This window comes from Pelomonas caseinilytica, from assembly GCF_021353235.1.
GTDB classification, from domain to species: Bacteria; Pseudomonadota; Gammaproteobacteria; order Burkholderiales; family Burkholderiaceae_C; genus Pelomonas; species Pelomonas caseinilytica.
The window spans coordinates 111,185-222,466 of sequence record NZ_JAJTWT010000009.1 but is presented as its reverse complement, the minus strand read 5'-3'; the positions used below and the strand labels follow the sequence as shown (position 1 = coordinate 222,466).

Genomic DNA, 111,282 nt, shown 5'->3' with positions numbered 1-111,282 from the left:
GAGCTGGCCCAGGCCGTGTCCCGGCAGGAGGCGGGCCGGCTGACCAAGGTGCCGGGCATCGGCAAGAAGACGGCCGAGCGGCTGTTGCTGGAACTCAAGGGCAAGCTCGGGCCCGACCTGGCCCTGCCGGCCACGGTGGCCAGCGACGCCCAGGCCGACATCCTGCAGGCGCTGGTGGCCCTCGGCTACAGCGAGAAGGACGCCGCCGCGGCCCTCAAGGCGCTGCCGCCCGACGTGGGCGTCAGCGAGGGCATCAAGCTGGCGCTGAAGAAGCTGTCGTGAGGAGTCGGCCATGAGCATCCAGACCGACGACTTCGCCCCTGCTCCGCGCCTCGTCAACGCGGCGCCCGAGTCCAGCCGCGAGGAGGCGCTGGAACGCGCGCTGAGGCCCAAGCTGCTGGACGACTACGTCGGCCAGGCCAAGGCCCGCGAACAGCTGGAGATCTTCATCGGCGCGGCCCGCAAGCGCCGCGAGGCCCTGGACCACGTCCTGCTCTTCGGCCCGCCGGGCCTGGGCAAGACGACGCTGTCCCACATCATCGCGGCCGAACTCGGCGTCAACCTGCGCCAGACCTCCGGCCCGGTGCTGGAGAAGCCCAAGGACCTCGCTGCCATCCTCACCAACCTCGAGAAGAACGACGTCCTCTTCATCGACGAGATCCACCGCCTCAGCCCCGTCGTCGAGGAAATCCTCTACCCGGCCCTGGAGGACTACCAGATCGACATCATGATCGGCGAAGGCCCGGCGGCCCGCTCGATCAAGCTCGACCTGCAGCCTTTCACCCTGGTCGGCGCGACGACGCGGGCCGGCATGCTGACCAATCCGCTGCGCGACCGCTTCGGCATCGTCGCCCGGCTGGAGTTCTACACGCCGGCCGAGCTGCAGCGCATCGTGACGCGCTCGGCCGGCCTGCTCGGCGCGCCCATCGACGCCGACGGCGCCCTGGAGATCGCCCGCCGCTCGCGCGGCACCCCCCGCATCGCCAACCGGCTGCTGCGCCGCGTGCGGGACTATGCCGAGGTCAAGGGCGACGGCCGCATCGTGGCCGGCATCGCGGACAAGGCCCTGGCCATGCTAGACGTGGACCCGCAAGGCTTCGACGTGATGGACCGCAAGCTGCTGGAGGCCGTCGTCCACCGTTTCGACGGCGGGCCGGTCGGCCTGGAAAACGTGGCCGCGGCCATCGGCGAGGAGGCCGGCACCATCGAGGACGTCATCGAGCCCTACCTCATCCAGCAGGGCTTCCTGCAGCGCACGCCGCGCGGCCGCGTGGCCACGCTGGCGGCCTACCGGCACCTGGGCCTGGCACCGCCGGCCAGCAGGGGCGGGACCGGGGCCGACCTGTTCGGCGGCTGACGGGCCTGCAGCCCGCCAGGCCGGCCCGCTTCGTCATCGTGAGCGGCCATGAAAAAAAGCGCCCCGAGGGGCGCTTTCTCTTGACCGATCCGATGGATCAGAAGTTGTGGCGGATGCCAGCGGCCAGCGACGAGAAGTCAGGCACGCCAGGACCGTTGTAGTCGGTCTTGGTGTAGAAGCCGTAGACCTTGGTGCGCTTGCTCAGGTTGTAGTTGTAGCCGACGGTGTACTGCTTGGCGCCGCCGAAACGGAACTCGGCATCGCTGCCGGCCTTGGTGCCACCGACGTTGACGTGGAATTCCGACTGGCCGACCGTGTACATGGCCGAGACGCGGCCGATGTCGCGCGACTTGAAGCCGTCGACTTCTTCACGCTGGTAGTAGCCGGTCACCAGGAAGGGCCCGAAGCCGTAGTCGGCTTCCAGGCCGTAGGCCTTGCGCTTGGCGGAAGCGCCGAAAGCGTCGTTCTGGGCGTAGGTACCGGCGACGTGCAGGCCGCTCACTTCGTAGTTGACCGAGAGGTCATAGGCACGGGGGCCCGAGCCTTCGCCGGCGCGAACCGAGCCGATGAAGTTGAAGCCGCCGACCGTGGGCGAGAAGTAGCCGACCTTGTTCGTGCGGGCGCCGAAACCGAAGGACGCGAACAGGTTGTCCGACGACGTGCCGGTGTCGTGGTTGTGGTTGCTCGTGCGGTCGACCGTCGAGAAGTAGGAATCCGGGAACCAGGTGCCCAGGCGAACGGTACCGAAGGAACCGCTCAGCTCGACGTTGGCCTGACGGCTCCAGAAGGTGGTGCCGCCGGTCGCGGCGCCGGTGTCGGAATCGAGGCCATGCTCCAGGTTGAAGCCAGCCTTCAGGCCACCACCCAGGTCTTCCGTGCCACGCAGGCCCAGACGCGAGGAGTTGTTCTGCACCACGGTCTTGCGGTCAGCGGAGCCGACCTTCTGGCTTTCCACGCTGGTGTTGATGCGGCCCCACAGGGTCACGGAACTTTGGGCGAAAGCCGGGGCGGCCGAAGCGGCAGCCAGAGCGGCGACGAGTGCAATCTTCTTCATCGTGTGCCTTTGCAGAATGGGTTGCGGCGGGGATGACAGTCCCGCCATGAAGGACAAGTGGCAGGCAGTATAGGAGCGGCCGGCGCGGCACCCGAAGCAAGCGACGCGCGGATGCAACAGTCGGCTTAGGGGCCTTGAAAATCCGGACAAGCCCTCAGCAGCCCCAGCTCGGGGGGTGCGCGACGCCTCAGGCCGCCATGTCGTCGGCGCTCAGCCCGGCCAGATGACGGTCGTCGTTCCAGCCCACCAGCGTGAAGCCATCGACCGTCGCCAGCAGCCGGTTGATGGTGGCGTTACCCAGCAGCCAGCTGCGCGGCGTGTCCAGCGCCGCCCGGGTCGCAGCGCGGTAGAGACAGTCCAGCACGCCGCCGTGGGCCACCAGGGCGATGCTCTGGCCCGGGTGGGCCGCCGCCGCTCGCCGGGCGGCGGCCAGGCAGCGCTCGCTGAAGCTGATGAGGCTTTCGCCGCCACCGACGGCGAAATCAGGCTCCCGGCGCCGCCAGCGGGCCGCATCCTCGGGGTAACCCTGGTCGATCTCGCTCCAGCTCAGCCCTTCGAAACGACCGAAGGCCCGCTCCCGCAGGCCGGCGTCCAGGCGCACGTCCAGCTCGTGAATGCGCGCCAGGGCCTGTGCGGTCTGGCGAGCCCGGCTGAGGTCGCTGGAATAGATGGCGGCGAAGGGCTCTTCGGCGAGCGCCTCGGCGACGCGCTCGGCCTGGGCCAGTCCCAGGGGGCTGAGCGGAACGTCGGTATGGCCCTGGATGCGCGTGGCGCGGTTCCAGGCGGTCTCGCCGTGGCGGATCAGGACGATGCGGGTGGCCTGCTCCAGCACTAGACGCCCCAGACGACGTCTTCGCCCGCGCGCTGGCTGCGCTCCATCAGCTCGTGCAGCGGCCAGGCGCGTTGGCGCAGGGAGACGCCCTGGCGCCTGGGCACCGGCTCGCCGGCCGCTTGGGCGGCATCGACGGCCTGTTGGAAGTGAGCCTCGTCCTGCGCCACGCCGGCTTCGAGCCTTTGCAGCAGCCCGGGCAGGTCGGCCGCCTCCAGGATGCCTTGGGGGGCGGGCTCTCGGCCCATCAGGCGCAGCACGGCGTCACCGGACTCGCCCAGCATGACGATGTCGGCACCGGCCTTGGATTTGAAGCGGTAGAGCATGGCGGCATTTTGCGGCCAGCCCGGCAGAAATGCTCAACCGTTACCCGCCAGGCCCAGCCAGCCGGAGACGGCCGCGTCGACGACGTGGCGCCGCGGGCGCACCCGCCGCTCGAAATCCTCGGGATTGAGCGGCGGCGCGAACAGGAAACCCTGGAACTCGTGGCAGCCGGCCTGGGCGAGGAAATCGCGCTGCGCCTCGGTCTCGACCCCCTCGGCGATGACCTGCAGGCCCAGGGCCCGGCCCATCTGCACGATGGCGTTGGCGATGCCGGCATCGCTCGGGTCGCCTGGCAGGCCCTTGACGAAGCTGCGGTCGATCTTGAGGCGCTGGATGGGGAAGCGCTTGAGGTAGGCGAGCGACGAATAGCCGGTGCCGAAGTCGTCGATGGAGAGGGTGACCCCGAGGGCGGCGAGCGATTGCATGCGCTTGAGCCCCTCCTCGGCGTCGCCCAGCAGCACACCCTCGGTCAATTCCAGTTCCAGCATGCTGGCCGGCAGGGCCGCGTCGCGCAGGGCCGCGGCGACGCTGTCGACGAAATGGGCCTGGTGGAACTGCAGCGCCGAGACGTTGACCGCCACCGGCATGCGAAGGCCGCGGCCCAGCCAATGGGCGGCCTGCTCGATGGCCTCGCGCATGACCCAGTCGCCGATGGCCACGACGAAGCCGCTCTCCTCGGCCAGGGGGATGAATTCGGCGGGCGAGACGTCGCCGCGCTGCGGGTCGCGCCAGCGGATCAGCGCCTCGGCGCCGATGACGCGGTCACTGCCCAGCTCGACCTGCGGCTGGTAATGCAGACGGAACCGCCCTTCGGCCAGGGCCTGGCGCATGGCATGGTCGAGCCGCATGCGCGACAGCAGGTCCACCTCGCGGCGCGGCACATGGAAGCGGAAACCGGCGCGTCCGCTTTCCTTGACCCAGTGCATGGCCCGCTCGGCACTGGCCATCAGTTCGTCCGGCGTGCTGCCGTCGCCGGGGTAGAGGGCGATGCCGCAACTGGCAGTGACGGTAAAACTGAGCGTATCGAAGCTGAAGGGCTGGGCCAGCAGCTGCTGCACGCGGCGGGCGGCGGCCTCGGCCTCGAAGAGCTGGGCGCCGTCGATCAGCAGGGCGAACTCGTCGCCGCCCAGGCGGGCCAGCGTGTCGTTGGGACCCACGGCGCCACGCAGCCGCTCCACCACCTCCCGCAGCACGCGGTCGCCGTAGCTGTGGCCCAGGGTGTCGTTGATCTGCTTGAAGCGGTCGAGGTCGACATGCAGCAGGGCGAAGGCGGGCTGCGGGTCGCCGGCCGCCACCGCCGCCATCTGCTGGATGATGCGGTCAGCCAGGGCGCGCCGGTTGGGCGCGCCGGTGAGCACGTCGGAGCGGCCGAGCTCCTCGATGCGCTGGTGGGCGGCCAGCTTCTCGCTCAGGTCGCGGAAGGAGAACACGCGGCCGATGGGCTCGCCACGGCTCATCTGCGGCAGCGAGACCTGCTCCAGCACCCGGCCGTCGGCCAGCCGCAGCATGTCGCTGGAGCGCATCAGCGGTGCGTCAAGCAGGGCTTCGATGCGGGCACGATAGGCCTCGCCGTCGCGCATCACCCGCTGCAGGCTCAGCCACAGGCCGGCATCGCCGGGCTCGTGCAGCAAGCCGCCGGGCAGGCCCCAGAGCTTGGCGAAACGGCGATTGAAGCTGCGCACCCGGCCAGCCAGGTCGACGACGAGGATGCCGTCGGCGGTGGATTCCAGCGTGGCCCTCAGCTCGGCCAGCAGCGTCTCCCGCTCGGCTTCGGCGCGGCGGCGGCGGGTCTGGTCGTGCAACAGCACCAGCCAGTAATGGCCGCCGTCTGGCGTGTGGACCGGGCTGATGGCGCGGCTGACCCAGCGTGGCTGGCCGTCGCTGTGGGTCAGCACGGTGTCCGAGCGGATGCGCGCGAACGGGTCCCGCGCCGCGCCCTGCCAGAAGGCCTCGTCTTCCAGCGAGCCGCACAGCGACGCCGGCGTCTGGCCGATGGCCCGCTCGGGCTTGAGGCCGAGCAGCCGCAGCGCCGCGCGGTTGATGCCGGTGACCGTCAGGCTCTCGCCATCCACCAGCCAGGCCGGTTCGGGCAGGCCTTCGAGCAAAGCGCCGATCACGAGCGGCGCCTCGGGGACGCGAGGCAGGGCCGGGCTTGCCTCGCGGGTGGCGTTCACGCGGCCAACTCCCCTGGCCCGGTACTGGCGGCGTCGAAAAAGTAGGCGATGCGGGCGCGCGGGCTGAGGTAGTCCAGCGACGCGCGTGGCAGGAACTGCGGCTTGAGGCTGCGGCGGATGCCGAGGTCGGGCATCTCTTCGAGGTTGAGGATGAGGGCCTCATCCTTGGGTACCTTGGGGTCGTGCACCATGACGCGAGGCTTCAGCGGCCGGGCCGAGTTGACCGACACGACGAGGGCATAGCGATCGTCGGTCAGCTGGACGGTGGAGCCAGGCGGATAGACGCCCATCATGCGGATGAAGGCGTTCAGCATGGTCGCGTCGAAGCGGTTGCGCCCCTGGGCGAACATCAGCGACAGGGCCTCGTGGGGCGTCATGGCCTTGGAGGTGATCAGAGGATTGCACAGGCCGTCGAAGCGATTGACCAGGGCGACGATGCGCGCGCCGGTGCTCATGCGATCCATGTTGATGCGCTGCGGGAAGCCGCTGCCGTCGGCATGCTCGTGGTGCTGGGCGATGATGAGCAGCGGCGCCGGCGCCAGGCCCATGGTCTGGGCGATGGCCACGCCCTTGACGACGTGCTGCTGGTAGGCATGGGTCTCGGCCGTCGTGAAGCTCTCGTCACGATGCCGCAGCCGCGCGGCAATCTCCAGCTTGCCGACGTCATGCAGCAGCGAGCCGACGCCGAGGTCCATCATCTCGTCGCGGCCCAGGCCGAAGGCGCGGCCGAGCAGCAGGGCGATGATGCAGACATTGAGGGCATGTGCGGTGCTGCGGTCGCCAGCGGCTTCGTTGAGCAGCCGCATGTTGAGGTCACCCTCCACCAGCATCTTGTCCAGCAGGGCGGCGGTGAGGCTTTCGGCCTGGGCGCGCGCCTGCTGGGGCGCGCTCTGCACGAGATCCATGACGCCGCGGAAGCCGTCGGCGGCCTCGCCGTACTGCTCCTCGCACAGGCGCAGGGCCTCGCGCTGGGCGGCCAGAGCGCGGCGATGCGCTTCGCGGGCAAGTTCCTCGGGGCTGGGCTGGGCGGCAGCGGCTGCCCCGTCGGCGGTGGCAACGTCGGCCGGGGCTTGGGCCGCGGCCTCGCCCTCGGCGGTCTCGGGGGACTGGAGGTTGAGGTCGCTCTTGGCGGGGCTCCAGCGCACCTGCGTCAGGCCGAGGCGGCGCAGGATCAGCAACTGGTCGCTCGAGGCGATCTTGAAGCTCGACAGCGGAAACGGATGCGACATCCAGCCCAGGTCGAGATGAATGAACATCCCGACGGTCAACTGGTTGACGTCTATCAACGGATCGTTTGTTCTATCCTGCATTCGCTCATGGCCCGTGCGCACGGGCGTCCCTCGACACGGCCCGAACCGCGGGGATGATGCCGCGATCCGTTGGCCGGCCTCCTGCTGTACGTCAAATCGGCCGTTTGTGCCCGCGGCGCATCGGGAAAAATCCCGTTGGCGCGGCGCAGCGCGGAGCTTAGCGCCTGATCGTGACCGAAATCCCGTCGCTTTGTCGGGGCAAACGCGGAGGAATGCCTGAGTCGTGCCGCCTCAGCGCCGCGCGCGATGCTCGGCGATGAAGTCGCGGTACCAGCGCGCGCTGTCCTTGGGCAGGCGTTCGAGGGTCCGGTAGTCGACGTGGACGAGGCCGAAGCGCTTGTCGTAGCCGGAATTCCACTCGAAATTGTCGAGCAGGCTCCAGTAGAAATAACCCCGCACGTCAGCGCCAAGACTCATGGCGGTCGACAGCGCCTGCAGATGGGCCGACAGGTAGGCGATGCGCTCGACGTCGGGCACATGGGGCTGAGGGCCGGCGACCACGCTGTCGGCATTGGCCATGCCGTTCTCGGTGATGAACATCGGCGGCGGGTTGTATTCGCGGGCCAGGCGCACCAGGTGCTGGGCGAAGACCTCGGGCACGATCTCCCACCCCATGTCGGTGAAGCCGCGCTTGCCCGGGCCCTTGACGGTCTTGCCGTCAGCGCCGAAGAGGCTGCGCGTGTAGAAGTTGATGCCGAGGAAGTCCAGCGGCTGGCGGATGCGCTCGAGATCGCCGGCAGCGATGCGGGGCGCGTCGGCGCCCACGTGCTCGAGAGCGTCGGCCGGATAGGCGCCGCGGAAGATGGGGTCCATGTACCAGCGCACGTTCAGGCCGTCGTCGATGCGCGCGGCGCGGCGGTCGGCTTCGTTGGGCGTGGCGGGGAAGGACGGCGTGTGGTTGAGCACGATGCCCAGCGGCGCCTTCGTCACGGCGCGCATCGCCGCGACGGCGTCGCCGTGGGACAGCATCAGGTGGTGGGCCACCTGCAGGCTCTCGGCGCGGCTGGTGTGGCCGGGCGCGAACTGGGCCGTCTCATAACCCAGCGTCGCCGTGCACCAGGGCTCGTTGTGCGTCGCGATGCTGGCCAGCCGGCTGCCGAAGCGGCGCGCCACCTCGGCCGCGTAGTCGGCAAAGCGGGCCACCACGTCGCGCGACAACCAGCCGCCGAGCTGCTCGTCCAGCGCCTGCGGAAGGTCCCAGTGGTAGAGCGTGGCGTGGGGCTGGATGCCGGCTTCGAGCAGGCTGTCGATGAGGCGGTCGTAAAAGGCGAAGCCCGCCTCGTTCCAGGCGCCCTGGCCGAGCGGCTGCACGCGCGGCCAGGCAAAGCTGAAGCGGTAGCAGTCCAGGCCCAGGCCCTTCATCAGCGCCACGTCTTCGCGGAAGCGGTGGTAGTGGTCGCAGGCGACGTCGATGTTGGAACCGTCCTTGATGCGGCCCGGCTGGCGACAGAAGTGATCCCAGATGGAGGCGCCCTTGCCATCCTCGAAGGCCGCCCCCTCGATCTGCGCGGCGCTGGTGGCCACGCCCCAGCGGAAGTCGGGCGGGAAGGACTTGGCGAGGGCGGCGGGGTCGATGCGTTCGAGGTCGAGCAGGTTCATGGTCGTCGAAGGGCTGGGCAAGGCCGGCGGCGAGGTGGCGGGAAGCAGGGATAAGGGCGTTGGCGACGGGCCGGCATCGGCCCCGCGGGCCGCGGGGAGCGCCAGACGCAGCGCCACACCGCGCGAGCGCGGGGCGCGGCGTTCGCCGATCGAGCAACGCCCATGTTGCCGTCGACTGACAACGCTGTCAATACAGAAATGATAGCGATATCTCAACGCACGGCGTGTCGACAGGGGAGGAAGCGAAGGGCGGCCCCGAGGGCCCTAGGCTCAGCGGGCGCGGGTGGAATCGCGCACGACGAGTTCGTGCGGCAGCACCTTGTGCAGCTCGGCTTCGTCGACGGCAGACGCCTCGGCGCGATGGCCCTGCACCAGCATCTCGACGGCAGTGCGGGCCATTTCGGCGACCGGCTGGCGCACGGTGGTCAAGGGCGGCCAGACGAGGGCGGCGGTCGGCGAATCGTCGAAGCCCGCCACCGACAGCTCGCCCGGCACCGACAGGCCGAGCCGCTGGGCGGCAGCGAGCACGCCCAGCGCCATGTCGTCGTTGCTGGCGAACACCGCCGTCGGACGCTGGCGGCGGCTCAGCAACTGGTGAGCGGCGTCGCGCCCGCTGGCGAAGGTGAAGGCGCCGGGCTGGACCAGCTCGGGATCGGGCTGGATGTCATGCGCCCGCAGCGCGTTGACGAAGCCTTCGTAACGCGCCGCGCTGGCGGACTGGTCGGCCGGCCCCTTGATGAAGGCGATGCGGCGGTGGCCGAGGCTGATGAGGAGGTTGGTGATCTCTTCGGCGGCATGCACGTCGTCCATGCGCACCGAGGGCACGCCGCGGATGTCGCGCTCCGGGGACATCAGCACGCAGGGCGTGCCGCTCTCGCGCAGGGCGGCGAGAACCTCTGGGTTGTCGCACAACGGCGGCGTCAGGATCATGCCGTCGGGCCGCAGGGCCAGCACCATGCGGTCGATCTGCTGGCGCAGGTCGGGCGCATCGTTGTGCAGCGACTCGACGACGAGGTGGTAGCCCAGTTCGCGGCAGCGCACCGTGGCGCCCTGCTGGACGCTGCCCACGAAGATGGCGCTCGGGTCGTAATAGAGCAGGCCGATCAGGAAAGAGCGGCCGCCGGCCAGGCTGCGGGCCGACTGCTTGGGGCGGTAGCGCAGGGCCTCCACCACCTTGAGCACCTGATCCCGGGTGCTTTCGTGCACGCCGGGTTCATGGTTGAGCACGCGCGAGACGGTCTTGATCGACACGCCCGCTTCACGGGCGACGTCGACGATGGTGGGACTGCCCCGTCGGGTGCTCATGCTCGGGAAGAATTACTTCTTCTTGGCCTTGGCGGCCGGCTTGGCGGCGGGCTTGGCAGCAGCCTTCTTCGCAGCGGCCTTGGGGTCGACGGCGGCCTTGAAGCCGGCACCCGGGGTGAACTTGGGCAGCTTGGCGGCGGCGATCTTGATCTTGGCGCCGGTGCTGGGGTTCACGCCGTTGCGGGCGGCACGGGCGTGCTGCTTGAAGGAGCCGAAGCCCGGGATCGAAACGGCGCCACCCTTCTTGACGGTGGTGACGACGGCGTCCAGCAGGGTCTCGAGGATGCGGCCGGCTTCGGCCTTGCTCAGCTCGTGCTTGGAGGCCAGGTGTTCGATCAGATCGGTCTTGTTCATGCGGGGGGTCTCGTTCAAATGACTCGCCCGAACGGCTCGGGCGGGCGCGATTGTGGCCCATCGCGACGCGCATACAGTCCGGCACAGCCCTGCTGCCATCCCCGATGCCTACGTCCGTGCACTTTGCCTCGCTCCTCGATGCCCTGCCCCAGCAGGTCTGGAAGGCCGACGCCGAGGGCCGGCTGCTGTGGATGAACGCGCGCCTGGCCGAGGCCCTGAGCCGCCCCGCGCTGCCGACGCCGCTGGCCCGCTGGCTGCACGAGGACGACCGCGCTGCCTTCACCGAGCGCTGGGCCGCGGCGCAGGCCACCGGCCGCTTCGAGATGGAATACCGCCTGGGGCAGGCCTGGGTGCTGGCCCAGGCGGAGCGCCTGCCCGGCTCGCCGCTGTGGCTGGGCACGCATGTGGACATCGCCGAACGCCGCGCCGCCGAGAAGCGCCTGCGCGAGTCCGACGCCCTTTGGAAGCTCGCGCTCGAATGCAGCGGCGACGGCGTCTGGGACTGGCATGTGCAGGCCGGTGTCGAGTACTTCTCCGAGCGCTATCTGCGCCTGTACGGCTTCGAGCCGGGCGACGTGGCCGCGTCCCCCGAGGCCTTCGATGCGCGCACCCACCCCGACGACATCGCGCAGATGGCGAAGGACCGGGAGGATCACTTCTCCGGCCGCACGCCCCTCTACCGCAACGAGCACCGGGTGCAGGCCCGCGACGGCAGCTGGAAGTGGATCCTGAGCCGCGGCATGGTCATCGAGCGGGACGCCGCAGGCCGGCCGCTGCGCATGGTGGGTACGCACACCGACATCACCGACCGCAAGCGCCAGGAGGCCCAGGTCTGGCAGCAGGCCCGCGTCGACGCGCTGACCGGCCTGCCCAACCGCCGCTCCCTGCGCGAGCGCATCGAGCGCGCCCTCGCCCAGCGCGCGGTGCGGGGCGAGGAGCTCGCCGTCATGTTCGTCGACCTCGACCATTTCAAGGAGGTCAACGACTCGCTCGGCCACGACGTCGGCGATGCCCTGCTGGTGCAGGCGGCCGGGCGGTTGCAGGACTGCATGCCGGCCAGCGGCGTGGTGGCGCGCATGGGCGGCGACGAGTTCACCGTGCTGCTGGCGGCGCCGCAGGTTGCCCCCGAGGCGGAGCGCGTGGGCCAGGCGGTGCTGGAGGCCTTGTCCGAAGCCTTCGAGGTGGGTGGCGAACGCGTCTACGTCTCGGCCAGCATCGGCGTGAGCCTCGCGCCGCGCGACGGCACGGAGATCGAGGCGCTGTTCAAGCATGCCGACCTTGCCCTGTACGAGGCCAAGGGCGCGGGCCGCAACCGCATGAGCGTCTTCACTCCCGCCCTGCACGACGCCGCCCAGCGCCGCGCGCGGCTCGCGGCGGAGCTGCGCGAGGCCCTGCCGCTACGGCAGTTCAGCCTGGTCTACCAGCCCATCCTGTCGCTGCGAGACCCGGCCGCCCCGCCGCGCAAGGCCGAGGCGCTGCTGCGCTGGACCCATCCCCAACTGGGCGAAGTCAGCCCCGTCCAGTTCATCCCCATCGCCGAGGCCAGCGGCCTCATCGTCGACATCGGCGACTGGGTCTTCAGGGAGGCCGCAGCCCAGGCCCTCGCCTGGCGACGCGCCGGGCGCGAAGGCTTCCAGATCAGCATCAACAAGTCGCCGGTGCAATTCCTCAGCGAACGCAGCCATCGCCTGCAGCCTGACTGGATCACCCACCTGCGTGGGCTGGGCCTGCCCGGCGACGCCCTCGCCGTGGAGATCACCGAAGGCCTGCTGCTCGAGCGCGACGAAGCCGTGGCCGGCCGCCTGCGCGGCCTGCGCGCGGCCGGCTTGTCGATCTCGCTGGACGACTTCGGCACGGGCTATTCGTCATTGAGCTACCTGCAGCATCACGAGATCGACACCGTCAAGATCGACCGCAGCTTCGTGGCCGGGCTGGAAGACGACGGCAAGGCGCTGGCGCTGTGCCGTGCCATCGTCACCATGGCCCACGAGCTCGGCATGCAGGTCGTGGCCGAGGGCATCGAGACCGAAGCGCAGGCCATGCTGCTGAGGCATATGGGCTGCGACTGGGGGCAGGGATGGTGGTTCGGAAGGGGGGTGGCGGCGGGGGAGTTCGAGCGGAGGTGGTTTGGGGGGCAGGCCGCAGGCTCGGTTTCTGGCACCGCTCGGTGATCTCCCCCACTCGACGAAGCGCCCGTCGAGGGCGCATCGTCGGGGACTCGGTCATGCAAGCGCGACCCCGGTTTGCCGGTTCTGCGCCTGCATGCGCAGAACCTTCGCCTGGCGTCGGGCAAGCCGCAAGGCTCGCCCTCGGTCCCGGCGACAAACCCTTCGAGTCCTCTCCTGGGCACCAAAGCAAAAGGCCAGCGCTTTCGCGCTGGCCTTTTGCTTTGATTTGGTGCCCAGGAGAGGACTCGAACCTCCACGGAGTTACCCGCTAGTACCTGAAACTAGTGCGTCTACCAATTCCGCCACCTGGGCTTTCAGGAGCCGCGCACTATAGCCTAGAAATCAGACGTCGAACCTGACCCCCTGGGCCAGCGGCAATTCGCTGGAATAGTTCACGGTGTTGGTCGTGCGGCGCATGTAGGCCTTCCAGGCGTCGGAGCCGCTCTCGCGGCCTCCGCCGGTCTCCTTCTCGCCGCCGAAGGCACCGCCGATCTCGGCGCCCGAGGTGCCGATGTTGACGTTGGCGATGCCGCAATCGCTGCCCGCCGCGCTCATGAAGGCCTCGGCCTCGCGAAGGTCCGTCGTGAAGATGGCCGACGACAGGCCCTGCGGCACGCCGTTCTGCAGCGCGATCGCCTCCTCCAGCGTGCGGTACTTCAGCGTGTAGAGGATGGGCGCGAAGGTCTCGTGGCAGACGACCTCGGTCTGCGCCGGCATGCGCACCAGCGCCGGCACGGCGTAGTAGGCCTCGGGGAAACGGTCGGCCAGCGCGCGCTCGCCGCCCGACACCTGGCCGCCCTGCTCGCGCGCCGCGCTGAGCGCGAACTGCATGGCGTCGAAGGCCTGGGCGTCGATCAGCGGGCCGATCAGCGTGCCGGGCTCGATGGGCGAGCCGATGGGGAGCTGCGCCCGCGCGCGGTCCAGCCGCTCGACCAGGGCGTCATGGATGCTCTCGTGGACGATGACGCGGCGCGTCGTCGTGCAGCGCTGGCCGGCCGTGCCGTAGGCGCCGAACAGGATGCCGCGCACGGCCAGCTCCAGATCGGCGCTGGGCGTGACGATGATGGCGTTGTTGCCACCCAGCTCCAGCAGGCAGCGGCCGAAGCGGGCCGCCACGCGCGGGCCGACGGCGCGGCCCATGCGGGTGGAGCCGGTGGCCGAGACGAGGGCGACGCGCGCGTCGTCCACCATCGCCTCGCCCACGTCGGCGCGGCCGATGATCAGCTCGGACAAGCCGTCAGGCGCCGCGTGGCCGGCGGCCCGGTAGGCCTTGAGGGCGCGCTCGAACAGGGCCTGGGTGGCCAGGGCCGTCAGCGGCGTCTTCTCGGAGGGCTTCCAGACGCAGGCATCGCCGCAGACCAGGGCCAGCGCCGAGTTCCAGGCCCACACCGCCACGGGGAAGTTGAAGGCCGAGATGATGCCCACCACACCCAGGGGCAGCCACTGCTCCATCATGCGGTGGCCCGGGCGCTCGCTGGCGATGGTCAGGCCGTGCAGCTGGCGGCTCAGCCCGACGGCGAACTCGCAGATGTCGATCATTTCCTGGACCTCGCCCAGGCCTTCGCTCGTCACCTTGCCGGCTTCGATCGAAACGAGCTGCGCCAATTGGGATTTATTGGCGCGCAGCTCCTCGCCGAAGAGGCGAACCAGCTCGCCGCGCTTGGGCGCGGGCACGACGCGCCAGGCCTTGAACGCCTCGTGGGCGCGGCCGACGGCGGCCTGCATGTCGCCGCGGCTGGCCATCGGCAGCTGGGCCAGCACGCCGCCGTCGATGGGCGAGCGCACGGTCAGGTCGCCCGTTGCAGGCAGATGGACGCCCAGGGCGTCCAGAACGGAATGGGCTTGTTGCTTCATGGCCGGCATCTTAGGAAATCGACTCCACCTGGCGGCTTTGCTGGTAGGCCGAGCCGAAGCGGTTGGCAAGGAAGTCCGGCAGCGCGACCTGTTCCTGGCGGACGAAGCCCTTCTGCGGCAGCTTGCCTTCGCGGAAAAGGTCGACCGCCGCGCAGATGCCGGCCGCCGTCGTGATCTGGATGGCCGACAGCGGTTGCGCGCCGTCGCGCGTCGCGAAGATCTTGCGGGCGAACACCTCCTGCAGCAGCACGCCGTTCTTCATGCCCGAGACGGTCACGAACACCAGCACCACGTCCTGCATGGTGGCGGGCATGCTCTTCCTCATGATGTTCTTGAGGTTGTCCTGGTCGCCCTTGAGGCCCAGGTCGCCGAGCAGGAACTGCATCAGGTCGCGGTGGCCGGGGTAGCGCACGGTCTTGTAGTCGAGGTTGCGCACCTTGCCCGCCCAGGTCTCGCACAGGGTACCGAGGCCGCCGGAGGTGTTGAAGGCCTCGTACTCGGTGCCGTCCAGGCTGAAGTGCTCCAGGCCCTCCAGCGGCAGCGCGGCGATGGTCTCGCCGTCGTGGATGGCCTCGCAGGGGTGGCAGTACTCGTTGATGAGGCCGTCGACCGACCAGGTCAGGTTGTACTTCAGCGCGTTGGTCGGGAAGGCCGGCAGTGCGCCGACGCGCATCTGCACGTCGCGAACGGCGTCGAAGCCGCTGGCCAGGTGGTGGGCCACGATGCCGATGAAGCCCGGCGCCAGGCCGCACTGCGGCATGAAGGCGGTGCGGGCGCCCTCGGCCATCTGCTTGATGGCCTTGGTGGCAGCGACGTCCTCGGTCAGGTCGAAGTAATGGCAACCGCACTCCAGCGCCAGCTCCGCGGCCGTGATGGCCAGGTGGTAGGGCAGCGCATTGACGACGGCGTCCTTGCCGCGCAACTGGGCGGCCAGGGCGCCGCGATGGTCGCTGTCGACCTCGGCGGTGGCAATGCCCTCGTCCGCCAGCACCTTCAGGTAGGCCGGGTTCTTGTCCAGCACCGTCACTTGGTAGTCGCCGGTGGCGTGCAGCAGGCGGGCGATCGTCTGGCCGATGTGGCCGGCGCCGAGCAGGGCGATCTTCATGAGGGGCTCCGTGGGGTTGCGTTGAACTGCGCGCACTCTAGAAAGAGCTGCTGACGAAAGAAAGCACACTTCCGACGAAACGGATTGCCAATCCGCCGATTCGTCGCGATGATTTGTCGATATGAATCAAACTGGGGTAAACACCAAGGCAGCGCTCGACGACCTGGACCGTCGGCTGATCCTGCTGCTCCAGGCGAATGCCCGCGAGAGCACGGCCACCCTGGCGCGCAAGCTGGGCGTGGCGCGCACCACCGTCGTCGCGCGGCTGGCGCGGCTGGAGGCCAGCGGGCGCGTCGTGGGCTACACGGCGCGCCTGGGCGGCGACGAAGCCGGCCGCAGCGTGCAGGCCTTCGTCGGCATCACGGTCAGCCCCAAGGCCGGGCGCGAGGTCGTCAAGCGCCTATCAGAACTGCCCGAGCTGCGCCAGCTCGCCAGCGTCAGCGGTGAATTCGACTACATGGCACTGCTGCGGGCCGACACTACGGCCCGGCTCGACGCCCTGCTCGACGAGATCGGCGAGATCGAGGGCGTGCTGCGCACCAACAGCTCGGTCGTGCTGGCCTTGCGCGTCGATAGACAGACCTGAAATTGAAGCCCTCATCCAAGGCGTACCTTGGCCGGTCCCTCCAGGGGACGGCTTGGGAGCGGCCGGGCGCTCGGCCCGCGGTTGGTGATGCAACGGATTACTGCATAGGAGACTTTCGATGACCTGGTTGGCCCTGGGCCTCGCCCTCTTCCTCGGCATTCACATGACCCGCGCCGTCGCACCGCGATGGCGCCAGGCGCAGATCGCCCGCCTCGGCGAGCAGGGCTGGAAAGGCCTCTACACCGTCGTCTCCCTCGTCGGCTTCGGGCTCATCCTGTGGGGCTTCTCGCGCGCCCGGCTGACGCCCGTCGCGCTGTGGCCGCGCATCCCGGGCATGAACCACGCGGCGGCGGCGCTGATGGTCGTGGCCATGATCCTGATGGCGGCGGCCTACGTGCCGCGCAACCACATCAAGGCCAGGCTCCAGCACCCCATGACGCTGTCGGTCAAGGTCTGGGCCTTCGCCCACCTCATCGCCAACAACACGCTGGCCGACGTGATGCTGTTCGGCAGCTTCCTGGTCTGGTCCATCCTCGTCTTCCGCGCCGCGCGCCGCCGGCCGGCGCCGGTGCTGCCGCCGCCCACCGCCGCCGGCACGGCGGCCACCGTGGTGGCCGGGCTCGCGCTCTGGGCGTTCTTCGCTTTCTGGGCACACGCTGCGTGGCTGGGCATCGCGCCGCTAGGGCGCTGAACTGAAACCTCAAAGGCAACCACAGAGGCACGGAGGCACAGAGGAAACACAGAGCTCTCCTCTCTGTGGCTCTGTGCCTCTGTGGTTGCATTTCCGCATTCGTTTCACGAGCCCCGGTCACCGCGAACACGGAATGGACAACTGAGATGCCGCTCATCCGCGCCGTCACTGCCGCAGACGAGGCGGCCTTCACCGCCGCCGCGCGCGCCAGCCGCCGACTCCACCGACCGTGGGTGCAGCCGCCCTGCGACGCCGAGGCCTTCGCGCGCTACCTGGCCCGCTTCGACGGCGTGGCCCACCACGGCTTCGTCGTCGAGCTGCAGGGCGAACTCGCCGGCGCCATCAACCTGACCCACATCGTCATGGGCGCCCTGCGCAGCGGCTATCTCGGCTACTTCGCCTTCCGCGGCTTCGAGGGCTGCGGGCTGATGACCCAGGGCCTGGAGGCCGTCGTGCGGCATGCCTTCCGCCACCTCGGCCTGCACCGCGTCGAAGCCAACATCCAGCCCGCCAACACCGCCTCCATCGCCCTGGCCAGGCGCTGCGGCTTCCAGCTCGAGGGCTACTCGCCCCGCTACCTCAAGATCGCCGGCCGCTGGCGCGACCACGAGCGCTGGGCGCGCGTGAAGGCCTGAGCCCACCCGATTCGATGGGGCGGCGTCCTTCAAGATGAGGATTCGCCCGGTCGGGGCTCGCTTGTTCGGCCGGTTAGTGCCCGCCATGATGCGCCGTTATCCCAGGAGAGCGCCATGGCCAAGACCACCCCCAAGCCAGCCGCGAAGGCCGCCCCCCGCAGGACCGCCAAGGCGAGCGCCGGCGCCACGCCACTGCCCTGCCTCGACGCCCGCCCCGACCGCCTGGACCTGCGCGACCTCGTCTACCGCTCGCCCCTGCGCTCCCTGCCGCCGCGCTGGCCGCTGGACGCCGACCTGAAGAAGCTGCTGCCCGCCTACGTCAAGGCCGGCCGCATCCTCAACCAGGGCAACGAGGGCGCCTGCACCGGCTTCGGCCTGGCCTGCGTCACCAACTACCTGCACTGGCTGCGCCATCTCGAAGCGCCGCGCGCCAAGCCGCCCGAGCTCGTCAGCCCGCGCATGTTCTACGAGCTGGCCCGGCTCTACGACGAATGGCCCGGCCAGGACTACGAAGGCTCCTCCTGCCGCGGCGCCCTCAAGGGCTGGCACAAGCACGGCGTGTGCTCCTCGCGGCTCTGGCCCTACCCGCTCGACGAGGCGGGCCAGGGCGTGTTCGCGCGGCCCGAGCCCGGCTGGGACGAGGACGCCACCCGCCGGCCGCTGGGCGTCTACTACCGCGTCGACCGCAAGAGCGTCGTCGACATGCAGTCGGCCATCTACGAGATCGGCGCCGTCTACGTGTCGGCCACCGTCCACGACGGCTGGACGCTGGACGCCTCCGCCCTGCCCGGCCGGCACGACCAGCTGCCCCGCATCGGACCGCTGCGCGACCCCAAGCAGAACGGCGGCCACGCCTTCGCGCTCGTCGGCTTCAACGAGCGCGGCTTCGTCGTGCAGAACAGCTGGGGGACCGGCTGGGGCGCGAGCGGCTTCGCGGTGCTGAGCTACGAGGACTGGGTCACCAACGGCACCGACGCCTGGGCCGTCGCCCTGGGCGTGCCGCAGGACCTCTCCGACCTCCAGGGCCGCCAGCCGCGCGGCGCCGGGGCCAAGGGCGGCAAGGCCGCGCCCGCGTCCCGCGCGGCCAGCGGCTTTCGCGTGGCTGCCGGCCGGGGCCTCGCGGACGTCGCGCCCACCCTGTGCGTGGGCGACAACCCCCGCGACGACCCCTGGCCCTTCAACCACGCCTTCGCCCACCCGCCCTACCAGCCCCTTCGCACGGACGAGGCCTACACCCACACCCTGGTCTCCGGCAACGACGGCCAGCTCATGTCCACCGACTTCACCCGTGCCCGCGGCGACCGCGAGGGCCTGGCCCGCGAGATCGTCGTCGAACGGCCGCTGGACTGGTTCAAGGCCGGCCGGGACAAGACCGTCAAGCTGGCCATCTACGCGCACGGCGGCCTGAACTCCGAGCTCGAATCCATCCAGCGCATCCGCGTGCTGGCGCCCTATTTCCTCGCCAACGGCATCTACCCCCTCTTCCTCACCTGGAAGACGGGACCGGGCGAGACCCTGAAGGACATGCTCGAAGACCTCAAGCACCGCATCGTGGCCGACGTCGACCGCACCGCCGGCTGGCTGGACCGCCTCCGCGAGGCCGCCGCCGAGGCCAAGGACCGCGCCCTCGAAGCCGTGGGCCGGCAGTTCGCCCGCGGCATCTGGAGCGAGATGCGCGAGAACGCCGCCGGCGGCGCGACGCCCGACCACGTCCTGGACCTGGCCGCCCGCATGCTGCGCGAACTGCGCGCCAGCCTGGCCCAGCGCGGCCGGACGCTGGAGGTCCATCTCGTCGGCCACTCGGCGGGCTCCATCCTGCTCGGCCATCTGCTGGGCCGGCTGGCCGGTGCCGACCTCGTGCCCGTGGCCAGTTGCGAGCTCTACGCCGCCGCCTGCTCGAGCGCCTTCGCCGTGCAGCACTACGGCGCGGCCGAGCGGGCCGGCGTGCTGTCGCTCAAGACGCTGCGCCTGCACGTGCTCAGCGACGCCAACGAACGAGCCGACGGCCTGCCCAGTGCCGAGCGCGACATCTACGGCAAGTCGCTGCTCTACCTCGTCTCGCGCGCGCTGGACGACGTGCGCAAGCAGCCGCTGCTGGGCATGGAGCGCGCCCTCGTGCCGCCCGAGACGGCCTGGCTGGACGACCAATGGGCCGGGCCGCCCAACGCCGACGTGGCGGCCTGGATCGATCTCTGGCCGGGTGGCGAATTGTTCAACCGCGTCACCCGCCCCAAGGTCCGCACCACCAAGACGGGCGACCAGATCCCCGCCAGCCACGGCAGCTTCGACAACAACATCGACGTGATCACCGGCACGCTGGAACGCATCCGCGGCGGCGCCCTCGTGGCGCCCCTCGAATGGCTGGACTACTGAGCGGCACGGCGGGCGGGTTGGACGTGTCCGGTTCCGGCCGGCGACCGCCGGCGGCCGGCTGACGCACCACAACGCCTCGGCCCAGGCCTTCGACGAAGGCGATGAGGGCGCATGCCGAAAGCCTGGCGATGACCTGAAGACGCATACTCCGGTCCATGCCAGGACTGTCACCATTCCCCCGGTATGCCAAGGCCATCGCCGTGGCGATGCTGGCGCTCGCGGCCGTTGCCGTCGCCCGCGCCCTTGAGCAGAACGTGGCCGAGCCCCCTCGGCCGGAGGGAGACCCCGCCGTGCGCGAGCAGATCCGCCGCTTCGAGGCCGGCACCTTGCCGCCCGTGTCGGGGATGGTCTCCATGACGACCCCCGAAGGCCGCCGGGCCTACCTCATCTACGGCCCCTGTTGCGACCACTGGAACCGGCTCTACGACGCCGAGGCCCGCCTCATCTGCGCGCCCTCCGGCGGCTTCACCGGCGAAGGCGATGGCAAGTGCCCGGCCTGGGTGCATGAGGCGCAGCCGTGGCGCCGCTTGAACCTCCCGGGAGCGGCTTCCGGCCCGGCCCCGGGGGCCACGGGTCTTTGAGGCGGGCCCAGCATCGGCACGGCCGCGGCGGGAGAATCGGCCCATGAAATACCTGCACACCATGGTCCGCGTCGCCGACCTCGACGCCTCGCTGCGCTTCTACCGCGACGCCCTCGGCCTGCGCGAGGTCAAGCGCTCGGAACACGAGGCCGGCCGCTTCACCCTCGTCTACCTCGCCGCCCCCGGCGACGAGGACGCCCAGGTCGAGCTGACCTTCAACTGGCCCGACGCCAACGGCCAGGGCGAGGTCTACACCGGCGGGCGCAACTTCGGCCACCTCGCCTACGCGGTGGACGACATCTACGCCGCCTGCCGCAAGCTGATGGACCACGGCGTGACCATCAACCGCCCGCCGCGCGACGGCCGCATGGCCTTCGTGCGCTCGCCCGACGGCATCTCGATCGAACTGCTGCAGGCCGGCGCCGCCCTCGCCCCCGCCGAGCCCTGGGCTTCGATGCCGAACACCGGCTCGTGGTGAGGAGAGGCCGGCGCTCGCGCGATGGGCGCTGAGCCACGGCCCGGCCTCAGGCTGGGCGCCTGGGAACTGGTGAGCCGGCTCGGCCGCGGCGGCCTGGGCGAAGTCTGGTCCGCCCGGCGCGTCGATGGCCTCTACGAAGGCCGCGCCGCGATCAAGCTGCTGCACGGGGACGGCACCACCGCCACGGTGGCGCGGCGCTTCCGCCGCGAGCGGGCCGCCCTCGGGCGGCTCAACCACGCGGGCATCACGGCCCTGCTCGACGCCGGCGTGCAGGCGCCCCATGCCTACCTGGTGCTGGAACTCGTCGAAGGCCTGCCCCTGGCCGACCATGCGCGCGCCCACTGCCCGGGCGTGGCCGAGCGGGTGAGCCTGCTGCTGCGCGTGGCCGAGGCAGTCGAGCATGCGCATGCGCGCCTTGTCGTCCACCGCGACCTCAAGCCCGCCAACGTCATGGTCACCGACGCGGGCGAGCCCAAGCTGCTCGACTTCGGCCTGGCCGCCTCGCCGGGCGAAGCCGCCAGCGAGGCCCGCGCCGGCCTGACGCCCGGCTATGCCGCGCCCGAGCAGGTCAGCGACGACGACACCGGCACGGCCGTGGACGTCTTCGCCCTCGGGGTCATGCTGTTCGAGCTGCTGACCGGGCGCCTGCCGTTCGGCCAGCGGGGCGACGGCCGCGCCGCCATGGAACACGCCGTGCTGCACCAGCCGCCCCACCGCATGGCGGCCCTGCTCAAGGCGGCGCCGGACGCCGCCGGGCCGGGCCGGCCGCGCGACGCCCGCCGCGCCCTCGGCGACCTGGAAGCCATCGCCGCCAAGGCCCTGCGCCGGCAGCCGGCCGAACGCTACGTCGGCGTACATGCCTTCATCGATGACCTGCGGCGCTGGCAGGCCCAGCGCCCCGTGGCCGCCCGCCGCCGCCAGGGTTGGCCCCACCGCACGGCGCTGCTGCTGCGCCGGCACGCCCTGCCCTTCAGCCTGGGCGGCGCCCTGGCGCTGACCCTGGTCGTCGCCATCACCGCCAGCAGCTGGCAGTGGCGCGAGGCGCGCGCCCAGCGCCAGCGCAGCGACGCCGTGGCCCGCTTCGTCACCGAGCTGCTGTCCGCCGGTGGCCGGCCGCGCGGCGACCACGTGCCCTCGGTGCTCGAACTGCTGGACGAGAGCCGCCAGAAGCTCGACGACCGCGCCACGGCCGACGCCGCCACCCGGGTCGAGCTGCTGCGGGTGCTGTCGCGCACCTACATGGCCCTGAACCGCTTCGACCACGCCCTGCCGCTGGGCGAGCAGTGGCTGGCTGCGGCCCGCCGGCAGCATCGCGAGGACGACGCCGCGGTGCTCGAGGCGCGGCTCAGCCTCGGGCAGGTCAACCAGATCATGGGCAACCACGACGAGGCCATCGCCCTGCTGGAGCCCATCGCCGCCGCGCTGGCACTGCGCTTCGGGCCCGACAGCGAGGAGGTGCGCCAGCAGCAGTTCATCCTGGCCGCCGACTACATGCACAGCAACCGGCTGGCCGACGCCGAACGGGCGCTGGAGCGCGTGCGCGTGCTGACCGAGCGCCTGCATCCGGGCGACGACTACGAACGTGCCGACTACCTGCAGAACCTCGCGGTGCTCAGGCAGCGCCAGGGCCAGCTCGCGCAGGCGCTGGACATCCTGCGCCAGACCGAGCCGATGTGGACCAGCACCGACCCGCGCCTGACCCTGCCCGTGCTGGTGCTGCGCCACAGCGAGCTGACGATGATGGGCCTGAACGGCGAGTTCGAGGGCATCGACACACGCGTCGGCCCGCTGCTCGCCGACCTCCGCGCCCGCCTGGGGCCGGGCAACGACCTGACGCTGCAGACCACCAACGCCTGGGCCGAGGCCCTGCAGCTGCAGGGCCGGCACGCCGACGAGGTGGCCGCGCGGCAGGCCCTGGTGGACGGCGCCCGCGCCGACGGCCTGCCGCCGGCGTCGTTGACGGTCTTCCACGCCGAGCTGCTGCTGGCCCAGGCCCGCGCCGGGCGCCCGGTGTCCGCGCCGCTGCGCGCCGCGCTGGCCGAGACGGCGGCCCTGCCCCCCGGAGGCCAACGGGGGCGCAGCCTGCTCGTGCTGGCCGACGCGGCGCTGGCGGCCGGCCAGCCCGGCCTGGCCGCCGACGCCCTGCAGCGCCTGCGCGAAGCCCCTTTGTCGCCCAGCCTCGCGGCCCCCGGAAGCCGGCTCGCGCGCCTCGAAGGCCGGCTGGCCCGCGCCCGGGGCGACCTCGCCCTCAGCGCCGAGCGGCTGGCCGCGGTCGAGGGCATCGGCCAGGTCCAGGCCTGGGGGGCCTGCCTCGACCGTGCGCTGACCGCCGTGCTGCAGGCCAGCCCGCAAGCCCGCGAGCGGCTCGACGCCGCCCGCGCCGCCCGGCCCGAGCGCCTGCCCGACGGCCATCCGCTGGACCGCGTCACGCACTGGCTGGAGGCCCGCCTGCAGGCCGGCTGCGACGACGCCCCGGACGTGCGCGCCGCCTGGGCCGCCCTGGCCGCCGCCCGCGGCCCGAACGCCGGGGCGCCGACGCTGGGGAGCCTGGGCGGGCTCCTACCCTAGGCTGTCCGCCCAGATGCTCTCCGCCCAGCCCCAGGCGAGTTCCGCCTCCGCAGCGCTCGCCGTGGCGGACAGGCTGGCAGCGCCCGGGACGGGCTTCATCGTCTTCTCGGCCGCGTCGTACCGGTGGACCGACGCGACGTGTCCCGCCTGGGTCGGCGTGACGAAGCTGTAGCAGGTGTTCGTGACGACGGGGCTGGCGTCCACGGGTTCGCCGCGCAGCTGCTGCAGCACGGCCGCCGCGGCCACCTTAGCCTGCTGGTTGGCCAGGTGGCCGGACTTGGGGCTGGCGGGGGCGGACAGGAGGGCGTCGCCGACGACATGCACGCCGGGGGCGCCCCGGGCCTGCATCGTCAGCCAATCGACGGGCACCCAGCGGCGGTTGACCGTGGCCAGCTCGCGCACCAGGTCGCCGGCCCGTTGCGGCGGGATGAGGTTGAGCACGTCGGCCTTCACGTCCTCGAACTCGAAGCGGGCCGTGCCGTCGGGCAGCACCTCCTGCAGCTCGGCATTGGGCCGGTACTCCAGCAGGCCGGCATGGTGCTCGGCAAAGGCGCGCTCGAACAGCGCCCGCTTGCTCTGGATCTCGGGGTTGGCATCGAGCACCAGCAGCTTGGCGCGGGGCCGGGCGCGGCGCAGCCACGACGCGATCAGGCAGGCGCGCTCGTAGGGAGCCGGCGGGCAGCGGTAGGGCGAGGAGGGGATGCTGATCAGCACGACGCCGCCGTCGGGCAGGGCCTCGAGCCGGCGGCGCAACGCCACAGTCTGGGCGCCGGCCTTCCAGGCGTGGACGGCGCGGCCACTGGCGAAGGCGGCGGCGAGGCCGGGCAGGCCGTCGAGCATGAAGTCGATGCCGGGCGCGAGCACAAGGCGGTCCCAGGCGAGGCTCCGGCCATCGGCCAGGGCCACCGCGTGGCCGACCGGGTCGATGGCCGCGACCTCGGCGCGCAGCCGCCGCACGCCCAGGGCCTCCAGGGCCCCGTAGCCGTGGGTGATGAAGTCCATCCCGCGCAGTCCACCGACGACGAGGTTGGACATGGGGCAGGAGACGAAGGCGGCCTCGCGCTCCACCAGCGTCACGTCCACCGCCTCGCCGCCCCAGAGCCTGAGGTGGCGCGCGGCCGTCGCGCCGCCGAAGCCGCCGCCCACGACGACGATGCGGCCCAGCCGCGCGCGCGGCGGGCGGCCGGCGCAGCCCGCCAGCGCCAGGCCGGCGGCCCCGACGAATCCGCGCCGCCCGATCATGGCCGTGGCTTCGCGGCACCGCCGCGCAGCAGCAATAAGGGCCAGGCTCGCATGGTGCGACTCCCCGGTTCAGAGCTTGTGGGAACGGTCTCCGCGTTCGAAACCCAGCGCGTCGAAGGGCGCGCTCAGCGGCGCGAAGCCGATGACCTTGAACAGCTCGCCCATCTCGTGCTCGGCCAGCAGGCGGTGGGCCATGGCCCGCTCGCCCAGCGAGGCGCCCTGCAGCAGATCGGCGATGCCGCAGTTGAGCAGGAAATTGGCCTGGCTGGTGTAGCCCAGCACGACGAGGCCGGCGTCCTGCCCGGCCAGGGCGATGCCGGTGAAATTGACGTGGGCGGTGATGTCCTTGTCGCCCACGGCGACGAGGGGGTCGGCGTCGGCGAGGTGGCCCTGGTGGCACATCAGCGTGCCGCCGCGGCGCTGGGGGTGGTAGTACTCGGCCTCGGGGAAGCCGTAGTCGATGAAGAAGGCCGCGCCGCGGCGCAGCGTGCGCGCCAGCGTGCCGACGAAGGCCTCGGCCTGGGGATGGATCTCGGTGACGGTGCCCGGCACGAAGCCGGTGTCCACCGGCGGGCGCAGCATGCTGTCGCGATCCTCGAAGGCGAACCCCTCGCCTGCGCTGACCACGCCGCGCTCGCGCCATGCCTGGCCGTCGAAGGCCAGCAGCTGCACCGGCATGGCGTCCAGCACCTCGTTGCCGACGACCACGGCCTCGATCTCGTCGGGCAGGCTGTCCAGCCAGTCGACGCGTTCGCCCCAGTGCGCCAGGCGCTCGCGCTGGCGCTGGCGCAGCTCGGCCGACAGCTCGACGATGCGGTAGCGCGCCAGGCCGGCGCCCAGGGCGTCGAGCTCGGCGATGAGCTGGGCCGCGAGGGCGCCCGAACCGGCTCCGAACTCCATGACCTCGCGGCAGCCGCTGGCCTCCATCGCCTGCGCGAGCTGGCGCGCCAGGGTCCGGCCGAAGAGGGGCGACATCTCCGGCGCGGTGACGAAGTCCGAACCCTCGGACGGCATGGCGCCGAACTTGCGCCGCCCGCCGGCGTAGTAGCCCAGGCCCGGCTCGTACAGGGCCAGGGCCATGAAGCGGTCGAACGGCAGCCAGCCGCCGGCCGCGGCGATCTCGGCGTGGATGCGGTCGGCAAGCGTCACTTCAGCGGCTCCCCGACGCATCTTGCAGAGGTGTCGGGCCGAGCGCCGGGCCGCCCCAAGCCGGCCCCGAGGTGGCTGACCGAGGCTCGATGCCACGGGCAGCCGGGTCCCCTGGGGGGACCGACTGGGCTTGCTCGCGTCCAGCGAAGCAAGATCGGGCGAGGGGCATACGGTTCACCGCGCCCTCACCCACGCCTCGAACTCGGCCGCCGGCATCGGCGAGCCGACCAGCTCGCCCTGGAACTGCTGGCAGCCCCAGCCGGCCAGCAACTGCCACTGCGCCGCCGTGCGCACGCCCTCGGCCGTGACGGTGAGGCCCAGGCCCACGGCCATCTGCACGATGGCGCGGGTGATGGCCTGGGCGCCGACGTCGTCGGGCAGCCGGGCGACGAAGCCCTGGTCGATCTTGAGCTTGTCCAGCGGCAGCTCGGTCAGGTGGGCGAGCGAGGTGTAGCCGGTGCCGAAGTCGTCGACCGAGACGGTCAGGCCCAGGGCGCGCAGCTGGGCCAGCGTGGTGGGGGCGTGCTCGATGTCGTCGATGAGCATGCGCTCGGTCAGTTCCAGCTCCAGCCACTGGCCCTTGGCATGCGACTCGTCCAGCACGCGCTTGACCGTGTCGGCGAAGCCGTCGAGGTGGAACTGCATGCGCGAGAGGTTGACGGCGATGCGCATGGGGCCATGGCCCTGGGTCAGGCCCTGCTCGCGCCAGCGCCGCGCCGTGAGGGCGGCTTCGCGCAGCACCCATTCGCCCAGGGCGAGCATGAGGCGGTGACGCTCGGCCACGAAGATGAAGCTGTCCGGCGACAGCAGGCCGCGCTGCGGATGCCGCCAGCGCAGCAGGGCCTCGGCACCGGAGAGCTGGCCCGTGGTCGCCTCGACCTGGGGCTGGAAGAAGAGCTCGAACTCGTTGCGCGTCAGGCCCTGGGCCAGCTCGGCCTCCAGCACGAGGTCGGCATAGGCCGTCTCGGCCAGCGAGGGCTCGAAGAACTGGTAGGTCGCACGGCCGCGCGCCTTGGCGCGGTACATGGCGGTGTCGGCGTGCTGGATGAGCTCGTCGGCCTGGCGGCCGTCGTCGGGGTAGACGGCCACGCCGATGGAGGGCGTGACGGACAACGCCCGGCCGTCGGCCTTGACCGGCACCTCGACGACCGACAGCAGGGCCTCCAGCACGACGATGACGTCGGCGCGGCTTTCCAGGTCGGTCAGCAGCACGACGAACTCGTCGCCGCCGAAGCGGCCGACCAGGTCGCTGCCGCGCAGCGCGCCGACGAGGCGCTCGGACACGGTGGTGAGGACCTGGTCGCCTTCGAGATGACCCAGGGAGTCGTTGACGCGCTTGAAGTTGTCCAGGTCGATGAAGAGCAGCGCCAGCATCTCGCCCCGGCGCTCGGCCCGCTTCATCAGCAGGGCCATGCGGTCCATGAAGGAGGCGCGGTTGAGCAGGCCGGTCAGCGCGTCGTGGTGGGCCAGGTGCTGGATGCGCGCCTCGCTGGCGAGGCGGTCGCGGATGTCGCGCACGATGGTCATGCGCAGCTTCTCGCCGTCGCGCTCCATCGTCCTGACGATGAACTCGACCGGGATGCGCGTGCCGTCCTTGTGCATGACGGCGGTCTCGTAGCGCAGCTCGCGGCCCAGGCGCATGACCTCCTTGACCTTGCCCACCTCGTCGGGCGCGATGAAGGACAGCACGTGGCGGCCGATCATCTCCTCGAAGCTGTAGCCCACCAGCTCGCAGCAGGGCGGGTTGACGTCGGTGGTGTAGCCGTCCTTGTGGAAGAGGATGCCCTCCACGGTGGCCTGCATGAACTTGTCCAGCCGCGCCTCGGACTCGCGCACGGCGCGCTCCGCCAGGCGGTGCTTGGTGATGTCGTTGATGAGGACGCAGCTCGCCACGGGCTCGCCGTCGTCGCCGAGCTGCGGGATGAGATGGACCTCGATCCAGCGCGGCGTGCCATCGGCCTCGGGCAGCTCGCGCTCGTAGCTGACGGGCACGCGCTCGGACAGCACCTTGTCGACGGCCGGCTGGATGAGGGCCGAGGCCTCGGGCCCGATGATGTCGGCGAAGGTCTTGCCGAGGATGCTCTGCTCGGTCAGGCCGAAGGCCTCGGCATAGCCGCGGTTGGCAAACAGGCAGGCCTGGGTCTTGGCGTCGTACAGGGCGATCCAGGCCGGCAGGTAGTCGGCCAGCAGCTTGAAGCGCGCAGCCTCGACCGACCGCGCCGGGGCATCGTCGGCGGGGTTCATGTCTCGAGGGTCTTGACGGTCTTCAGGGCCAGGCACAGGTCGTCCCAGGCACCGGCCTTGTCGGCCGGTGAGCGCAATAGATACGCCGGATGGTAGGTGACCACGACGGGCAGGTCGCGCCAGCGATGCACGCGACCGCGCAGCTTGCCCAGCGGCTCGGCCAGGCCGGTCAGGCGGCGCGCGGCCTGCAGGCCCAGGGCCAGCACGAGGCGGGGCTGCAGCAGCTCCACCTGGCGGGCCAGGATGGCCTCACAGGCGTCCAGCTCGGCCGGCTGGGGCGCGCGACCGCGCGGCGGGCGGCATTTGACGATGGGCGTCACGAAGGCCGTGGGCGTCTCGCCGCGGCGCGACTGGCCGGCGGCCAGCAGCATGCGGTCCAGCAGCCGCCCGGCCTCGCCACCCAGGGCCTGGCCGCTGGCGTCGTCGGCGTCGTCCGGCGGGTCGGTGACGACCAGCCACTGGGCGGAGCCCACGGCACCCTCGCCGAAGACGGCCTGGCGGCGTTGCTCGCACAGGCCGCAGGCCCGGCAGGCCGCGACGGCGCTGGGCAGTTCGTCGGCAGCCAGTGCGGCGAAGGCACCGGGCCGGACCTCGCGGGCGGGCGCGGCCGGTGCCGGATCGGTTGCGGCGGCCCGCGCCGGCGGGGCGGCCACGGTGCGCGCGACGGGAAGGGCTTCGGCGGGCTCCGCCGTCGCCTCCTCCACGCCGGCCGGCCGCGCGGCCGTCGCCGGCAGGCGCAATCCCATCTCGGCCAGCATGGCCCGCTGGCGTTCGTCCCAGCTCATCAGGCAGCCACCGCCAGGCTCATCAGGATGGCGTCCTCCCGCGGGCCCTGCGGCACCGGGTAGTAGGCGCGGCGCCGCCCCACTTCGACCAGGCCGAAGCGGCGGTAGACCTCGCGCGCCCGGACGTTGCTGACACGCACCTCCAGCCACAGCTGCGCCAGGCCGCGGCAGCGGCATTCGGCCACCAGCCGCTCCAGCATGGCCACGGCCAGCCCCCGCCCCTGCCAGGCGGGCGCGACGGTGATGTTGAGCAGGTGCATCTCGTCCAGCCCCGGCATGGCCACCCAGTAGCCCAGCAGCTCCGTGTGCCCCCACGGCGGGGCTGCGCCCAGCCCGCCCCCCAAGGGGGTCAAGCCAACTTGGGGCGGCCCGGCGTTGGCTTGGGCGCGCGGGCCGCGCAGCACCTCGGCCGGATAGCCGGCGGCCAGCGAGTCGACGAAGTTGCCATGCGTCCACGGCACGGGATAGGCCTGGCGCTCGATGGCCATGACCTCGGTGAGGTCGGGCACGCGCATCGCCGAAGCCTCCCAGGCAGGCTGGCGGCTGTCCAGCAAGGCGCTCATCGACGCACCCTTCGGCCTTCGGCCTGTCCTGCCAGGCGGGAGCGAGCTTGCTCGGGGCGGCCCTTCGCTGCGCTCATGCCGCTTGCTGCTCCCGCTCAGCAGTGGTCAGCGCGACCTTGTCGCGCACGTAGACCGGCAGGGCCTCGGCGGCATCGCGCAGTTCGCCGCGTTGCCAGCCGGCCAGGGCGAGGCGGCCGAGGGCGGCGGCCCGCGAGCGGGCCTGAGGCCACGCGTGCGGCAGCGTGCCGAGGGCCTGGGCGTATTCGGTCAACCCGGTGCCGGCCACGGCGGCCGGCTCGCCCCAATGCGCGGCCAGGGCCTCGGGCGCGTAGAGGGCCGGGGCCTCGGCCACCTGCCAGGCGCCGTCCTGCCAGCGGTAGTGCGCCGCGTAGATCTCGCCGATGCGGGCGTCCATGGCCACCCAGACGTCGTCGCCGGCACCCTGCTCGCGGGCGTCGTCGGCCACCAGCATGAGGCTGTCGACGGCGACGACGGGCTTGCCCAGGCCGAAGGCCAGGCCCTGGGCGACGGCGCAGGCCGTGCGCAGGCCGGTGAAGGCGCCCGGCCCCTGGCCGAAGGCGATGGCGTCCAGGTCGCCCAGGCCGAGGCCGGCCTGGGCCAGCAGGGCCTTGATCTCGGGCAGCATGCGCGCCGAGGCCTTGGCGCCGCCGGCCGCCTCGAACAGCTTCGACGGTCCGGGCGACACGAGGGCCAGGGCCATCGTGTCGGTGGAGCTGTCGAGGGCGAGCAGAACGGGCATCGAGGCAGTTTACCGTCGGGGGTCCTCCCGACGGACCGCCTAGGGCCCGTCCACGCTACAGCAGGCCCGGGTTGCGCTGCCAGACCGACCAGGTCAGGGCCGAAGCGAAGCAGACCCAGGCGAGGTAGGGCAGCAGCAACAGGCCGGCCGCCGGCCGGATGCGCCAGAAGGCGGCGACGGTGGCGGCGATCAGGGCCAGCAGCAACAGCACCTCGCCGAAGGCCAGGGCGCCCTGGTGCCAGCCGAAGAACAGCCACGACCACAGCGCGTTGGCCACCAGCTGGACGACGTACAGGCCCAGTGCCCCGTCCACGCGCTGCGCCGGACGGGCGCGCCAGACCCGCCAGGCGGCCACGGCCATCAGGAAGTACAGCAGCGACCACACCGGTCCGAACACCGACGGCGGCGGCGCCCAGGCGGGCTTGTCGAGCTGGGCATAGAAGGCCTGGGCGTCCACCGAGGCGATGGCGCCCGCCGCGGCGGCGACCGCCGTGAGGGCCAGCCAGGCCGCCAGGCCGATGGCCTGGGCCACCGCGGAGCTTCGCGCCGTGGCCGTCCTGTCGAGTGCATCCATGGCCGCAACGATAGCCGCCGCCGGCCGGCCCTGGCGCCGGTGGGGCCAAGGACCCGCCGGCCTGAAGCCCGCCGGCAGAAGGCGTGGCGTCAGCGGCGTGGGCCACACTCCACACTTCGCCATCGCCCGCCTCCAGGTCCCGTCTTGCCCGCGCAACCCCTGCTGATCGCGCTCGTCTCGGTGCAGTTCTTCGTGCACGCCCTGGCCTGGGCGATGACGGCGCGCATGGCGCGGCGCTGGCGTGCGACCGAGGGTCATTTCGCGCTTTTCTGGCTCTTCCTGGCCGCGGGGCTCGCGCTCTTCGTGCCGCCCTGGGCCAGCGGCAGCGCCCCGCGCAACCTGGCCGACCTGCTCATCATCGCGGCGGCCATGTTCGAGCACCGGGGCTTGGCCCTGCACTGGGGCCGCTGCCCGCGCGCGGCCGGCTACGTGGCCGGCCTCGCCGCCGCGGCGGCCACCGTCGCGGCGAGCTTCCTGCTCGACAACGGCCACGGCGTGCGCGTGGCCGTCGTCTGCTTCGGCTGCGGCGCCATGCTGGCCGCCAGCGCCGGCCTGATGTGGCGCCTGGGCCGCGCCGCCACGCCCTTCTTCGCGCCGGTGGCGGCGGCCGGCTACGCCCTGCTGGCCGCACTGCTGCTGGCGCGCGGCGTGCAGGCCCTGCTGGTGGGCGCCACCACCAAGATCTCCATCGACGCCCCCGGCCACGCCAACATCCCGCTGGCCATCGCCGTGCTCTTCGTCGGCGGCCTCATCAACCTCGCCCACATCCGCCTGGTGCTCGGCCGCGTGCTGCACCGGCTGGGCCAGCAGGCCAAGACGGACGAGCTCACCGGCGCCCTCAACCGCCGCGGCCTGCTGCAGGAGCTGGAGCAGGCCCACGCCGGCGCCCTGCAGGGCCGCGCCGGCTACGCGCTGATGATGGTGGACGTGGACCACTTCAAGGCCATCAACGACCAGCACGGCCACGCCCAGGGCGACCAGGTCCTGCGAACGGTCTCGGCCAGCCTGCGCGCCGCGCTGCGCGGCGACGACCTCGTCGGCCGCTGGGGCGGCGAGGAGTTCTGCGTGCTGCTGCCTCGCACCCGCCTGGCAGACGCCGAGCACCTCGCCCAGCGCGTGGCCGCGCGGGTGGCCGCCCCGGGGCCCGGCATCCGCGTGACGGTCAGCATCGGCGTGTCGGAATACGGCCCCGCCGATGCGGACGTGCAGGCCGTCATCCGCCGTGCCGACGATGCCCTCTACGCCGCCAAGGACGCCGGCCGCAACCGCGTGGTCGTCGCCGCGGGCTGAGCGCCGTCCACGCGGCCCGGCCGCCATCCAGCCGGCCCGCACTGCCGTTCGCCCGGCCGCCCTGCCGCCGCGGGCGCGGCGCCGGCAACATCGACGCCATGGACCTCCGACGCGCCCTCCGCGACAACCGCGGTTTCATCCTCTTCCTCCTCGGCTTCCTGGTGTTCCGCACCGCGGTCGCGGACTGGAATCCCATCCCCTCCGGCTCCATGCGGCCGACGCTGCTGGAGGGCGACGTCGTGCTGGTCAACCGCCTGGCCTACGACCTCAAGCTGCCGCTGACCGACGTGGTGCTGATGCCCCTGGGCGAGCCCCGCCGCGGCGACGTGGTGACGTTGAGTTCGCCGGCCGGCGGCACGCGGCTGATCAAGCGCATCGTCGGCCTGCCGGGCGACCGCATCGCCATGCAGGGCGACGTGCTGGTCCTCAACGGCCGGCCGCTGGCCTACCGCGACAGCCGCTCGCAGGGCGAGACCGTCGCGCCCGGCTGGGTGGTGGACGCCGTGCGCGCCACCGAGGACCTCGGCGGCCGATCGCATCCCGTGCAGTTCCTGCCCCGGCTGCCGGCCCGGCGGGACTTCGCCGAGATCACCGTGCCGCCCGGACAGTACTTCCTGCTCGGCGACAACCGCGACAACAGCGAGGACTCGCGCTTCATCGGCACCGTGCCGCGCGAGAAGCTCATCGGCCGCGCCCACCACGTGCTGGTGTCGGCCGACTGGCTGGGCGAGGACGGCTGGCGGCTGGCGCCCCGCTTCGGGCGCTGGGCCACGGCCATCCGCTGAGCCGCCGGCGGCCCGGCCGTTCATCTGAGGTTCAGCTCCCGCGGCGCACACTTGCCGCATGACGCCTCGACGACCCGGCCGATGGAGCTTCGCTGCAGTCCTGCTGTTCGCCGGGACGGGGGTGCTGCGGGCCGATGACCGGCATGACCACGATCGCGCCCGCGCCGCCGTCCAGGCCGGCGAGGTGCTGCCGCTGCGCCAGGTGCTGGAAGCGCTGCGCCGCACCGAACCCGGCGAGGTGCTGGAGGTGGAGCTGGAGCAGGACGCCGGGCGCTGGGTCTACGAGCTCAAGCTGCTGCGGCCCGACGGCACCCTGCGCCGCCTCAAGGTGGACGCGCGCACCGCCGCCGTGCTCGGCAGCCGCACACGGCCTGAACCGGTCCGGCCGGCCCCGGCCGCATCGCCGGCGGAGCCCCGGCCATGAGGGTGCTGCTGGTGGAGGACGAGCCCACCCTGCGTGGCCAGCTCAAGGCGGTGCTGGCCCAGGCCGGCTACGCCGTCGACGAGGCCGCAGACGGCGGGCAGGCCGCCCACCTCGGCGCGACCGAGCCCTACGACGCCGTCGTGCTGGATCTCGGCCTGCCGGTGCTGGACGGCCTGACCGTGCTGCAGCGCTGGCGCGCCGCCGGACGCACGACGCCCGTCCTCATCCTCACCGCCCGCGACGGCTGGCACGAGAAGGTGGCCGGCATCGACGCGGGTGCCGACGACTACCTCGCCAAGCCCTTCCACACCGAGGAGCTGCTGGCCCGGCTGCGCGCCCTCGTGCGGCGCTCCCACGGCCTGGCCTCGCCGCTGCTGAACAACGGCGACATCACGCTGGACACACGCAACGGCACCGTCACCCAGGCCGGCGCGACGGTGAGCCTCACCGCCCATGAGTACCGCCTGCTGGCCTACCTGATGCACCGGGCGGGTCAGGTGGTGTCGCGCAGCGAGTTGGTGGAGCATCTCTACGCCCAGGACTTCGACCGCGACTCCAACACCGTGGAGGTCTTCGTCGCACGGCTGCGGCGCAAGCTGGGCGCCGACCTCATCGAGACCGTGCGCGGCCTGGGCTACCGCCTCGCGGCCCGCGGCTGAAACGGTCCATGGCCTATCTGCGCTCCCTGAGGCAAAGGCTGCTGCTGGCCACGCTGGCGACGGCCGGCCTGGCGCTCGTCGCGGCGGGTTTCGTGCTGTCCGGCCTGTTCCGGGAGCACGTGCGCCAGCAGTTCATCGACCGCCTCGGCGTGGAGCTGGACCAGGTCACGGCGCGGCTGGAGGCGGATGCCGACGGGCGCCCGGCGCTGGACCCCGCCCGGCTGTCCGACCCCCGCTGGACCCGGCCGCGCTCGGGGCTGTACTGGCAGGTCGACGGCGCCGGCCCCGGTGGCGAGCCCGCCCTGCTGCGGTCGCGCTCGCTCTGGGACGAGCAACTCGCCGCGCCGCGCGACATGCCGGCCGACCGCGAGCTGCACGTGCACGAACTGCCCGGCCCCGGCCAGGTGCCGCTGCTGCTGATCGAGCGCACGCTGCGGGCCGAGGGCGCCCAGGCCCCCTGGCGAGTGATGGTGGCGGCCGACCTGCGCCCGCTGGAGCAGGCCGGCCGCCATTTCGACGGCGTGCTGGCCTGGTCGCTGCTGGCCCTGCTGCTGCTGCTGGCCGCCGCGGCGCTGCTGCAGGTGACGATCGGGCTGGCGCCGCTGGGCCGGCTGCGCCTGGCCCTGTCGGCCCTGCGCGAGGGACGCACGCAAAGGCTGGAAGGCCGCTACCCCGACGAGATCCAGCCGCTGGTGAACGACCTGAACGGCGTGCTCGACCGCCACGCCGAGGTGCTGGAGCGCGCCCGCGCCCAGGCCGGCAACCTGGCCCACGCCCTCAAGACGCCGCTGACGGTGCTGTCCCAGGCCGCCGGCCAGGCGCAGGGCTCGGAGGCGGCCCGCGCCGAGCTGCCCGCGCTGGTGGCCGAGCAGGTGCTGACGGCACGCCGCCACGTCGACTGGCACCTCGCCCGCGCCCGCGCGGCCGCCGCCCTGGGCGTGGTCGGCCTGCGCACGCCGGTGCTGCCGGTGGCCGAGGGCCTGGTCAAGGTGATGCGCAAGGTCCATGCCGCGCGCCTCGTGGCCATCGTCACCGACCTGGACGAGCGCCTGGCCTTCGCCGGCGAAACGCAGGACCTGCAGGAGATGCTGGGCAACCTGCTGGACAACGCCTGCAGGTCGGCGCGCACCCAGGTGCTGCTCAGCGGCACGCTGGCCGGCCGGCGGCTGCGCATCACCCTGGACGACGACGGCCCGGGCATCCCCGAGGCACGCATCGAGGAAGCCCTTCGCCGCGGCGGCCGGCTCGACGAATCGACGCCCGGCAGCGGCCTGGGCCTGGCCATCGTGCAGGAGCTGGCGCGGCTCTACGGCGGCAGCCTGGAACTGAGCCGCAGCCCCATCGGCGGCCTGCTGGCGGTGCTAACGCTGCCGTCGGCCTGACGCGGCCCGGCGTCAGGTGATGCCGGCGTTCATGGCCACCAAAGTATTCAGGACGTCGGCCTCATAGGCCGATATGTGCTCCCGGCCCTTTCGCTTGAGGCCGGAGACCCGATCACCGAACAACATGATGCAGGCATGCTCGTTGTCGCGTCGGCTCATCCAGTACAGCCCCTGGATGGCCGGCATCTGCTCGTAGAACCACAACGCCCACTCCCGCGTGACCGGATAGACGCCGCTGTTGCCGGCCAGCAGGTCGTGGACCTCGAGCCCCGCCGCCTGCAGGCCGAAGGTCGTCAGCGACGCCAGCTTGAGCGGGGGGGTCGACACGATGCTCATGTGGGTCCTGCTTTTCGAAGGGTCGTCGTGGGAGGACCAATCGAAGGTCCAGCCCGTCGACGGATAGGGCGCGTCGTGGAACAGGATTTCCGCGATGGCCGTCCGCGGAGCCTGGGCCGCGTAGAGGGTGGGGATGACGCTGCCATCGGGCCGCACCAGCGGGCTGAAGCGGGCGTTGCCTCGACCGCTGCCGTTGAAGGCCGTGGAGTCGTAGGCCCCGGTGGCAGCGTCGTACTCGTGCACGCGATACCAATCGGCAGGCACGAGGTCCCTGACGGTCGGCACGTGGGCCGCCGGGGGGCGCTTCGAGGCGCCGGAAAGCGTCGCAGGCGTCGCGGTCGGCGGCGACAGGGGTGCCGCGCCAGGAGCCGTCGCCGGCGCTGCCGGTGGTGTCGCTGCGCCCGCCTTCTTCCTAGCCATGCAGAGGCCCCTGCAGGCTCTGCTCGGCCGCCTTGACGACGGCCAGGCCGTCGGTGGCGAGGAGATCACGAGGCCTCTGCCCCTCCAGATAGCTGGTGGGCGATTCGAACCAGGCGGCGATGCGGAAAGGTGACCGTCCGGCCATGAGCTTCAAGACTTCCTGCAGGATGGGCACGGGTTCGCCGAGTTCATCGAGGGCGTAGGCGGGAATCAGCCGAGCGCCGCCGCGCTCCAGGGCGAAGATGCGTTGGGAGTCGATCCACCGCTTGACAGTGTGCGAGGGGTTGGTCGTCTTGGCATGCCGGACTTCGTTGAGCTCGGATGGCGAGAGCCATCTCGTCCCTTGGAGCACGCTGTCGACCGTTCGCTGGGTGAGAGTGCGCCTGAGTTCCAGAAGCCGTTCATCAGGCTTCAGCGGCGCGGCATCGAGAAGGGACTGGGCCAGGTCGACCTGGCCGGACGTCACCTGCGTCGAATACGACACCTTCCCCGAGGCCCCGAACACCACGTGGACCACGACCTTCTGTCCCTCCGGAACGGCCGCAGGCCGATGCGGCGCGACGTCGTACTTGTAGAGCGCCTTCAGGAGCTCGCGGGACTCGGTGGCTGGGAGTGCCTTGAGGTCGTGCAGGCGCTGGCCGACGCCCTCCAGGGCAGGCGGCTTCCCCCGGCCGCGAAGGGGGGGCGACTGCACCTGCGGCGATGCCGTCGCCTGCCGCGGACGGCGACGTGTCTTCGTGGGCTCAAGGCGTGGCATAGGCTATCCCAAATATCCAGACATCCACATGACACGTAGGAGTACGCGGCGTGAATGCAAGACTATCCTATCGCATATATCGCCAATCGGCCCGGCGCCGCGGGGCTGCCGCCCTCACTCCTCCCAGCGGAAGCGCCAGATCGCCACGGCGGCGAACACCGCGCTGAAGCCGAGCATCACCGCGCTGGGCAGCAGGGCGGCGGAGAAAGGCTGGCCACGCCAGGTCATGGCGTCCAGCGCATCCACGGCCCAGCGCGTGGGGACGGCCAGCGACGCCGTCTGCAGCCACTCCGGGAAGATGAAGGCCGGCACCCAGGCTCCGCCCAGCATGACCATCAGCAGCGTGGCCAGGATGGCCAGGCCGCGCGTCGCTTCGGGCGTGCGGCCGAGGGCGGCGACGAGCAGGCCGAAGCTGGCCGTCAGCAGCGAGAAGCACACCAGCACCAGCAGCAGGCCGGCCGGGCTGCCGAGCACGCGCACCCCGAAGCCGCCGATGGCGACCGCGTAGAGCACGGCGAAGACGATCATCGAGATGAGGGCGCTGGCCAGGATGCGGCTGCCCAGCAGCTGGGCGCGCGACAGCGGCGCGGCGCGCAGCCGCTTCCACAGCCCCAGGCGGCGCATCAGCAGCAGGCCCAGGGCCATGTCCACGCCGGCCATCAGGATGAACTGCACCCCCATGCCGGCAAAGGAATGGGCATAGCTGTTGTAGGCCACCGGCGCGGCATTGGCACCCGACTGCACGGCCTCGATCTCGCGTGTCGAGTAGGGCATGGACAGGCCGCCGGCCAGCGGCGCCGAGGCAGCGCCCGCCTGGGCCGCCTCGCGCTTCTGGACGGCGCCGACGCTGTCGAACAGCCGCATCAGTTCGGCGCGGCGTTCGGGATCGAGGTCGCGGGCCTGCTCGACGTCCTGCCTGAGCCCAGCCAGCACGGGGCTGTCGCCGCTGAAGCTGGCGCGGCTGACCTCCTGCATCAGCGTCTGCGCCAGCAGCCCGCGCACGACCGCCAGGGCGCTGGCCTGGGAAGGGTCGTAGTGCAGGGCGATCTCGGGCTTGGCGCCGGCCCCGAAGAGGGCGCGGCCGGCCTGCTGGCCGAGGCCGGCCGGCAGCACGGCCACGGCGCGCAGCTTGCCGGCGCGCACCTGGCCCAGCAGCTCGGCCTCTTCGCCCGCGACGGCCTTGAGCGAGGGCTCGGCCAGCAGGGCCGCGACCACCCGCTGCGACAACGGGCTGCGGTCGAGGTCGACGACCCCGACGGGGATGCCGGCCATCTTGCTGCCGCCGCCGAAGAGGCTGCCGAAGAAGGCGGCGATGAGGATGGGCGCGACGATGCTCATCAGCACGGCGCGGCGGTTGGAGAAGTGCAGCTTGATCTCGGCACGGACGAGGGCGAGCAGGGCTTGCATGGACGGTCCTTGGTTCAATCCCGCAGGGCGCGGCCGGTGAGGTGGAGGAAGACGTCTTCGAGCGTGGCGCGGGCCGACGACAGGCCGCGCACGGCGATGCCGCGCTCGGCCAGGGCGGCGAGCAGCGGGCCGGCGTCGCGACCGACGTCGCCGACGCTGGCCTCCAGCCGCTGGCCGACGCGCTTGACGCCCGGCAGGCCCGCCAGCAAGGCATCGTCAGGCTCGCCGGCGATTTCCACGTGCAGGACCTGAGCCGCCGGCAGCAGCGCGAACAGCTCGGCCTGCGTGCCCTGGGCGACGACCCGGCCATGGTCGATGACGGTGATGCGGTCGGCCAGGCGCTCGGCCTCTTCCATGTAATGGGTGGTGTAGATCAGCGCCTTGCCGGCGGCTTTCAGGGCCTCGAGGTTGTCGAAAATGGCGTTGCGGCTTTGCGGGTCCACGCCGGCCGTGGGCTCGTCGAGCAGGATGACCTCGGGGTCGTGGATGAGGGCGCAGGCGATGTTCAGGCGGCGCTTCATGCCGCCGGAGAAGGTGGAGGGCTTGTCGCGGGCGCGGTCGGACAGGCCCACCATCGCGAGCACCTCGTCGGCGCGGCGCCTGAGCCGGTCGGGCGCCATGCCGTAGAGGGCGCCGAAGAGTTCGACGTTCATGCGCGCGGGGAGTTCCTCGTAGAGGGCGATGTCCTGGGGCACGAGGCCGATGCGGCGCTTGTAGCCGGCCTCGTCGCTGGCCAGGCTGACGCCGCCACCGAGCGTCACCGTGCCGGCGTCGGGCACGGTCAGGCCGCAGATCATGCCCACCGTCGTCGACTTGCCGGCCCCGTTGGGGCCCAGCAGCCCCAGCACCTCGCCCGGGCGCAGCGCGAGGTCGACCTCGTGCACCGCCGTCCTGGCCCCGTAGGCCTTGCGCAGGCCGCGCGCCACCAGCACTTCGTCCTTCATGCCTTCATCTCCTCGATGGAACTGGAGCGCATGCTAGGGGCGGGGCGGGACCGGCTGGCGCGCCTTGCGACGGACGGCAAGCCGGCGGCGCGAATCGACGGCGCCCGCGGCGAACGGGCCATACTGCGCGCATGGCAGCAGCACGCATCGGCATCATCGGCACCGGCTGGGTGGGCACCAGCGTGGCGTTTTCAACCCTGGTGTCCGGCCATGCCGGCGAGCTGTGGCTGCATGACCAGCGCGGCGCAGTGGCCGAGGGCGAGGCCCTGGACCTGGCCGACGGCGCCGCCTTCTACCCGCACTGCGACGTTCGCGCCGTGGCCCTGGAGCAGCTGCGCGAGGCCGACATCGTCGTGCTCGCGGCCGGGCGCAACGGCCGGCCCGACGAAAGCCGCCTGGACCTGCTGCGCGACAACGCCCGCATCGCCGCCGGCATCGGCCGGGCGCTCGCCGGCTTCGGCGGCATCGTCCTCGTCGTGACCAACCCGGTGGACGTGCTGACGCGCGTCGTCGCCGCGGCCAGCGGCCTGCCGCCGGAGCGCGTCATCGGCACCGGCACCCTGCTGGACACCGCGCGGCTGCGCGAGCGCCTCGCCGGACGGCTGGGCCTGTCGCCGCTGTCCGTGCATGCCCAGGTGATCGGCGAGCACGGCGACTCGTCGGTGATGCTGTGGTCGGGCGCGCGCGTCGGCGGCCTGGCCCTGCGCGACTGGGCCGGCTGGCGCGCCGAGGATGAGGCGCTGCTGGCCCAGCAGGTGCGCCGCGCGGCCTACGAGGTGATCCGCCGCAAGGGCGCCACCAACCATGCCATCGGCCTGGTCACGGCCGAGCTGATCGGCTGCATCGTGCGCGACGAGCGGCGGCTGCTGCCGGTCAGCCGCGTGCAGGACCTGCCCGGCGGGTTGCGCGGCGTGGCCCTGTCCCTGCCCGCCCTGGTGGGTGCGAACGGCGCGGTCCAGGTGACCGAGCCGGCCATGGACGAGGCCGAGCGCCAGGCGCTGGCGGCGTCGGCCACGGTGCTGGACCAGGCCTTCCGATCGCTGGCCGGCTAGGGCCAGTGAACAGGCCCTGATCAGCGGGTGCGGAAGCGCCCGACCAGCTCGTTGAGCCGGTGGGACTGGGCCTTCAGGCTCTCGGCCGCCGCGGCGCCTTCTTCCACGAGAGCGGCGTTCTGCTGCATGGACTGGTCGAGCCGGTCCACCGAATCGGCGATCTCGCGAAGGCCGGCACTCTGGGTGCGGGCCAGCTCGGTGGCGTCCTTGATGAGGGCGGCCACGCGCTCGACGCTGGAAACCACCTCCTGCATCTGCGTGCCGGCCTCGTTGACCAGGCGCGAGCCGGCGTCGACCTGTTCCACGCTGGCGCCGATCAGCGACTTGATCTCCTTGGCCGCCTCGGCGCTGCGCTGGGCGAGCTGGCGAACCTCGCCGGCCACGACGGCGAAACCGCGGCCCTGCTCGCCGGCCCGCGCCGCTTCGACGGCGGCGTTCAGCGCCAGGATGTTGGTCTGGAAGGCGATGCCGTCGATGACGCCGATGATGTCGGCGATCTTGCGGCTGCTCTGGCTGACGCCGTTCATGGCCGTCACGGCGTTCAACACCACCTCGCCGCTGTGGCGGGCGTGCTGTCGGGTCGTCTCGGCCAGGGCGCTGGCCTCGCCCATGGCTTCGCTGCTGTGGCGGGCGGCCTCGGTCATCTGGCGCATGGAGCTGGCGGCCTGCTGGAGGTCGGCGCTGCCGCGCTCGGTGCGCTGGGAGAGGTCGAGGTTGCCCGCGGCGATCTCGCTGGCGGCCGTGTTGACCTGCTCGGCGCCGTCGCGCAGCGTGCCCATCATGCTGCGCAGGGTGTCCTGCAGCCGCACCAGGGCCGACATGCCTTCGCGGGCACTGGAATTGCCGCGCAGCACGATGTCCTCGCGCAGGTCGCCCGCGCTCATGCGATGCGCGCCGCTGAGCAGGTCGCGCAGGAAGACGCCCACGCTCTTGGCGCCGTCGAGGTAGACGAAGGCGATGGCGCTGCCCAGCAGCAGGCTGCCGCCGATCAGCCAACCCGCCGGCATGCCGTAGAGCACGCCGCCGATGACGTAGAGCTGCAGGGCGACGGACAGGCCGAGGTAGAGGGCCAGTCGCTGGGCGATGGACAGGTTGGCGAACATCGGCGGTCTCCTTGGTTTGAGGGCAGCCGGCCAATCTAGCCCAGAGGCCCCCTTCAGGCGCGTGGAGGTTTCACGCCTTGCAGGCCCTCCGACGAATCTTCGGCATTTCGCGTCATTCCTTCATGGCGGCGCCGACCAGCCCTCAGCCGGCCAGCGCCCGCCCGATCAGGATCTTCTGCACCTCGCTCGTGCCCTCGTAGATCTGGGTCACGCGCACGTCCCGGTAGATGCGCTCGACCGGGAAGTCAGCGAGATAGCCGTAGCCGCCGTGGATCTGGATGGCCTCGGAGCACACCTTCTCGGCCATCTCGCTGGCGAAGAGCTTGGCCATGGCGGCCTCCTTCAGGCAGGGCTTGCCGGCGTCCTTGAGGCTGGCCGCATGCCAGATGAGCTGGCGCGCCGCTTCGATGCGCGTGGCCATCTCGGCCAGCTTGAACTGCACCGCCTGGTGCTCGAAGATGGGCTGGCCGAAGGTGACGCGGTCCTTGCTGTAGCGCAGCGCCGCCTCGAAGGCGGCCCTCGCCATGCCGACGGACTGCGAGGCAATGCCGATGCGCCCGCCCTCCAGGCCCGACAGCGCGATCTTGAGGCCCTGCCCTTCCTCGCCGAGGCGGTTGGCGGCCGGCACGCGGCAGTTCTCGAAGACGATCTGCGCCGTGTCGCTGCTGTGCTGGCCCATCTTCTCCTCCACGCGGGCGACCGTGTAGCCCGGCGTGCCGGTCGGCACGACGAAGGCGCTGATGCCTTTCTTGCCGGCGCTCTTGTCCGTCACGGCCATGACGATGGCGACGTCGCCATGCTTGCCGCTGGTGATGAACTGCTTGACGCCGTCGAGGACGTAGTGGTCGCCATCGCGCACGGCCGTCGTGCGCAGGCCGCCGGCCTCGGAGCCGACGTGGGGTTCGGTCAGGCAGAAGGCGCCGAGCATGTCGCCGCGCGCCAGGGGCTTGAGGAAGCGCTGCTTCTGCTCGTCGTTGCCGAAGGCCATCAGGATGGAGCAGACGGGGCAGTTGTTGACGCTCACCACCGTGCTGGTGCCGCCGTCGCCGGCCGCGATCTCCTCCAGGATGACGGACAGGGCCAGGTAGTCCAGGCCGGCGCCGTCCCATTCGGCGGGCACGGCCACGCCGTAGCAACCGAGCGCCGCCAGGCCCTTGAGCTGTTCGGCCGGAAAGTGGTGGTTCCTGTCCCAGGCGGCGACGTGGGGGGCGATCTCGGCCTGCACATAGGCGCGGATGGCGTCCTGTACGGCGAGGTGGTCTTCGGGTAGCAGCATGTTCGGCTCAACCTCCGGATTGCGGTGAGCCATTGTCCCGCGCGGCCGGGCCGCCGGCCGGCGTCAGGCGGCGCCGTCCTTGACCAGCAGCGTGCCGCGCCCGATGACGCAGGGGTGCGAATGCCGCACCGTGGCACGGCCGTCGACGTGGGCCAGCCAGCCGCCCAGGGCGGCGTTCCATTCGACCGTCGCCACGCGCCAGTGCAGCACCAGCTCCTGCTCGGCGAACACCGGCGCCTTGAAAGCGAAGTTGAAGTTCAGGCAGAGCAGCTCGCGCTCCCGGCCGTCGTCGCTGCGTGAGAAGTGGCTGGCCGCCACGCCGATCATCAGCGCCGTGGTGTGCTGGCCGCTGGCGATGATCTCGCCATGCCGCGCGCGCTGGGCGGCCTGCACGTCGTGGTGCAGGGGGTTGGTGTCGCCCGTGAGCCGGGCGAAGGTGGCGATGTCGTCGCGGGTGAAGCGCACCACGCGCTCGCAGGTTTCCCCCACGCGGATGAGCGCCGTCGAGAGGTCGGGTTCGGCCAGCGGTGTGTCCATGTCTGTCGTGTCTTCCCTGGGACGCCAACGTTAGCGCACGCCGCCACCCCGCCACGGCCCAGGAAACAGGGACACGGCCTTCAGCTGAAACCGGGCGTTACCAGGCCAGCCGCTGGCCGTCGTAGTTGAAGAAGGACCCGCTGTCGGCGGGCTTGACGCTGGCCAGCACGGTGCGCATGCCCGCGATGCTGGTGGGCGCGTCGATGTCGGCCTCGGCGCCGCCCATGTCGGTGCGCACCCAGCCGGGGTGGAAGCTGACCACGGTGGCCTTGCCGGCAAGCGCCAGGGCCGCGTCCTTCATGACCGAGTTCACCGCCGCCTTGGAGGCGCGGTAGAGCCAGCCGCTGGTGCCTGTGCGCAGGCCGATGGAGCCCATGCGCGAGGACACGATGGCCAGCCGCGCCCCAGGCGCCAGTGCCTCGGCCACCTGCGGCAGGATGCGCATGGGCCCGAGGACGTTGGTGCGCATGACGAGGTCGAAATCGTCCTGCGAGGGCGTCTGCAGGGCCGGCGCGCGCGGGCCGAAGACGCCGGCATTGATGACGACCACGTCGAACTGCTCGCCGTCGATCTGCCAGGCCAGGCCGGCGGCACCGGCCGCATCGGCCACGTCCAGGCGCAGCGGCTTGGCGCCCAAGGCCGCCAGGCGCGACAGCCCGGCGTCGTCGCGCGCGGTGGCGGTGACGCGCTCGCCCGCCGCCCGGTACTGGCGCACGAACTCCAGGCCCAGGCCGCGGGACGCCCCGACGATGAGCACCTTCATGGCCTGGCCAAGGCGAGCCTGGCCGCCAGGACGGTGAAGAGGCCCGCGCCACCCAGGTTGAGGCCGCGGCCCACCCAGGGCCGGGGCCGGGCGCGGCGCAGCGGCGCCACCAGGGCCACCAGCAGCAGCAGGAAGACGAGGCCCTGCACGATGAACCAGCTGCCGAGGAAGAGGAAGGCCGCCGTCTTGTCCGGCGCGTCGGCATCGATGAACTGCGGCAGCAGGGCGAGGAAGAACAGGGCCACCTTGGGATTGAGGGCATTGGTGAAGAAGCCCTGGCGGGCGGTGCGCCACAGCGAGGCCGGCGCTCCCACCTCGGGCGCCGACGCCGCCGACCTCAGCCCCGCCCGGGCCATGCCCCAGGCCACATAGAGCAGGTAGGCGGCACCTGCGTACTTGACGACGGCGAAGGCCTCGGCCGACGTCGCCAGCAGGGCCGCGAGGCCGAAGGCCGCCGCCAGCGTGTGCAGCACGCAGCCCATCATGATGCCCAGGGCCGCCGCCACGCCCTGGCGCCAGCCGCCGCGCAGCGTGCTGGCCACGGCGTAGGCCATGTCGACCCCCGGCGTGGCGTTGAGCACGAAAACGGTGGCGGCGAACAGCGCGAGGTCGTGGGTGCCGAGCATCAGAGCATTTCCACTGCCAGCGCCGTCGCCTCGCCGCCGCCGATGCACAGCGCCGCCATGCCCTTCTTGAGGCCGCGGGCCTTGAGCGCGCCCAGCAGCGTGACCACGATGCGGGCGCCGCTGGCGCCGATGGGGTGGCCCAGGGCGACCGCCCCGCCGTTGACGTTGACGATCTCGTGCGGCAGCTTGAACTCGGCCATGGCGGCCATGGTGACGGCGGCGAAGGCCTCGTTCACTTCCCACAGGTCCACCTGCCCCGCCTGCCAGCCGGCCTTGGCCAGGGCCTTCTGGATGGCGCCGACCGGGGCGGTGGTGAACCAGTCCGGCGCCTGGGCGTGCACGGCGTGGCTGACGATGCGGGCGATGGGCATGAGGCCGCGCGCCTTGGCCGTGCTCTCGCGCATCAGCACCAGGGCGGCGGCGCCGTCGGAGATGCTCGACGACGTGGCGGCGGTGATGGCGCCGTCCTTCTTGAAGGCGGGCTTGAGCGTCGGGATCTTGTCGAGCTTGGCCTTGAAGGGCTGCTCGTCGAACTTGATGACGGTGTCGCCCTTGGGGCCGCTCAGCGTGACCGGGGCCATCTCCCAGTCGAAGGCGCCGCTCTCGTTGGCGGCCTTGGCGCGCTGGGTGGAGGTGATGGCGTACTGGTCCATGGCCTCGCGGCTGAAGGCGTACTTGCTCACGCACTGCTCGGCGAAGACGCCCATGGCCTTGCCGCGCTCGTAGGCGTCCTCCAGGCCGTCCAGGGCCATGTGGTCGTAGACGGCGCTGGCGCCGTACTTGATGCCCTTGCGGGCGAACATCAGGTGGGGCGCGTTGGTCATGCTCTCCATGCCGCCGGCCACCATCACCTCGGCGCTGCCGGCGGTGAGCATGTCGTGGGCGAACATCATGGTGCGCATGCCGGAGCCGCACATCTTGCTCAGCGTGACGGCGCCGGCCGAGTCGGGCAGGCCGGCCTTGCGCAGGGCCTGGCGGGCGGGCGCCTGGCCCTGGCCGGCCATCAGGCAGTTGCCCATCAGCACCTCGTCGACCGCGTCGCCCGGCACGCCGGCGCGCTCGACGGCCGCCTTGATGGCGACGGCCCCCAGTTCCCAGCCGGCCAGGCTGGAGAAATCGCCCAGCAGGCCGCCGATGGGCGTGCGGGCGGCGGAAACGATGACGATGGGATCGGACATGACGGTCTCCTCAGATGAACGGATGGACTGCATTGTGCGACTTTTGGTTGACGTGCACGTCAATCGCGCCAAAGCCGATAAGCCCAGAAGGATTCCTCGGCGGCGATGCGGCGGCGCAGCTCCCCGGGGCTGAAACCGGTCAGGCGCCGGGTCTCGCGGCAGAGGTGGGGCTGGTCGGCGTAGTCCGACTCGGCGGCGATGTCGGCCCAGTTGACGGGCCCGCCCTCGGCGGCGGCCACGGCGTAGAAGGCCCGCTCGGCCCGCGACACCGCGCGCAGCTCGCGCATCGGCAGGCCGGCCCAGGCCTTGATGCGACGCTCCAGCTGCCGCAGACTGCGGCCGGCCGCGCTGGTGGCCGCGCGCAGGGCCAGGGCCTCGGTCCAGGCGGCGTAGCGCTGCCCCGGGCGCTGGTCGCCCAGGGCCTGCCAGCGCGGCAGCAGGAAGGCCTCCAGCAGCGCCAGGCGCGCGGCGTCGTCGGGCACGGCGGCCATGGCCTGCGCCCAGTCGAGCCAGTCGGGCGGCAGCAGCTCGCGGGCGTCGACGGTCCGGTTGACCAGCCGGTCCACCGCCACGCCGGTCAGGGCGACGAAGGCGTCAGCCAGCAGCAGCAGCTTGAAGGCGTGGATGTCGCCCGGGTTGCGGGTGTGGCTGGGCAAGGTGAAGGGCCCACCGACCACGATGGGCGCCTGAAGCTGAACGGCCGGCGGCACCGAGAAGCCGGGCGTGGCCAGCCATTCGCTGCCGCCCTCGTGCCACCAGACGAGGCTGACCAGCGGCGTGGCGGGGAAGTAGTTCTCCCGCTGTGCGGCATCCAGGCCGCGGCCACGGGTGTCGCGCAGCATGGCGGCACGCACGCAGCCGGCCAGGGCCAGCGGCGGCAGCCAGAGGGCGGTGCGCGGGTCGTCCAGCATGCGGCCAGTGTCGCATTCGTTCAAGACCGGCCGGGCCCCGGGCGCGCAGCATGGCGGCATGACCACGCTGACCCTCGACGACCTTCCCGCCCACCCCGTCCGCTGGTGGGGCCTGCCCGTGCTCGCCGCGATGCGGCGCGACTACCTCGCCGTCATCGCCGCCCAGCGCCCGCTGGGCGACTTCGTGGCCCAGCGCGTCCTCGGCGAGCGCGCCGTCGACGTCTTCGACCCCGAACTCGTCCGCGAGGTGATGGTGGAGCATGCCGACGCGCTGGTCCGCTGGGAGCGCGGGCCGGAGGTGTTCGCCGAGCTGATGGGCCAGTCCGTGCTTGTGACCGAGGGCGCCACCTGGCAGCGCCAGCGCCGCATGCTGATGCAGGCCTTCACGCCGCGGCGCGTGGCCGGCTATGCGGCCCTGATGACCGAGGCCGCCGTGGCGGGCCTGGCCGGCGTCGCGGCCGGCGAGGTGGCGATGGACGGACTCTTCAGCCACCTGACCATGGACGTCATCTCCCGCACGCTGTTCAGCCGCCCCATCGGGGCCGACACGGCGGCGGCGGCCGAGGCGGTGCAGGTGCTCAGCGAAACCGCGCTGGCGGAGATGTTCTGGCCCGTCACCCTGCCCGACTGGCTGCCCCTGCCCGGCAAGGCGGCCAAGCGCCGCGCGAACCGGCTGATGCATGGACTGCTGCGTGGCCACATCGCCGCCCGCCGGGGCAGCGCCGAGCCGCGCGCCGACCTGCTCGGCATGCTGATGGGCCTGCGCGACGAGGCCACGGGCGAGGCCCTGTCGCCACAGGAGGTCTACGACCAGTGCATGGTGAGCTTCCAGGCCGGCCATGAGACCAGCGCGACGGCGCTGCTGTGGTGGAGCTGGCTGATGGCGGCCCACCCCGAGGCCCAGGCGCGGGCGCGGGCCGAGGTCGACACGCTGCTGGCCGGGCGGGTGCCGTCGGCCGACGATGCCGGCGCCCTGCCCTTCCTCGGCGCCACGCTGAAGGAGGCCATGCGCCTGTACCCGCCGGTGGCGGCCATGCTGACGCGGCGGCTGACGCGCGAGGTCACGCTCGGCGGCGTGCGGCTGCCGGCGCGCACCCTCGTGCGCGTGACGCCCTGGCTGCTGCACCGCGACCCGCGCTGGTGGCCGCGCGAGCCCGATGGCTTCCGCCCCGAGCGCTTCCTGCCGGAGGCGCCCGACGACATCCCCCGCGGGGCCTACATCCCCTTCGGCCTGGGGCCGCGGGTCTGCCTGGGCCAGCATTTCGCGATGCTGGAGATGACGTTGATCGCCGCCCTGGTGCTGCAGCGCTTCGAGCTGAGTCCGGTCGGGCCAGCGGCGCCCAGGCCCCGCATGGCCGTCACCTTGCGGCCGGAAGGCGGGCTGACGCTGAAACTGGCGCCTCGCCGCTGAGCGGCAGACAGGTCAACGATAGAAGGCCTCGACCTGCCCCTTGAGCTTGATGGTCAGCGGCCGGCCCTTGCGGTCCAGCGTCTTGCCGGCCGGCACCTTGATCCAGCCTTCGCTGATGCAGTATTCCTCGACGTCGTGGCGCTCCTTGCCGTTGAAGCGGATGCCGATGTCGTGCTCGAACACGGCGGCGACGTGGTGGGGGCTGCGCGGGTCGACGCTGAGGTGGTCGGGCAGCTCGGGGCGGGTGTCACTCATGGTGGAGTCAGGGTCAGGATCGGATCGAGGCGGCATTGTGGCCTGCTGACAGGCCTTGACAGCTCAGCCGCCGAGCATGCACGGCATCCACACACCGGAGCACCGCCATGAAACCCGACTGCCTCATCCTCTACGTCCACAGCCCCGCCGAGAGCGTGCTCTTCTATCGTTCGCTGCTGGGCCGCGAGCCCGTCGAGCAGAGCCCCAACTTCGCGATGTTCATGCTCAACGACAAGACCATGCTCGGCCTTTGGGCCGCGCATGACGTGCAGCCGGCGAGCGGCTTGCGCGGCGGTGGCGCCGAGATCGGCGTCACGGTGGGCAGCGACGACGAGGTCCACGCGGCCGTCGCCGCCTGGAAGGCCTCGGGCTGGCCGGTGCTGCAGCCGGCCACCGCCATGGACTTCGGCTACACGGCCGTGACGGCCGATCCGGACGGCCACCGCATCCGCGTCTTCCGGCCGGCGCAGGGCTGACCGGTTCCATACACAGCAAGCACAGCCGCGGCGGCCTCGCCTGCCTTCTCCTAAACCGGGGGCGGCGCGAAGCGCCGCGAGACGTCGTAGGGGAAGACGTCGTGCACGTGGCCCGCGAGGATGCGTTCCTTGTGGGCCTGCCAGAAGCCCGCATCGAGCAGGTCGGCGTGGTGGCGCATGAAGCACTCGCGCACCCGCGGGTCGCCGAGCAGGAAGGGCCCGAAGGTCTCGGGGAAGACGTCGCGCGGCGCGACCGGCCACCAGACCTCGCCGCTCATCTCCTCCTCCTCGTTGCGCGGCGCCGGCACGCGGCGGAAGTTGCAGTCGGTGAGGTATTCGATCTCGTCGTAGTCGTAGAACACGACCTTGCCGTGGCGGGTCACGCCGAAGTTCTTCCACAGCATGTCGCCCGGGAAGATGTTGGCCGCGACGAGGTCCTTGATGGCGTTGCCGTACTCGATGACGGCGCGCTCGATCTGCTCGGGCGTGGCCTCCTGCAGGTAGATGTTGAGCGGCACCATGCGGCGCTCGATGTAGAGGTGGCGGATGACGAGGTCGTCGCCGCTTTCCTCGATGAGGCTGGGGCAGTAGTGCTTGAGCTCCTGCACCAGTTCCTCCTCGAAGCGGTGGCGCGGGAAGGCCACGCGCGTGTACTCCAGCGTGTCGGCCATGCGGCCGACGCGGTCGTGGCTCTTGACGAGCAGGTACTTGCCCTGGATCTGCTCGCGGCTGGTGTCCTTCTGCGGCGGGTAGAAGTCCTTGATGACCTTGAAGACGAAGGGCCAGCTCGGCAGGTCGAACACGAGCATCACCATGCCCTTGATGCCGGGTGCGATGCGGAAGCGGTCGCTGCTGTGCCTGAGGTGGTAGAGAAAGTCGCGGTAGAAGAGGTTCTTGCCCTGCTTCTGCAGGCCCAGGGCGGCGTAGATCTCCGAGCGCGGCTTGCGCGGCATCATGGAGCGCAGGAACTGCACGTAGGCGCTGGGCACTTCCATGTCGACGAGGAAATAGGCCCGCGCGAAGCTGAAGAGGATGAGCAGGTCGTCCTCGCCGAAGAGCGCCGCGTCGACGAAGAAGCGGCCGTCGACCTCGCGCCGCAGGATGGGCAGGGCGAAGGGCGTCTCGGAGAAGCCGTTGATGATCTTGCCGACGACGTAGGCGCCCTTGTTCCGGTAGAAGAGACTGGACAGCACCTGCAGCTGGAAATTGGCGCGCCAGCGGAACTCGCCGAGCTGGCGCTGCACGGCGGCGAGGATCTGCTCCACGTCCCACTCCAGGTGGGCGAACTCGCCCTCGAGCTGGAAGTTGGTGATGACGCGCGCCAGGGTCTCGCGCAGCGTGGCCGGCGTCGGGTAGTAGGCGCGGTAGGTCGGCAGGGCGGCGGGCTCGTCGTTCTCGATGTATTCCGTCGAGATGGCCGGCCGCACGAAGATGAACTCGTTGTGGAAGTAGGCGTGGTGCAGGATGCGCGTGCACACCGAGTTGAAGAAGGTCTCGGCCAGCTCGGGCTGGTGGTGGTCGGTCAGCAGACCGATGTAGTGCAGCTTGACCTGCTGCCAGACCTCCATCGGCAGCGACGACGCGGCGAAGCTTCGTTCCAGCAGGGCGCTGGCCTCGGCCACGCGGGCGTCGTAGAACTCGATGCGCAGGGCCTGCGCCCGCTGCTGGCCGGGCCAGTCGCCGCGCTCGAAGCGGGCCTTGGCCTCGGCCGAGACGGCGCGGAAGAGGCGGTAGTGGCGGTCGAAGCCGCCCAGCAGGGCCTGGGCGATGTCGAAGGCGCGCGTGTCCGTGAGCCGGGTCGGGAACATCCTCCCGACTCTAACGGCGCCGCTTCAGCCGCCCGTCGCGTAGCGGGCCTTGACGCCCGCCAAGGCGCGGCGATAGGCGCCTTCCACCTCGTCGCTGCCGGCGGCCGTGATGTGCAGGTCCTCGAGCAGGCCGTTGTGCAGGCCGTAGACCCAGCCGTGCACGACGACCTCCTGGCCGCGCGACCAGGCATCCTGCACCACGGTCGTGTGGCAGGCGTTGCGGGCCTGCTCCAGCACGTTGAGCTCGCACAGCGCGTCGACGCGCCGCGGCTCCGGCACGCCGGCCAGCCATTCGCTGTGCACGTGGCGCACGTCCTGCACGTGGCGGATCCAGTTCTCCACCAGGCCCACGCGCATGTCGTAGAGCGCGGCCCTCACGCCGCCGCAGTTGCTGTGGCCGACGACGATGATGTGGCGCACCTTGAGGTGGTCCACCGCGAACTGCATGACCGAGAGGCAGTTCAGGTCGGAGTGCACGACGACGTTGGCGACGTTGCGGTGCACGAAGAGTTCGCCGGGCAGCAGGCCGACGAGTTCGTTGGCGGGCACGCGGCTGTCGGCGCAGCCTATCCAGAGGTATTGCGGCGTCTGCTGCTTGAGCAGGCGCGAGAAGAAACCGGGCTCGCGCGCCTCGGTGTCGGCGGCCCAGCGCTGGTTGTTGTCGAGCAGGTCCCGGAGCTTGTCGTCGTTCATCGTGGTCATGCCTTGATTGTCGCGGGCTCCGTCCAGGAACGGAGCAGTTCCAGCGACACGCCCATGCCGCCACAGACCTCGACGAGAACCCGCCTGAAACCGCGGGCATGGCGGTCCACCGCCGCCAGCGCCGCGCCGCAGGCCGGCTCCACCAGCACGCGGTGCGCCTGCGCGAACCGCAGGCAGGCGGCGGTCGCCTCGGCATCGCTGACCTGCACGGCCAGGGTGGGGTGCGAGCGGGCCCGCTCGAAGGCCTCGTTCGCGACGCGGCGCGCGCCCAGCGAGGTGGCGATGGAGGTGATGGCCGGCAGGCTGACCGGTTCGCCCGCGGCGAGGGCGGCATGCAGGCTGGCCGCGCCTTCGGTTTCGACCGCGATCACCGGAACCTGGCCGAGGCCATGGCGACGCAGGCCCTCGACGATGCCGCAGAAGAGCCCGCCGCCACCCACCGCCGTGACGACGGCGTCGAAGCCGATGCCGGCGTCGACGACCTCGTCCACCAGCGTGGAGTGGCCGGCCCAGAGCAGCGGGTGGTCGAAGGGGTGCACATAGGCCGCGCCGCGCTCGGCGGCCAGGCGGACGGCGAATGCATGGGCCTCGTCCCAGACGGCGCCGTGGCGCAGCACCTCGGCGCCGCAGGCGGCCAGCCGCTCCGCCACCGCCGCGCTGCTCGTCAACGGCAGCACGATGGCCACCGGCAATCCCAGGGCCACGGCCGCGTGCGTGGCCGCGAAGCCGGCATTGCCGCCGGACGCGCAGACGATGGCCTTCGCGCCATCGGCCGCCGACTGCTGCACCAGCCGGCCCACGCCGCGCAGCTTGAAGCTGCCGCTGGGCTGCAGGGCATCCATCTTGAACCAGACCTCGGGGTGGTCGAAGAGGCCGGGCGCCGCGCGCAGCAGCGGGGTGTTCTGGTGCAGGGCCTTCACGCTCACGTTGGTCATCACAGGGTCTCGGCGAACAGCTCGCGGCCGATGAGCATGCGGCGGATCTCGCTCGTGCCCGCGCCGATTTCGTAGAGCTTCGCGTCACGCCAGAGGCGGCCCAGCGGGTACTCGTTGATGTAGCCGTTGCCGCCGAAGATCTGGATGCCCTCGCCGGCCATCCACGTGGCCTTCTCGGCCGTCCAGAGGATGACGGAGGCGCAGTCCTTGCGCACCTGGCGCACGTGCTCGCTGCCCAGCATGTCGAGGTTCTTCGCGACCGTGTAGGCAAACGAGCGCGCCGCCTGCAGCACGGTGTACATGTCGGCCACCTTGCCCTGGATGAGCTGGAACTCGCCGATGCTCTGGCCGAACTGCTTGCGGTCGTGGATGTAGGGGACGATGTTGTCCATCACGCTTTGCATGATGCCGAGGGGGCCGCCGGTCAGCACCGCGCGCTCGTAGTCCAGGCCCGACATCAGCACCTTGGCGCCGCCGTTCACCGCGCCCAGCACGTTCTCGGCCGGCACCTCCACGTCCCGGAACACCAGCTCGCCCGTATGCGAGCCGCGCATGCCGAGCTTGTCGAGCTTCTGGGCGATGGAAAAGCCCTTCATGCCCTTCTCGATCAGGAAGGCCGTCACGCCGCGGGCGCCGAGCTCGGGCTCGGTCTTGGCGTAGACCACCAGCGTGTTGGCATCCGGCCCGTTGGTGATCCACATCTTGCTGCCGTTGAGCAGGTAGTAACCGCCCTTGTCCTCGGCACGCAGCTTCATGCTGATGACGTCGGAGCCCGCGCCGGGCTCGCTCATCGCCAGCGCGCCGACGTGCTCGCCGCTGATCAACTTGGGCAGGTACTTGCTGCGCTGGGCCTCGTTGCCGTTGCGCTTGATCTGGTTGACGCACAGGTTGGAGTGGGCTCCGTAGGACAGGCCCACCGAGGCGCTGGCACGGCTGATCTCCTCCATGGCGATCATGTGGGCGAGATAGCCCATGTCGGCGCCGCCGTACTGCTCGGGCACGGTGATGCCCAGCACCCCCAGCTCGCCCATCTTGCGCCACAGGTCCATGGGGAATTGGTCGCTGCGGTCGATCTCCGCCGCACGAGGGGCAATTTCTTCGTCGGCGAAGGCGCGCACCGCGTCGCGCAAGGCATCGATGTCCTCACCGAGCTGGAAGTTGAGGCCGGGCAGATTCATGCGGAATATCTCCTTCCCACCCGGTTACGGCGCGGTTACAACCGAACCGTCGGGCATTTTGGTTGACGTAAACGTCAACTGTAGCAACGAGCCGCCCGGAGAAGGGGACAACATGCTGAACCAGATGAGCTTCCGGCGCCGCGTCGGCCTGATGCTGGGCACCGCCGTCGCAGGCATCGTCCTGCTCGTAGCCATCAACACGCTGCAGGCCTATCAGGACATCATGGACAACCGCCGCGAGGTGCTGCAGACGGCCGTCCAGTCCGTGGCCACGCAGGTCCTGCAGTTGCAGCAGCGGGCCGCCAGCGGCCAGCTGAGCGAGGAGGCGGCCCAGGCCGCGGCACGCGAGGCCGTGCGCACGGCGCGCTACGGCGGCGCCGACGGCAAGACCGAATACTTCTATGCCTGGACGCTGGACGGCGTGAGCGTCATGCACCCCATGAAGCCGGAATGGGCCGGCAAGAACATGGTGGACAAGATCATCGACGGCAACGGCCGCAAGACCATCCAGGACATGGCCGCCAGCCTGCGCAGCAGCGGCAAGGGCAAGGCCTTCGCCGACTCCAATTTCCCACGTCCCGGCGGCACCGAGCCGGTGGCCAAGCTGCAATATGTCGTGGAGATTCCCGGGTGGAACTGGATGGTCGGCTCGGGCCTCTACCTCGACGACGTGCGGGCTCTGGTGTGGCGGGCCGCCCTCGAGCAGATCGGCATCGGCGCCGCGGTGCTGCTGGCCATGGTGCTGATGGGCGTGGCCATCGCGCGCAGCGTGCTGGGCCAGCTCGGCGGCGACCCCGCCGACGTGATCGCGGCGATGCAGGACGTGGCCCGCGGCGACCTGAGCCGCCGCCTGTCCTCGGCGCCCGCGCAAAGCCTGATGGGCCAGATGCAGGCCATGGTCGACTCGCTGCGCGACACCATCGGCCAGGTGCGCGCCTCGGTCGAGTCCATCTCGACGGCGGCCGGCGAGATCGCCCAGGGCAACCAGGACCTCTCCTCGCGCACCGAGCAGGCCGCCTCCAACCTGCAGCAGACCGCCAGCTCCATGGAGGAGATGAGCGGCGCCGTCGGCCAGAGCGCCGACACCGCCCGCCAGGCCAACCAGCTCGCCGCCTCGGCGGCGACCGCGGCCCAGCGCGGCGGCGCGGTGGTGGCCCAGGTGACCGACAGCATGCAGGGCATCACCGAAAGCTCGCGCAAGATCTCCGACATCATCGGCGTCATCGACGGCATCGCCTTCCAGACCAACATCCTGGCGCTCAATGCCGCGGTCGAGGCGGCAAGGGCGGGCGAGCAGGGCCGCGGCTTCGCCGTCGTGGCCGGCGAGGTGCGCTCCCTCGCCCAGCGCTCGGCCGAGGCGGCCAAGGAAATCAAGGCCTTGATCGGGGCCTCGGTCGACTCCGTCGAGCAGGGCTCCCATCTCGTCACCCAGACCGGCCAGGCGATGCAGGACATCGTCGCCAGCGTCAGCCGTGTCTCCGACCTGATCGGCGAGATCGCGGCCGCCAGCGGCGAGCAGCGCGACGGCATCCAGCAGGTCAACCAGGCCGTCACCCAGCTCGACCAGATGACCCAGCAGAACGCCGCGCTGGTGGAGGAATCGGCCGCCGCCGCGCAGTCCATGCGCGAGCAGGCACACAAGCTCGCCGAAGCCGTCTCGGCCTTCCGCCTGGGCTGAGGCCGTCAGCCGCCGCCCTCGCCCGGCTGCGGCAGCAGCCGGCGCACCAGCGGGTGGGTGATCTTCTTGTCGGTGCCGACGGCATAGAACTGCTCGGCCAGGCCCTCGGCAAGCCCCACGTTGACGAGGCCGTAACGGGCCGTCAGCGCGTCATCCACCGCCAGGGCCGCCGGGAACACGCCCAGGCCCTCGCTGCCGAAGGTGGCGAGCAGCGCGCTGTCCTCGAACTCGCCGGTCACTCGCACCCGCAGGCCCAGGCCGGTGAACCATTGGTCCAGCCGGGGCCGCAGGGCGGCATGGGCCGTGGGCAGCAGCAGCGGCACGTCGGCCAGCGAGCGCGGGAAGTCGCGCGCCGCCGCCTCGGCCCAGCGGGGGTGGGCATACCAGGCGATGGGCGAACTGCCCAGCGAATGGCTGTAGACCCGGAGATTGGGGTTGGCCGGCGCCGGCCGGTCGGCCAGCACGACGTCGAGGCGGTGCAGAGCGAGGTCGCCGAGCAGGTCGTCGAACTCATCCTCGTGGCAGAGCAGGCGCAGCTGCGGCGTGTCCAGGATGGGCGCGAGCAGCCGCTGGGCCACGAGCTTGGGCAGGCCGTCGGAGATGCCCACGGCCAGGCGCACGGTGGGCACGTCCACCGCTTCACGGACGCGTTCGGGCAGGGTCTCGCCGAGGGAGAAGATCTGGTCGGCCACGTCCAGCGCCGCGCGGCCGGCCTCGGTCAGCGCCAGGCCCCGGCCGGCGGGCTTGAGCAGCGCTGCGCCCAGGGCCTGCTCCAGCTCGCGCACCTGGGCCGAGACGGTCTGCACCGACAGCCCGAGCTTCTCCGCCGCGCGTGTCAGCCCCCCCTCCTTGGCCACGGCCCAGAAGTAGTAGAGGTGTCGGTAGCTGTAGCTCAGGCTCATCGATCTAACAAGTTATCTCGAAGCAATGCTTCGTCATTCTCTGCTTTTTCAGAAATCTTTGCTGGCCTACCCTGGCGGCGTTTCTTCCCACAGGAGGTCTGCCATGCAAACCCGCCCCCATGCCATCGCCGTGCCCTACGGCACCGTGCTCGACCGCGGCACCGCCCACCGCGTGCTGCGCAACACCTATGCCCTGCTGTCGATGACGCTGCTGTTCAGCGCCGCCGTCGCCGGCGCCGCCGTGGCCTTCGCCCTGCCCGCGCCCGGCCTCATCCTGACGCTCGTCATCTACTTCGGCCTGCTGTTCGGCATCCACAAGCTGCAGAACCGCGGCGCCGCCGTCGGCCTCGTCTTCGCGCTGACGGGCTTCATGGGCTGGACCCTGGGCCCGCTGCTGACCCGCACCCTGGCCCTGCCCGCCGGCGGCCAGGCCGTCATGCTGGCCCTGGGCGCCACCGGCGCCGTCTTCCTGGCCCTGTCGGCCTACGCGACGACGACCAAGCGCGACCTCTCGTGGATGGGCGGCTTCCTGTTCGCCGGCATGGTCGTGGCCCTGTTGGCCGGCCTCGCCGCGATCTTCTTCCAGATCCCGGCCCTGGCGCTGACGGTCTCCGCCATGGTGGCCCTGCTGTCGGCCGGCCTCATCCTGTACGAGACCCAGCAGATCGTGAACGGCGGCGAAACCAACTACGTGCTCGCCACCGTCAGCCTGTTCGTGTCGATCTTCAACCTTTTCACGAGCCTGCTGCAGCTGTTCGGCGTGATTGGCTCGGACGAGTGAGGCTCAAGCCTGCTTCCTGAGCAGCCAGGCGTAGAGGCCGACGCCGATCCCGGCGAAGGCCAGCAGGCCCAGCACCTGGCTGGCGGTGAAGAAGCTCTCGCCGACCAGGGCCAGCGGCGCGCCGTTGCCGGAGAACACGACGACGGCCGCCAGGATGACGCCCAGCAGGCTCTCGCCCACGATCAGCCCCGAGGCCATCAGCACGCCGAGCTGCTTGGTGGCCTCGGGGTCGCGCTTGGTGGAAGCGCGCTTCTCGAACCACCAGCCGGCCACCGCACCGACGACGATCATCAGCGTGCTGTTCATCGGCAGGTAGATGCCCAGGCCCACGGCCAGCGGCGCGAGATGGGCCTTGCCGCCCGAGGCGCGCTTCAGGGCCTCGTCGACGGCGATGCAGACGCCGCCGATGAGGGCGCCCATGCCGATCAGGTTCCAGTTGAGGTCGCCCTGGATGACGCCCTTGGCCAGGGCCGAGATCAGCGCGGCCTGGGGTGCCGCCAAGGCCTTCTTGGCGTCGGCACCCGGTGCACCGGCAAAGCCATAAGCCTGGTTCAACAGGTCCAGCACCGGCGGAATGACGACGGCGCCGGCCAGCACGCCGATGATGAGCGCCACCTGCTGGCGCCAGGGCGTGGCGTCGACGAGCTGGCCGGTCTTGAGGTCCTGCAGGTTGTCGTTGGAGATGGTGGCCACGGCGAAGACGACGGCCGTCACGAAGAGGGCGAAGGCCACCAGCGCCTGGCCGGTGGACGGTGGCAGCAGCGGCTTGACGACGGCCGCCAGCAGCAGCGACACGCCGATCACCACGAGGATGCCCACGCCCGACAACGGGCTGTTGGACGACCCGATCAGACCGGCCATGTAGCCGCAGACCGCGGCGACGAAGAAGCTCATCAGCACGACGTAGACCACGCCGCCGACCACGAGCAGGCCGAGCTGGTCGCCGAGGCCCGCCGAGCCGGCGAAGCGCGAGAGCATGTAGCCGATGGGCAGCATGCAGGCCAAGGTGATCAGGCCCACCGTGCCGATGGGGATGTCGCGCTCCGTGCGCGGCAGGGTGTCGCCGCGGCCGGCCTTGCGCACGCGGGCCGACATGGCGGCCGAGTGCAGGCCGGCGACCACGGGCTTGGCCAGCTTGAGCAGCGTCCAGATGGCGGCCACGGCGATGCAGCCGGCGCCGATGAAGCGCACCTTCTTGCTCCAGGCGAACAGGGCCACGGCCTCGGCCGCACCGTCCACACCGGACGTCAGCATCGGCACGCCGCCCAGCCAGGCGATGCAGGCACCCACGAGGATGGCGATGCCCACCCACAGGCCGACGAGGTGGCCGACGGCCAGCAGCGCAAAGCTGAAATTCAGGTCATAGCCTGTGGCCGGTCCATTGCCGCTCTTCTCGCCGCCCGGCAGGCGGAAGTACTGGGCCAGATTGGCCGCGAACAGCTGCGTGGCGACGACGATGCTGAAGCCCGCCGACACCACGGCGCCGGCGACGATGGCCGCCAGGCCCTGGCGGTTGGCTTCGCCGCTGTCCGCCGCATGGCCGACCTTGAGCACCTCGGCGCAGGCCACGCCCTCGGGATAAGGCAGCGGTGAGTTGGTCACCAGCGCCCGACGCAGCGGGATGGAATACATGACCCCCAGGACGCCGCCCAGTGCGCACAGCGTCATCGACATCCAGTACGGGAAGCCCGTCCACCAGCCGATCATCACCAGGCCGGGCAGCACGAAGATGATGGACGACAGCGTGCCCGCTGACGAGGCGATGGTCTGCACGATGTTGGTCTCGCCGATGGAGTTGCCCGCCGCGCGACGCAGCAGGGCCATGGCGATGACGGCGGCCGGGATGGAGGTCGCGAAGGTCAGGCCGGCCTTGAGGCCGAAGTAGACGTTGGCGGCCGTGAAGACCAGGGTGATGACGATGCCGAGGATGATGCCGCGCAGCGTCAGTTCGGTGCCCAGGTCGGGCGTGGTGGGCGATGAGGTGCTCATGCGTCGTTGCGTCAGGGCCGGGTGTGGCGAGGTGCGCATCATCGCGTTGGCACCGCCCTCGGCCGGCACCCGGATAACCCTAGCCCCCGCTCAATTGACGTTAACGTCAATTAGCCGCCTAAAATCCCGGCCCAGCAAGGAGACAGCCATGACCGATCTCGCCGCCGAACACAAGGCGCTGGCCGAGTACCGCCCGACCCACAAGGTCCGTTTCGTCACCGCCGCCAGCCTGTTCGACGGGCATGACGCCGCCATCAACATCATGCGGCGCATCCTGCAGAACATGGGCGCCGAGGTCATCCACCTCGGGCACAACCGCTCGGTGGACGAGGTCGTCACCGCCGCGCTGCAGGAGGACGCCCAGGGCATCGCCATCAGCTCCTACCAGGGCGGCCACGTGGAGTACTTCAAGTACATGGTGCAGCTGCTCAAGGAGCGCGGCGGCGAGCACATCCAGGTCTTCGGCGGCGGCGGCGGCGTCATCGTGCCGGCCGAGATCCGCGAGCTGGCCGAGCACGGCGTGCGCATCTTCAGCCCCGAGGACGGCCAGCGCATGGGCCTGCAAGGCATGATCGGCGAGATGGTCATGAAGGCCGACCAGGACTTCAGCGTCCATGCGCCGCGGAGTTTGGCCGCCATCACCGGCCACTCCGAATCCGCCTGGCGTTCGCTGGCGCAACTGTTGACGGCACTGGAGAACGGCAAGGCCGATGCGGGCCTCGTCGACGCGCTGCGCTCGCAAGCCCAGGGCATCAAGACCCCGGTGCTGGGCATCACCGGCACCGGCGGCGCCGGCAAGTCCAGCCTGACCGACGAGCTGATCCGCCGCCTGCGCCTGGACCAGGGCGACAGCCTGCGCGTGGCCCTCGTCTCCATCGACCCCTCGCGCCGCAAGAGCGGCGGCGCCCTGCTGGGCGACCGCATCCGCATGAACGCCATCGGCCCGTGGCAGAACGGTGCGCGCGTCTTCATGCGCTCGCTGGCCACGCGCGACTTCGGCTCGGAAATCTCCCCGGCCCTGCCCGATGTCATCGCCGCGGCCAAGGTGGCGGGCTTCGACCTCGTCATCGTCGAGACCTCGGGCATCGGCCAGGGCGACGCCGCCATCGTGCCGCTGGTGGACGTGCCGATGTACGTGATGACGCCCGAGTTCGGCGCGGCCAGCCAGCTCGAGAAGATCGACATGCTGGACTTCGCCGAGTTCGTCGCCATCAACAAGTTCGACCGCAAGGGCTCGCTCGACGCCCTGCGCGACGTGGCCAAGCAGGTGCAGCGCAACCGCGAGGCCTTCGGCCAGCCGCCCGAGGCCATGCCCGTGTTCGGCACCATGGCCAGCCGCTTCAACGACGACGGCGTGACGGCGCTGTACCAGGCGCTCAAGGTGCGCCTCGGCGCCCTGGGCCTCAAGCTCGGCGAAGGCCGTCTGCCGATGGTGAGCACCCGCCACAGCACCCACCAGACCCCCATCGTGCCGCCCAACCGGGTGCGCTATCTCGCCGACATCAGCGAGACCGTGCGCAGCTACAAGGCCCGCGCCCGCCGCCAGGCGGCGCTGGCCCGCGAAATCCAGCAGCTGGAAGCCAGCCGCGCCATGCTCGAAGCGGCCAACCCCGACAAGCACCGCGCCCGCGATGCGCTGGGCGAGCTGGCCGAGGCGCGCCGCGCGCGGCTCGACGGCGACGCCCGCCAGCTGCTCGCCCAGTGGCCCGACATGGTCAAGGCCTACGCGGGCGACGAGTACGTGGTGAAGATCCGCGACAAGGAGATCCGCACGTCCCTCGTCACGCAGAGCCTGTCGGGCACCAAGATCCGCAAGGTGGTGCTGCCCGGCTACGAATGCCACGGCGAGCTGCTGAAGTGGCTGATGCTGGAGAACGTGCCGGGCAGCTTCCCCTATGCCGCCGGCGTGTTCGCGTTCAAGCGCGAGGGCGAGGACCCGACCCGCATGTTCGCCGGCGAAGGCGACGCCTTCCGCACCAACCGCCGCTTCAAGCTCGTGAGTGGAGGCATGCCGGCCAAGCGCCTGTCCACGGCCTTCGACTCGGTCACGCTCTACGGCGCCGACCCCGCGCCGCGGCCGGACATCTACGGCAAGGTCGGCAACAGCGGCGTCAGCATCGCGACGCTGGACGACATGAAGGTTCTGTACGACGGCTTCGACCTGTGCAACCCGAGCACTTCTGTGTCGATGACGATCAACGGCCCGGCGCCGAGCATCCTGGCGATGTTCATGAACACGGCCATCGACCAGAACCTGGCGAAGTTCCGCGCCGACAACGGCCGCGACCCCACCGCCGACGAGGCCGCCAAGATCAAGGACTGGGTGCTGGCCAATGTGCGCGGGACCGTGCAGGCCGACATCCTGAAGGAAGACCAGGGCCAGAACACCTGCATCTTCTCGACCGAGTTCAGCCTGAAGGTGATGGGCGACATCGCCGAGTACTTTGTGCACCACAACGTGCGCAACTTCTACTCGGTGAGCATCTCGGGCTATCACATCGCCGAGGCCGGGGCCAACCCCATCAGCCAGCTGGCGCTGACGCTGTCCAACGGCTTCACCTTCGTGGAGGCGTATCTCGCGCGCGGCATGCACATCGACGACTTCGCGCCCAACCTGAGCTTCTTCTTCAGCAACGGCATGGACCCGGAGTACACCGTGCTCGGCCGCGTCGCGCGCCGCATCTGGGCCGTGGCGATGCGCGACCGTTACGGCGCCAACGAGCGCAGCCAGAAGCTGAAGTACCACGTCCAGACCTCGGGCCGCAGCCTGCATGCCCAGGAGATCGCCTTCAACGACATCCGCACGACGCTGCAGGCCCTGATCGCCATCTACGACAACTGCAACAGCCTGCACACCAACGCCTTCGACGAGGCCATCACGACGCCCACCGAGGACAGCGTGCGCCGCGCGATGGCCATCCAGCTGATCATCAACCGCGAGTGGGGCCTGGCCAAGAACGAGAACCCCAACCAGGGCGCCTTCATCGTCGACGAGCTGACCGAGCTGGTGGAGGAAGCCGTGCTCGCCGAGTTCGAGCGCATCAGCGAGCGCGGCGGCGTGCTCGGCGCCATGGAGACGGGCTACCAGCGCGGGCGCATCCAGGAGGAGAGCCTGCACTACGAGATGCTCAAGCACACGGGCGAGTACCCCATCATCGGCGTCAACACCTTCCGCAACCCCAAGGGCGACCCGGTGCCGGAGCACATCGAGCTGGCGCGCTCGACCGAGGAAGAGAAGCAGTCGCAGCTCAAGCGCCTGGCCGACTTCCACCAGCGCCACGCGGCCGAGGCGCCGGCCATGCTGGCGCGGCTGCAGCAGGCCGTCATCGAGAACCGCAACGTGTTCGAGGTGCTGATGGACGCCGTGCGCGTCTGCTCGCTGGGCCAGATCACCAGCGCACTGTTCGAAGTGGGCGGGCAGTACCGCCGCAGCATGTGAATGCGGTCAGTCGTCGGGCAGGTCGCGCAGTTCGCGCTCGATCTGTTCGATGCTGGGCAGGCTGGTCTGGAGCTCGGCGGGCAAGGAAGCGATGAGCTGATATTCAGCCGCCCCTATAGGCTTGTGGCTGTCCCGCAGCGCGTATTCGGCCACCACGCGGTTCTTTGACTTGCACAGCAGCAGTCCGATCGTCGGTCCGTCTTCCGGCGTTTTGACCTGGGCGTCCACGGCAGTGAGATAGAAGCCCAGTTGCCCCGCATGCTCGGGCTTGAAGGCGCCGGCCTTCAGTTCCACGACGACATAGCAGTGGAGCTTGAGGTGGTAGAAGAGCAGGTCGATGAAGAAGTCGTCGCCGCCGACCTCGATGTGAACCTGGCGTCCAACGAAGGCGAAGCCCGCGCCGAGTTCGAGCAGGAAGCGGGAAATGTGACTGACCAAGGCCACCTCGATGTCTCGTTCCTGGGCTTCGGCGGCCAGTTCCAAGAAATCGAACAGATAGGGGTCCTTCAACGCAGCCTGGGCCAGATCCGACCCCTGCGCGGGCAGATTGACTGCGAAATTGGTCTGCGCCTGCCCTTCCCGCTCGAGCAGCTTGCTTTCGATGTGATGCGTCAGGGCATTGCGCGACCATCCCTGCTCCAGCGCTCTGCGCGCGTAGGCCAATCGGTGGGCGTTGTCCTTCAGCTTGGCCAACAGGACCAGGTTGTGCCCCCAGGGCAAATGTCCAACAGCCTGCTGGACCAATTCCGCATCAGGCCAGGCCTCCGCAAATGCCCGCATGTACAACAGGTTGGCACGCGAGAAGCCTTTGATGTGCGGAAACGCAGTCCTCAGGTCGTGGGACAGTCGTTCGATCACCTTGGCACCCCAGCCCTGGGCCGCCTGGCGCGCAAGAATGTCCCGGCCGATCTGCCAATACAGCGACACCAGCTCGCGGTTCACGGCCAATGCCGAGCGTTGCTGCGCGCTGGCGATTCGAGCCTTCAGTTCGCTCAGCCATTCCGCATAGCCGGTGGGCGGCTGGGTCAGAGAAACCGGCAGTGGTTCGGACATAGGCCAAGGCTACCCGAAGTCAGACCGCCAACGCGCCGCCTCACCCCGCCAGCACCACCCGGTCGCGCCCCGAGCGCTTGGCCTCGTAGAGCGCCGCGTCGGCGCGGCTGAAGAGGGCCTCCGGTGCCTCCTCGGGACCGCGGGCCTGGGCCACGCCGATGCTGGCGGTGACGCTCAGCGGGCCGGCGCTGGTCTCGAAGGGCAGGGCCGCGATGGCCAGGCGCAGGCGCTCGCCCAGGCGTGCCTCGGCGCCGGCCTCGGGCTGCAGCCAGATGACCGCGAACTCCTCGCCGCCCAGGCGCACGGCCAGGTCCTGCGGGCGCAGCACGCCGCGCAAGCGCTCGCCGACGCGGCTGAGCACGGCGTCGCCCACGCTGTGGCCGTGGGTGTCGTTGATGCGCTTGAAATGGTCCACGTCCAGCACCGCCAGCAAGGGGGGCTGCGGGCCGCCGCGCCGCATCAGCCGCCTCAGCCTCTCGTCGAAGCCGCGGCGGTTCAGCAGCCCGGTGAGGACATCCACCTCGATGAGACGCTCGATCTGCCGCAGCGCCCGGTCCTGCATCAGCAGCAGCATGGCCAGGGCCTGGCCGATGACCAGGCCGATCAGGCACAGCAGGCCGAAGGCGTTGTAGGTCATCAGCTGCTCACGCGTCGCCGACACCAGCGGGCTGACGGCCACGGCCCGCGCTACCTCGACGACGGCGCTGCCGACCAGCACCGCCGTCAGCAGCCCGAGCGGGAAGCCCCGCTGCTCGCGCCAGGCCCGCAGCGCGGCCCGCGAGGCCGGGATGGTGAGGACGGCGGAGGCCAGCAGGGTCAGGATGAGCGAAGGCCAGAGCACGCCGGTCAGCGCGGTCAACGCGAAGGCGCCGACGCTGGCCGCCGCCGTGAACAGCAGCGGCACGCGGCAGCGCAGCGGCAGCCCGAGGTAGGTGCGCAGGCCCAGCAGCACCATCAGCGCCGACAGCAGCCCGCCGAGATGACCCACCGACAGCAGCGTGACCGGCCATTGCAGCGCAAAGACGAGGACGCGGGCCCCCTGGGTCAGGGCCGCCGCGGCGAAGGCACCGGCCCAGTACCACAGCGCCCGGTCGGCCTTGAGGTGCCAGGCGCCGCCGAGCGTGGCCACCGCCAGCATGGCGGTGACGAGTTGGAACACGCGCAGCAGCGTGTCGGTGTGCAAAGGCTCGAGGACGGGCATGAACGGGGAAACGGTCGCCGGGGAGGCTCTCAGCCCCGGCGCAGCCTCAGCAGCATCGGCGATGGCGACACGATGCCCGCATCGAAGGGGTGAATCCTCTGCCCGCCGATGGCGGCCATGATTTTTCTCACATACAGGCGCGTCTCGGCATAGGGCGGCACGCCGAGGTAGCGGTCCACGGCCTTCTCGCCGGCGTTATAGCCGGCCAGCGCCAGGGCGATGTCGCCTTCGTAATAGGCCAGCAGCCAGCGCAGGTAGGCCATGCCGGCGCGGATGTTCTGGGCCGGGTCGCTCAGCTTGGTGGCCTTGAAGCGCAGGGCCGTGTCGGGCAGCAGCTGCATCAGGCCCTGGGCGTTCTTGGGCGAGCGGGCCAGCGGGTCGAAATTGGACTCCGTCGCCATCAGGGCCAGCACCAGGGCCGGCGAGAGCTTGTACTCGGGCGCCACCAGGTTGACGAAGGTGACCACGGCCGGCGGCGCGTTCGGCGGCGGCGGCAGGGCCGCCAGCATGCGGGGCGGGGCCGCCTTGGGGGCCTGGACGACGGGCGCGGGGTCGGCCTCGGGCGGACGCAGGCAGGGCGGCGGGTCGCCCAGCGGCGTGCCGCCCATGGCGTCGAGCATGTTCTGCGCTTGCTCCATGCCCTGCTCCGCGGCGGCGGCGAACAGGTGGGCAGCCTCGGCGTCGTTGCGCTGGATGCCGCGGGCGTTGGTCAGCATCCAGCCGAGGCTGTACTGCGCCTCGGCGTCGCCGTAGCGGGCCGCGCGGCAGTAGAGCTTGGCCGCGGCCACCTCGTCGCGCCGCACGCCGTCGCCGTATTCCAGCGCCTTGGCCTCCTGCCGCCAACGCTCCACCTGCGCGGGCACGACCGGCCCGCGCTCGCCGGGCGGCATGGTGGGGCGGGGCAACTGCTCCAGTGTCAGCGAGGGCAGCTGGGCGAGTGCCAGGCATGGCGCGGTCAGCAGGGACAGGAACAGGGTTCTCACGGACGGCAGGTGGGGCTTGGCGAAGCGGCGGAAGTCTAGACTCGTCCGCATGAACAAGACCCGGCTCGAAGCCTTCAGCGACGGCGTCATCGCCATCATCATCACCATCATGGTGCTGGAGATGAAGGTGCCGCACGGCAGCGACTGGCAGGCGCTCGCACCGCTGTGGCCGGTGCTGCTGTCCTATGTGCTGAGCTTCGTCTACGTCGGTATCTACTGGAACAACCACCACCATCTGCTGCACGCGGTGCACAAGATCTCCGGCGCCGTGCTCTGGCCCAACCTGCACCTGCTGTTCTGGCTGTCGCTGATGCCCTTTGCCACGGGCTGGATGGGGGAGAACCATTTCGCGCCCCTGCCGGTGGCCGTCTACGGCGGCGTGCTGGTGATGGCGGCCCTGGCCTGGGTGCTGCTGCAGCGCGCCCTGCTGTGCCTGCCCGGCGCCAACACCGGCCTGGCCCAGGCCCTGGGGCGGGACTGGAAGGGCAAGGTCTCGCCCGTGATCTACCTGGCCTCCATCGGCCTGGCCTTCGTGCACGTGGGCCTGTCACTGGCGGGTTATGCCCTCGTCGCGGCGCTGTGGCTGGTGCCGGACCGGCGCATCGAACACCACCTCAGACACGGGGAGTGACCATGGCCGCACCCGACCCACGCGTCGCGACGGCTACATCGCCGTTGCGGCCGACTTCGCCCGCCCCGTCCTGACGCGGCTGCCCGCCGACGTGCATGGAGCCGGCCGCACTACCTGCTGGACGGCAAGCTGCTGTGCGGCATGTCGGCCTTCAAGGCGCACTGCGGCTTCGGCTTCTGGGAACGCGAGGGGCCGAGCCCGGGCAGGCCGGAGCCATGGGCGACTTCGGCCGCATCGCCACGCTGGCCGACCTGCCCGGCAGCGCCGAGCGGCGCCAGCGGGTCGAGGCCGCGCGCCGCCCCGCGCTCAACCCACCACGCTCTGCAGCGTCGAGTTGCGCATCCAGTCGTCGGCCACGACGACGCGGTTGCGGCCCTGCTGTTTGGCCTGGTAGAGGGCCTTGTCGGCCAGGTGGATGAGGGTCTCGGGCGTGTCGCTGCGCGCGGCCTCGGCGACACCGGCGGACAGCGTCACCCGCAGTGGCCGGCCGCCGTCGCCCTCCAGCGCCAGGCCCTCGACGGCCAGGCGCACCTGCTCGGCCAGGTGGCGGGCGCCGCTGAGGCCGGTGGCCGGCAGCACCAGGCCGAACTCCTCGCCGCCCAGGCGGCCGAGCACGTCCGAGCCGCGCAGCCGCGCCCGCGTGCAGGCGGCCACGGCGCGCAGCACAGCGTCGCCGACGACGTGGCCATGGCGGTCGTTGACCTGCTTGAAATGGTCCAGGTCCAGCATGACGAAGCTGACCGGCTGGTTCTCGCGCCGGCCGCGCTCCAACGTGTGCGCCAGCAGCGACACGGTGGTGTTGTGGTTGAAGGCACCGGTCAGGCCGTCGACGCTGGCCAGCTTGCGCATCTGGCTGGCCATGCGCTCGAAGCCCGCCAGCACGAAGCCGAAGCCCGCCGCCAGCACCGCCATGAAGGCCAGCATGAAGATGGCGCCGCTCCAGAACGCCGCCTCGCCCCCGGCGGCCGGCCCGGCGCCGGCCCACCAGACGGCATAGACCAGCCGTGCCACCAGGGCCGAGCAGGCCAGCAGCAGCATCAGCGCAACGACGCGGAAGGACAGCTCGCCCCGCCAGCCATGTCGCAGCGCCGCCACGGTCGACGGCAGCAGCAGCACCGCCATCGCCCCTGACATGACGCCCACGCGCAGCGGCGTCGTGGCGTCCAGCACGAGGGGCACGCTCATCGCGGCGGCGACCAGCAGGCCGAGGAACCAGTTCGATAGCCCACGGTTGAGCAGATGCCAGGACAGCGCCGCGGCGAACAGAGCCAGGCCCACCATCAGCAGCAGGTTGCCGCCCAGCAGCGACAGCCAGCCCGGCAGCCAGGGCCGCAGCGCGAAGCACAGGAAGCCCAGGCACAGCGCCTGGGCGGCCCAGCCGAGCTGGCGCAGCTCGCCGCGCTTGAGGCCTCCATGCCCCGCGACGGCGAGCAACAGCGTCAACAGCCCGTAGCCGATCACCAGCATCAGCACCAGCGTCGGCACATGCAGCGTCATGCGGACTCCGCTCCCTTTCCCGGTTTGCGGTCAGTGTAGGCAGGCGCGCCGGCCGGCGCCGCCAGGGTCTGCGCCGATGGCGCGGCCGGCGGTGCCCGGCTTCAATGCCGAAGTGACCGCTCCTGCCCTGGCCCCCGCTCTCTGCCTGCTCAATCCGCACGCCGCCAACGGCCGCTGCGCCGCCCTCGCCGAACCGCTGCGGGCCGCCCTCTCCCAGGTGCCCCTGGTGCTGCCCGACAACGTCGCCGCCGCCCGCCAGCGCCTGCTGGCCTTGCCCGAAGGCAGCCGCGTCCTGGTGGCCGGAGGTGACGGCACCGTCCATCAACTGCTGCCGGCCCTGGTCGAGCGGCGGCTGCAACTGGCCCTGCTGCCGAGCGGCACCGGCAACGACCTCGCCCGGGCACTGGGCCTGGCCCGCCTGTCCTGGCGCGAGGCCCTGGCCCATGCCCGCGGCGCGCCGGCCTCCCCCATGGACCTCGGCGAGCTGACCACGCCCGGGGCGGCGCCCCGTCTCTTCATGTCCAGCCTCACCGCCGGCTTCGACGCCGCCATCGCCCTGCGCGCCCACGCCGCACCGAAGTGGCTGCGCGGCCAGCCGCGCTACCTGTGGGCCACGCTCGTCGAGATCGGCCGGCTTCGCGTGCAGCGCCTGCGCGTCGAGGCCGACGGCGCCCTGCTGCACGACGGCCCCCTGCTCTTCGCCTCCAGCCTCAACACGCCCACCTACGGCAGCGGCATGCCGGCCGCGCCCGGCGCCCGCGTGGACGACGGCGAACTGCAGCTGCTGCGCGCCGGCGCCTTCGGCCGACTGGGGGCCCTGGCCATGATGCCGCTGCTGCTCACCGGCCTGCATCTGCGCCATCCCAAGGTCGCACTCAGCGGCTTCAGGGCCCTGCATCTCGGCAGCGCGCAGCCCATCCCGCTGGCCGTGGACGGCGAGCCCCTGCCCTCGGCCGCCGACGTCACCGTGCGCCTGCGGCCGGCGGCGCTGCAGGTGGTCCGGCTGCCGTCCTGAGCGCGCGATGATGGCGCCATGGATTCCCTCGACGACACCCCTCGCCCCGGCTGGCTGGGCCCCTGGCTGAAAGGCTTTCCCGCGCTGCAGCCGCCGCTGCCGCTGGCCGACGTGGCCTCGCGCGGCTGGACGCTTCACGGCAACGAGCTGCCCCTGCCCCTGGCCGTCGTGCGCCGCCAGGCCCTCGCCCACAACATCGCCTGGATGCAGGACTTCGCCACCCGCCACGGCGTGCAGCTCGCGCCGCACGGCAAGACGACGATGAGCCCGCAGCTCTTCCAGCGCCAGCTCGACGCCGGGGCCTGGGGCCTGACCTTCGCCAACGTGCACCAGCTGAGCACGGGCCTGGCGGCCGGCGCCCGCCGCGCCCTCATCGCCAACCAGCTCGTCAATGCCGCCGAGCTGGCCGAGCTGCTGGCGCTGCGCCGCCGCTACCCGGGCGTGGAGCTGGCCTTCTTCGTCGACTCGCAGGCCCAGCTCGACCAGTTGGCCGGTCACTGGGCCTCGCTGGGCGCGGGCGAGGCGCGGGTCGACGTGCTGATCGAGCTCGGCACCTCGCGCTGCGGCCTGCGCGAGCACGGGCCGGCGCTGGCCCTGGCGCGGGCCCTGAAGGCCCACCCGGCGCTGCGGCTGCGCGGCATCGGCTTCTACGAGGGCCTTCAGGTCAGCGGCGAGACGGGGCCGGACCGGGCGCTGATGCAGCAGTGGCAGTCCCGCATCGAGGCCCTGCTGGCCGACATCGAGGCCGAGGGCCTGATCGGCGCCGACGCGCACTCGGTGTGGCTCAGCGGCGGCGGCTCGGCGCTGTTCGACCTGGTGGCGCCGGTGCTCGCCGGCGCGCCGGGCCGGGCGCCGCGGCTGGGCCTGCTGCGCTCGGGCTGCTACGTCTGCCACGACCACGAGCACTATGGCCGCTACATGCAGCGCATGGACGAGCGCATGGGCACGCCCTTGTCCGCGCCCAGCCTGCAGCCGGCGCTGGAGGTCTGGACGCAGGTGCTGTCCACGCCCGAGCCGGGCCTGGCCCTGCTCAACGCCGGCCGCCGCGACGTCTCCTTCGACCAGGGCTGGCCGCCGCCGGTCTGGCACCTGCCGCGCGGGGCGCAGCGGCGGGGCGTGGCGCCGTCGGGCTGGCGAGTCACGGGGCTGAACGACCAGCACGCCTACCTGCGCTGGGACCCGGCGGCGACCTCGGGGCCGGCCGTGGGCGATCGCGTGGCGCTGGGGCCTTCGCATCCCTGCACCACCTTCGACAAATGGGCCTGGATGGCGGTGGTCGACGAGGACGACCGGGTGGTGGATGCGATCACGACGCGGTTTGAGTGAGGGGGTGGTTGGAGCCTTTGCGGCTCGGTGCGGTGTGGTCGGGATGCTTTTGCAAGGAGCCTTTGGACTCGATACACCGAGCCGGGAGTCCGCCCCGGCGGGCGGGTAACTTTTCTCTGTCGCGCCAGAGAAAAGTCACCAAAAGAGAGGCGCTGAACCGCAAGCTGGCAGCAGCCCGCCAAGGCTCGCGCGCGAGAACGACCGCCCGGCTACCGCCCAGAAGCGACCCGCTGCGCTCTCGCCGCTGTCCCTATGCCGAGCACCACGTATCGGACCTTCACGCCGGTTAACGCCGGCTGCACGCCGGGCTCACCAGTGAAGGCACCACACCCCACGACGCGTCGCCCGAGCGACGCTTGCATTGCTTGAATTTCCACTCGTGAGCACGGCGTGCAGCCGCGCGTTAGGCGGGCTGGCAGTGGATGGATGGTTCTGGTGATAAGGACAGCAGCGAGAGCGAAGCGGATCGCCTCGAGGTGCTTCTTGGCGTTCAGCGCATCAAGGCCCTCGATTGAGGGCGCCTCTTCTTTGGTGACTTTCTTCTGGCGCGACAGAAGAAAGTTACCCGCCCTCGCGGGGCGGATTCCCGCGGCGGTGCAACGAACGCCAAAGGCTCCAGGCAAAAGCAACCCGACCAACCACACACCGCATCGAACCACAAAGGCTCCGAGCAAAAGCAACCAACAACCCAACCACCGCCCACCGCCCAACAAGCCATAGACTGCCCCCATGAAGCACGCCGCCCTCCTCCTGCTGGCCGCGACCGCGCTAGCCCACGCCGACCCCATCGGCTCCGTGGACACCGCCTTCAAGCTCCTGGGGCCCGACCACAAGATCGTCGTCGACGTCTACGACGACCCCAAGGTCCAGGGCGTCGCCTGCTACGTGTCGCGGGCCAAGACCGGCGGACTCAAGGGCGCCATCGGCATCGCCGAGGACAAGGCCGAGGCCTCCATCGCCTGCCGCCAGGTCGGCCCCATCCAGATCCGCCAGCCCCTGGCCGTGCAGGAAGAGGTGTTCAACGAGCGCATCTCCCTGGTCTTCAAGCGGCTGCGCATCGTCCGCATGGTGGACGCCTCGCGCAACACCCTGGTCTACCTGACCTACTCCGACCGCCTCATCGACGGCTCGCCCAAGAACAGCGTCACCGCCGTGCCGGTGGGCCGCGAGACACCCATCCCGCTCAAGAAATGAGTTTTGCCCAAGCGCTCCATGCCCTGATGCCCATGCAGGCGCTGGCCTCGGCGCTGGTGCTCATCACCCTCGTCGGCTGGCGCGACGCCAAGGCCGGTGGCCGCTGGGCGCAGGCGGGCCTGCTGGCCCTGGCCATCGGGCTGGCGCTGGTCAGCCCCGCCCTCGGCGGCCTGCGGCCCGACGCGCGCTGGCTGCAGGGCGCCGGCGTCGGCCTGATCAGCCTGGGCCTGTCCTGCCTGTGGTGGGCCCTCGGCCTGTGGCTCACGCCCCGGCCCGGTCGCTACGTGATGACCGCGCTGCCGCCGCTGCTGGGCGCCGCCTACGCGGGGCTGGCGCCCGACCGCGGCGCCGCCCAGACCGTCGCCGACCTCGCCCTCGGCGGCCAGCTCGCCTGGGTGGGCGTGACGCTGACGCTGCCGGGCCGCAGCGCCGTGGTCCAGGGCCTGGCCACACGGCGCTGGCGCCTGCTGGGCCTGGCCGCCGTGCTGCCCCTGCTGGCGGCCATGCTCTGCCGCGCCGCCACCACGCTGCTGCACGACCCGGCCCCCTGGTCCGACCTGCTGCTCGCCCTCGCCGGCCAGCTCGCCCTGTTGCTGCTGCTGCCCATGCTGCTGCTGGCCTGGCGCGGCCAGACCGAGGCAGAACTCGCCCGCCTGGCCCAGACCGACGGCCTGACCGGCCTCATCGACGGCAACGCTTTCGGCAGGCGCTCGGTGGAGCTGATCGCCATGGCCCGCCGCTTCGACGAGCCCCTGGCCCTGGTGGTGCTGGAGCTGGACGGCTTCGCTGCGCTGCAGGAGGAGCGCGGCACCGACTTCGCCGACGGGGCCCTGGCCCTCTTCGCCAGCTGCGTGCAGGCCCAGGCCCGCCTGGGCGACCTGGCGGGCCGCCTGAGCGGCCAGCAATTCGGCGTGATGATGGCGCGCTGCCTGCCCGAAGGCCCGCTGGCCCTGGACCGCCGGCTGCGCGCCGCCCTGGCCGAGCGGGCTCAGGCCGAGCTGGGGCTGCCCTTGTCCTTCAGCGCCGGCTGGGCCAAGCTTCGCCCTGGCGACCGCGGCCTGCCCGACCTGCAGCGCCGCGCCGAGACCGCCCTCTACGAGGCCCGCCGCGCCGGTGGCGGGCAGATGCTGGCCGAACCAGGAATCTCGGACTGATGCCCACTGCGGACAACCTGGTCGACGAATGGGTCGGCCATAACCTCCTCAGCACGGACCCCGCGCTGCTGGCCGCGCTGCGCTCGGCTGCGCCCCAGGCCGTCGAGCCGTTGACCCGCTACGGCGCCGAACTCGGCAGTACGCGGACCGCCCAGCTCGCCCGCGACGCCAACCGCCACGGCCCCGAGCTGCGCCAGCTCGACGCCCGCGGCCGGCGCGTGGACCTCGTCGACTTCCATCCCGCCTGGCACGAACTGCTGTCCATGTACCGCCGCCAGGGCCTGGTGGCCGACGCCTTCGCCACCGACACCCCCGGCCGCTGGGCCGCCTTCGCGGCCGGCTGCTACCTGCACGGCCAGGTGGAGGCCGGCTCGCTGTGCCCGGCCACCATGACCCAGGCCGCGATCCCCGTGCTGGCCCGTCAGCCCGAGCTCTTCGCGCCGCTGCGCGACAAGCTCTTCAGCCGCGAACATGACCCGCGCGAGGCGCCCATCGCCGACAAGGCCTCCATCTGGGTCGGCATGGGCATGACCGAGAAACAGGGGGGCTCGGACCTGCGCCGCGTCGCCACCACCGCCGCCGAGCAGGCCGACGGCAGCTACCGCATCACCGGCCACAAGTGGTTCTTCTCGGCGCCCACCAGCGACGCCCACCTCGTGCTGGCCCGCACCGAGGCGGGGCCGACCTGCTTCTGGCTGCCTCGCTACACACCCGACGGCGAACGCAACGCCGTCGTGGTCATGCGCCTGAAGGACAAGCTCGGCAACCGCAGCAACTGCAGCAGCGAGGTCGAGTTCCACGGCGCCTGGGCGCGCCGCGTCAGCGACGAAGGCCGCGGCATTCCCACCCTCATCGAGATGGCCGGCTACACCCGGCTGAACTGCGTCATCGGCAGCGCCGCGCTGCTGCGCGCCGGCCTCGTGCAGGCCCTGCACAACGCCCGCGAGCGCCAGGCCTTCGGGCGCCGCCTGGCCGAGCAGCCGCTGATGCAGACAGTGCTGGCCGACCTGGCGCTGGAGAGCGAGGCCGCGATGCGGCTGATGCTGCGCCTGGCACGCGGCTTCGAGCAGGCCGAGCCCGGCTGGCAGCGCCTGATGACGCCGGCCGCCAAGCTCTGGGTGTGCAAGCGCGCCATCGAGTGCACGGGCGAAGCCATGGAGCTGCTGGGCGGCAATGGCTACGTCGAGGACGGGGTGCTCGCGCGGCTGTACCGCGAGGCGCCTGTCAATTCCATCTGGGAGGGCTCGGGCAACGTCATGGCGCTGGACGTGCTGCGTGCCATCGCCCGCGAGCCCGAAGTGGCGCTGGCCCTGCTCGACAGCTTCGCCGCCAGCGCCGACGCGCCGGTGCGGACCGAGGCCGACAGCCTGCGCCGCCTGCTGGCGGGCGACCCCGCCGGCCTGGAAGCCCAGGCCCGTCGCGTGGCCCAGGGCCTGGTGCTGTGCGCCCAGGCCGTGCTGATGCGCGAGCAGGCCTCCACGGCCGCGGCCGACGCCTTCGTCGCCACGCGCTTCGGCGGCGCGGGCCGCCTCGTCGGGACGCAGGCGCTGCCCCAGGCCGCGCAATTGCTGGACGCCGCTCTGGCGGGCTGAGAAAGGGCGACGGCCACGGGCGTGTCGGTCTTCTCCGACATGCCGAGGCGCCTGCCGCCGATGCGTGGCGGCGGCAGGCGCCGCGATGCTTCGGCCTGACTTCCCCACTCCGGAGCCCGCCATGGCCGACCGCAGCGCCCCTCTCGAGACCACGACGCTCGCCGCCACCCCGAGCCGCCCGCTGCTGTCGGCGCTGTCGCGCTGGTGGTCGCCGGGCGACGCCGCGCCGGCAGCCGACCCCGAGCTGGGCTACGAATCGGCCCACCCCTGGACACTGGCGGATGACGGCGGCGCCGACGCCGCCCACGCGCCCTACTGAACGCAGCCGCGCTCACGGCGGCATGCCGCGAGGCTGACGGTCCGTCTCACTGGATCAGGCCGTTCTTCAGCGCGTAGTAGGTCAGGTCGCTGTTGGTGGCGAGCTTGAGCTTTTCCAGCACCCGGGTGCGGTAGGTGCTCACCGTCTTGACGCTCAGGAAGAGGGCCTCGGCGATGTGGCCCACCGTCTCGCCCTGGGCCAGCCGCAGGAAGACCTGGAACTCGCGCTCCGACAGCGCCTCGTGCAGCGGCTTGTCGGGCGCCGTGCCGGCCGAGCTGCCGCCCACCACGCTGTCGGCCAGCTGTTCAGCCACGGCCGGGCTGATGTAGCGCCGCCCGCGCGCCACCAACCGGATGGCGTTGGCGATCTCCTCCGGGTCGCATTCCTTGTTGAGGTAGCCGCTGGCCCCCTGGCGCAGCAGCGTCGTCGCGTAGTGCGCCTCCGGGAAGCCGCTGAGGATGAGCACGGGCAGGTCGGGAAAGCGCGCCTTGATGGCCGCCAGCGCATCGACGCCGCTCTGGTCGGGCATGGAGATGTCCAGCAGCAGCACGTCCACCTCGCCGCCGCGGGCCATCTCCAGGGCGTCATGGCCGCTGGCGCCTTCGCCGGTGACGCGCAGGTCCACGTGGTCGGACAGGAACTGGCGCAGGCCGGTGCGCACGATGGCGTGATCGTCGACGATGCCGATGCGGATCATGGTGGTCGTGAATGTTGGATTAGGTGTGGCCAGCGTAGCAGTGCGCCGTCCCGATCGCGAGGGACGGCGTCCTACATCGGCGCCAGCGCAATCCGACAGGGCGCCGGGCGCCTGGACTATGCGCCCCGCCAGCGGCCCGCCTCATAGTCGGCACAGCCGCCAAAGAGAGAAGATTCCGTGCCATCCTAGGACAATTCCTACACCCTGATGCGCCGCCGGCTCTGCCGGAGAGGCACCGAAGCGGTCCATACTTCCACTCCATTCCACCCCAAGATCCGCCGTCGTCGGGCCATGCCAGCACTCAAAGCCTTCATCGTCGAAGACAGCCCGGTGATCCTGGAGAACCTGGTCGCCACGCTGGAAGAGCTGGCCCAGGTGGAGGTGGTGGGCTCGGTGCCCGACGAGGCCGGCGCCGTGCGCTGGATGAGCCGCGACCCCGACGCCAATGCCGACCTCTTCATCGTCGACGTCTTCCTGCGCTCCGGCACGGGCCTGGGCGTGCTGCAGGCGGCCCAGCAACTGGGCGTGCGGGCGCGCCGGGTGGTGCTGACCAACTACGCCACCGAGGAGATGCGGCGCCGCTGCGCCAGCCTCGGCGCCGAGCGCGTCTTCGACAAGAGCCACGAACTCGACGACCTCATCACCTACTGCGCCGAACTGGCCGAGCATGCGCCCTCGCGGCCGGCCGCCGCGGCGAACTGAGCTTCCGTGCTGCGTCATATCAATCCCTGGCTGGAGGGCGCGAGCCGCAATCGCGGCCTGGCGGTGGGTTTCGCCGCGCTGGCGGCGGCTGCCGTCATGGGGGTCAGCGAGGCCGCCTTCTGGGGCGCCGACGAGGCGCTGAACAAGGCCCAGGCCCGCCACGAGGCCCGCAATGACGGCCTGCGGCTGCGCGAGCTGCTCACCGATGCCGAGACGGCCCAGCGCGGCTACCTGCTGACCGGGCGCGACGACTACCTCCAGCCCCTGCAACTGGCCACCCGCGAGCTGCCGGCGGTGCTGTCGCGTCTGCATGGCCAGTACGCCAGCTCGGAGTGGGAGGCCCTCGTCGCCGACGCCAGCCGGCGCGCCAATGAAAAGCTCTCCGAGCTGCAGCTCGTCGTCAAGCTCTACCGCGAGGGCTCGGTCTCGGCCTGGCGCGGTCTGGTGGAGTCCGACATCGGCCGCGAGAAGATGCAGGCCGTGCGCGACGCCGTCAGCCAGCTCGACCGCCACGAGCTGACCCAGATCGCCCGCGAGCGCGACGCCGTCGTGCGTTCGCTCAACTATGGCCGCGTCGGCGTGCACGGCCTCACCCTCATCAGCCTGTTCGGCCTGGCCATCTTCCTGCGGCGCAACGAGGCCCTGCTGGCGGCCCGCCGCCAGCACGCCGCCGAACTGGCCCAGGAGCGGGACCGGCTGGACCGCGAGGTGGTCCGCCGCACCGCCGAGCTCACCGAGCTGGCCCGCCACCTGCAGACGGTGCGCGAGGACGAACGCGCCCACCTGGCACGCGAGCTGCACGACGAGCTCGGTGCCCTGCTGACGGCCGCCAAGCTCGACGTCGCCCGCATCCGCCGCATGACGCGAACCGGCGCGCCCGAGATCGACGAGCGCCTGAGGCACATGAGCGAACTGCTCGACCAGGGCATCGCCCTCAAGCGCCGCATCATCGAGGACCTGCGGCCCTCGGCCCTGTCCAACCTCGGCCTCGTGCCGGCGTTGGAAATCCTGACGACCGAGTTCGCCCAGCGCTCGGGCCTGCAGCTCAACCTCGAGCTCACCGACACCCTGCCCACCCACGAGGCCGACCGCCTCGCCCTTTATCGCCTGGTGCAGGAAGCGCTCACCAACGTGATGCGCCATGCCAAGGCGCGGCTGGTGCGCGTCTCCCTGGGCGAGGCCGACGGCTCGCTGCAGCTCAGCGTCCGCGACGACGGCCAGGGCTTCAACCCCGAAACCGTGGGTGCGGGCCACCACGGGCTGCTGGGCATGCGCTACCGCATCGAGAGCCTGGGCGGCACGCTGCAGTTGCTCTCGGCCCCGGGTCGCGGCACCCTGGTGCTGGCGCGGCTGCCACGCCGCCCCGAGCCCGATCCCGAGTCCGAGCCGGCCATCACCGCGCCGGGCGAACTGCCCCAGCCGACCGCCTCCTGAAGTCCTACAGGCCGAGGCTGCGGGGGCCGACAAGTGCCGGGTCGGCCGCCCTCCAAACTGCACCTCAGGGCAGTGCGCCACCAGGCGCCGACCCGAATTCCGATGGAGGGCACCATGCAGTTTCCCAAGTCCGTGCATGCCGACGGCTGGCATGCCCACATGCCCGACCAGCGGCCCCTGCCACCCATTCCCATCGTCACGCATGACCGTGGCGATGACGCCGGCGCCTCGCACGCCCACCGCCGCCTGCACGTCCTGGCCATCGGCGTCGTCGCGCTGGGCGCCCTCGCCGCCAGCGCCGGCCTGGACATCATGGGCGACCCGCGCCCCTTCGACGTGCGGCTGAGCACCGCCATGCACGACGCTGGCGACACGCTGCGCCAGTGGCAAGGCCAGCTCTCGCGCGGCCTTCAGGTGTCCCTGCGCGCCGTGGCCGACGGCAGTCGCTCGGGCCAGGCCGGCCAGGAGCGCCCGGCCGATGAAATCGACGGTCAGCTCGCGGGCTCGGCACAGGCCACCGTCGTCGCCCAGGTACAGCCACAGGCCGAGGCGGCCGACCGCCAGCAACCGGTGCGCCGCGACCTGGCGCCGCGCCCGGCACGCTGATCTCCGCCGGACGGCTCGGTCAGGCCGGGACGGGCGCCTGCGCCGCCGCGAGCAGTTGGGCCAGCGGCTGCGGCCGATGCAGCAGGAAGCCCTGCACCTCGCCGACGCCGAGCCGCACCAGCTCCAGCAGCACCTCGGGCGTCTCCACGCACTCGGCGACGGTGCCCAGGCCCAGGGCCTGGGCCACTTCGACGAAGCTGCGCACGGCGACCTGGTCCAGCGGGTCGGTCATCAGCGCCCGCACGAACTGGCCGTCGATCTTCAGCAGGTCCACGGGCAGCGCCTTCAGGTAGCCGAAGGAAGACACGCCGGCGCCGAAGTCGTCCAGGGCCACGCGGGCACCCAGGCCGCGCATCTGCGAGATGAAGTGCGCCGCCTCGCCGAGCTGGGTGATGACGGCCGTCTCGGTGATCTCCAGGCATAGCGCCGAGGCGCGCTCGGGGCCCAGCTCCATGAGCAGGGCCCGGGCTTCCTGGTGGAAGGCCGAGTCCTGCAGCGTCAAGGCCGAGACGTTGACCGACAGGGCGGCGATCTCGGGCGGCCCCTCGCGCTGCAGCAGGGCCACCGCCTGGCGCAGCACCCAGCGGTCCAGGCGCGGCGCGAAGTGGAAGCGCTCGGCCGCCGGCATGAAGGCGCCGGGCATGACGCGGCTGCCGTCGCGCTCGCGCAGGCGCAGCAGCAGCTCCCCGCGCAGCCGGCCGTCGTCCTCGCCCTGGGCCGGCAGCACGCGCTGCAGGTCCAGCTCGAAGCGGTCTTCGTCCAGCGCCTGCTGCAGGCGCATCGCCCAGCGGTGCTCGCTCTGGTGGGCGCGCAGGGCCGCGTCGTCCGGGGCCCAGACCTGCACGCGGTTGCGGCCCTGTTCCTTGGCGATCATGCAGCAGGCGTCGGCCTCGCGAAGGGCGGTGTCGGCGTCGGGCCAGCGGCCGTCCAATGGCGCCACGCCGATGCTGGTGCCGATACGAAAGCGCTGGCCGCCGTGGGCATAACGGTACTGGTCCATGGTGTCGCAGAGCTTCTGCGCCACGTGCAGGGCCTCGTCCAGCGAGCAGTTCTCCAGGATGGCGGCGAACTCGTCGCCGCCCAGCCGCGCCACCGTGTCGCGCCCGCGCACGCCGGCCTCCAGCCGCCGCGCCACCTCGCGCAGCACCTCGTCCCCGGCCGCGTGGCCGCAGTGGTCGTTGACCAGCTTGAAGCGGTCGAGGTCGAAGGCCAGCAGGGCGTGCTGGCTGCCGTCGCGCCGCGCCCGCTCGAAGGTGCGGGCCAGGCGCTGGCCGAACTCCGCACGGTTGACCAGGCCGGTCAGCCCGTCGTGGCTGGCGCGCCAGCGGATCTCGTCGAACTGGCGGCGCTGCTGCGTCACGTCGCGGAACACCAGCACCGCCCCCAGCACCCGGCCGGCCTTGCCGCGGATGGGCGCCACGGAGTCGTCGACGGCGCGCAGCTCGCCGTCGCGGGAGAGCAGCATCGCGCCGCCCGGCAGGCGCGTCGGCCGGCCGCTGGCCAGGCAGGCCTCCACCGGGTCGGGCAGGGGCTCGTCGCCGTCGTCGCGGCGCGGCACGAAGATGTGGTGGGAGGGCTGGCCGCGCGCCTCCACGTCGCTCCAGCCCGTCAGGCGCTGGGCCACCGGGTTGAGCCAGGTGACGCGGCCTTCGGCGTCGGTCGTCAGCACGGCGTCGGCGATGGACTGCAGCGTCACCTCCAGCAGCTCGTGCTGCTCCTCCAGCTGCTGCTGCAGGCGGCGCTCCTCGCTGACGTCCCAGCAGACGCCCGACAGGCGCAGGGGCCGGCCCTCGCCGTCGCGCAGCACCCGGCCCGAACCTCGCAGCACGTGGAGGCTGCCGTCCGGCCATTCCACGCGCCACTCACCTTCCAGCTGCGAGCCGTCGCGCAGCGCCGCCGCCAGGGCGCGCACGGCCGGGCGGCGATCGGGGCGGTGCAGGCGGCGCCGCCACGCGGCCATCGAGATGCGCTGCCCGTGGGGCGCCTCGCCGTGCAGCCGCCACATCGCGTCGTCCCAGGCGAGCCGCCCGCCGTCGTCCAGGTCGAGGTGCCACACGCCGATGCCGCCGCTGTGGGTGGCCAGGTCCAGCCGCTCCAGCGCGCGCTCCAGTTCGGCCCGGACCTGCGCCGGCTCGGTCACGTCCAGCATGACGACGCCGATGCGCGGTTCGCCGCTGCCCTCGCCGTCGGGGCCGCCCACCACGCGAAACACGCGCCGGCCGCCGGTGCCGGTGTCGCAGGGCAGCTCCACGTCCCAGCCACGGCCCTCGGTCTGGGCGCGCTGCAGGGCGGCGTCGAGCATGGCCGCACCGTCGGGACCGAAGCGCTGCAGCAGCGCCGCCAGCGTCGGCACCTGGCCCGCGGGCAGGCCCAGCAATTCACAGGCGGAGTCCGACAGCGTCAACCGCCCGCTGTCGGGCTCCCACTCCCAAGCGCCCACACCGGCCAGCCGGCTACAGCGTTCCAGGAAGCGCGCGTTCTGCGCCAGTGCCAGATGCGCGGCTGACATGGCCGCGGCCATGCTCGCCTGCCGGGAATCGCCCATCGATGCTGCTCCGCTGCCAGGTCCGGCAAGCTTCGCGCCCACCGGCGCGCGGCCACGTCGGTGCCACGGGCGCCGCGCTGTAGGACAAGGCCGCATTCCATGGCCTCTTCGTCCTACGGCATCGCCTCGTCCGCGCCGACATCCGGGTGCACGCGGCCGGCGTTCACTGGGGGCAAGTTCGCACAACAAGGAGAACACGATGAGCCCCCTTCCCCTCCACCACGGCCGCCGCATCGCCGCCGGCCTGATCGCCCTGGCGGGGCTTGCCGCCCTGCCCGCAGCCCGGGCAGGCGACGTCAGCGTGTCCATCGGCTTCAGCCAGCCGGGCGTCTACGGCCGCGTCGACATCGGCCGTTACCCCCAGCCGGTGCTCATCGCGCCGCAGCCGGTCATCATCGGCCGGCCGGTCTATACCGAGCCCGTCTACCTGTGGGTGCCGCCCGAACACCGCCGCGACTGGCGCCACCAGTGCTACCGCTACGGCGCCTGCGGCGCGCCGGTCTACTTCGTGCAGGACAACTGGTATCAGCAGAACGTCGTCGTCCGCGAACGGCGCGACGACTGGCGCGACGACGACCACGACCGGGGCCGCGGGCATGACCACGGCCACGGCCGGGGCCATGGGCATGGCCACCGGGACTGATCCGGCGCAAAACGCCACGCGAGGGCCGCAGTTCCGGCCATCGACAGCCCGGACGGCCCCCTAAAGTCGGCGCAACCTGACCGTCATGCCGCCCGAGCGGCTGGCCCGGATGCCCGACCACGCCCTCACTTCCGCACTGCCCCCGATGACGCCACCGCCGGCGCCGCACCGGCGGTCCATCTACGCCTGGCCCATGGCCCTGGCCCTGGCGGCCTGCGGCGGCGGCAGCTCGGCGCCCACCGACAGCACGGCCGCGCCGCCACCGCCGGCGTCCACGCCCAGCCCGCTGCCCATGCCGGTACCCGTGCCGGCGCCGGCCCCCACGCCCGGCTCGCCACCTCCGCCGCCGCCGCCACCTCCCCCGCCGCCACCGCCGCCACCCCCTCCGCCCGGCCCCGTCTCGGGCGTCGTCGCCGCCGGTATGGCCATGACGAACGCGACCGTGCGCGTGCTCGACGAAACCGGCAAGGCCATCGCCACCGGCAAGAAGGTGGTCGCCGGCACCGGGGCTTACGGCCCCATCACCCTGACCGGCAGCGGCCCCTTCCGCGTGGAAGCCTGCGGCCTGGCCGGCAGCCGGCCGCTGTGCGTCTGGGGCGCCACGACGAGCGGCGGCACGCTGAACCTGACGCCGCTGACCAGCGCCGTCACCGTGCTGGCCGGGGGCCAGCCGCCCGAGACGCTGATGACCGGCCCCGTGCAGGGCCTGACGGACAGCGCCCTCGCCACGGCCCAGGCCCAGCTGCGCACGGCCCTGGCCGCCGCGCTGGCGGACGCCGGCCTCGACCCGGCCTTCGACCTGTTGGCCGGTGCGCTGACGCCCGGCTCCCACACCGGCTACGACCGCATGCTCGACACCGTCACCGTCGGCCTGGGTCTGGATGCCAAGGCCTACGTCACCCTGGGCTCGCCGCTGGGCAGCGGCCTGGCCTACCTGGAGCCCGGCACCAGCCAGGGCAGCCTGGCGCTCGACCCCGCCGCCGCCACCGTGGACCTGCCCGGCATCGACACCCTCTACCAGGCCATGGGCGCCGTGATGCCCAGCGCCAACGGCTGCACGCCCGGCCTGCCGCCGCTGCTGGATGCCGGCGCGCGGGCGAGCGTGGACCTCGTCACCACCTTCTCGGGCACGGCAGGTGCCGCGCAGTTGCTGTGTTCGCACATGGCCGGCCTGCTGACGGGGGACGCGGAGTCCCTGGTCGGCTCCAAGCTGCTGCCCACCCTGCCGACGCGCTGCGACTTCAGCGGTGCCGACCCCGTCTGCCGCGTCGCCCTCGTCTTCCAGACGGCCAAGGGCGTGCTCAGGCAGGTGGGCGTGGAGCAGGCCGTCGTGAAGCGCGCCAGCCCCACCGGCTGGAAATACCTGGGCAACCGCCTGGAGGTGCAGGCCACGGCCGCGGCCCGCCTGGTGCTCACCCACCGGGCCGACCAGACCGCGCCCGACAGCTATGCGCGCTATCTTGACGTCAGCATTCCGGCCTATCCGGGCCTGCAGTGCGCCCGCGCCAGCCAGAAGGACGCCGGCGGCGCCGACGTGCCCCTGGCCTTGTTCAAGCCGACGGCCGCCGGCAGCTTCCTGAGCCTGTGGTCGACCGCGCCCGGCAACGCCGCGCCCAGCCTCGATCCCGCCACCGGCGCGACGCTGGGAGACGACCTCGTCGCCCTGCCGGTGCCGGGAACGACGGCCGGCGACACCATCGCCCGGAATTTCGTGCGCGCCGGCCGCGCGCTCAAGCTGGAGCTCTTCGCCGACGCCGCCTGCAGCGCACCGCTGGCCGGCGCGGACGGCGGCGCCGTGAGCCTGGACGTGGCCGGCCAGCTGCCGCTGAACATCATCGGCCAGAGCGGCCAGCCCTGGCCCGTGCTCGCGGCCAGCTCGGTGTCCAACCTCGTGTCGCTCAAGGGTGCGGTCGGCGCCAAGCTGAACTACGTCGCCAACTGGAGCCTGCTGCGCGCCGGCCTCGCACCCCAGCACCTGCAGCTGTGCACCAACGCTGCCTGCACCGCCAAGGTGGCCGAGCTGGACCTCGACCCCGCCGCCGTGGCCGGCACGCTGAGCACGACGCTCGGCCTCAAGGCCCTGCTGGCCAGCGACTACAAGCTGCTGAGGCTGACCGGCCGCACGGCCGACGGCTTGACCCTGCAGCTGGACACCACCTCCTGCCCGACGCTGCCGGCCGGCCAGCCCTGCTGACGGCGGAGGTGGGCGCGGAAGGCGGTGTACTCCGCTTCCGCGCCCGGCCTCCACGGCCTGCGCCCCAGGGCCGGCCCGGCTGAGGCGGCCTGCGGCGCAACGGGCCTGGCGGTCATGCGGGATGCATTCGGCCCGGGCGGTGGCGGCGTCTCCATATTCGTCCAAACCGCTGTCGCCGGGGGTAAGCAAGCTTTGCCAATCTGCGAGATGTGCGAGGCGTGGCACATGTCACGCCTCGGCCCTGCGCGTGCGGTCGCTTGTTGCGAGGCGTAAGCGCAAGGCTGATCAGGCAACCTGGCGTTACGGGCCGCCGCGCGAGGCCGTGAACATGCGCCGCCGCCACTGCATCGAGCCGCGCCATGCCGACCTGCTCCAAACACCGCCGCCACCGCGCCGTCCTCGTGCTGTCCGTCATGCTGCTGTCGGCATGCGGCGGGGGTGGAGGCGGGGCCACGGGCAGCAGCGGCTCACCGCCCGGCGCCGAGGCCACGCCAGCCCCCGCCGCGACGGTGCCGCCGATGAGCCAGCGTGACGCCGTGCGCCTCGCCGCCCAGGCCAGCTTCGGGGCCACCGAGGGCCTGGTCACGCAGATGCGCACCCAGAGCGCGGCGGCCTGGGTGCAGGGCCAGCTGCAACTGCCTCAGTCCTCCCACTACACCTCGGGCGGCGGCGACGCGGTGCACACCAATGCCACCGGCACCAGCTTCTGTGAACTGGCCGCCAACCAGGGCGACAACTGCTGGCGCGACTGGTACTCCAGCCAGCCCCTGCTCTGGGACTTCTACCGCAACGCCGTCACCCAGCCCGACCAGCTGCGCCAGCGCATGGCCTATGCGCTGCAGCAGATCCTCGTCGTGAGCAGTCTGGAGGTGACCGGCACCTACGGCCTGCGCCGCTACCAGAACGCCCTGCTCGACAACGCCCTGGGCAACTACCGCGACGTGCTGCGCCAGGTGACCCTCAGCCCCGTCATGGGCGACTATCTCAACGGCGTCAACAACGACAAGGCCGCCCCCAACGAGAACTTCGCCCGCGAGCTGCTGCAGCTCTTCAGCCTGGGCACCTGCCTGCTGGAGGCCGACGGCAGCCTCAAGGGCGGGCGCTGCCAGCCCACCTACGACAACACGGTGGTGCGCAACTACGCCTATGCCCTGACCGGCTGGACGTACCCCGCGGGCGGCAAGTCGCGCTGGAGCTGCTCGCCCAAGGGCGCCAACTGCCTCTACTACGGCGGCGACATGGCGCCCCTGCCAACCCTGCACGACGGCGCCGAGCGAGCCCTGCTCGCCGGCGCCAGCAAGCCGGCCGGCAGCACGCCGGTGCAGGCCCTGGACGCCGTGCTCGACAGCCTCATGGCCCATCCCAACATGCCGCCCTTCATCGGCCGGCAGCTCATCCAGGCCCTGGTGCGATCCAACCCTTCGCCGGCCTATGTGAGCCGCGTGGCGACGGCCTTCCGGGATGGCCGCTTCACGAGCGGCGGCCTGAGCTTCGGCGCCGGCCGCCCCGGCGACCTCGCGGCGACGGCCGCCGCCGTGCTGCTCGACCCCGAGGCGCGGGGCGACGCCGCGCCCGGCGCCGCCGGCGGCCGGCTGCGCGAGCCGGTGCTGATGATGACGGGCGTGCTGCGGGCCCTCAACGGCCAGACCGACGGCGACGCCCTCGGCTGGTGGTGGGGCGAGACCCTGCGCCAGCACGTCTTCCGCTCGCCCTCGGTCTTCAACTTCTACCCTCCCGACTACCCGGTGCCGGGGACCCGGCTCACGGGCGGCGCCTTCGGCATCCACAACGCCAACACCTCGCTGGAAAGGCTGAACTACCTGAACTACCTGGTGAACTGGGGCGGCTCCAAGCCGGTGGCCGGCGTGCCGGGGGCCGTGGGTACCCAGGTCGTGCTGGACGCCTTCGACGCCGACGCGCCCGACGCCGCGGCCCTGGTGGACCGGCTCTCGCTGCTGGCCCATGGCGAGCCGCTGCCCGCCGGCCCGCGCGCCAAGGTCATCGACGCCGTCTCGTGGTGGACGGCCAAGACCGATGCCAAGACCTGGCAGCGCAACCGCGTGAGGACGGCGGCCTACCTCGTCTTCGCCGCCCCGGCCTACCAGGTCATCCGCTGAGGAGAGTCATTTCATGAGCCACGCCCACCTACCCTCTCCCGGCCGCCGTCGCCTGCTGGCCGGCGCCCTCGGTCTCGGCACCCTGGCCGCCCTCGCCCCGCTGCGGCCGGCTCGCGCGGCCGACTTCAAGGCCCTGGTCTGCATCTTCCTGTACGGCGGCAACGACGGCATGAACACCGTCGTGCCGCTGGACGCCACCCGCCATGCCGACTACGCCCGCGTGCGCGGCGCCCTGGCCCTGCCCCAGGCCAGCCTGGGCCGCCTGGGCAGCAGCGACTTCGGCCTGCATCCCAGCCTCGCGGCGCTGAACCCGCTGTTCGAGGCGGGCCGCATGGCCGTGCAGTTCAACGTCGGCCCCCTGCACGCGCCGCTGACCAAGGCCCAATACCGCGCCGACGCCGGCAGGACCGCCCTCACGCCGCCCAGCCTCTTCTCGCACAGCGACCAGCAGGTGCTGTGGGAGAGCGCCAGCACCGACGCGCAAAGCCGCACCGGCTGGGGCGGCCGGGCCGCCGCGACCCTGGGCCTGCCCAGCCCGGTGATCAGCGTGGGCGGCAATGGTCATTTCGGCCTGTCCGAACTGGCGGCGCCGCTGGTGCTGCCCGGCCCCGGCGACGGCTTCGGCCTGGCCGGCCTGTCGGCCGCTGACCTCGCCTGGACACCCAACGCGCTCAGGCTCGACGCCGTCAAGGCCCTGGCCGCGGAGGCCCCGGACACCGACCTTGCCGGCGCCTTCCAGGCCCAGCAGCGCGACGCCATGGCCCTGGCCGAGCAGCTCGGGCCCCTGGTCAAGCGCAAGCCGGGCGAGGCCGGCAGCAATGCCGCCATCGACGCCGCCTTCGCACCGCTGATCGCCAACGGCAACGTGACGACGGGCCTGGGCCGCCAGCTCTACCAGGCCGCCAAGCTGCTGGACGTGCGCGCCACGCTGGGCGGCACGCGGCAGATCTACTTCGCCCAGCTCGGCGGCTTCGACACGCACGGCAACCAGGTCGCGGCCGACGCCCTCGGCGGCACGCACGCCGCCCTGCTCAAGCAGCTGGGCGACGCCCTCGGCTGCTTCCAGGCCGCGCTCACGGCCGTGGGCCTGGCCGAGTCGGTCACCACCTTCACCCAGAGCGACTTCGGGCGCACCTTCAAGCCCAACAACAGCAGCGGCACCGACCACGCCTGGGGCAACCACCACCTGGTGCTCGGCGGCGCCGTCAAGGGCGGCTTCTACGGCAGCTACCCGACCCTGGCGCTGGGCGGGCCCGACGATGTCGGCGTGGACAGCTGGGAGCAGCAGGGCCGATGGATCCCGACCACCTCGGTCGACCAGTACGCCGCGACGCTGCTGGCCTGGATGGGCGCCAGCGCCGGCCAGCTCGACGCGGTGCTGCCCAACCTCGCCAACTTCGGCAGCGCCCGCAACCTGGGCTTCGTCTGAGGGCCCGGTCGGTCAGTGGTCGAGGTAGCGCGCGGCGATGCGCTTGACGGTGCCGTCATGCTCCATGGCCTCGCTGGCCTGGCGGAAGAGTTCGAGCCGGGCCGGCGCCACCGTGCGGCGCGACAGCATCACATAGGTCGGTTCGGGCGACAGCACGACGGGCGTGGGCACGAGGCGCGAACTCAGGCCGAGCTGGTCGAGCTCCCAGCGCGCGGTGAACTCGCTGGCGAGCACGCCGTCCACACGGCCGATGTCCAGCATCTGCCAGAGGTTGCGCCGCGTCCCCGACTGCGTGAACTGGCGCCGCAGCGCCGGCTGCTGCAGCAGCTCCGAATACTCCGGCCCGTAGACGACGCCGATCTGCACGCCCAGCCGCAGGTCGGCGCGCAGGGCCCCGGCCAGCGTCGTCGCGCCGGCCAGGCGAGGCAGGTCGGCGGCCCGCATGTACAGCCGGTTGCGGGACTGGAAGCGGCCGTCGACGAAGTAGGCATAGGCCTCGCGGTCCGGCCGTCGCAGCGCACCGGCGACGACGTCGATGCGGCCCTGCTGGAGCTCGAGCAGCGCGCGCGCCCAGGGCAGCTCCACCCACACCGGCCGGCAGCCCATGCGCGCCAGGGTCTCGGTCAAGACCTCCATCATCAGGCCGTCGACGTGGCCGCCCCTGGCGATGAAGTAGGGCGGGTCCTCGGCCCAGCGCACGCGCAGCTCGCAGTCCTCGTCGGCCCGGGCCGACGCTGGCGCGAGCGCGGCCGCCACCAGGCCGAGAACTGCAAGCCCCTGGGCGAACCGTCGCATGCTGCGCCTCAGCGTTTGGGCAAGGGAAAGCTCGCCAGGCTGGCGTAGCCCTTGCGCGAGACCGCCTGCACACCGAAGACGACGTTGTCCTTGGACACCGCCAAGGTCGCGCGGGTCACCTTGCCGACATCGCGCGCCTGCTGCCAGGTGGCCGCGCCGGTGTCGCGCCAGACGACGCGGTAGCCCGCGATCTCGGGATCATCGCCGGCCTGCCATTCGAGCGTGGAATCGTTGGTCAGGCCGCTCGCGTCGAGGCGCACGCCCTGGGGCGGGGCCGGCGCCCAGGCCAGGGTGGCGAGGCCGGCGAGGTTGGCGCGGGCGACGTCGGCCACGTAGGCGAAGTCGACGAACTCGGGCAGGTCGCCATAGGCCACGCCGTTCTCCGTCCTGGGGTTCTGGTGCTGGTGGGCGAAATTCTCGAAGGGCTCGGTGAAGCGCACCGCCGCGTAGCCGCGCTCCAGGAAGGGGATGTGGTCGCCCCCGCGCAGGTAGCGGTCGCGGCGCTGGATGAGCTGCACCGTGAAGCCCGGCATGGCGGCCTCCGCCGCGGCCTTGAGGTGGCGGCCGAGCTGGTGGGTGGGCAGGTCCTCGCCGCCGCCGGCCTCCAGCAGGGGCAGCAGCTCGGACTGCATGGCGGCGATGGCCCTGGCGTCGGCCGGGCTCGCGGCGCGGTTGGCCTGCGACGCCGCCAGCAGCCGCACCAGCGGGTCCAGGCCATCGGCGAACAGGCGCAGCCGCCTGGGTTCGTACTGGCCGGCCTCGCCCCGCGGGCTGCCGACGATGTCGTTGGTGATCATGGCCTCGATGCCGAGGCCCTGCGCCCGCGCGTCACGTGCCCACTGGGCCGCGCCGAGCAGGCCCTGCTCCTCGCCGGGCACGGCCATGAAGACCAGGGTGGCGTCGAACTGGTGGCGGGCCATCACGCAGGCCAGCTCCATGACGGCGGCAGTGCCGGAGGCGTCGTCGTCGGCCCCGGGCGCCTCGCCGAGGGAGTCCATGACGTCGCTGTTGCGCGAGTCATAGTGGCCGCTGACGACGAGCAGCCGCCCCTTGCCGGCGCCGCGGCCGGGCAGGGTCGCGACGACGTTGACCAGCTCGGTGGCCTGCGGCACGCGGCGGCCGGGCGGCTCGACGAAACTCTGCTCCTCGACCTGCAGGCGGCCACCGGCGGCCCGGGAGCAGGCGGTCATCTCGTTGGTGATCCAGCGCCGCGCGGCACCGATGCCGCGGGTGTCGGAGGCGATGTCGGACAAGGTGTGCCGCGTCCCGAACGACACCAGCTTGCGGATGCGCGCCTCGATGCGCGCCGGGCTGACCTCGGCGAGCATGGCCTGCAGTTCGTCGGGCGGCATATTGGGCTGGGCTTGCGTCGAGGCGGCGAGCAGGGCCAGGGCGAGGGCGGCGGGGCGGGCTTGCATCCGGAAGATTCTGCCCTTGCCGGCCGGGCCGGGTTCTTCTACCCTGGCTACAACCAAGGAGAGCCCGATGAGCGCTGCCAGCCTGGATTCACGAGTGAGCGCGATCCGCACGGTGGCGCTGGTGGGGCCGGCCGGCGCCGGCAAGACCCTGCTGCTGGAGGCCTTGCTGGCGCATGCGGGGGCCATCCCGCAGGCCGGCAGCATCGAGCGGGGCAGCACGGTGTCCGACCACGACCCCCTGGAAAAGCGCCTCGGGCACTCGCTGCAGTCCGCCCTCGCGCATTTCACCCACGGCGGCATCCGGGTGCACGCCATCGACACGCCGGGCGCGCCGGACTTCGTCGGCCAGGCCCTGCCGGCCCTGGAGGCGGCCGACACGGCCATCGTCGTCGTCAATGCACTCAACGGCATCGAGCTGATGGCGCAGCGCATGCTCACCGCGGCCGGCAATCGCGGCCTCGCCCGCCTCATCGTCGTCAACAAGATCGACTGCCCCGACGTCGACCTGCCGGGCCTGCTGGCGCAGCTGCGCGAGGTCTTCGGCAAGGAATGCCTGCCGCTGAACCTGCCGGCCGACGGCGGCCGGCGCGTGGCGGACTGCTTCTTCGCCGCGACGGGCGAGTCGGACTTCTCCTCCGTGGCCGAGGCCCACCGCGCCCTCGTCGAGCAGGTCGTCGAGGTGGACGCCGCTTTCGTCGACCGCTACCTGAACGACGGCGACGTGGATCCGCGCGAGCTGCATGCGCCGCTGGAACAGGCCCTGCGCGAGGGCCACCTGATCCCGGTGTGCTTCTGCTCCGCCAGGACGGGCGCCGGCATCGGCGAGCTGCTGCAGGCCATCGAGCTGCTGATGCCCAACCCGGCGGAAGGCAATCCCCCGCCCTTTCTCGAGGGCAAGGGCGCCGACCCCCAGCCCTACCCCGCCACGCCTGACCCGGCGGCCCACGTGCTGGCGCACGTGTTCAAGATCGTCGCCGACCCCTACCTCGGCAAGATGGGCGTCATGCGGGTGCACCAGGGCCGGCTTGCCAAGGGCGGCCAGCTTTTCGTGGGCCATGCGCGCAAGCCCATCCGCGTCGGCCACCTCTTCATGCTGCAGGGTGCCCGGCACGTCGACATCGACGAGGCCCTGCCCGGCGACCTGTGCGCCATCGCCAAGGTGGACGACCTCGCCTTCGACGCCGTGCTCCACGACGCCCAGGAGGACGAGCACATCTTCCTGAAGCCGCTGGACTTCCCGACGCCGGTGCACGGCCTGGCCATCAGCCCCGCGCGGCGCGGCGACGAGCAAAAGCTCTGGGAGGTGCTGTCCCGCCTCGTCGACGAGGACCCCTGCCTGCGGGTCGAGACGGTGGGCGAGACCCAGCAGACGCTGGTCTACGGCCTGGGCGAGCTGCACCTGCGCCTGCTGCTGGAGCGGGTGCGCGAGCTCTACAAGGGCGAGATCCTCACCGAGCCGCCGCGCATCGCCTACCGCGAAACCATCTCCGCCCCAGCCGAGGGCCACTACCGCCACAAGAAGCAGAGCGGCGGCGCCGGCCAGTTCGGCGAGGTCTACCTGCGCATCGAGCCGCTGGAGCGCGGCAAGGGCTTCGAGTTCGTCGACGCCGTCAAGGGCGGCACCATCCCCGGCCAGTTCATGCCCGCCGTCGAGAAGGGCGTGCGCTCGGCCCTGGCCAGCGGCGTCATCGCCGGCTACCCGCTGGTGGACCTGCGCGTCGTCGTCTACGACGGCAAGCACCACTCGGTGGACAGCAAGGAGATCGCCTTCGTCACCGCCGGCCGGCGCGCCCTCATCGAGGCCGTGCGCGAGGCCCGGCCGCTGGTGCTCGAACCCATCGTCCAGGTGGAGATCACCGCGCCCGAGCACGGCATCGGCGACATCACCGGCGACCTCGCCTCGCGCCGCGGCCAGGTCAACGGCACGCGCGCCGCCGTGCCGGGCAGCCTCATCGTCCAGGGCCTGGCCCCGCTGGCCGAGCTGGCGAGCTACCAGTCGCGCCTGAACGCCATGACGGCGGGCCAGGGGCGTTACACCCTGGTGCTGTCGCATTACGAGGCCGTGCCGCCGAACACGCAGGCGGCGCTGGTGGGGGCCTACAAGGCCGGCGACGAAGGCGACTGACCCCCGCCGCGGCCGCCGGGGTGCAGATGAACGATCATTTATCATTGCACCCCATGCCCAGCGCCCCCCGCGACCTCGCGCAGATCCGAATGGACAACGCGATGCGGCTGTTCGAAGAGTTCGTCAGCGCCACCGTCAAGCACCCCGATGCCGCCACCCTGCGCGGCCTGGAGCGGCGCTTCGCCGAGAAGCTGCAGATCCAACCCAGCTACTGGAGCCAGATCAAGGGCCGGTCACGCCAGATCGGCGAGCGGCTGGCGCGGCAGTTCGAGCAGCTCTGCCACAAGCCCCCGGGCTGGATGGACATCGACCCCCTCGAAGCAGGCGCCGCGGCGTTGCCGGCCCGCGCCGCCCCGGCTGTCGCGCAGCCGGCCTCGGGCCCTTCCGACAACCTCCCGCAGGACGACGACGAGCGCTTCATCGTCGGCCTCGTGCTGACCTACTACCGCCGCCACCCGCAGCGGGCCCGCACCCGGCTGCTGGACCTGCTCGGCGAAGTGCTCACGCCCGACCCGTCGCCGGCCCCGGCGCCGCGGCCCGCGGCCCGGCCGGCACAGCCCAGCCCGCAGGCCGAGCTCGACGAGTGGCGACGCCTTCAGGCCGGCGTGGCGCCGCTCAAGCCCAAGCGGCGCTGAACCGGCGCCGGCCGCAGCCCTCGCGCGGCAGGCTCGCCTCCCGCATCGGAACACCGCCTCTCCCCCGCGTTAGGGGTGTTGGATAAAAACCGCTTGCGCTTGATCAATGTTTATTTATCATTTGCGCAAGTCGTGACGCTGCAGTCCCCAGGCGTCGCGGCGAGGTCGCACCCCCACCCCTGACCGCCCGGCCCGCCTGCCTCGAGCGCAAGCCCCGGGCACCCCTCATTCGTCGCAAACGCCAGGCCCGACCCGGGTCGGGCCGCTGCATGGCCCGCCGCCCGCGAGCGGCATTCACCGGAGCACTTCATGCCCCAGTTCACCTCTCCGCGTCCCCTGAAGCTCAACGTGCGCAAGCCGCGCAACCCGTTCGTCGCGCCAGCCCTGAAACGCCAGGCCGGCCGGCACCAGAGCCCCCAGGACGCCCACGCCCAGCGCCAGCAGGCCCGCCTGGAACTGCGACGCCAGCTGCGAGACCGCTTCCCCGACGACAGCCCCTGACACGCCCGCGCCGCCCGCCCTCCTCCGATCCATCTCATGAGGGCCGGCCGGCAGCCAAGGAGACCTTCATGAGATTGATCGAACTGCGCGGCCCCGACGCCGCCGAGACCCACGACGCCTGGGCCCGCCGCTGGGTCCGCATCAAGCGCGCCGCGCGCGCCATCCGGCTGGTGTTCTCGCCGGCCTACCGCCGGCGCCGCCGCGCCCGCGCCCAGCTGGAGTTCTATGCCGAGGCCGGCGCACCGGAAGGGGCGCTGTACGCCGACGGACAGCTGATCGCCGAACTGGACGGCGTGCGCCGGCTGTGAACTGAGCCTCAAAAGCGGGGCAAAAGGGGGCCGCATGGATGGACCACGCGGCCCCCGGCAGGCCTAGCATCGGGACACCATGTCCGAGCGCCTGCGCCTGACCGCCCCCCTGCCCAGCCTCGACGCCTGGGTCGAGGCCTTTGCGCGGGCCGAGATCCCGGTGCTGGCCGAGACGGCCGAGGCGATCGAATACATGCGGGCGATGGAAGACGACGTCGACGCGCACGGCCTCGCCCAGCTCATCGAGAGCGATCCGCTGATGACGCTGAAGGTGCTGGCCCGCGCCAACGAGCTCAAGCGCGGCCGCAGCGCCGGGCTGATGGCCGACCCCGAGACGGTGACGGCGGCCCTGGTGCTGATGGGCATCACGCCTTTCTTCCGCGACTTCGGGCGGCAGGCGACGCTGGAAGAAGCGCTCGCCGACCACGAGGAAGCCCTGCTCGGCCTGTCGCGCGTCATGCAGCGCGCAGAACGGTCTTCACGTTATGCGCTGGGCTTCGCCGCACACCGCGCCGACCCCGACGCCGCCATCATCCACAGCGCGGCCCTGCTGCACGACTTCGCCGAGATGCTGCTGTGGGTGCATGCGCCGGATCTGGCGCTGAAGATCGCCGAGCTTCAGGAGCAGGACCGCCACCTGCGCAGCGCCATCGCCCAGCGCCAGATGCTGGGCATCGAGCTGGCCGACCTGGAACAGGCGCTGATGAAGCGCTGGCACCTGCCCGACCTGCTGACCCGCATCACCAACGACAAGCATGCGCGCGATCCGCAGGTCCGCTGCGTGCACCTGGCCGTGCGGCTGGCGCGCCACACGGCGCGGGGCTGGGACGACGCCGCCGTGCCGGACGACCTGCACGACATCGCCGAGCTGCTCAACCTCAGCCCCGAGCACACGCTGCGGCTGCTTCACGACTTCGACTGACGGCGCCGCCAGGCGACCAGGCCCGCCAGCCCGAGCAGGCTCAAGGCGGCCGTGCCCGGCTCGGGCACCGGGGTGGCGGTGAAGTTGGCGTTGTCGGGCGCGAAGTCGGAGATGGCGGCGAAGCCCGCGAAAGCGCCGTCGCGTGGCCAGAGGTTCCACGTGTAGTCAAGCTTGTTCGCGAAGCCGGTGCTCGGCAGCAGGCTGCCGCTGACGTGGGCCGTGATGGTCTTGCCGCTGATGCTGACGGAGCCGGCGGCGAGGCTGCCCGCTCCCGCCACGGTGCCCGTGCCGTCGGGCCGCACGATGACGACGCGGTCGAAGCGCACGCCGGTGATGCCGTTGGCCTGGAAGCCCGCCGTGCCGGCGCCGCGGTTGACGCCCCAGACGTAGAAGCCCGTGGCGGTGCTGCCGATGTCGCCGTCCATGGTCGCCGTGAGGGTGAACATGTCGGTGCCGGCGTTGTAGAAGACGCTGGCGCTGAGCACGTCGAGGTCGGTGCTGGCGGCGCTGCCTGCGAAGGTGGCGAGGAAGTCGCCCTGGGTGTCGGTGATGCCGCTCAGCGCATGGCTGGCCAGGGGCAGCGCGAGCAGCGCGGCGGCGGTCATGAAGGTGGGAAGACGCATGCTGGGACTCCTGCAGGGGGTGGCTGATGAAGGGATGCCGGCCGCGAGGCCGCCATGCATGGACGGGCGGCGGTGCGGGCTATTCCCGATCCCCCTAGAAGCTCGGTCCAGGTGACCGGATGGCCGCCCCGTCCATCAGGCCGCGCAGCCGCTCGCGCCCGCGCGACAGTCTCGACATGACCGTCCCGATGGGCACGCCGAGCGCCTGGGCGACCTCGGCGTAGGCCATGCCGTCCAGGGCGGTCAGCAGCAGCACGTCGCGCTGCTCGGCCGGCAGCGCCGCCAGCGCGGCATCGAGGTCCCGCAGGGCCAGGCGCAGCGGCTGGGCCGGCGCGACGGGCACTTCGGCCGGCAGCTCGTCGAGATCCACGGTGTCCAGCCGCCCGCGGCGCAGCGCGTCGACGTGCAGGTTGTGCATGATGCTGAAGAGCCATCCGCGCATGTCGCCCACGCCTTGCCACAGGCCGGCCCGCGTCCAGGCGCGCTCCAGCGTGTCCTGCACGAGGTCGTCGGCGTCCTCCCGGTTGCGGCGCAGCACGCGGGCATAACGGCGCAGCCGCGGCAACGACGCCAGGAGTTCGGCGGGGTCGGGGGCGGTGGGCGGTCGGGCGGCGGCCATGGCCCGTGGGTTCCGGCGGACCGGCCGCCGGTTCAAGCCGGCCGAGCGCTCAGACCGGCACGGCCGTCGTGTTCTTCAGCCGCTCCAGCACGAAGCTGGTCTTGCAGTCCTGCACGCTGGGGTGCATCAGCAGCGTGTCGCCGATGAAGCGTGCGTAGTGCTGCATGTCCTGCACGAGCACTCGCAGCAGGTAGTCCATCTCGCCGGTCAGGGCCGCGCACTCGACGACCTCCGGCCAGGTCTGCACCGCGGCGCGGAACAGGTCGCGTGGGTTGCGCAGGGGGTTGTCGGTCTGCTTCTCCAGCCTGACGTTGATGTAGGCCGTCAGGCCCAGGCCGACGCGCTCGGGCGGCACCAGGGCGACATAGGACGCGATGACGCCGGCCTCCTCCAGCCGCCGCACGCGCCGCAGCACGGCCGAGGAGGACAGCCCGGCCTCGGCCGCCAGGGCGTCATAGGTCACGCGGCCGTCCTGCTGCAGGGCACGCAGGATGCGTCGGTCGATGGCGTCGAGCTCCAGGGCGGCTTCCATGCCCGGGATTGTGCAGGTTTCCTGCGCCAGGCACGCCACCAGCGCCGAAGAATGCATGAAACCTGCGCGAACCGCGCCGCAGAATTTCTGGTTTACCGAATCTTCCGCAGGAGACAGCCATGGCGAAATTCACCCCCTGGGACAACCCCATGGGCACGGACGGCTTCGAGTTCATCGAATTCGCGGCGCCGGACCCGGCGGCCCTCGGCGCCCTGTTCCAGACCATGGGCTTCAGCGCCGTGGCTCGCCACCGTCACAAGAACGTGACGCTCTACCGCCAGGGCGGCGTCAACTTCATCATCAACGCCGAGAGCGACTCCTTCGCCCAGCGCTTCGCCCGCCTGCATGGCCCGTCGATCTGCGCCATCGCCTTTCGCGTGCAGGACGCCGGCCTGGCCTACCAGCGCGCCCTGGAGCTTGGCGCCTGGGGCTTCGACAACAAGGCCGGCCCGATGGAGCTGAACATCCCGGCCATCAAGGGCATCGGCGACTCCCTCATCTACTTCGTCGACCGCTGGCAGGGCAAGGGCGGCGCCAAGCCCGGCGCCATCGGCAACATCAGCATCTACGACGTCGACTTCGTGCCCCTGCTGGACGCCGCCGGCCAGCCCGTGGACCCCAACCCGGTCGGCCATGGCCTGACCGAGATCGACCATCTCACGCACAACGTCTTCCGCGGGCGCATGAAGGAGTGGTCGGAGTTCTACGAGCGCTTCTTCAATTTCCGCGAGGTGCGCTACTTCGACATCGAGGGCAAGCTCACGGGCCTGAAGAGCAAGGCCATGACCAGCCCCTGCGGCAAGATCCGCATCCCCATCAACGAGAGCTCGGACGACAAGAGCCAGATCGCCGAGTACCTGGACCTCTACCACGGCGAGGGCATCCAGCACGTGGCCCTCGGTACGGGCGACATCTACAAGACGGTCGAAAGCATGAAGGCCGGCGGCGTGGCCTTCCAGGACACCATCGACACCTATTTCGACCTCATCGACAAGCGCCTGCCCCACCACGGCGAGAAGGTGGACGAGCTGCGCCGCCTGCGCATCCTCATCGACGGCGCCACCCACCTGGGCGCCGACAACGAGCTGCTGCTGCAGATCTTCACCAAGGAAGTCATCGGCCCGATCTTCTTCGAGCTCATCCAGCGCAAGGGCAACGAGGGCTTCGGCGAGGGCAACTTCAAGGCCCTGTTCGAGAGCATCGAGCTCGATCAGATCCGCCGCGGCGTACTCAAGGAGGAGCCCGCCAAGGCGGTCTGAAGGCAGTCCCAGGCCTCGTTGGAATGGACGAGGCCCATGTGGCCCACGCCGTCCAGCCGGTGCGCCCGCGCGCCGGCCGGGATGGCCGTCTCGGCCGGGTTGACGACCTGGTCGCAGGGCGTCCAGAAGGCGTCGACGTCGGGCAGGCCGGGCAGCTCGGCCAGCCAGCGGCTGCCCCGGCGCATCTGCGCGGCATTGGCCCCGAGGCCGAGGGCCGCCATGCGCGTGCCCTGGTGGGGCGAGCCCAGCGTGATGACGCGCGGCGCCTGGGCATGGCCGGTGCCGAAGCGCCGCCACCAGGCCCGCAGCGCCAGCCCGCCCATGCTGTGGGCGCACAGCACCGGCATGCGGCCGGTCAGGGCCTGCAGCCGCCGCACGCCCGCCTCGATCTCCTCGGCATAGTCGTCGATGGAGCCGAAGGCCGGCTCCAGCGAAGGGGCGACGAAGGCGACGCCCAGCTCGCGCAGCCGTTCCATCCAGCCGTTCCAGCGCCCGCGGTTGCAGGCGAAGCCATGCACCAGCAGCACGCCCTGCGTGGCCCCGGCGGGCAGGTGGTCGGGCTCGGCCCATTCGCGCCAGGGCTGCCGCCACGAAAAGGCCAGCTCGCTGGCCGCCACCTCGTGCACCCAGGCACGCAAGAGCTGGCCCCAGGCCGGCGCCGGCCGGTTGACCCAGCGCAACTGCACGAAGCCGGCGGCCAGCACGGCGGCATGCAGCCCGAGCGTGAGCAGGCCCCAGGCCCAGCCGAAGCGCCAGCCCACACCCGCCGCCACGGCCAGCCGCAGCAGCACCCAGATCCTTTGCAGTCGTCCGTTCATCTCCCCAGTGTAGGAAGGCAGAATTCCAGGGCCTCATGGACCACCTCAGTGCCGAATCCCTGCTGAAAGAGTTGCGCGCCGTCGACGCCGAACGCGCCCGCCGCGCGGCCGACCCGGCGCTCGAGGCCCGCGTCCAGGCCCTCAAGGCCTATCAGCAGCGCCGCTTCGCCCACACCTATGCCGACCTGCTCGACAACCCACGCTACGAGGCCGCCACGCGCTTCTTCCTGCACGAGCTCTACGGCCCCGACGACTACCGCCAGCGCGACGCCCAGTTCGCCCGCGTCATCCCGACGCTGACCCGGCTCTTCCCGGAGGAGGTGGTGGACACCGTGGCGCGCCTGGCGCGGCTGCACGCGTTGTCGGAGCGGCTGGACACGCGCATGGCCGAGCTGCTGAGCGCCCCCGACATCACGGCCCGCGACTACGCCGCCGCCTGGCGGACCTGCGGCGAGCCGGCCTCGCGCCAGCAGCAGATCGAGCTCACCATGGCCGTCGGCCAGTCGCTTGACCATCTCACGCGCAAGCCGCTGCTGCGCCAGACCCTCAAGCTGATGCGCGGGCCTGCTCAGGTGGCCGGTTTGGGCGCGCTGCAGAACTTCCTGGAAAGCGGCTTCGACACCTTCCGCGCCATGCGCGGCGCGGGCGAGTTCCTGTCCACTGTGCGACAGCGCGAAGACACGCTCGCACGCGCACTGTTTCAGTCGGACACCGCGGCCCTAGGGCAACTCCCCTAGCTTGAAGTTCGGCGCGGTTACACCATCGACGGCTTCACGCCAAGCACGCCAGAAGGGCCCGCCGAATGACCGCCGTCCTTGCCGAAGAAGCTGCCGTCGCCCCCGCGACATCCCGCGCCAGGCCGTGGCTGGCGAGCTATCCGGCGGGCGTGCCGGCCGAGATCGACACCGCCGCCTACGGCTCGCTGGTGGACCTGCTGGAAGAGGCCTTCCGCAAGCATGCACGGCGCGACGCCGCCATCTGCATGGGCCAGCGCATGAGCTTCGCCGAGCTGGACGGCCTGTCCGCCCAGCTCGGGGCCTGGCTGCAGGCCCAGGGCCTCAAGACCGGCGACCGCGTCGCCATCATGATGCCCAACCTGCTGCAGTACGGCGTGGCCATCGCGGCCATTCTGCGGGCGGGCTTCGTGGTGGTGAACGTCAACCCGCTGTACACGCCGCGCGAGCTGGAGCACCAGCTCAAGGACTCCGGCGCACGCGCCATCATCGTGCTCGAGAACTTCGCCCACACGCTGGCCGAGGCCATCGAGGCGACCGACGTGCACCACGTCGTGCTCGCCTCCATGGGCGACCTGCTCGGCTGGTGGAAGGGCCCGCTCGTCAACTTCGCGGTGCGCCACCTCAAGAAGATGGTGCCGGAGTTCAAGCTGCGGCTGATGTCCAAGTCGGGCGAGGGCCGCACCGTGGTGCGCTTCGGCGAGGCCCTGCGCCACGGCGAACGCCTGCCGCTGAAAAAGCCGGCCCTGGGCCCGGACGACGTCGCCTTCCTGCAGTACACCGGCGGCACCACCGGCGTGTCCAAGGGCGCCACGCTGCTGCATCGCAACGTCGTCGCCAACATCCTGCAGGTCGAGGCCTGGTTCCAGCCCATGCTGGCCAAGCTGCCCGACCAGAACATGCAGTTCACCAACGTCTGCGCGCTGCCCCTGTATCACATCTTCGCGCTGACGGCCTGCTTCATGCTCGGCGCCCGCATGGGCCACCTCAACATCCTGGTGCCCAACCCGCGCGACATCCCCGGCTTCGTCGAGACCCTGCGCGGTCACAAGATCCACATCTTCCCGGCCGTCAACACCCTGTTCAACGCCCTGGCCAACGAGCCGGGCTTCGCGCGGCTGGACTTCTCCGAGCTCGTCATCTCCAACGGCGGCGGCATGGCCGTGCAGCAGGCCACGGCCGAGAAATGGCTCAAGGTCACCGGCTGCCCGGTGGTGGAGGGTTATGGCCTGTCCGAGACCTCGCCGGCCGCCACCATCAACCCGCTGGACCTGCGCGCCTTCAACGGCAGCATCGGCCTGCCCATTTCGTCCACCGAGATCAGCATCCGCGACGACGAAGGCCACGACCTGCCGCTGGGCCAGCGCGGCGAGATCTGCATCCGCGGCCCGCAGGTCATGGCCGGCTACTGGAAGCGGCCCGACGAGACCGCCAACGTCATGTGGCCGGACGGCTTCTTCAAGAGCGGCGACATCGGCATCATGGACGAGCGCGGCTACGTGCGCATCGTCGACCGCAAGAAGGACATGATCCTGGTCAGCGGCTTCAACGTCTACCCGACCGAGATCGAGCAGGTCGTCAACATGCACCCGGGCGTGCTGGAATGCGCCGCCGTCGGCGTGCCCGACGCCCGCTCCGGCGAGGCCGTCAAGCTCTTCGTCGTCAAGAGCGACCCCGCCCTGGCCGAGGAAGACCTCAGCGGCTACTGCCACCAGCAGCTGACCGCCTACAAGTGCCCCAAGTTCATCGAGTTCCGCGACGAACTGCCCAAGAGCAACGTCGGCAAGATCCTGCGCCGCGAACTCCGCCCTCCCACCGCCTGATGCGCCGAGGCTCAACGCCCGACGCCCGGTCCCGCTTTCCCAGGCGGCCGCAGGCCCGCCGCCCTTCCAGCGACTCCCGCTGATCCGGCTTTGCCGGGCAGCCGGGAGTGCCCCCTTGAGGGGGAGGGGCGTCAGCCCCTCGGGGGTGGGTGATCAGAACGGATTGTTGCGGGCGCGCGTGAGCGCCAGCACGCCGATGCGCTGCTGGGCGTTGGGCGCCAGCACCGTATCGCCCGCCCACAGCCAGGTCGTGGCGCTGGCGTCGGCCTGCAGCGTGTCAGTGGTGCAGTCCTGGATGGCGATGTCGGTCCGGCAGGCGGCCTGCGTCACGTTGCTGTAGCCGAAGGCGCCCGGGAAGCGCGCGATCTGCTGGATGGTCTCGTCCACCAGCACCAGGCCGATGAGGCGGCCGTCGTTCAGCAGGTTCAGCCGCATGGAGGTGTTGAAGGCCGAGCTGAGGTCGTCCAGGAAGACGGCGCGGTCGATGTCGGTTTGCTGCTGCTTCTCGTTCTGGCCGAAGGGCGTCAGGCCCACGTCGAAGATGGTGCCGACCAGCACGCGGCCGTTGGCGTTGGCGATGCGGTTGGCCTGCTCGGCCAGCAGCTTGCCGCGCGCCTTGGCCTCGTTGATCAGCGCATCGCGGCTCTGCGCCGGGAACTGGCGGTAGAGCTCGAGGATGTCGTTGACGCCCACCATGAGGGCCACCAGGTCCTTGGGGCCGAAGCCGTCGTTGGACAGATGCTGGTCGATCTGGTCGCGCACGTCGGCGACCTTGGCGCCGGAGAAGGCGTACATCACGCCTTGCGGCAGGGCGACGAAGTCGGTGTTGCACTGCGGATAGACCATGCCGAAGCCGCTGGCCAGCACCTGGCTCCAGACCGGGTTGAGCTTGCAGTCGATCAGCTTGGTGTCGGAGTTCAGGCCGTTGATCGTGTACTTCTTGCCGCTTTGCAGGATGGTGCCACTCTCGTCGCCGAAGGCGATGACGCGTGTCGGCACGAAGGGGTCGATCTGCGAGGTGCCGCCACCGCCGCAGCCGGCGATCAGCGCCGCCGCTGCCACCGCGGCCAGGGCCAAGCCGCGCTTCACTTTCTGGGAGACAACTCGATGCATGACGATCAACTCAGGGCAGCAAAAAAACTTCAATCGGTGAAGGCGGCGGCGGCCCGGCTGAGCCGGTCGCGCACGCCATCCCAGGCCGGGTCCCGCGGGGGCGCCTCGACCCAGATCTCCCGGGCGCCCTCGGCGTCCAGGGCCCGCAGCACCGCGAACAACTCGTGGGCCGCCGCAGCCGGGTCGTCCGGTTGCGCCTGCCAGCGCCAGGCTGGCAGTTGGGCGCGTGAATATACCGCCACCCCTTCCAGGCTCCCGCTGGCCTGGGCTGTGGCAAAACGTAAAGCCAGGCTGGCCGGCTCGAGCAGCCGCAGCCGGGCGCTCGGGGCGTAGTGGGCGGCCAGCGTGCCCGAAGCCTTGGGGGCCGCGGCATCGGCCTCGGCCAGCGGTCCGCCGAGGGCGGCCTCGATGCGGCCACGGCTGATCAGGCCCGGGCGCAGCAGGGCGGGCCGCGCCCGGCTGCAGTCGACGATGCTGGACTCGATGCCCACCTCGCAGGCGCCCCCGTCCAGCACCATCAGTTCCGGCCCGAACTCCTCCACCACGTGGCGAGCCAGGGTCGGGCTGACGCGGCCGAAACGGTTGGCGCTGGGCGCGGCCACGCCGCTGACGCCGAGTTCGCGCGCAGCCGCCAGCACGGCGCGGGCCACCGGATGGGCCGGCGAGCGCAGGGCCACCGTGGGCTGGCCGCCGGCCGCCGCCTCGGCCATGCCGGGCCTGCGCGGCACGATGACGGTCAGCGGCCCCGGCCAGAAGGCCTCCATCAGCCGGCGGGCGGAATCGGGCAGGTGGTCGGCGAAGGGCTCGGCGCCGGCGGCGTCCAGCACGTGGACGATGAGGGGATGGTCGCTCGGCCGGCCCTTGGCCGCGAAGATGGCCGCGACCGCCGCGTCCTGGTCGGCCCGTGCGGCCAGGCCGTAGACGGTCTCGGTCGGCAGGCCGAGCAGGCCGCCGTCGGCCAGGCGGCGCGCGGCGGCCCGGATGGCCTCGGGGTCGTTGCCGGGCAGCAGGAGCATCAGAAGTCCGTCGGCAGGCCGAGCAGCCGGGCGGCGTCGAGGGCCACCGCATGCGCCGCCTCCGGCGTGGCGGCCGTGATGTTCAGGTGGCCCATCTTGCGGCCGTGCCGCGCCTCGGCCTTGCCGTAGAGATGGAGGTGGGTGCCCGGCAGGGCGAGCACGCGGTCCCAGGCCGGGGGCGTGGGGCCGCCCTCGTCGGTGAACCACAGGTCGCCGAGCAGGTTGAGCATCACGGCGGCCGAATGCTGGCGGGGCTGGGGCAGCGGCAGGCCGGCCAGCGCCCTCACCTGCAGCTCGAACTGCGACACGTCGCTGCCGTTCATCGTCCAGTGGCCCGAGTTGTGCGGGCGCGGCGCCATCTCGTTGACCACCAACCGGCCATCGTCCAGCCAGAAGAACTCGACGCACAGCACGCCGACATAGCCGAGCGCCTCGGCCACCTGGCGGGCCGCGGCGATGGCGAGCTTCTCGACCTCGGGCGGCACGTCGGGCGCCGGCACTTCGGTGACGGCCAGGATGCCGCCGCGGTGCAGGTTCTGCTGCACGGGGAAATGGACGGTGCGGCCATCGGCGCCGCGGGCGACGATGACGCTCAGCTCCGCCTTGAGCGGCAGCAGTTGCTCCAGCACGCAGGCCACGCGCTTGAGGCCCTCCCAGGCGACGGCCAGCTCGGCGGCCGTGGCCACGCGCACCTGGCCCTTGCCGTCGTAGCCCAGGCGCGAAGTCTTGAGGATGCCCGGCAGCAGCGACGGATCGACGGCCGCCAGCTCGATCTCGTTGGTGATGACCGCGTGCGGCGCGCAGGGCACGCCGGCCGCCTCGAAATGCGCCTTCTCGACGGCGCGGTCCTGGCAGACGGCCACGGCCGCGGCGGCGGGCGCGACGACACGCATGTTGGCCAGCGTCTCCAGCGCCACGGCGGGCACGTTCTCGAACTCGGTCGTGATGGCGTCGCAGTCGCGCGCCAGTTGCGCCAGGCCGACGGGGTCGAGGTAGTCGGCCTGCACGTGCTTCTCGGCCACCGCGCCAGCGGGGCTGACGGCGTCGGGATCGAGCACGACGCAGCGATAACCGAGAGCCTGGGCGGCATGGACGAACATGCGGCCGAGCTGGCCGCCGCCGAGGACGCCGAGGGTGGCCGTGCCGGGGAGCAGCGCGGCCATCAGCGCAGCTCCGCGCTCATGGCCCGGGCCGCCTCGGTCTGGCGGGCGCGGAAGGCCTCCAGCCGCTCGCGCAGGGCGGCGTCGCCCGTGGCCAGCATGGCCACCGCGAACAGCGCCGCGTTGGCCGCGCCGGCCGTGCCGATGGCGAAGGTGGCGACCGGGATGCCCTTGGGCATCTGCACGATGCTGTGCAGGGAGTCCACGCCCTGCAGGTGGCGGCTGGCCACCGGCACGCCGAGGACCGGCACGGTGGTCTTGGCCGCCAGCATGCCCGGCAGGTGGGCGGCGCCGCCGGCGCCGGCGATGATGGCCTTGAGCCCCCGCGCCGAGGCGGCCTCGGCGTAGGCGAACATCTCGTCAGGCATGCGGTGGGCCGACACGACCCGCGCCTCGAAGGGCAGTCCGAACTCGGTCAGAATCTCGGCCGCCTGCTTCATCGTTTCCCAGTCGCTGCTGGAGCCCATGACGACGCCGACGAGGACATCCGGGTTCTTGGGGGCTGACGTGGACAAAGCGCGCTCCGAGGCTCAGAAAAGCCTTGAATTGTAGGAGCCGAGGCTCCACCTGATTCCCAGACACCTTTGCCGCCATGATCGACATCACCCTGCAGAACTTTGAAGCCGAACTGATCAACGCCTCGATGCGCCAGCCCGTGCTGCTGGACATCTGGGCGCCCTGGTGCGGCCCCTGCCGCACCCTCGGCCCGCTGCTGGAGAAGCTGGAGACGGCCTACGCCGGGCGCTTCGCCCTGGCCAAGCTCAACAGCGACGAAGTGCCCGAGATCGCCAGCCAGCTCAGCCAGATGTTCGGCGTGCGCTCCATCCCCTTCTGCGTGATGTTCGTCGACGGCCAGCCCGTGGACGGCTTCGTCGGCGCCCTGCCCGAGGCCCAGATCCGCGAGTTCCTCGACAAGCACGTGCCTGCGGGCGAGGAGCTGGAGGCCGAGGCCGACGTCGAGGCCGCCGAGGGCCTGATGGCGGAAGGCGACGTCGATGCCGCCCTCGCCAAACTGGCCCATGCCGTGGACACCGCCCCCGGCGACGACAACGCCCGCTACGAATACGTCAAGGCCCTGCTCGAACTCGGCCGCCTCGACGAGGCCCGCGCCGCCTTCGCCCCCGTGGCCGCGCAGGCCGCCGACACCATCACGCCGCATGCGCGCTTCGCGGCCCTGGCCGTCTGGCTGACCGCCGTCGAGGACGCCGCTGGCGCCGACCCCGCGGCGCTGCAGGCCGCCATCGCGGCCAACAGGCGCGACTTCGACGCCCGCTTCACCCTCGCCCAGCACCATCTCGCCCACCAGCGCTTCACCGAAGCCATGGACGAGCTGCTGGAGATCATCATGCGCGACAAGGCCTGGAACGGCGAGGTCGCGCGCAAGGCCTACGTGGCCATCCTGGAGCTGCTCACCAAGCCGGCGCCCAAGGCCGCCGCCGAGGCCAGGAGCGGCACGCTGGAGCTGGCCGGCAAGGCCGCCGCCGTGCAGAGCGACCCGCTGATCGACCAGTACCGCCGCAAGCTGTCGATGGCGCTGTTCTGAGCTGATCTCAGCGCATCAGGGCACGCCGCCCTGGCGGCTGTTGCGGATGTCGCGCAGCCGCACGCACTCGGGGTGGTTCTGGAACTCCGGCTTCTCGCACTGGCGGTCCACGCACCAGGCCAGGGCCAGCAGCACGCGCCGGCCGCAGGCCTCCGTGGGGCTGCGGGGTTCGGCCGCGGAGGCCGCCGAAGCTGGCGCCGCCGACTTGGTGGCCAGCACGCCCGGCGCCGACGCCGCGGGTTCGGGCGCGGCGAAGACCGGGCTCTTGGGCACGGGCCGGTAGTCGCCCGCCTTTTCGGTGAGCACGGGCTTGGCGGCCTCGCGCCGCGGCGCGGAGGCCGCCCGGCCGGCCGCGGCCAAGGCGGAAGCGGGCTTCGCGGGTGAGGCCACCACGGCGGGCTGGGGCGCCGGCTGGGAGGCCGGTGCGCTGGCCTGGGCCACGGGGGTGGGGGCCGGCAGGGCCGGGGACGATGCGGGCTCGGGCGGGGCCGCCGTCACCACCGGGGCCGAGGCCGCGGCCGGTTCAGCCGCCGCCTCCTGCGCCGCCCGCCGCGGCAGTTGCAGCACGAAGAGCACCAGCAGCACGACGACACCCAGGGCGCCGCCGATGATCCATACCGGGTTCAACCCGTTGCGCACCGGGGCGGCGGTCGGCCGGGCGGCCTTGCCGGGCTGGGCAGGCGCTTGCGCCGGCGGACGCGGCCGGGTGGGGGGCGGCACCGGCGCCGCGGGGCGCGACGCGGGCACGACGATGGTGGCGGCGGGGTCGTCCTCGCCGTCCGGCGGCGGTGCCTGCACGGTGTCGGCGAACTCCAGGTCCAGCGGCTCCGCCGCGGCGGGCGCCGCCGGCGGCGGCGCGGTGCGGGGAGGCGCGGGCTGGGCCGGCGGCACCGGCGCCCGGCCTTCGATGACCTCGCGCCAGGCGGCGGCGGTCTGCGGGCGCTGGTGCGGCGGCACGCGCAGCGCCCAGTCCAGCGCCGCGAGGAAGTGCGGGGAATAGCCCTCGACCGCCAGCGGGAGCAGCTCGTCGCCCATGGCGCGCGCCGTGCAGGGCGGCGGCGGCCGGCCGGTCAGCAGCTCGTGCATGGCCGCGGCCAGGGCATAGAAGTCGGTCCAGGGGCCCTGCTTCAGGCTGGTGGCCTCGGCGTACTGCTCGATGGGCGCGAAGCTGGGCTTGAGGATGGCCGTGAAGACCTGGGTGCGGTCGCCGATGGCCTGGCGCGCCGCGCCGAAGTCCAGCAGGATGGGCGGGCTGCCGTCGGCCGGCAGGAAGATGTTGTCCGGCGCCACGTCGCGGTGCCAGACGTGCTGGGCGTGCAGCGTCTCCAGGCCGCCGAGCACGGCGTCGAAGATGCGCCGCGTCCAGGCCTCGGGGGGCGGCGTGGGGCGGGCCTTGCGGGCCTCGCGCAGGTTCTGGCCCACCAGCCGGGGCATGGCCATGTAGGCCGTGCCGTTGGCCTCCCAGAAGCGGTAGACCTTGAGCAGCGAGGGGTGGTCGAAGCGGGCCAGCAGCTTGGCCTCGTTGACGAAGCTGCGGCGGCCGAGCTCGAAGGTCTCGCGCATGGAGATGGAGCGCACCGAGACCTGCGAACGCCCGTCGCGCTGGGCGAACTGGCTGGGCATGTACTCCTTGATCGCCACCTCGCGCTCCAACGAATGGTCGCGCGCCAGGTAGACGATGCCGAAGCCGCCCACGCCGAGGGTGCCGAGGATCTCCAGCTCCCCGAACCGGGTGCCGGCGGGAAGGGCATTGATGCTGTCGTCGTCGCGGGCGTCGGCGGTCATAGGCCGGCGAGGGTAACGCAGCGCCCCCGGCCGGTCGTCCTCGCAAAAGCCCTTAAGCCGCCTGAAACGCCGTTAGCGTGGCGGAGTGCCCAGACCGGCCGCCTGCAGCCGCCCGGCCCAGTCCCGGCGCTGGGCGGCATAGCCGGCCCAGGCGGTGGCGGCGGCCTCGGCCTGGCGCGCGGCCAGGGCGCTTTCGCCCAGGCAGGCATAGACCTCGGCCAGGCGGGCGTGCAGGGCTGCGCAGTCCTCGATGTCGCAGCCGGGCTGGTCCTCGGCCAGCACCTCGACGGCGGCCTGGTCGGCCAGGGCGCGGGCGCGCAAGGCCTCGCCGGTGCGCGCCCAGCACCAGGCGAGGTCGGCCAGCAGGCTGCCGCCGACGCGCGTCAGGCCGGCGGACACGGCCTCGGGCAGATGCGCCTCCAGCAGGGCCGCGGCTTCGGCGAAGTCGCCCTGGGTGGTGAGCAGCTGTGCCCGCAGCAGCGGGGTCAGGTCGCGCCGCACCGAGCCACCGACGGCGGCGTCGTAGTGGCCGATGGAGTCCACGCCCAGCAGCACGGCCGGCGCCTCACCCGGCTGGCCCATCAGCGCCGCATGGCGGATGCGCAGGGCGCGCATCTGCATCTGGTTGTAGAGCAGGGCCGCGGCGGCGGCATCATCGCCGTCGGCGCTGGCGGCGCGGCGGCCCCAGGCGTACCAGGCGGAGGCGGCGGCTTCGTCCTGGGCGCGGTCCCAGGCCATGCCCAGGGCCGAGGCGACGCGGCAGGCGGCGGCATCGTCGGCCGGCCCGGCCAGCACGGCCTGCGCATGGGTGACGAGGGCGTCCAGGTCGCGCTCGACGAAGGCCATCTGCGCGAGCCAGGCATCGCACAGCGACTTCAGCGACGCCAGGCCGGCCGCGCCGGCCATCACGTGGGCGCGGCGAACCCGCTCGCGGGCACCGCCGCCGAAGGCACTGAAATAAGCCGTCAGCCCCTCGGCCAGGTGCAGCCAGGCCGCCAGCTCGATGCGCGGATGCACGAGGGCGCGGGCCTGCAGGCGGTCGAGTTCCTGGCGGGCCTCGGCGCCGCGGCCGTGGCGCAGCCAGAGGATGGCGCGCTGCACCTGCAGCACCGCCTCGCGCGCCGGCATGGAGGCCACGGCGGCAATCTCGCCGTCCAGCCGCTGCGCCAGCCGGCTCCTCAGCTTGACCGGCCCGGCAGTCACACGTGCACCCTCAGGCCCGCGCTCACGCCGTCAGGCGCTGCAGCGCTTCTTCGTACTTCTGCACCGTGCGGGCGATGACCTCGGGCGGCAGGGCCGGCGCGGGCGCCGTCTTGCCCCAGGGCTTGCCGTCGACGGTGGCCTGCTCCAGCCAGTCGCGCACGAACTGCTTGTCGTAGCTGGGCGGGTTGCTGCCCGGCGCGTAGCTCTCGACCGGCCAGTAGCGCGAGGAGTCGGGCGTCAGCACCTCGTCCATCAGCGTCAGCGTGCCGTCGGCGTCCAGGCCGAACTCGAACTTGGTGTCGGCAATGATGATGCCCTTGGTCAGCGCGAAGTCGGCCGCGCGCTGGTAGAGCTGGATGGAGATGTCGCGCACCCGGCTGGCGAGGTCGGTGCCGATGAGGGCGGCGGCCTGCTCGAAGCTGATGTTCTCGTCGTGGTCGCCCATCTCGGCCTTGGTGGCCGGCGTGAAGATGGGGGTGGGCAGCTTGTCGGCATTGCGCAGGCCCGCGGGCAGGGCCACGCCGCAGACGCTCTGCGTCTTCTGGTACTCGGCCCAGCCGCTGCCGGCCAGGTAGCCCCGCACGACGGCCTCGATGGGCAGGGGCTTGAGGCGCTTGACGAGCATGGCGCGGTCGCGGATCTGTTCCGCCTCGGCGGGCGTGACGACGGCCAGCGGGTCCTCGCCGGTCAGGTGGTTGGGCACGATGCCCTGGAGCTTGCCGAACCAGAACAGCGCCATCCTGGTGAGCAGCGCGCCCTTGCCCGGGATGGGCTCGCCCATGATGACGTCGAAGGCCGAGAGGCGGTCGCTGGCGACCATGAGGATGCGGTCGTCGCCGACGGCGTAGTTCTCGCGCACCTTGCCGCGGCCGAGCAGCGGCAGGGAGGTCAGGCGGGATTCGTAGAGGGCTTGGGACATGGCGGCGGGCTCGGGGACAAGACCGACGATTTTAGGTGGGGCCCGGGCGCAGCCAGGCACGCACGGTCGCCGCGAAGGTCGGCACGTCGATGGGCTTGGCCAGGTAGCCGTCGCAGCCGGCAGCCAGGAAGCGCTGCTCGTCGCCATGCATGGCATAGGCCGTGAAGGCGATGACGGGCAGGTCCGCCAGCTCGGGCGAGGCGCGGATGGCACGCACGAGGGTCAGGCCGTCCACGCCGGGCAGCTGGATGTCGACGAGGGCCAGGTCGGGCCGGCAGGCGCGCAGCTGCGCCCAGGCGGCTTCCACGTCGGGCGCTTCGTCGACGATGAAGCCGTCGGCCTCGAGCACGTAGCGCGCGAGGTCGACGTTGAGCGGGTTGTCGTCCACGACGAGGATGCGCTCGCCCGCCATGCTCAGCCTCCGCCCGATTGGCGCCGCCCGCGGCGGTCCTCGCGGGCCGCGCGCAGCAGCGCATCGCGCAGTTCGGCCTGGCGGGCCGCGTCGCCTTCCCCCGCGATGGCCCGGGCCGAGCGCGACAGGGCCTCGATCTCCTCGGCGCCCAGGCTCAGCGCCGTCCAGACGATGACGGGCAGATCGGCCCAGCGCGGGTCGCCGCGCAGTTCGTGCAGCACCTGGAAGCCGTCCACGCCCGGCATCATCAGGTCGAGCACGATGGCGGCGGGCTGCACGGTCGCGAGGGCCTGCAGGGCCTCGGCGCCGCCAGCCGCCGAGACGGTCTGGATGCCGGCGGCGGCCAGCGCCGCGCACATCAGCTCGCGCGACGCGGCCTCGTCGTCGACGACCAGCACCGGCCGCCCCGGCACCAGGCGATCGCGCAGCGGCACCAGCGCGCGCGCCAGCGCGGGGCGCCGCAGCGGCTTGGCCAGCACGTCGGCCACAGGGAAGGCCACGCCGGCGCCGGCGAGCGGCGTCAAGGCCAGCGCCTTGACGGCCGCATGCATGGACGGGCCGCCCGTGCGCAGCTGGGCCAGCATGGCCAGGCCGGGCGAGTCAGGCATGGCCAGGTCCACCGCCAGCTCGGTGTAGCGGCGCACGCGCGCCAGGCGCAGCACCTCCGCGGCCGTGGCCGCCGTGTCAGCCGCCACGCCGGCCAGCGACAGCTCCCGCGCGACGCCGTCGCGCAGCGGATGGTCGCGCAGCGCGATCAGCTGCTGGTGGCCGGGCCGACGCGGCTCGGCCGCGGCCTCTTCCGGCTGGCGCGGCAGCACGGCGTAGAAGCGGCTGCCCTTGCCCAGGTCGCTGTAGACGCCGACCCGGCCGCCCTGGGCCTCGACGATGCGGCGTGTGAGCGCCAGGCCGAGGCCGGTGCCCTGGTGGCTCTTGGCCAGGCCGTCGTCGAGCTGCTGGAATTCCACGAAGAGATGGCCGATGCGGTCCGCGGGAATGCCGATGCCGCTGTCCTCCACCTCCAGCCGCCACAACCGCGGCCCTTCGCCCAGCATGCGCAGCTCGACATGGCCGCCGGAGGGCGTGAACTTGATGGCGTTGGACAGGTAGTTCAGCAGCACCTGCTTGAGCCGCGCCGGGTCGAGCACCAGGCCGCGCAGCTCCGGCGCGATGGAGGACTTCAGGCTCAGGCCGCGCTGCTCGGCCAGCACGGCCACGGTGGCCATCACGTCGTCGACCAGCGTCGGCAGGTCGACCGGCTCGGCATGGAAGTCCATGCGGCCGGCTTCGATCTTGGACAGGTCCAGCACGTCGTTGATCATCTTCAGCAGGTGGCGGCCACTGCTGGCGATGTGCTGCAGCCATTCGCGCTGGCGCGACGCGTCCAGAGCCTGCGCATGGCTCATGTTGAGCAGGTCGGCGAAGCCGATGACGGCGTTCAGCGGCGTGCGCAGCTCGTGCGACATATTGGCCAGGAAGAGGCTCTTGAGCCGGCTCGACTCCTGCACGCGCCGGTTCTCCGCGGCCAGCCAGACCGCCTGCTGGCGGGCCTGCTCGGCGGTGCGCGTCGCGGTCACGTCGGCCACGATGCCCACCAGCCGCGCGCCGGCCGCGTCGTCGTGGGTGACACGGGCGTCCATGCGCAGCCAGTGCAGGCCGCCGTCGGGCCAGGCGACGCGGAATTCGGCGTGCCAGGGCAGTTGCCCGGCCTCGGGGCCTTGCAGGGCGTCCAGGCTGGCCTGCACCATGGCGCGATCGTCGGCATGCACGGCGGCGAGCAGGCGCTCGCGGTCCCAGGGCACGGCCGAGTCCGGCAGGCCGAAGCACTGGTCATAACGGCGCGAGCGGTGGATCTCGCCGCTGTCCAGGTCCATCTCCCAGTCGCCGATGGCGGCCGACTCGAGGGCGAAGCGCAGCCGCGCCTCGCTCTGCCGCAGGGCCGCCTCGATCTGGCGCTGGTGGGTGAGGTCGCGGGCCGAATTGATGCCGCCGACGATGCGGCCGGCGGCGTCGCGCAAGGGCGAGACCTGGGCGGAGACCTCCACGCGCCGGCCGTCCTTGGCCACGCGCACGGTACGGAAGGGCGGCACCTGCCGGCCCTGCGCCAGGCTGGCGAGGATGCGCATTTCCTCGGCCTCGCGCTCGGGCGGGATCAGCATTTGCACCGGCTGGCCGACGGCCTCCGCCGCCGTGTAGCCGAACATGTCCTCGGCGGCCTTGTTCCAGTTGGTGATGCGGCCGTCCAGCGCCTTCACGACGATGGCGTCGGCCGTCGACTCGACCACCGCGGCCAGCCGCCTGACCTCGGCCTCGGCCTCGGTGAGGCGGCCGACGTCGCGGAAGACGATGGCCACGCCGCGCTCGCGGCCGTCGGCATGGTGGGTGAGCTCGGCATGCACCTCGACCGGCCGGGTGCTGCCGTCGCGCGCCACGCAGACGGCCTGGCGGCGCAGGGCCACGTCGGGCGCGCGCGCCCGCACGATGTCGATGGGATTGCGCCGCGCCACCTCGGCGGTCAGGCCCTCGCGCACGAAGACCTCCCACAGCGGGCGCCCCAGCGCCTCGGCGGCCGGCCAGCCGGTGATGCGCTCGGCCACGGCGTTGAGCCGCGTGACGCGGCCCTC

101 protein-coding genes and 1 tRNA gene (2 of these 102 only partly in view) are annotated in these 111,282 nt (G+C 71.7%); 44 read left to right on the top strand and 58 right to left on the bottom strand.

Annotation, left to right across the window (positions count from 1 at the left end):
- Both ruvA and ruvB read left to right on the top strand, forming a co-directional pair.
- Nucleotides 1-282, top strand: the 3' end of a protein-coding gene (gene ruvA, locus LXT12_RS20370; protein WP_233394130.1) for a Holliday junction branch migration protein RuvA. It extends 288 nt beyond the left edge of the window; only the last 282 of its 570 coding nucleotides appear in the window; its start codon lies off the left edge, out of view; the stop codon is at nt 280-282.
- 10 nt (nt 283-292) lie between these two features.
- Nucleotides 293-1,357 carry a Holliday junction branch migration DNA helicase RuvB gene (ruvB, locus tag LXT12_RS20365; protein ID WP_233394129.1) on the top strand — a complete coding sequence of 355 codons (1,065 nt, stop codon included), beginning with the start codon at nt 293-295 and terminating at the stop codon, nt 1,355-1,357.
- Between the two features lie 97 nt (nt 1,358-1,454).
- Here the strand turns inward: ruvB and LXT12_RS20360 are convergent, their stop codons facing one another.
- The 8 genes from LXT12_RS20360 to LXT12_RS20325 form a co-directional block, all read right to left on the bottom strand.
- On the bottom strand, nt 1,455-2,411 hold the full coding sequence (locus tag LXT12_RS20360) for a porin (RefSeq protein WP_233394128.1): 957 nt from the start codon (nt 2,409-2,411) through the stop codon (nt 1,455-1,457).
- 187 nt (nt 2,412-2,598) lie between these two features.
- The gene (locus tag LXT12_RS20355; RefSeq protein WP_233394161.1) at nt 2,599-3,240 is read right to left on the bottom strand and encodes a histidine phosphatase family protein; all 642 of its coding nucleotides are present in this window, start codon (nt 3,238-3,240) and stop codon (nt 2,599-2,601) included.
- Nucleotides 3,241-3,242: 2 nt separating this feature from the next.
- On the bottom strand, nt 3,243-3,566 hold the full coding sequence (locus tag LXT12_RS20350; protein ID WP_233394127.1) for a DUF1840 domain-containing protein: 324 nt from the start codon (nt 3,564-3,566) through the stop codon (nt 3,243-3,245).
- A gap of 33 nt (nt 3,567-3,599) precedes the next feature.
- Nucleotides 3,600-5,738, bottom strand: coding sequence for a putative bifunctional diguanylate cyclase/phosphodiesterase (locus LXT12_RS20345; RefSeq protein ID WP_233394126.1), 2,139 nt, complete (start codon nt 5,736-5,738; stop codon nt 3,600-3,602).
- Nucleotides 5,735-7,048, bottom strand: a complete 1,314-nt coding sequence (locus LXT12_RS20340) for a cyclic di-GMP phosphodiesterase (protein WP_304622777.1) — start codon at nt 7,046-7,048, stop codon at nt 5,735-5,737. Before LXT12_RS20340 ends, LXT12_RS20345 begins: the two co-directional genes overlap by 4 nt.
- A gap of 231 nt (nt 7,049-7,279) precedes the next feature.
- Nucleotides 7,280-8,647 carry a GH1 family beta-glucosidase gene (locus LXT12_RS20335; RefSeq protein ID WP_233394124.1) on the bottom strand — a complete coding sequence of 456 codons (1,368 nt, stop codon included), beginning with the start codon at nt 8,645-8,647 and terminating at the stop codon, nt 7,280-7,282.
- A gap of 270 nt (nt 8,648-8,917) precedes the next feature.
- On the bottom strand, nt 8,918-9,952 hold the full coding sequence (locus LXT12_RS20330) for a LacI family DNA-binding transcriptional regulator (protein ID WP_233394123.1): 1,035 nt from the start codon (nt 9,950-9,952) through the stop codon (nt 8,918-8,920).
- 12 nt (nt 9,953-9,964) lie between these two features.
- A complete protein-coding gene (locus LXT12_RS20325) occupies nt 9,965-10,306 on the bottom strand; it encodes an HU family DNA-binding protein (protein WP_233394122.1) in 342 nt (113 codons plus the stop codon).
- A gap of 104 nt (nt 10,307-10,410) precedes the next feature.
- Between LXT12_RS20325 and LXT12_RS20320 the strand changes: the two genes are divergently transcribed.
- On the top strand, nt 10,411-12,477 hold the full coding sequence (locus LXT12_RS20320; protein WP_233394121.1) for a putative bifunctional diguanylate cyclase/phosphodiesterase: 2,067 nt from the start codon (nt 10,411-10,413) through the stop codon (nt 12,475-12,477).
- Between the two features lie 224 nt (nt 12,478-12,701).
- Here the strand turns inward: LXT12_RS20320 and LXT12_RS20315 are convergent.
- The 3 genes from LXT12_RS20315 to LXT12_RS20305 all read right to left on the bottom strand — a co-directional run bounded on the left by LXT12_RS20315 (nt 12,702) and on the right by LXT12_RS20305 (nt 15,433).
- A tRNA-Leu gene (locus tag LXT12_RS20315) sits at nt 12,702-12,786 on the bottom strand.
- A 30-nt stretch (nt 12,787-12,816) separates the two neighbouring features.
- Complete coding sequence (amaB, locus tag LXT12_RS20310) at nt 12,817-14,328, bottom strand: L-piperidine-6-carboxylate dehydrogenase (RefSeq protein WP_233394120.1); 1,512 nt, start codon at nt 14,326-14,328, stop codon at nt 12,817-12,819.
- 10 nt (nt 14,329-14,338) lie between these two features.
- Nucleotides 14,339-15,433: a saccharopine dehydrogenase family protein gene (locus LXT12_RS20305; RefSeq protein WP_233394119.1), complete on the bottom strand. Its 1,095-nt coding sequence runs from the start codon at nt 15,431-15,433 to the stop codon at nt 14,339-14,341.
- 121 nt (nt 15,434-15,554) lie between these two features.
- Here LXT12_RS20305 and LXT12_RS20300 point away from each other — a divergent pair, with 121 nt between their 5' ends.
- From LXT12_RS20300 to LXT12_RS20270, 7 genes are all read left to right on the top strand, one after another.
- Nucleotides 15,555-16,019, top strand: a complete 465-nt coding sequence (locus LXT12_RS20300) for an Lrp/AsnC family transcriptional regulator (RefSeq protein ID WP_233394118.1) — start codon at nt 15,555-15,557, stop codon at nt 16,017-16,019.
- Between the two features lie 118 nt (nt 16,020-16,137).
- Entirely contained in the window at nt 16,138-16,710 is a 573-nt protein-coding gene (locus LXT12_RS20295) for an NnrU family protein (RefSeq protein ID WP_233394117.1), read from the top strand.
- Nucleotides 16,711-16,856: 146 nt separating this feature from the next.
- On the top strand, nt 16,857-17,345 hold the full coding sequence (locus LXT12_RS20290) for a GNAT family N-acetyltransferase (RefSeq protein WP_233394116.1): 489 nt from the start codon (nt 16,857-16,859) through the stop codon (nt 17,343-17,345).
- Between the two features lie 114 nt (nt 17,346-17,459).
- Nucleotides 17,460-19,718 carry a C1 family peptidase gene (locus LXT12_RS20285; protein WP_233394115.1) on the top strand — a complete coding sequence of 753 codons (2,259 nt, stop codon included), beginning with the start codon at nt 17,460-17,462 and terminating at the stop codon, nt 19,716-19,718.
- 155 nt (nt 19,719-19,873) lie between these two features.
- Entirely contained in the window at nt 19,874-20,299 is a 426-nt protein-coding gene (locus tag LXT12_RS20280) for a DUF6970 domain-containing protein (RefSeq protein WP_233394114.1), read from the top strand.
- A 43-nt stretch (nt 20,300-20,342) separates the two neighbouring features.
- Nucleotides 20,343-20,777: a VOC family protein gene (locus LXT12_RS20275; protein WP_233394113.1), complete on the top strand. Its 435-nt coding sequence runs from the start codon at nt 20,343-20,345 to the stop codon at nt 20,775-20,777.
- A 21-nt stretch (nt 20,778-20,798) separates the two neighbouring features.
- Nucleotides 20,799-23,345, top strand: coding sequence for a serine/threonine-protein kinase (locus LXT12_RS20270; protein ID WP_233394112.1), 2,547 nt, complete (start codon nt 20,799-20,801; stop codon nt 23,343-23,345).
- On the opposite strand, the gene LXT12_RS20265 is transcribed toward LXT12_RS20270, so the two are convergent.
- The 7 genes from LXT12_RS20265 to LXT12_RS20235 all read right to left on the bottom strand — a co-directional run bounded on the left by LXT12_RS20265 (nt 23,337) and on the right by LXT12_RS20235 (nt 30,662).
- Nucleotides 23,337-24,587 (bottom strand): NAD(P)/FAD-dependent oxidoreductase, encoded by a 1,251-nt coding sequence (locus tag LXT12_RS20265; protein WP_233394111.1) that lies wholly within the window; start codon nt 24,585-24,587, stop codon nt 23,337-23,339. The two genes, LXT12_RS20270 and LXT12_RS20265, sit on opposite strands and share 9 nt — an antisense overlap.
- A 69-nt stretch (nt 24,588-24,656) precedes the next feature.
- Entirely contained in the window at nt 24,657-25,757 is a 1,101-nt protein-coding gene (locus tag LXT12_RS20260) for a class I SAM-dependent methyltransferase (protein ID WP_233394110.1), read from the bottom strand.
- Between the two features lie 153 nt (nt 25,758-25,910).
- Nucleotides 25,911-27,980: a putative bifunctional diguanylate cyclase/phosphodiesterase gene (locus tag LXT12_RS20255; protein WP_233394109.1), complete on the bottom strand. Its 2,070-nt coding sequence runs from the start codon at nt 27,978-27,980 to the stop codon at nt 25,911-25,913.
- On the bottom strand, nt 27,977-28,765 hold the full coding sequence (locus LXT12_RS20250; protein ID WP_233394108.1) for a uracil-DNA glycosylase: 789 nt from the start codon (nt 28,763-28,765) through the stop codon (nt 27,977-27,979). Before LXT12_RS20250 ends, LXT12_RS20255 begins: the two co-directional genes overlap by 4 nt.
- Entirely contained in the window at nt 28,765-29,328 is a 564-nt protein-coding gene (gene rimI / locus LXT12_RS20245; RefSeq protein ID WP_233394107.1) for a ribosomal protein S18-alanine N-acetyltransferase, read from the bottom strand. Before rimI ends, LXT12_RS20250 begins: the two co-directional genes overlap by 1 nt.
- Before the next feature lie 73 nt (nt 29,329-29,401).
- Entirely contained in the window at nt 29,402-30,088 is a 687-nt protein-coding gene (gene tsaB / locus LXT12_RS20240; protein WP_233394106.1) for a tRNA (adenosine(37)-N6)-threonylcarbamoyltransferase complex dimerization subunit type 1 TsaB, read from the bottom strand.
- A gap of 55 nt (nt 30,089-30,143) precedes the next feature.
- Complete coding sequence (locus LXT12_RS20235) at nt 30,144-30,662, bottom strand: TspO/MBR family protein (RefSeq protein ID WP_233394105.1); 519 nt, start codon at nt 30,660-30,662, stop codon at nt 30,144-30,146.
- A 144-nt stretch (nt 30,663-30,806) separates the two neighbouring features.
- Between LXT12_RS20235 and LXT12_RS20230 the strand changes: the two genes are divergently transcribed.
- The 5 genes from LXT12_RS20230 (at nt 30,807) to LXT12_RS20210 (ending at nt 35,202) form a co-directional block, all read left to right on the top strand.
- Complete coding sequence (locus LXT12_RS20230; RefSeq protein ID WP_233394104.1) at nt 30,807-31,952, top strand: GGDEF domain-containing protein; 1,146 nt, start codon at nt 30,807-30,809, stop codon at nt 31,950-31,952.
- Nucleotides 31,953-32,050: 98 nt separating this feature from the next.
- A complete protein-coding gene (gene lepB / locus LXT12_RS20225; protein WP_233394103.1) occupies nt 32,051-32,737 on the top strand; it encodes a signal peptidase I in 687 nt (228 codons plus the stop codon).
- 58 nt (nt 32,738-32,795) lie between these two features.
- Entirely contained in the window at nt 32,796-33,161 is a 366-nt protein-coding gene (locus LXT12_RS20220) for a PepSY domain-containing protein (RefSeq protein ID WP_233394102.1), read from the top strand.
- On the top strand, nt 33,158-33,820 hold the full coding sequence (locus LXT12_RS20215) for a response regulator transcription factor (RefSeq protein WP_233394101.1): 663 nt from the start codon (nt 33,158-33,160) through the stop codon (nt 33,818-33,820). Before LXT12_RS20220 ends, LXT12_RS20215 begins: the two co-directional genes overlap by 4 nt.
- Before the next feature lie 8 nt (nt 33,821-33,828).
- Nucleotides 33,829-35,202 (top strand): sensor histidine kinase, encoded by a 1,374-nt coding sequence (locus LXT12_RS20210; protein WP_233394100.1) that lies wholly within the window; start codon nt 33,829-33,831, stop codon nt 35,200-35,202.
- Between the two features lie 12 nt (nt 35,203-35,214).
- Here LXT12_RS20210 and LXT12_RS20205 read toward each other — a convergent pair whose 3' ends face one another.
- From LXT12_RS20205 to LXT12_RS20190, 4 genes are all read right to left on the bottom strand, one after another.
- A complete protein-coding gene (locus LXT12_RS20205; RefSeq protein ID WP_233394099.1) occupies nt 35,215-35,823 on the bottom strand; it encodes an RES family NAD+ phosphorylase in 609 nt (202 codons plus the stop codon).
- 127 nt (nt 35,824-35,950) lie between these two features.
- Complete coding sequence (locus LXT12_RS20200) at nt 35,951-36,715, bottom strand: hypothetical protein (RefSeq protein WP_233394098.1); 765 nt, start codon at nt 36,713-36,715, stop codon at nt 35,951-35,953.
- Nucleotides 36,716-36,829: 114 nt separating this feature from the next.
- Complete coding sequence (locus LXT12_RS20195) at nt 36,830-38,122, bottom strand: ABC transporter permease (protein WP_233394097.1); 1,293 nt, start codon at nt 38,120-38,122, stop codon at nt 36,830-36,832.
- 14 nt (nt 38,123-38,136) lie between these two features.
- The gene (locus LXT12_RS20190) at nt 38,137-39,066 is read right to left on the bottom strand and encodes an ABC transporter ATP-binding protein (RefSeq protein ID WP_233394096.1); all 930 of its coding nucleotides are present in this window, start codon (nt 39,064-39,066) and stop codon (nt 38,137-38,139) included.
- Nucleotides 39,067-39,197: 131 nt separating this feature from the next.
- On the opposite strand from LXT12_RS20190, the gene LXT12_RS20185 reads away from it, so the two are divergent.
- Nucleotides 39,198-40,118 (top strand): lactate/malate family dehydrogenase, encoded by a 921-nt coding sequence (locus LXT12_RS20185; protein ID WP_233394095.1) that lies wholly within the window; start codon nt 39,198-39,200, stop codon nt 40,116-40,118.
- A 20-nt stretch (nt 40,119-40,138) separates the two neighbouring features.
- Here the strand turns inward: LXT12_RS20185 and LXT12_RS20180 are convergent, their stop codons facing one another.
- From LXT12_RS20180 to LXT12_RS20150, 7 genes are all read right to left on the bottom strand, one after another.
- The gene (locus tag LXT12_RS20180) at nt 40,139-41,221 is read right to left on the bottom strand and encodes a methyl-accepting chemotaxis protein (RefSeq protein ID WP_233394094.1); all 1,083 of its coding nucleotides are present in this window, start codon (nt 41,219-41,221) and stop codon (nt 40,139-40,141) included.
- Nucleotides 41,222-41,363: 142 nt separating this feature from the next.
- A complete protein-coding gene (locus LXT12_RS20175) occupies nt 41,364-42,497 on the bottom strand; it encodes an acyl-CoA dehydrogenase family protein (RefSeq protein ID WP_233394093.1) in 1,134 nt (377 codons plus the stop codon).
- Nucleotides 42,498-42,560: 63 nt separating this feature from the next.
- Entirely contained in the window at nt 42,561-43,034 is a 474-nt protein-coding gene (locus LXT12_RS20170; protein ID WP_233394092.1) for a MaoC family dehydratase, read from the bottom strand.
- 97 nt (nt 43,035-43,131) lie between these two features.
- A complete protein-coding gene (locus LXT12_RS20165; RefSeq protein WP_233394091.1) occupies nt 43,132-43,797 on the bottom strand; it encodes an SDR family oxidoreductase in 666 nt (221 codons plus the stop codon).
- Entirely contained in the window at nt 43,794-44,423 is a 630-nt protein-coding gene (locus LXT12_RS20160) for a LysE family translocator (RefSeq protein ID WP_233394090.1), read from the bottom strand. Before LXT12_RS20160 ends, LXT12_RS20165 begins: the two co-directional genes overlap by 4 nt.
- Nucleotides 44,423-45,601 (bottom strand): acetyl-CoA C-acyltransferase, encoded by a 1,179-nt coding sequence (locus LXT12_RS20155; RefSeq protein WP_233394089.1) that lies wholly within the window; start codon nt 45,599-45,601, stop codon nt 44,423-44,425. Before LXT12_RS20155 ends, LXT12_RS20160 begins: the two co-directional genes overlap by 1 nt.
- A gap of 59 nt (nt 45,602-45,660) precedes the next feature.
- Nucleotides 45,661-46,512 (bottom strand): AraC family transcriptional regulator, encoded by an 852-nt coding sequence (locus LXT12_RS20150; protein WP_233394088.1) that lies wholly within the window; start codon nt 46,510-46,512, stop codon nt 45,661-45,663.
- Nucleotides 46,513-46,570: 58 nt separating this feature from the next.
- On the opposite strand from LXT12_RS20150, the gene LXT12_RS20145 reads away from it, so the two are divergent.
- The gene (locus LXT12_RS20145; RefSeq protein WP_233394087.1) at nt 46,571-47,923 is read left to right on the top strand and encodes a cytochrome P450; all 1,353 of its coding nucleotides are present in this window, start codon (nt 46,571-46,573) and stop codon (nt 47,921-47,923) included.
- Between the two features lie 12 nt (nt 47,924-47,935).
- Here LXT12_RS20145 and LXT12_RS20140 read toward each other — a convergent pair whose 3' ends face one another.
- Entirely contained in the window at nt 47,936-48,178 is a 243-nt protein-coding gene (locus tag LXT12_RS20140; RefSeq protein ID WP_233394086.1) for a DUF3297 family protein, read from the bottom strand.
- Between the two features lie 107 nt (nt 48,179-48,285).
- Between LXT12_RS20140 and LXT12_RS20135 the strand changes: the two genes are divergently transcribed.
- On the top strand, nt 48,286-48,654 hold the full coding sequence (locus tag LXT12_RS20135; RefSeq protein ID WP_233394085.1) for a VOC family protein: 369 nt from the start codon (nt 48,286-48,288) through the stop codon (nt 48,652-48,654).
- A 50-nt stretch (nt 48,655-48,704) separates the two neighbouring features.
- On the opposite strand, the gene aceK is transcribed toward LXT12_RS20135, so the two are convergent.
- From aceK to LXT12_RS20115, 4 genes are read right to left on the bottom strand one after another with little or no spacing between them, the layout of a single operon-like run.
- Nucleotides 48,705-50,462 (bottom strand): bifunctional isocitrate dehydrogenase kinase/phosphatase, encoded by a 1,758-nt coding sequence (aceK, locus tag LXT12_RS20130; protein WP_233394084.1) that lies wholly within the window; start codon nt 50,460-50,462, stop codon nt 48,705-48,707.
- Between the two features lie 24 nt (nt 50,463-50,486).
- Nucleotides 50,487-51,164 (bottom strand): carbonate dehydratase, encoded by a 678-nt coding sequence (gene can, locus LXT12_RS20125; RefSeq protein WP_233394083.1) that lies wholly within the window; start codon nt 51,162-51,164, stop codon nt 50,487-50,489.
- Nucleotides 51,161-52,099, bottom strand: coding sequence for a pyridoxal-phosphate dependent enzyme (locus LXT12_RS20120; protein WP_233394082.1), 939 nt, complete (start codon nt 52,097-52,099; stop codon nt 51,161-51,163). The genes can and LXT12_RS20120 overlap by 4 nt, the downstream gene beginning before the upstream one ends.
- Nucleotides 52,099-53,277 (bottom strand): isovaleryl-CoA dehydrogenase, encoded by a 1,179-nt coding sequence (locus LXT12_RS20115; protein ID WP_233394081.1) that lies wholly within the window; start codon nt 53,275-53,277, stop codon nt 52,099-52,101. Before LXT12_RS20115 ends, LXT12_RS20120 begins: the two co-directional genes overlap by 1 nt.
- A gap of 112 nt (nt 53,278-53,389) precedes the next feature.
- Between LXT12_RS20115 and LXT12_RS26955 the strand changes: the two genes are divergently transcribed.
- Nucleotides 53,390-54,955 (top strand): methyl-accepting chemotaxis protein, encoded by a 1,566-nt coding sequence (locus LXT12_RS26955; RefSeq protein WP_304622776.1) that lies wholly within the window; start codon nt 53,390-53,392, stop codon nt 54,953-54,955.
- A gap of 5 nt (nt 54,956-54,960) precedes the next feature.
- Here the strand turns inward: LXT12_RS26955 and LXT12_RS20100 are convergent, their stop codons facing one another.
- Entirely contained in the window at nt 54,961-55,857 is an 897-nt protein-coding gene (locus LXT12_RS20100; RefSeq protein ID WP_233394080.1) for a LysR family transcriptional regulator, read from the bottom strand.
- Between the two features lie 103 nt (nt 55,858-55,960).
- Between LXT12_RS20100 and LXT12_RS20095 the strand changes: the two genes are divergently transcribed.
- On the top strand, nt 55,961-56,638 hold the full coding sequence (locus LXT12_RS20095) for a Bax inhibitor-1/YccA family protein (RefSeq protein ID WP_233394079.1): 678 nt from the start codon (nt 55,961-55,963) through the stop codon (nt 56,636-56,638).
- Between the two features lie 3 nt (nt 56,639-56,641).
- Here LXT12_RS20095 and LXT12_RS20090 read toward each other — a convergent pair whose 3' ends face one another.
- Nucleotides 56,642-58,627, bottom strand: a complete 1,986-nt coding sequence (locus LXT12_RS20090; protein WP_233394078.1) for an OPT family oligopeptide transporter — start codon at nt 58,625-58,627, stop codon at nt 56,642-56,644.
- Between the two features lie 148 nt (nt 58,628-58,775).
- Between LXT12_RS20090 and icmF the strand changes: the two genes are divergently transcribed.
- Nucleotides 58,776-62,066 (top strand): fused isobutyryl-CoA mutase/GTPase IcmF, encoded by a 3,291-nt coding sequence (gene icmF / locus LXT12_RS20085; protein ID WP_233394077.1) that lies wholly within the window; start codon nt 58,776-58,778, stop codon nt 62,064-62,066.
- Between the two features lie 6 nt (nt 62,067-62,072).
- On the opposite strand, the gene LXT12_RS20080 is transcribed toward icmF, so the two are convergent.
- Genes LXT12_RS20080 through LXT12_RS20070 form a run of 3 tightly spaced genes read right to left on the bottom strand, consistent with a single transcriptional unit; the run spans nt 62,073 to nt 65,303 of the window.
- Nucleotides 62,073-63,119 (bottom strand): PDDEXK nuclease domain-containing protein, encoded by a 1,047-nt coding sequence (locus LXT12_RS20080; protein WP_233394076.1) that lies wholly within the window; start codon nt 63,117-63,119, stop codon nt 62,073-62,075.
- A gap of 40 nt (nt 63,120-63,159) precedes the next feature.
- Entirely contained in the window at nt 63,160-64,320 is a 1,161-nt protein-coding gene (locus tag LXT12_RS20075) for a GGDEF domain-containing protein (protein WP_233394075.1), read from the bottom strand.
- Between the two features lie 29 nt (nt 64,321-64,349).
- Nucleotides 64,350-65,303: a lytic transglycosylase domain-containing protein gene (locus tag LXT12_RS20070; protein WP_233394074.1), complete on the bottom strand. Its 954-nt coding sequence runs from the start codon at nt 65,301-65,303 to the stop codon at nt 64,350-64,352.
- A 49-nt stretch (nt 65,304-65,352) separates the two neighbouring features.
- On the opposite strand from LXT12_RS20070, the gene LXT12_RS20065 reads away from it, so the two are divergent.
- The gene (locus LXT12_RS20065; RefSeq protein ID WP_233394073.1) at nt 65,353-65,934 is read left to right on the top strand and encodes a TMEM175 family protein; all 582 of its coding nucleotides are present in this window, start codon (nt 65,353-65,355) and stop codon (nt 65,932-65,934) included.
- Nucleotides 65,935-66,240: 306 nt separating this feature from the next.
- On the opposite strand, the gene LXT12_RS20060 is transcribed toward LXT12_RS20065, so the two are convergent.
- The gene (locus LXT12_RS20060) at nt 66,241-67,431 is read right to left on the bottom strand and encodes a GGDEF domain-containing protein (protein WP_233394072.1); all 1,191 of its coding nucleotides are present in this window, start codon (nt 67,429-67,431) and stop codon (nt 66,241-66,243) included.
- 112 nt (nt 67,432-67,543) lie between these two features.
- Here LXT12_RS20060 and LXT12_RS20055 point away from each other — a divergent pair, with 112 nt between their 5' ends.
- The 6 genes from LXT12_RS20055 to LXT12_RS20030 all read left to right on the top strand — a co-directional run bounded on the left by LXT12_RS20055 (nt 67,544) and on the right by LXT12_RS20030 (nt 74,031).
- Nucleotides 67,544-68,446: a diacylglycerol/lipid kinase family protein gene (locus LXT12_RS20055; protein ID WP_233394071.1), complete on the top strand. Its 903-nt coding sequence runs from the start codon at nt 67,544-67,546 to the stop codon at nt 68,444-68,446.
- 18 nt (nt 68,447-68,464) lie between these two features.
- Nucleotides 68,465-69,772 (top strand): alanine racemase, encoded by a 1,308-nt coding sequence (locus LXT12_RS20050; protein WP_233394070.1) that lies wholly within the window; start codon nt 68,465-68,467, stop codon nt 69,770-69,772.
- Between the two features lie 729 nt (nt 69,773-70,501).
- On the top strand, nt 70,502-70,966 hold the full coding sequence (locus tag LXT12_RS20045; RefSeq protein ID WP_233394069.1) for a CreA family protein: 465 nt from the start codon (nt 70,502-70,504) through the stop codon (nt 70,964-70,966).
- Nucleotides 70,963-72,120 carry a sensor domain-containing diguanylate cyclase gene (locus tag LXT12_RS20040; RefSeq protein WP_233394068.1) on the top strand — a complete coding sequence of 386 codons (1,158 nt, stop codon included), beginning with the start codon at nt 70,963-70,965 and terminating at the stop codon, nt 72,118-72,120. Before LXT12_RS20045 ends, LXT12_RS20040 begins: the two co-directional genes overlap by 4 nt.
- Entirely contained in the window at nt 72,120-73,712 is a 1,593-nt protein-coding gene (locus tag LXT12_RS20035; RefSeq protein ID WP_233394067.1) for an acyl-CoA dehydrogenase family protein, read from the top strand. Before LXT12_RS20040 ends, LXT12_RS20035 begins: the two co-directional genes overlap by 1 nt.
- Nucleotides 73,713-73,833: 121 nt before the next feature.
- Nucleotides 73,834-74,031, top strand: coding sequence for a hypothetical protein (locus LXT12_RS20030; protein WP_233394066.1), 198 nt, complete (start codon nt 73,834-73,836; stop codon nt 74,029-74,031).
- A 46-nt stretch (nt 74,032-74,077) separates the two neighbouring features.
- Here LXT12_RS20030 and LXT12_RS20025 read toward each other — a convergent pair whose 3' ends face one another.
- Nucleotides 74,078-74,728 (bottom strand): response regulator, encoded by a 651-nt coding sequence (locus LXT12_RS20025; protein WP_233394065.1) that lies wholly within the window; start codon nt 74,726-74,728, stop codon nt 74,078-74,080.
- 291 nt (nt 74,729-75,019) lie between these two features.
- On the opposite strand from LXT12_RS20025, the gene LXT12_RS20020 reads away from it, so the two are divergent.
- From LXT12_RS20020 to LXT12_RS20010, 3 genes are all read left to right on the top strand, one after another.
- Nucleotides 75,020-75,430, top strand: coding sequence for a response regulator transcription factor (locus LXT12_RS20020; RefSeq protein ID WP_233394064.1), 411 nt, complete (start codon nt 75,020-75,022; stop codon nt 75,428-75,430).
- Nucleotides 75,431-75,436: 6 nt separating this feature from the next.
- Nucleotides 75,437-76,864, top strand: a complete 1,428-nt coding sequence (locus LXT12_RS20015; RefSeq protein ID WP_233394063.1) for a CHASE3 domain-containing protein — start codon at nt 75,437-75,439, stop codon at nt 76,862-76,864.
- Nucleotides 76,865-76,978: 114 nt separating this feature from the next.
- Nucleotides 76,979-77,470 (top strand): hypothetical protein, encoded by a 492-nt coding sequence (locus tag LXT12_RS20010; RefSeq protein WP_233394062.1) that lies wholly within the window; start codon nt 76,979-76,981, stop codon nt 77,468-77,470.
- Between the two features lie 19 nt (nt 77,471-77,489).
- On the opposite strand, the gene LXT12_RS20005 is transcribed toward LXT12_RS20010, so the two are convergent.
- Entirely contained in the window at nt 77,490-79,979 is a 2,490-nt protein-coding gene (locus LXT12_RS20005; RefSeq protein ID WP_233394061.1) for an EAL domain-containing protein, read from the bottom strand.
- Nucleotides 79,980-80,214: 235 nt separating this feature from the next.
- Here LXT12_RS20005 and LXT12_RS20000 point away from each other — a divergent pair, with 235 nt between their 5' ends.
- On the top strand, nt 80,215-80,658 hold the full coding sequence (locus tag LXT12_RS20000) for a hypothetical protein (protein WP_233394060.1): 444 nt from the start codon (nt 80,215-80,217) through the stop codon (nt 80,656-80,658).
- 180 nt (nt 80,659-80,838) lie between these two features.
- Here the strand turns inward: LXT12_RS20000 and LXT12_RS19995 are convergent, their stop codons facing one another.
- Nucleotides 80,839-81,087 carry a hypothetical protein gene (locus tag LXT12_RS19995; protein WP_233394059.1) on the bottom strand — a complete coding sequence of 83 codons (249 nt, stop codon included), beginning with the start codon at nt 81,085-81,087 and terminating at the stop codon, nt 80,839-80,841.
- Here LXT12_RS19995 and LXT12_RS19990 point away from each other — a divergent pair.
- From LXT12_RS19990 to LXT12_RS19980, 3 genes are all read left to right on the top strand, one after another.
- Nucleotides 81,086-82,852 (top strand): hypothetical protein, encoded by a 1,767-nt coding sequence (locus tag LXT12_RS19990; protein ID WP_233394058.1) that lies wholly within the window; start codon nt 81,086-81,088, stop codon nt 82,850-82,852. The two genes, LXT12_RS19995 and LXT12_RS19990, sit on opposite strands and share 2 nt — an antisense overlap.
- A gap of 359 nt (nt 82,853-83,211) precedes the next feature.
- Nucleotides 83,212-84,969, top strand: a complete 1,758-nt coding sequence (locus tag LXT12_RS19985) for a DUF1800 domain-containing protein (RefSeq protein ID WP_233394057.1) — start codon at nt 83,212-83,214, stop codon at nt 84,967-84,969.
- A gap of 13 nt (nt 84,970-84,982) precedes the next feature.
- Complete coding sequence (locus tag LXT12_RS19980) at nt 84,983-86,398, top strand: DUF1501 domain-containing protein (RefSeq protein WP_233394056.1); 1,416 nt, start codon at nt 84,983-84,985, stop codon at nt 86,396-86,398.
- A gap of 12 nt (nt 86,399-86,410) precedes the next feature.
- Here LXT12_RS19980 and LXT12_RS19975 read toward each other — a convergent pair whose 3' ends face one another.
- Together LXT12_RS19975 and LXT12_RS19970 are read right to left on the bottom strand one after the other, a co-directional pair.
- The gene (locus LXT12_RS19975) at nt 86,411-87,193 is read right to left on the bottom strand and encodes a substrate-binding periplasmic protein (RefSeq protein WP_233394055.1); all 783 of its coding nucleotides are present in this window, start codon (nt 87,191-87,193) and stop codon (nt 86,411-86,413) included.
- A gap of 8 nt (nt 87,194-87,201) precedes the next feature.
- Nucleotides 87,202-88,611: a M28 family metallopeptidase gene (locus tag LXT12_RS19970; protein ID WP_233394054.1), complete on the bottom strand. Its 1,410-nt coding sequence runs from the start codon at nt 88,609-88,611 to the stop codon at nt 87,202-87,204.
- Between the two features lie 67 nt (nt 88,612-88,678).
- On the opposite strand from LXT12_RS19970, the gene fusA reads away from it, so the two are divergent.
- The 5 genes from fusA (at nt 88,679) to LXT12_RS19945 (ending at nt 93,102) form a co-directional block, all read left to right on the top strand.
- Complete coding sequence (gene fusA / locus LXT12_RS19965) at nt 88,679-90,736, top strand: elongation factor G (protein WP_233394053.1); 2,058 nt, start codon at nt 88,679-88,681, stop codon at nt 90,734-90,736.
- A gap of 53 nt (nt 90,737-90,789) precedes the next feature.
- Nucleotides 90,790-91,371, top strand: coding sequence for a hypothetical protein (locus LXT12_RS19960; protein WP_233394052.1), 582 nt, complete (start codon nt 90,790-90,792; stop codon nt 91,369-91,371).
- Between the two features lie 309 nt (nt 91,372-91,680).
- Nucleotides 91,681-91,872 (top strand): hypothetical protein, encoded by a 192-nt coding sequence (locus LXT12_RS19955; RefSeq protein ID WP_233394051.1) that lies wholly within the window; start codon nt 91,681-91,683, stop codon nt 91,870-91,872.
- Nucleotides 91,873-91,940: 68 nt separating this feature from the next.
- Entirely contained in the window at nt 91,941-92,180 is a 240-nt protein-coding gene (locus LXT12_RS19950) for a hypothetical protein (protein WP_233394050.1), read from the top strand.
- A 79-nt stretch (nt 92,181-92,259) separates the two neighbouring features.
- The gene (locus LXT12_RS19945) at nt 92,260-93,102 is read left to right on the top strand and encodes an HDOD domain-containing protein (RefSeq protein ID WP_233394049.1); all 843 of its coding nucleotides are present in this window, start codon (nt 92,260-92,262) and stop codon (nt 93,100-93,102) included.
- Here the strand turns inward: LXT12_RS19945 and LXT12_RS19940 are convergent.
- The 3 genes from LXT12_RS19940 to LXT12_RS19930 all read right to left on the bottom strand — a co-directional run bounded on the left by LXT12_RS19940 (nt 93,087) and on the right by LXT12_RS19930 (nt 94,876).
- On the bottom strand, nt 93,087-93,725 hold the full coding sequence (locus tag LXT12_RS19940) for a PEP-CTERM sorting domain-containing protein (RefSeq protein WP_233394048.1): 639 nt from the start codon (nt 93,723-93,725) through the stop codon (nt 93,087-93,089). The genes LXT12_RS19945 and LXT12_RS19940 overlap by 16 nt on opposite strands.
- 94 nt (nt 93,726-93,819) lie before the next feature.
- A complete protein-coding gene (locus LXT12_RS19935) occupies nt 93,820-94,344 on the bottom strand; it encodes an RNA polymerase sigma factor (RefSeq protein ID WP_233394047.1) in 525 nt (174 codons plus the stop codon).
- Nucleotides 94,345-94,393: 49 nt separating this feature from the next.
- Entirely contained in the window at nt 94,394-94,876 is a 483-nt protein-coding gene (locus LXT12_RS19930) for an Lrp/AsnC family transcriptional regulator (protein WP_233394046.1), read from the bottom strand.
- Nucleotides 94,877-94,995: 119 nt separating this feature from the next.
- Here LXT12_RS19930 and hppD point away from each other — a divergent pair, with 119 nt between their 5' ends.
- Nucleotides 94,996-96,135 (top strand): 4-hydroxyphenylpyruvate dioxygenase, encoded by a 1,140-nt coding sequence (gene hppD / locus LXT12_RS19925; RefSeq protein ID WP_233394045.1) that lies wholly within the window; start codon nt 94,996-94,998, stop codon nt 96,133-96,135.
- Here the strand turns inward: hppD and LXT12_RS19920 are convergent.
- Entirely contained in the window at nt 96,087-96,953 is an 867-nt protein-coding gene (locus tag LXT12_RS19920) for an esterase/lipase family protein (RefSeq protein ID WP_233394044.1), read from the bottom strand. The genes hppD and LXT12_RS19920 overlap by 49 nt on opposite strands.
- A 35-nt stretch (nt 96,954-96,988) precedes the next feature.
- On the opposite strand from LXT12_RS19920, the gene LXT12_RS19915 reads away from it, so the two are divergent.
- Together LXT12_RS19915 and LXT12_RS19910 are read left to right on the top strand one after the other, a co-directional pair.
- Complete coding sequence (locus LXT12_RS19915) at nt 96,989-97,690, top strand: DUF8198 family protein (protein WP_233394043.1); 702 nt, start codon at nt 96,989-96,991, stop codon at nt 97,688-97,690.
- A gap of 65 nt (nt 97,691-97,755) precedes the next feature.
- Nucleotides 97,756-99,510: a long-chain-fatty-acid--CoA ligase gene (locus tag LXT12_RS19910; protein WP_233394042.1), complete on the top strand. Its 1,755-nt coding sequence runs from the start codon at nt 97,756-97,758 to the stop codon at nt 99,508-99,510.
- Nucleotides 99,511-99,663: 153 nt separating this feature from the next.
- On the opposite strand, the gene LXT12_RS19905 is transcribed toward LXT12_RS19910, so the two are convergent.
- From LXT12_RS19905 to purE, 4 genes are read right to left on the bottom strand one after another with little or no spacing between them, the layout of a single operon-like run.
- Entirely contained in the window at nt 99,664-100,599 is a 936-nt protein-coding gene (locus LXT12_RS19905) for an SGNH/GDSL hydrolase family protein (RefSeq protein WP_233394041.1), read from the bottom strand.
- A 53-nt stretch (nt 100,600-100,652) separates the two neighbouring features.
- Nucleotides 100,653-101,639: an L-threonylcarbamoyladenylate synthase gene (locus LXT12_RS19900; protein WP_233394040.1), complete on the bottom strand. Its 987-nt coding sequence runs from the start codon at nt 101,637-101,639 to the stop codon at nt 100,653-100,655.
- Nucleotides 101,639-102,802, bottom strand: a complete 1,164-nt coding sequence (locus LXT12_RS19895) for a 5-(carboxyamino)imidazole ribonucleotide synthase (RefSeq protein WP_233394039.1) — start codon at nt 102,800-102,802, stop codon at nt 101,639-101,641. The genes LXT12_RS19900 and LXT12_RS19895 overlap by 1 nt, the downstream gene beginning before the upstream one ends.
- The gene (purE, locus tag LXT12_RS19890) at nt 102,802-103,266 is read right to left on the bottom strand and encodes a 5-(carboxyamino)imidazole ribonucleotide mutase (protein WP_233394160.1); all 465 of its coding nucleotides are present in this window, start codon (nt 103,264-103,266) and stop codon (nt 102,802-102,804) included. The genes LXT12_RS19895 and purE overlap by 1 nt, the downstream gene beginning before the upstream one ends.
- Nucleotides 103,267-103,391: 125 nt before the next feature.
- On the opposite strand from purE, the gene LXT12_RS19885 reads away from it, so the two are divergent.
- Entirely contained in the window at nt 103,392-104,342 is a 951-nt protein-coding gene (locus LXT12_RS19885) for a tetratricopeptide repeat protein (protein WP_233394038.1), read from the top strand.
- 15 nt (nt 104,343-104,357) lie between these two features.
- Here the strand turns inward: LXT12_RS19885 and LXT12_RS19880 are convergent, their stop codons facing one another.
- The 5 genes from LXT12_RS19880 to LXT12_RS19860 form a co-directional block, all read right to left on the bottom strand.
- Complete coding sequence (locus LXT12_RS19880) at nt 104,358-106,127, bottom strand: serine/threonine protein kinase (RefSeq protein ID WP_233394037.1); 1,770 nt, start codon at nt 106,125-106,127, stop codon at nt 104,358-104,360.
- Nucleotides 106,128-106,199: 72 nt separating this feature from the next.
- On the bottom strand, nt 106,200-107,330 hold the full coding sequence (locus tag LXT12_RS19875; protein WP_233394036.1) for a hypothetical protein: 1,131 nt from the start codon (nt 107,328-107,330) through the stop codon (nt 106,200-106,202).
- A gap of 22 nt (nt 107,331-107,352) precedes the next feature.
- Nucleotides 107,353-108,249 carry a phosphoribosylaminoimidazolesuccinocarboxamide synthase gene (locus tag LXT12_RS19870; protein ID WP_233394035.1) on the bottom strand — a complete coding sequence of 299 codons (897 nt, stop codon included), beginning with the start codon at nt 108,247-108,249 and terminating at the stop codon, nt 107,353-107,355.
- Nucleotides 108,250-108,280: 31 nt separating this feature from the next.
- A complete protein-coding gene (locus LXT12_RS19865) occupies nt 108,281-108,661 on the bottom strand; it encodes a response regulator (RefSeq protein WP_233394034.1) in 381 nt (126 codons plus the stop codon).
- Nucleotides 108,662-108,663: 2 nt separating this feature from the next.
- Nucleotides 108,664-111,282, bottom strand: the 3' portion of a protein-coding gene (locus tag LXT12_RS19860) for a PAS domain S-box protein (protein ID WP_233394033.1). 513 nt of this gene lie beyond the right edge of the window; 2,619 of the gene's 3,132 nt are visible here — the last part of the coding sequence; its start codon lies beyond the right edge, outside the window — the gene reads right to left on this strand; the stop codon is at nt 108,664-108,666.

Coding starts and splice junctions, on each gene's coding strand:
- ruvB (WP_233394129.1), top strand. CDS start 293: ATGAGCATCCAGACCGACGACTTCGCCCCTGCTCCGCGCCTCGTCAAC.
- LXT12_RS20360 (WP_233394128.1), bottom strand. CDS start 2,411: ATGAAGAAGATTGCACTCGTCGCCGCTCTGGCTGCCGCTTCGGCCGCC.
- LXT12_RS20350 (WP_233394127.1), bottom strand. CDS start 3,566: ATGCTCTACCGCTTCAAATCCAAGGCCGGTGCCGACATCGTCATGCTG.
- LXT12_RS20340 (WP_304622777.1), bottom strand. CDS start 7,048: ATGCAGGATAGAACAAACGATCCGTTGATAGACGTCAACCAGTTGACC.
- LXT12_RS20335 (WP_233394124.1), bottom strand. CDS start 8,647: ATGAACCTGCTCGACCTCGAACGCATCGACCCCGCCGCCCTCGCCAAG.
- LXT12_RS20330 (WP_233394123.1), bottom strand. CDS start 9,952: ATGAGCACCCGACGGGGCAGTCCCACCATCGTCGACGTCGCCCGTGAA.
- LXT12_RS20325 (WP_233394122.1), bottom strand. CDS start 10,306: ATGAACAAGACCGATCTGATCGAACACCTGGCCTCCAAGCACGAGCTG.
- LXT12_RS20320 (WP_233394121.1), top strand. CDS start 10,411: ATGCCTACGTCCGTGCACTTTGCCTCGCTCCTCGATGCCCTGCCCCAG.
- amaB (WP_233394120.1), bottom strand. CDS start 14,328: ATGAAGCAACAAGCCCATTCCGTTCTGGACGCCCTGGGCGTCCATCTG.
- LXT12_RS20305 (WP_233394119.1), bottom strand. CDS start 15,433: ATGAAGATCGCCCTGCTCGGCGCCGGCCACATCGGCCAGACGATCGCC.
- LXT12_RS20300 (WP_233394118.1), top strand. CDS start 15,555: ATGAATCAAACTGGGGTAAACACCAAGGCAGCGCTCGACGACCTGGAC.
- LXT12_RS20295 (WP_233394117.1), top strand. CDS start 16,138: ATGACCTGGTTGGCCCTGGGCCTCGCCCTCTTCCTCGGCATTCACATG.
- LXT12_RS20290 (WP_233394116.1), top strand. CDS start 16,857: ATGCCGCTCATCCGCGCCGTCACTGCCGCAGACGAGGCGGCCTTCACC.
- LXT12_RS20285 (WP_233394115.1), top strand. CDS start 17,460: ATGGCCAAGACCACCCCCAAGCCAGCCGCGAAGGCCGCCCCCCGCAGG.
- LXT12_RS20280 (WP_233394114.1), top strand. CDS start 19,874: ATGCCAGGACTGTCACCATTCCCCCGGTATGCCAAGGCCATCGCCGTG.
- LXT12_RS20275 (WP_233394113.1), top strand. CDS start 20,343: ATGAAATACCTGCACACCATGGTCCGCGTCGCCGACCTCGACGCCTCG.
- LXT12_RS20270 (WP_233394112.1), top strand. CDS start 20,799: ATGGGCGCTGAGCCACGGCCCGGCCTCAGGCTGGGCGCCTGGGAACTG.
- LXT12_RS20265 (WP_233394111.1), bottom strand. CDS start 24,587: ATGATCGGGCGGCGCGGATTCGTCGGGGCCGCCGGCCTGGCGCTGGCG.
- LXT12_RS20260 (WP_233394110.1), bottom strand. CDS start 25,757: ATGCGTCGGGGAGCCGCTGAAGTGACGCTTGCCGACCGCATCCACGCC.
- LXT12_RS20255 (WP_233394109.1), bottom strand. CDS start 27,980: ATGAACCCCGCCGACGATGCCCCGGCGCGGTCGGTCGAGGCTGCGCGC.
- LXT12_RS20250 (WP_233394108.1), bottom strand. CDS start 28,765: ATGAGCTGGGACGAACGCCAGCGGGCCATGCTGGCCGAGATGGGATTG.
- rimI (WP_233394107.1), bottom strand. CDS start 29,328: ATGAGCGCCTTGCTGGACAGCCGCCAGCCTGCCTGGGAGGCTTCGGCG.
- tsaB (WP_233394106.1), bottom strand. CDS start 30,088: ATGCCCGTTCTGCTCGCCCTCGACAGCTCCACCGACACGATGGCCCTG.
- LXT12_RS20235 (WP_233394105.1), bottom strand. CDS start 30,662: ATGGATGCACTCGACAGGACGGCCACGGCGCGAAGCTCCGCGGTGGCC.
- lepB (WP_233394103.1), top strand. CDS start 32,051: ATGGACCTCCGACGCGCCCTCCGCGACAACCGCGGTTTCATCCTCTTC.
- LXT12_RS20220 (WP_233394102.1), top strand. CDS start 32,796: ATGACGCCTCGACGACCCGGCCGATGGAGCTTCGCTGCAGTCCTGCTG.
- LXT12_RS20215 (WP_233394101.1), top strand. CDS start 33,158: ATGAGGGTGCTGCTGGTGGAGGACGAGCCCACCCTGCGTGGCCAGCTC.
- LXT12_RS20210 (WP_233394100.1), top strand. CDS start 33,829: ATGGCCTATCTGCGCTCCCTGAGGCAAAGGCTGCTGCTGGCCACGCTG.
- LXT12_RS20200 (WP_233394098.1), bottom strand. CDS start 36,715: ATGCCACGCCTTGAGCCCACGAAGACACGTCGCCGTCCGCGGCAGGCG.
- LXT12_RS20195 (WP_233394097.1), bottom strand. CDS start 38,122: ATGCAAGCCCTGCTCGCCCTCGTCCGTGCCGAGATCAAGCTGCACTTC.
- LXT12_RS20190 (WP_233394096.1), bottom strand. CDS start 39,066: ATGAAGGACGAAGTGCTGGTGGCGCGCGGCCTGCGCAAGGCCTACGGG.
- LXT12_RS20185 (WP_233394095.1), top strand. CDS start 39,198: ATGGCAGCAGCACGCATCGGCATCATCGGCACCGGCTGGGTGGGCACC.
- LXT12_RS20180 (WP_233394094.1), bottom strand. CDS start 41,221: ATGTTCGCCAACCTGTCCATCGCCCAGCGACTGGCCCTCTACCTCGGC.
- LXT12_RS20175 (WP_233394093.1), bottom strand. CDS start 42,497: ATGCTGCTACCCGAAGACCACCTCGCCGTACAGGACGCCATCCGCGCC.
- LXT12_RS20170 (WP_233394092.1), bottom strand. CDS start 43,034: ATGGACACACCGCTGGCCGAACCCGACCTCTCGACGGCGCTCATCCGC.
- LXT12_RS20165 (WP_233394091.1), bottom strand. CDS start 43,797: ATGAAGGTGCTCATCGTCGGGGCGTCCCGCGGCCTGGGCCTGGAGTTC.
- LXT12_RS20160 (WP_233394090.1), bottom strand. CDS start 44,423: ATGCTCGGCACCCACGACCTCGCGCTGTTCGCCGCCACCGTTTTCGTG.
- LXT12_RS20155 (WP_233394089.1), bottom strand. CDS start 45,601: ATGTCCGATCCCATCGTCATCGTTTCCGCCGCCCGCACGCCCATCGGC.
- LXT12_RS20150 (WP_233394088.1), bottom strand. CDS start 46,512: ATGCTGGACGACCCGCGCACCGCCCTCTGGCTGCCGCCGCTGGCCCTG.
- LXT12_RS20145 (WP_233394087.1), top strand. CDS start 46,571: ATGACCACGCTGACCCTCGACGACCTTCCCGCCCACCCCGTCCGCTGG.
- LXT12_RS20140 (WP_233394086.1), bottom strand. CDS start 48,178: ATGAGTGACACCCGCCCCGAGCTGCCCGACCACCTCAGCGTCGACCCG.
- LXT12_RS20135 (WP_233394085.1), top strand. CDS start 48,286: ATGAAACCCGACTGCCTCATCCTCTACGTCCACAGCCCCGCCGAGAGC.
- aceK (WP_233394084.1), bottom strand. CDS start 50,462: ATGTTCCCGACCCGGCTCACGGACACGCGCGCCTTCGACATCGCCCAG.
- can (WP_233394083.1), bottom strand. CDS start 51,164: ATGACCACGATGAACGACGACAAGCTCCGGGACCTGCTCGACAACAAC.
- LXT12_RS20120 (WP_233394082.1), bottom strand. CDS start 52,099: ATGACCAACGTGAGCGTGAAGGCCCTGCACCAGAACACCCCGCTGCTG.
- LXT12_RS20115 (WP_233394081.1), bottom strand. CDS start 53,277: ATGAATCTGCCCGGCCTCAACTTCCAGCTCGGTGAGGACATCGATGCC.
- LXT12_RS26955 (WP_304622776.1), top strand. CDS start 53,390: ATGCTGAACCAGATGAGCTTCCGGCGCCGCGTCGGCCTGATGCTGGGC.
- LXT12_RS20100 (WP_233394080.1), bottom strand. CDS start 55,857: ATGAGCCTGAGCTACAGCTACCGACACCTCTACTACTTCTGGGCCGTG.
- LXT12_RS20095 (WP_233394079.1), top strand. CDS start 55,961: ATGCAAACCCGCCCCCATGCCATCGCCGTGCCCTACGGCACCGTGCTC.
- LXT12_RS20090 (WP_233394078.1), bottom strand. CDS start 58,627: ATGAGCACCTCATCGCCCACCACGCCCGACCTGGGCACCGAACTGACG.
- icmF (WP_233394077.1), top strand. CDS start 58,776: ATGACCGATCTCGCCGCCGAACACAAGGCGCTGGCCGAGTACCGCCCG.
- LXT12_RS20080 (WP_233394076.1), bottom strand. CDS start 63,119: ATGTCCGAACCACTGCCGGTTTCTCTGACCCAGCCGCCCACCGGCTAT.
- LXT12_RS20075 (WP_233394075.1), bottom strand. CDS start 64,320: ATGCCCGTCCTCGAGCCTTTGCACACCGACACGCTGCTGCGCGTGTTC.
- LXT12_RS20065 (WP_233394073.1), top strand. CDS start 65,353: ATGAACAAGACCCGGCTCGAAGCCTTCAGCGACGGCGTCATCGCCATC.
- LXT12_RS20060 (WP_233394072.1), bottom strand. CDS start 67,431: ATGACGCTGCATGTGCCGACGCTGGTGCTGATGCTGGTGATCGGCTAC.
- LXT12_RS20050 (WP_233394070.1), top strand. CDS start 68,465: ATGGATTCCCTCGACGACACCCCTCGCCCCGGCTGGCTGGGCCCCTGG.
- LXT12_RS20045 (WP_233394069.1), top strand. CDS start 70,502: ATGAAGCACGCCGCCCTCCTCCTGCTGGCCGCGACCGCGCTAGCCCAC.
- LXT12_RS20040 (WP_233394068.1), top strand. CDS start 70,963: ATGAGTTTTGCCCAAGCGCTCCATGCCCTGATGCCCATGCAGGCGCTG.
- LXT12_RS20035 (WP_233394067.1), top strand. CDS start 72,120: ATGCCCACTGCGGACAACCTGGTCGACGAATGGGTCGGCCATAACCTC.
- LXT12_RS20030 (WP_233394066.1), top strand. CDS start 73,834: ATGGCCGACCGCAGCGCCCCTCTCGAGACCACGACGCTCGCCGCCACC.
- LXT12_RS20025 (WP_233394065.1), bottom strand. CDS start 74,728: ATGATCCGCATCGGCATCGTCGACGATCACGCCATCGTGCGCACCGGC.
- LXT12_RS20020 (WP_233394064.1), top strand. CDS start 75,020: ATGCCAGCACTCAAAGCCTTCATCGTCGAAGACAGCCCGGTGATCCTG.
- LXT12_RS20010 (WP_233394062.1), top strand. CDS start 76,979: ATGCAGTTTCCCAAGTCCGTGCATGCCGACGGCTGGCATGCCCACATG.
- LXT12_RS20005 (WP_233394061.1), bottom strand. CDS start 79,979: ATGTCAGCCGCGCATCTGGCACTGGCGCAGAACGCGCGCTTCCTGGAA.
- LXT12_RS20000 (WP_233394060.1), top strand. CDS start 80,215: ATGAGCCCCCTTCCCCTCCACCACGGCCGCCGCATCGCCGCCGGCCTG.
- LXT12_RS19990 (WP_233394058.1), top strand. CDS start 81,086: ATGACGAACGCGACCGTGCGCGTGCTCGACGAAACCGGCAAGGCCATC.
- LXT12_RS19995 (WP_233394059.1), bottom strand. CDS start 81,087: ATGGCCATACCGGCGGCGACGACGCCCGAGACGGGGCCGGGCGGAGGG.
- LXT12_RS19985 (WP_233394057.1), top strand. CDS start 83,212: ATGCCGACCTGCTCCAAACACCGCCGCCACCGCGCCGTCCTCGTGCTG.
- LXT12_RS19980 (WP_233394056.1), top strand. CDS start 84,983: ATGAGCCACGCCCACCTACCCTCTCCCGGCCGCCGTCGCCTGCTGGCC.
- LXT12_RS19975 (WP_233394055.1), bottom strand. CDS start 87,193: ATGCGACGGTTCGCCCAGGGGCTTGCAGTTCTCGGCCTGGTGGCGGCC.
- LXT12_RS19970 (WP_233394054.1), bottom strand. CDS start 88,611: ATGCAAGCCCGCCCCGCCGCCCTCGCCCTGGCCCTGCTCGCCGCCTCG.
- fusA (WP_233394053.1), top strand. CDS start 88,679: ATGAGCGCTGCCAGCCTGGATTCACGAGTGAGCGCGATCCGCACGGTG.
- LXT12_RS19960 (WP_233394052.1), top strand. CDS start 90,790: ATGCCCAGCGCCCCCCGCGACCTCGCGCAGATCCGAATGGACAACGCG.
- LXT12_RS19955 (WP_233394051.1), top strand. CDS start 91,681: ATGCCCCAGTTCACCTCTCCGCGTCCCCTGAAGCTCAACGTGCGCAAG.
- LXT12_RS19950 (WP_233394050.1), top strand. CDS start 91,941: ATGAGATTGATCGAACTGCGCGGCCCCGACGCCGCCGAGACCCACGAC.
- LXT12_RS19945 (WP_233394049.1), top strand. CDS start 92,260: ATGTCCGAGCGCCTGCGCCTGACCGCCCCCCTGCCCAGCCTCGACGCC.
- LXT12_RS19940 (WP_233394048.1), bottom strand. CDS start 93,725: ATGCGTCTTCCCACCTTCATGACCGCCGCCGCGCTGCTCGCGCTGCCC.
- LXT12_RS19935 (WP_233394047.1), bottom strand. CDS start 94,344: ATGGCCGCCGCCCGACCGCCCACCGCCCCCGACCCCGCCGAACTCCTG.
- LXT12_RS19930 (WP_233394046.1), bottom strand. CDS start 94,876: ATGGAAGCCGCCCTGGAGCTCGACGCCATCGACCGACGCATCCTGCGT.
- hppD (WP_233394045.1), top strand. CDS start 94,996: ATGGCGAAATTCACCCCCTGGGACAACCCCATGGGCACGGACGGCTTC.
- LXT12_RS19920 (WP_233394044.1), bottom strand. CDS start 96,953: ATGAACGGACGACTGCAAAGGATCTGGGTGCTGCTGCGGCTGGCCGTG.
- LXT12_RS19915 (WP_233394043.1), top strand. CDS start 96,989: ATGGACCACCTCAGTGCCGAATCCCTGCTGAAAGAGTTGCGCGCCGTC.
- LXT12_RS19910 (WP_233394042.1), top strand. CDS start 97,756: ATGACCGCCGTCCTTGCCGAAGAAGCTGCCGTCGCCCCCGCGACATCC.
- LXT12_RS19900 (WP_233394040.1), bottom strand. CDS start 101,639: ATGCTCCTGCTGCCCGGCAACGACCCCGAGGCCATCCGGGCCGCCGCG.
- LXT12_RS19895 (WP_233394039.1), bottom strand. CDS start 102,802: ATGGCCGCGCTGCTCCCCGGCACGGCCACCCTCGGCGTCCTCGGCGGC.
- purE (WP_233394160.1), bottom strand. CDS start 103,266: ATGGGCTCCAGCAGCGACTGGGAAACGATGAAGCAGGCGGCCGAGATT.
- LXT12_RS19885 (WP_233394038.1), top strand. CDS start 103,392: ATGATCGACATCACCCTGCAGAACTTTGAAGCCGAACTGATCAACGCC.
- LXT12_RS19880 (WP_233394037.1), bottom strand. CDS start 106,127: ATGACCGCCGACGCCCGCGACGACGACAGCATCAATGCCCTTCCCGCC.
- LXT12_RS19870 (WP_233394035.1), bottom strand. CDS start 108,249: ATGTCCCAAGCCCTCTACGAATCCCGCCTGACCTCCCTGCCGCTGCTC.
- LXT12_RS19865 (WP_233394034.1), bottom strand. CDS start 108,661: ATGGCGGGCGAGCGCATCCTCGTCGTGGACGACAACCCGCTCAACGTC.